Here is a 112516-nt window from a genome sequence, read left to right as displayed (position 1 = left end):
GTAATTGTTTGTTTCTGAGGTACATTTTGATCTTTATTACAAGTGAAATAAAGTATTTGAATATCATCTTTCATACTCATTAAATATTTAATCATAATTTCTTTACGATGTTTATCAAAATGCACAAATGCATCATCAACGATAATTGGGAATGGATAATATTTTTGTAATGATTTAATTAAACTAAATCTTAACGCGATATATAATAATTCTTTCGTTGATTGACTTAATTCAGTAGGATGGAATATTTGTCCATTTTCATGTCTAACTTGAACATTTTGTTCTTCATAAATAACTTGATTATATCTACCTTCTGTTAAAGCTTTTAAGATATCTGTAGCATCTTTCACAACATAAGGTAGTCGCTTATCTTTAATTTGTTTAATATGTGCTTCGACTAAGTTTTGTAAATAACTTAATGCAGCCCAATCATTTGCAGTTTCATTCACTTTATCTTTAAGTAAATGGTATTCATGTCTTAAAGCTGAAAGTGTTTCATCTGTTTCCATATGATTGATTTGAGCATTCAAATCACTTAATTCTGCTTGTACATTTAAATAACGATCATTATATTCATCAACTTGACCTTCTAACTGAGTACGTTCATTTTCTAGGTCTGTTTTTGTCATATAACTTAGTTGTGTATTTTTATCGTAATCGTAATTTTGATTGTTCAATAAATCTGTTAAATAATTAAATCGTTTTAAATCCTCATGATAAGACACATAGGCTTTATGATGACGATAATACGCTTCTTCATTATCTACACTAATAAAGTCAAATAATGATTGAATCACATTATTATTTTCTTCTAAACGTTCATTTAATGCATTTATTTCATTTGTTAATAATGCTTGTTGGTCGTTGTTGCGTGATTGAATATTAAATTCTTTTTGATGTTCGTCTAAAGCTTGTTTGACATCATGAAATAGTGAAATCTCTTGATAATGTAATCCAGCATGACTCACAATGCTATCCGCTTCTCTATAAAATGCTTCTAAAGCTGCTTGTTTCTCATCTCTTATTTTAGTAATGCGTGTAATTTCTAATCTATTTTGTTTAATTTTTCTAATTGTCGACAATGCATCATTTAATAATTGTGATGATATTTGATTAGATACATGTAAACTTACTTTAGTTTCTTTAAGTGCTCTTTCTTTAGTCTCAATAATTTCTTCTACTTGTTCAAGTTCTTTATTCAATTCACTTTGCTTAGTAGATAAAATCTCTTGAGACTGATAATAACTTTCTAATTCTTGTCTAATTTTCGTTTGTTCATCAAGATTAAAGTCTAAATCATAAAATTGCTTTAAGTGTTGAACTTTTTCTTCTAATTCATCTATTTCCTTAGAAAATGCTTGATCATGATTTAACTCTTTAGATTTAATCATAAAGGCTAATCCAACTAATACGACACCTACAACAGCAAATATAGCACTAAATACAATTTGTGATGCGATAAACGCATAAATGGCAATTGCGATTAATAATATGCCACCAATGCCAGAAGCAAGTCTATATTGCTTACTTCTCTTTTCGCTTTCTTCTTTTTGCTTATTAAAGCTTTCTTCCATTTTTTTGTATAGTGATTTCTTTTCGCCGAGCTCTAGCGCTTTTTGATTATATACTTTCTTTTGTTCATAGTTTTCATCAGATACGAGATCATTATGCAATTTATCCACATTGTTAGTATAACGCTCTTGTTCAATTGATAATTGGTTGAGCGAACGTTTTATTTGTTCGCGTTCTGCAACGTTTTCTTCTCTTATGCGATTGACTTCAGCTATATGTGTCTTCATCGCGTCTGACGTATCAACATCTAAAAATTCTTCATTCCAACCGATATCTTGTCTAAGTAATTCATTATCACGTTCAGCATTATCGATTTGCTGGTTTAATTGTTTTAATTCTTGATGTTTCTCTTTAATATCTGATTCTCTTTGTCTAATACTATTGAGCGCTTTTTCATCTCGTTCAGACATAACTTTAACATTTTCTAAAGTATGTACGACTTGTCCAAGCTTTTCATTTCTTAACGTTAAATCACGTTTAATACTTTCATTTGAACGTACAGCTGATTCGTAGCGCTCTATCCCTTGTTCAGGGAATTCATATGGTTCTATATTTAAATTGCTTTCTAACTTCTTCCATTCAACCACTTCGTTATGTAGTGAAATTTCTTTTTCTTTACTCGTTAACCTATCAGTTAGTTTGCCGAGATTTTCTTTTAATTGATTTAATCTTCGAGATGTTTTATCGCGTTCATCTTGAAGTCTTTCATATTCTGAAAGTTTCTTTTCTTCGTTTTTAATCTTAATTTCTAAATCATTCAACTGCTCTAATTGAACATTTAGCACTGGATTTTTACCATTCTTCTTATATAATGCATCTTTTTCAACTTGCATTAAATCGCTCATACCAGTGAACTCAGTTGAACCTAGTGCACCTGCTTGAAGTAAATACATTTGAAGTTGGTCTTCAGTTAAGTTCTTATGAATATCTTGTAATCCTAATACATTAAAAGAGAAAATACCTTGATAAGTTCGTTTATTAATGAAATTCAACTTTTGTTTCAGCCATTCTTCATCTTTAACTTTACCATTAGAAAGATATACTTTAACGTCACCTGTTACGCGACCTTTAACTCTTTCTACTTCAACAATTTGACCATCGAAGTCTAACACTAACTTACCGCCGTATTGGTTCCCAAGTCTTGGTTCTAATCTTGGTTCATTTTCTTTTTTAGTTGGAAAGCCAAATAATATAGAATGAATAAACGCTTGTATTGTTGATTTCCCTGCTTCATTCTCACCGTATATTTGCATAAAACTTTGATCAAATTTTAATTTTCTAGACATGAGTTGGCCATAGCCATAAATTTCTAAAGATTTAATTTTCATCGCTTTAACCTCTCATTCTTCTTTTTAAAATTGCTTCCCCACGTTCAATAAGTGCTTGTTTATCAACATCACTAAATGGTTCTAAAAATCGATTTGCTTTTGGATTCATGTACAAATCACTGAGTGCTTCTTCAAGAATGTTCTCATCTTGTAAAATATCATCATTGAACTCATTCGCTAATGCAACTTCAGAATCTTGATCAAAGAATACATTCAACTGTTCAACGAAGATAAAGTTCGTTTGATTCTCTTCATACTCTTGAATCAATTGTATAACTTGGTTAATTTCATCTTGTTTTAAAATTTCATCATGCTTAACATAAACATCTAATTGATAAAAAGCCTTACCTTCAGTTCTCACACTATCTTTGAATTTTTGTATCGCTTCGTATAATGCATGCTTACCTTTAGCTTGAGTTTCAATGACTGCTTTTTCAAACCTTATATATTGAGTTGGTTTGAATGATGCTTGTAATTTAGATTCATCACCTTCAACGAGTAAATAACCCTTTTCACCTTTTTCTTTAAAATGACGGGCTTGTATATTACCAGGATAATGGACTTGAGATAACTCACTAATCATTGCTCTTTCGTGAATATGCCCCAATGCCCAGTAATGATATAATTTGCTATTTAAATCTTCAATATTGAATTCAGTATATCTTTGCTTCACACCTGAAGCTTGTGAGTATGTACCATGTAACACACCAATATGTATCCCTTTGTTACCTGTAGATTCAGGATATTCATCAATTTTATTCTCATAACTTTGATCTTTTTGATAACTAAAACCATGTAAATAAACAACTTGTCCATTTTTCGTAATAAGTTGATAAGTAGAAACTTTATCAGAGAAGACTGTTACATTCTCTGGCCAAACTGTGTGGACACCGACTGATAAAGGATCGTGGTTACCATGTATTATATAAACAAAAATTTGTTCATCTTGTAATCTAAGAAATTGCTCTCTTAAAAACACTTCTGCACGCAAAGTTCTATTATTTTGATCAAATAAATCCCCTGCAATGACGATGAAGTCAACTTGCTCTTTAATTGCGTCATCAACAATTTTTCTAAAACTATTATATGCGCTTTGTTTTACATCGCTTAAAATAGAAGGGCTTAAATAATGTCTAGACTTAAATGGACTATCAAGGTGTAAATCCGCACAATGTATAAATTTAATCATATACCTAACCTCTTTCAATATTAGCTCATTTCTTAATTATTATATTCAAGCTCAACCAATAGAATAATCAGATTTATAAAGATTTTTAATGCTTTAATTTTACCATATTCCGCGCGTATACGATACATCGCACATATAAGATTAAACAACAAAAAAGCGACATATGAATTGTTAATTCGGGAGATTACAAAGGATGCGTTATGAACACTTCTGGCTAAACTTGTTTATAACGAGGGGCTTGTGAACACTTTCGGCTAAACTTGTTTATAACGGGGGCCTTGTGAACACTTTCGGCTAAACTTGTTTATAACGAGGCTCTTGTGAACACTTCTAGCTAAACTTGTTCATAACGGGGGCCTTATGAACACTTTCGTCCAAACTTGTTCATAACGGGTCTCTTAATTACAAAACTCTGCCGAAGTGTTGCTATGGACCTCCTTAATTACAAAACTCTACCGAAGTGTTACTATAGACCCCCTTAATTACAAAACTCGGACGAAATGTTACTATAGACCGCCATAATTACAAATCTCAGCTAAAGTGTTACTAACGCACTCTTTATTTGCACTTCTTACCAAAACTGCTAATAACGTACTCAGTATTTGCACCTCTCGCCAAAACTGCTAATAACGCCCCCACTATTTGCACTTCTCATCAAAACTGCTAATAACACCTCCACTATTTGCACTTCTCATCAAAACTGCTAATAACACCTCCACTTATAAACATTCCCCACTCTATATAATCCGTCATAAAAATTTCCACAAAAAAAGCCGACAAAATCGAATGACTTTGTCGACTCATAAAAGTTAATTAACCTTGGTTTTCTTCAAGGCTACCGTAGATATCTTCTAATGGTTTCATTATAACACGGTTTAAATCTTGAATTAATTGACTCATTGCTTGTTCAGCTTGCATTAATTCAGCGATTGTTTCGTTTTGTTCAATTTCTTGTGCAGATTTTTGAGCTCTAGCAATATCTACTTCTGAAATTTCTTCGCCTTGCATTTGTTTAGTTTGTAATTCTAATTGAATTTCACGGAATTCATCGAATAATTTTTTTGTTTCTGGGTTTGCATTAACTTTTTCATATTGTTCTTTAATTTTGTTATATTCTTCACTTGCACGTAAAGTTTGTTCTAGTTCATTCGCTTTGTCGTAAATGTTTACTTCTGCCATAATTAATTCGCTCCTATAATAAATAAATGTATTAGAAAATCAATTCCAATAATACTGTATCATAATTCTAAGTCTTATACAAAAATAGCGATTATTCCTTGTAATAATCCAATAATTCCACCTAATACAAAGCCTAATAATGTAATTAATTTTAATTCTTTATTAGAGATTTCTATGACTAATTTTTCTAAATAAGATAATTCAAATCGGTCAATTTGATCTTTAATCAATTCTGCTAATTTCATTCTTTCTAAAATTAAGCTAATATTATCGCCAACTTTACCAATCATATAGTCAATAAATCTTTCTGTTCCTCTTCCTTCCATATATACAAATAAGTTTGGAACGAGTTCATCTAAAGGTGTGTTTAAATATTTATTAACATTAATAGATTCTGTAATTTCTGTTGCGAATAATGTTTTGGCTTTTTCTTTTCTTTCATCTGTTAAAACTTCTTGTAAAGGTTTAGCCATCCATTTGTCGTATTGATTATGCACTTGTAGATCAATCATATTTTTGATTTTTTCTTGTTTAATGACATTTCTAAGTTCTTTTTTAACTCTATATACGATATCTTCCGTTGTCATAAACATTTGAATCATGCCGACCATTCTACCTTTTTGTTCAAAAAATTCTTCAACCATTGAATGAATATCTTGTTCACCTTTTTCAGATACTAAATATTCATCAATCTTTGCTAAAATTTCTGGTGTTACACGATTCAGTTGAATATTTAATTGTTCAAGTATTTCTTCTGGAATGAGTGATTTAATGTCGTCATTCTTATGAGAAGCATAATATTGATCAATCTTTTCTTTAATAGTAGATTTAATCGTTTCATTTAATTTCTCTTCTAGTGGATAATCAATTCGATCCACAAAGTTTTGAATCGTATATTTTTTCTCTTTCAAAGTATTAAATTGAACTTTAATCGTGTCTTCAAGTACTTTCTTCGTACTTGGATTCACAAGTTTTTCTTTAAATACTTCAGGCGTTAAGAGATGTTTAGTAACCATCTCACCTACTTTTTCTGATAATTCATTTCTTCTTTTTGGTATTAAGCCTGGCGTGAACGGTAATTTATATCCGAACCATCTAATTTCATGATATGGATGAAATAACATTTTAATTGCGATAAAGTTAGTAAATCCACCTATTAACGCACCAATTACCATCATACTAAATACGGTTATAATTGTTGTCATGGAAATTCTCCTTCTAAAAAAGCTACTTCTTTAGAATAATCTAAGAAGTAGCTTTTAACAAATATTATACAAATTTTAAACAAATAATGATTGCGTTTTACGTAAGAAATAAGTTTCTGCTTCACGTTTTTTCGCAGTACCGAAGATTGGTTGACGTTCTTCGTTTAATACTCTGTAAAGATCTGATTTTTTATTAGATTGTAAAATATAGCCAGATTTAGCATCAAGTGTTACCCAGTAAATATCGCTAGTATTGTCATGGTTTGGATATGCACAATGATGACGAGATATGATTTGAATAACTTCTAATGGGTCACAACCAAAAGTAGTATTTAAAACATCTGAATCTCTGAATAATGCACAAATTGATACACATGTCGTCCAGTTAGGTAATACTCTCTCTTTTTCAATTTGCACTAAAGTTTTCTTAGATAATCCAACTGTATTCGCCATAGTATCTTGAGTGTATCCAGCCTCAATACGAACCATTTTGAATTTTGTTTGGATTATTGTTGTAAATGTTTGTTTATCCATCTATATCTACCTTTCTTTTTAATATTTATATTAATTGATTTAATATGTTGCAAAAATACACGATTTTTTCAAGCACAAGTAACATCATAATACATTTTTAACCAAATTAAAAGAGGTAAATTGAATTTAATATCAATTTACCCCTTTAATACACTAAATTGTTTATTCTTTTACAAATTTTGACTTTTCTCTTTCAGATAAAATTAGTGCACATGCAGCATCTCCAGTAATATTTACAGAAGTTCTTGTCATATCTAACAATCTATCTATACCTAAAATAATACCTATTGCTGCGGGGTCTAATCCGACTGAAGTCAGTACCATTGCTAACATTACAAGGCCAACACCAGGAACACCTGCAGTACCGATTGAAGCAATAACAGCAACAACGACAACAGTTACCATTTGCATAATTGTTAAATCTACACCTGATACTTGAGCTATAAATATTGTTGCGACACCTTGCATAATAGCTGTTCCATCCATATTTATTGTAGCACCTAATGGTTGAACAAATGAACTAATTTCTTTTCTCACACCCATTTCTTTAGTACATTCCAAAGAGATAGGTAATGTTGCATTTGAACTTGATGAACTAAAGCCAACTGTCATAGCTGGGAAGAACTTTTTGAAGAACCAGAAAGGATTCTTACCTGCTAATAATTTAACAGCCCCACCATAGATCACAAAGAAGTGCACTGCTAAGGCTAATAATACAACAAAGAAGTACATACCAAGTTGTTTAATTGCGCCAAATCCTGCGTTTGTAAAAGCTGTTGCAACTAGTCCAAATGTACCAATTGGTGCGAAGTAATTCATAATCATCGTAACGATATACATGAGTATATCATTGGTCTGCTCGAAGACTTTTTTCACCGCTTCAACCTTACTACCAAGTGCAATCATTCCTACACCAATAAAGATTGCAAATGTAATAATTGGTAACATATCTTGTTCCACCATAGATTTCATTGGATTTTGTGGGAACAAATTAATCAATGTTTGATCAAATGTTTGATTTTCTGGTGCAGCTTGATCTGATGATTTAGCTTTTTGTTCAGCACCATATTTTTTAACATCATCACTATTTAATAAATCTGATTGACCAACACCTGGTTTAAATACTAAAGCTAATAACATTGCGATAGTAATCGCAATTGCCGTAGTACATAAGAAGAATGTAACGGTTTTTAATCCTATACCACCTAGTAATTTTGGATCACCTACGCCAATAACCCCTAATACAATTGAAACAAATACGACTGGTACTACAAGCATGAATATGAGGTTAAGGAATATTTGACCAATTACATTAAATACGTATTGATTTGTACCTTGAACGAAACCCGTTCCGGCAAACATATTAAAAATCGAACCAACTGTTATACCTAGTACTAAAGCGATAACAATTTTTAAAGTTAAGTTTTTCCTGACTTTCATATTAAACTACCCCCTATAAAGTAAGTAAAATCATTTCTCCCATGTAACATATTATACTTTAAGGGCTTTCATTTTGTAAATTTATTTTTGTAATTTTACATAAAAACGAGTAAGTATTGAATATGACAATACTTACTCGTAAAAATATTATATCTGTAATTAAATTAATAATTGGTGTTCCATTGCATAAACGGCAGCTTGTGTTCTGTCTGATACTTTTAATTTATTTAGTATATGACTGACATGTGTTTTGATCGTTTTTTCAGATACAAATAGTGTTTCTGCAATTTCTTTATTGGTTTTACCTTTCACCAATTCTGCTAATACTTCAAGTTCTCTTTTGGATAATTTATTTTCTCTATGTGGTTTCCGTTCACTTTCAGAAATAACAGACTGTACTTTTGGATGAATTTTCTTCTCACCATTTAATACAGATCTAATTGTTTGAATAAGCGAATCAGGTTCTACATCTTTAATTTCATAACCATCTGCGCCTTTATCAATCGCTGATATGACATGTTCTTCATCATAAAAGCTTGTTAAGACTAATATCTTAATGTTTGGGTATTTCTTCTTCATGATACTTGTGATTTCAATGCCATTCATATCAGGCATAACTAAATCTAAAAGAACGATATCTGGTGATTCATGTTGTTCTAAGTATTCTAGCAATAACACACCACTTGAGAAATCAGCTTGTATATTGAAATCTGGAACAGTATCTAGTAAGAAACTTAATCCTTGTCGCACAATATGATGGTCATCTACTAAGATTATATTATAACTCATGTGTGATACTCCTAACATTTAAAGTGGAATAGAAATCACAATTTCTGTTCCTTCATTCAATTTTGATTTGATATCTACATGTCCCTTCATACCTTGAACACGTTGTTTAATATTTCTCAAACCGTGAGATAGCTTGTTGTCTAAATCTTGGCTTTCAAATCCTTTACCGTTATCTACAATTTTAAATTTAAACGTCTTTTGATTTTGTTCTAGAAATATTTTCGCACTATTTACACCTGAGTGTTTATGGATATTATTTAATGATTCTTGAATAATGCGATAAACATTCTCTTCAATTGTATTTGGCAAATCAATAAGTCCTTCAACTTCGAATTCAGGTTCAATATGAATTAACTGGCTATATTGTTTAATAGCTGAAATTAAACCTTGTTCCAATCCTATCGGTTTCAGTTGCCATATTAGTGCTCTCATTTCATTGACAGCACTTTGACTCGTTTCTTCAATTGTTTGAAAAGCTTTTTTAGCCGCTTCTTGGTCATCAAGACTTTTCGCTGCGTGTGCAGTGATTTTTAAAGAAAATAACATTTGATTAACAGAATCATGTAAATCTCTCGCTAACCTATTTCTTTCATTTATACGAGCTGCCTCTTTTTCTTGATCCGTTAATAATATACGTTTAATCGCAGAGCCGATTTGAAATGCTACAGACTCTAGCAATTCTAAATCTTCTTCTGAATATCGCTTCGTATTTGGTGTCGCAATATTAAGCAATCCAAACTGTTCATTACCAGAACGAAGTGGCACAGTTGCATGATGTGTAATGCCATCCGTCTTGTCATGATGTTCTTTAGTTGCTTTTACAATTCTTGAACATGTAATAATATTTGAAGCTTTCGTCAGTTTTTTATTTTGATATGCTGTTACACACCAACACGTACCTTCTGTCATGTATTGGCAGCTATTATGTGTTAAAGCGGGCGGTAACGCTTCTTCAGCAACAAGCTCATGTTTACCTTCTTCATCAATAAAAAATATCCAACCTGTATGAAAGTTACTGCCGCTTACTAATTTTTTAAGTGCGCCATGCATCATACTATACATTTCAGTCTCTTCATTTAAAAATTCTGCAATTTCTTTTAAAAGGCTTGTACGCGTCGGTTTTTCCATATCAATCACCTTTATTATTATTGATTATACGTAATATTATATACGTCATGTCGTCTATCTCTAAGATGTCTAACAGTTCCGTTTTCTCTACCTCTTCTTAATACTTCTAAGTCAACTTCGCCGATAGCAACCATTTCTAAATTCTCACCTGTTTCACTCACGATACCATCACGAGCAAAACCATAGTCTGATGGAGAATATATTGCTGAAGCACTATATTGGATATCCATATTCTGTGTCGGAAGTGTGTTACGTAATTTTTGTACCATATGTGCAACAAAAGGGTTTATAGACCTATTTCATTAGAGAAAATTTACAATTGTCTCCACTCTATCATTTTTATCTCTGACGAGAGTTACGCTTGAAATTATATCTTTGTATATAGTATTTTTTTCTTCTTCTGAGTAATCATTTTTCTCTAATTGTTTGATTAAATTTTCTATCCTATCTATTCTTTCTAGATTGTCTGAGTTAGAAATACTGTCTAGTCTTTCTCTTAATTTTTCTATTTTGTCTTGATACTCAGCAATCTCAATTCCTTTTTTGTATTGAATAGTTTTCATTTCATCGGCTGAAAATATGTCTTCTAGGAAACCTTCTTTAGCTTTTTCAATTGCGTTTGAAGCTTTATTAATTTTAGTGTTCAACTCTTTTATTTCTTTTTCGTACATGTCAATTTCATCTTGAACATTTTTATCTTCCATATTAAGCGCTAATTTATTCTTCATTATTGTGAGAGAAGTTAGTATTGCATCTTCTACAATATAACATGGAGTTTCTCTGTATCGTTTATCCTCCACTACCAATGAGTTAAAGTTTTTATTTCTTCTTACTGAGTAAGTGTATCCATCTGGAGTCTTAACTAAACCAGATAAAGCGAATGTTTGCCTATAATCACTTCTACGTTTCTGTTGCCTACTTTCAATCTTGTTCACTATAACTTTATGCTCCTCTTCAGTAATCAAAGCTGGGTGAGTGTTGTATACATATTTCCATTCTGATTTAGGATTTGACTTGTATGGATTAGTAATTGAGAATCTATTTTTAGAACGACTTTCAGGTGTTCCTTGAGTCTTATTATAGATACTACAACCAGTATACACTTCATTTTTTAATAAAGCTCTTACAACCTGAGGATTCCATTTGCCACCAGATTTACTTGGAATATTATCCTTATTTAAATCCCATGTGATATCAGTGATTGATTTACCTTCCATAAATTCTGTCTTGATACGTTCTACTATTTTACTTTGCTCTTCATTTATCACTAATCTTTTTGTTTTTCTACTGTAATCATATCCATATGGGTGCTGACCAAATACCCAGTTCCCCATTTGAGCACCAATCTTTTTACCTGTAATAAAACGTTTCTTAGTCTGCTTTAATTCTAATTGAGCTGCAAATCCTCTGAATAACATTGTTTCTTCTGTAGCTTCATCATTAGGATTAAGTAATTGATATGGGTTAGCTAACACCATCATTGTATTAGTTTTCTTCAAGATGTACATTATCTGCTGTTGGTCTTGTGAAGCTCCACGAGATAACCTGTCTTGGTCAAAAGCTAACAGTGCATCAAACTTCTTCGTGTTCTCTATTAAATCCAAAACTTTTACCATTTCGGGTCTATCTACAATTGTGCTACCTGACTTAATTTCTGTGAATAGTTCATAAGTCCAGCCATAAGCTTCGCACAATGCTTTCATAGATGTAATGTGTTTTTCTAAATCTTCTACACCATCACCACGTGACTTACGAGCATACATTGCAACGTGTTTAATTTTCTTTTCTTCTATAAATAAATCTTCATTATTATTTCTCATTGCTTGCATTAGCATCGCCTCCGTATTCAACAGTCTTTTCATATATTATTCTTATAGAAAATGGTGAATCTTCAACTTCATTATCAATAGCTGTTTGTGTCCAATGATTAGATTTGCTAATACCTAACTCTTTTAATGCTCTAGTAATTACAGGAGGAGATACATCTAATTCTCTAGCTATTTCTTTTTGTGTTTTAGTTGAGATATTCTCTGCAATATAATCATAATTTTCTTGAGTTAATATTTGTTTATTTCTTTGATAACCTAATCGTGATATTTTGTGCATAATAGAAGACCTGCTTCTATCTGGAAGAAGTTCTAATAATACACTTGCACGCTCTTCCCAGTTCTTGTGTAAAATTTCTAATTCTTCATCTGTCCATGGTATTGGTATTGCTTTTTTAGCCATAACCATTTCCCCTTTCTTTTTTCTGTGTGTTCCACATTTAATTAGTTAATATCATTATATATCATTTGTAACTTTAGTTCCATAAATAAAAAACACCTATAATTATATAGGTGTTTAACAGTGTTTACTTAATTGTTTAGCTATATGTATTAATACTTCTTCAGGAATATTATCCTGTATGCGTTTAGTTGCTTCATCTATAAGTTTATCATTTCTCTTAATCATGATTTCTTCCCCTTATACTTTGTACAATAAGGTGATTTAGACTCATCATGCATAACTACTTCTTCAGTTATTTTATTCTCTAATGACTTCTTAAGAATAGAGCAAGAACCATTTCTATATCTTGAACATGATTTACAAACTGAATTGAAAGAGTTATATTCTTCCTCATTATCAAATATTCCTACCCAACCAGTTTGTGTAAATGTTAATAGTATTCTTGGGTTCTTACTATCTATGTATGTACGGTCAAATCTAGGTACAATCTTAGAATCGTTGTAATAAACTAAACCAGTTTCTTCTATTGAATCATTAAGAGTTTTTAAGAAGTTATCTACATCACTACCTGCTCTAGTTACATAAGCGATAATGTCCATATAAATATAACCTTCTTTAGTGTACTCTACATCCCAATCTAGGTTGTCACCTTTAGTCATTTGTCTTTCAACATTAAGCATTAGTTCTTCTCTATTTTGTTTACCTTTAGCTGATAATATCTTCTTACCAGTTGGTCTACCTCCAGACCACTGATTAATATACAGTGCATTTAAGGAAGTAGGTAATGGTAATGCTAATCTTGCTTGCTTAGTCATTGTTCAGCTCACGCTTAGTAGGAACTAATTCAACATTTAATGTGATATCTAACTCATTTTCTTCATCAACATAAGGTGTAACTTGGAATGTAATATCTTTAATATCATAATCATCTGATGAGAATACGATGTTTTCAATATTACCTAACGCTTTTAATAATTGTTCTTCTAATTCTGCTTGTATTTTGTTATTCATACTATTAACCTCTTCCATTAATATAGTTTTGTAATTGTTTCTCTGTGCTAGTTGCTTTTTCAATCTGACGTTCAATTTCTGCTTTAATTAAAGGCTCAGGTTGATACTTCTCTTCCCAACCTTCAGGCTTCATAATTTTATTTGTTTCTGGGTGTAAGATAGGTTTGCCATCTGCTCCTAATTTATTCATATTAGCGTTTTGAATGATATCGAAAATAGGTTTAGGGTTAACTCCAGTTTCTACAATAGAACCGTAGTTGATATAGCTAACATCATTTAAAGCATCAGTTTGATGTAATAAGATTTCTTCTTTAGGAAATGTACCTTTAGAGAAACATTTATTCATAGCTTTGTATGCATTACGAGTTAATTCATTTACTAATACTTCAGTTTCAATTTCATCTCCTGCTACAGAAGCCCACAAGAATTCAACTAACTCTTCTACTAAATAATCTGCTCGTTGTTGAGCTCTCTCAGATGTAATTGCTGTGGGTACTTCTGCTACTGGGTGATTAAACGCCTTATGAAATTCTTTAACATCTCGATATGGATTATACGATTTAAATTTCTCTTGTGGTTTGTTGTATGGTCGTAAATCTAAATTATTAAATCTTTCTAATTTAGTAGTACGTGTACCTTCTTCTTTGTTTTGAGAAATGATAACTTCTACTACTGTGATAGCTCCCTCGAAGCCAATTACCTTACCTGTTTGTTTTGTTTTTGTGTTGATTACTACTTGTCCTTTTTTTAATTTCTGAAACATATTATCTCTCCTATTTTTTATATTTTATTTTGTTTGAGTTTCATATAATTCAATTGCTAAGTTATTAAGTTTTCTTCTAGCTGACATACGTCTATACAAACGTTTAAACTTACTTTGTTCATTGAAATGCTTAACTAATGCGTAACATCTATCTAACAAAGCATCTGCTACAAATATAGTAAACTCATCATTATGTAGTGCTAATCTGAAATCTAAATTAATCATCTCAATTTCTTTTTCAATCTCTTCATATGTAAATACCTTCATGTTACTTATCCTCTTGTGCCATTGCGAAAGCTGCACCTTGACCACTTACACGTTTAATTGTTTCACCATTTTCATCTACTTTAATTAGTGTTGGTGTAGACATTACTCCATATTTTGCTGCCATTTCTGGTGTCTCAGCACAGTCTACATATTCAAACTCATATCCTAAGTTACCTAACATTCCTTTTAAAGCCTTACATGGTTGGCAAGTTGGTGAGCCGAATAATAAATTTTTAGTCATAATTAAATATCTCCTTTAGGGTGTATAAATTTTTCAATTGCTTTATCTTTGATTTCATCTGTATATGTAAATAATTCATTTTTAGATAATTCAGAAGTATCAATTGTAGTAGTTACATCAAAAGTATCTATATGTGTTTCTGTATCGTGATGTAAGTCTGTAGGAGTAAAGTTATCTCCTAAAGCATGCATTCGATTAATTCTAGTTACATCATCACATTCAACTTTAATAATAATGAAGTTATTATCTTTGCAGAATTGATATTCATTAGGTTGACGTAAATCAGTGATTATATATACTTGAGGATTATATCCGTATTGTTGTGTATCTTTATTCTTTTTGTTAATGAGTTGTGCTACTTGGTTAACCCAAACATCTTCATTACGCTCACGTAAAGTCTGACCAAACCATTGAAATAACTCTCTAGGTTTCTTACCTTCTGTGAATTCTTCTGGATATAACTCTTTAGATTTAACTTTTAGCGCATCACCAAAAGCTACTTTATTAACATCAAAACCTTCTTTTCTAAACTGTACAGCTAAGTGTCTAGCAACTGTATCTTTACCTGACCTCATCTTACCTGTTAATGCTATGTATATATGTGGTGTTGATTGTCGTTTGATTGTTTGTTGTGTCATATATGCTTTCCTTTCATATTTTTATGAAGAGGGAACAAAGCCCCTCTTATTATTGTTGAGATAAAATACTGATTTTATTATAAGAATTTGTTAGATAACTCATATGATTGAACGTTTTCAAATTCAAAGTCTTTATCTCTTAAGTCTTTGTTGTTAAGTGATAACACATAACCGTCACCTTTAACACTAAAGAAGTCATGGTTTTTAGTGTCTGTATTAAGTCCATTCTCTACTATTGGGTTAAAAGGTTCAGGGTTGAACACTTCATCGAAACCTAAGTTCATTAATGCTCTGTTACCATTGTATTGAATGTATCTAATAACATCGTCTGTTAAGCCAATCTTGTCATATAATGAAGCTGTATATTCGCATTCATTGAAGTATAGTTCATCAAATAACTGCATCATTTCTTTTTTAACATCTTCTTTTTCTTCATCATCAAACTTCTCAAAAATAGATTGAGCTGCATAACCTACTCCTGCACCATGAATACTTTCATCTAAAAGTATCTTACGGATAATTTCACCACTATGAATCATCTTACCTTGTCCAGAAAGTAATAATGGATAATAGAAGCCTGAATAGAATAAGAATGATTCTAAGAATACAGAAGCGACCATTGCCATAAATAATTCTCTATCTGTTGGGTTTTTCTTTAACAGTTTTCTATAATGAGTAGAGATTAAGGTTGTTTTTTTAGTTAAAAACTTATTTTTAGGAACCCACTCATCTAAGTAGTAGTTGGTATCCTTCTGATTTAATAAAGTTGTAAAGATATGGGAATATGATTTATGGTGGATATTCTCCATCATTCCCATGAAAGCAAACACTGATTGCCATACAGGCTGAGGATAATGATATTGAATTAATGGCATACCCTCAGTGCCTTGTGTAGTATCTAAACCTGTTAAACCAGATAACACTTTTACATATGTTTCTTGTTCATCTTGTGATAATGCCTTCCAAGCAGTAATATCTTTAGATGGTTTAAACTCATCTTCAGTCCACATCTGTGCAACGTTTTGTTTCCAGAACGTTAACGCTAATGAATTATCCTTATTCCAATTTGTTGCTCTTGCTTTAATTACTTTTGTCAATTAAACTTCCTCCAGTTGTTTATGTTGTATTTTATTGTTAATATGAATATCAAACTCTTCTTGAGATATCTTTTTAAATTTCCAACCCTTGTAACTTTCTTTTTTACCACTAAAGCATTTATCTATGTATTTTTGATAATGACCTGTTTTCTCACACCATTTCTTCACGTTGGTTGCATAGTGTTTAACTCCATCAGGGTCAATAGCAATAAAACAAGTTGTTGGTGTATTATATCTTTTATGTTTTTGATTACTCTTCATCTCAGTTAACATGCATGTTTCTAAACTATAAATTCTTTCATTTACAGGTATGTTTGATTGTTTAATATCTTTATCAAGCTGCCTGTTTCTACCTAGAAGCATTATATTCTCTGAATAACCATCTATACTCTTAAAGTCTTCTACAAAATTTTTAAATGAGTGCCATCTTTCACAAACCGTCACACCTGCACCACCATATAAATCATAGGCATGATATTTCTTGTTGTAACAACGATTTATCATCATTCTCCAATGAGTATATTCTTTTGGGTATTCATTAGTGTTAATATCATCTAGGTATCCAACTCCGCAATGAGAAGGAGCTCTTTTATCTCTTATATATCCAGATTTTATATAAGCTAAGTGGGTCTCTTTTCTATATCCAGTGTTAAGAAATTCAATAATTATCTCAGTATTAGTCATCTCGACCACTTTATACTCCCCGTAATTTTGAGAGGTAAAAACATCATTAATTTTTATATCACTGTATTTAAGTGTTTCGTAATTCAAACATTCATTCATATAGTTCACCTACACAGCACAGCTAGTACACTCGGCAATACTTAATAATTTGTTTCGTGTGTAATAAAGTGACTTCAAACCTCTGTCATGTGCATAAGCATATAATCTAGCAAGTTTATTAGTTTCAATCTCACTGTTTACAAACAAGATTGTTGATACACCTTGGTCTATCCATTTCTGTGCAACTGCTGCCACGTTAATGATATGTTCATTAGGAATATCGAAAGCAGTTGGTGAATAATACCACATTGTTTCTGCTGATAAATATGGCATTGGATAGAATGTTTCTGAGTTACCATATGTTCTACGCTCTACCGTATCTACTACAGGAGTTAGTGCTGAACTACAGTTAGTTATGTATGAGATACTTTGAGTTGGTGCTATACTTAATCTGTATCCGTTATAGATACCATATTTGTCTACATCTATTGCTAGACGTTGCCAATCTTCTTTAGTTGGGATATATGTATCTTTAAAGATTTCTTTTACTTTATCTGTTACAGGAACAATATCTTCTGTCACTCTACCGTTAACATAGAAGTAATCTCCGTACTCTTTGTCTTTAATTTTGTAATCAGATTTCTCAAAGCCATGGAAAATATCGTTGCGTTCTTTAGCAATTTTCATTGATTCATCTAATGAGTAGTAGTCCATTAACATACAGTAAATGTTGATTAAGTCTAATGATTCTTCTGAGCCATATCTAATCTTGTTCTTAGCACACATACTGTGGAATGACATTACTCCTAAACCTACTGCTCTAATATTCTTATTAGCTTTATGTACTGTAGGTAAGTGTTCAATACGTGAGTTGTTAGCTACGAAAGTCAATGCTCTCATTCCAGTTCTGATTGCTTCTTCTACTTCGTTTTCTTCAATTGATTTAACCATGTTTAGAGAAGCTAAATTACAAATAATATCTTGTCCTAACTTATCTTGCTCATAGTAATCTTTGATATCTGATACTTCCATGTATTGGAAGATTTCAGTACATAAGTTACTCATTTTTACTTCACCAAGCTCATTCAAAGCGTGATTTTTATTTGCATTGTCTTTGTACATAATATATGGATAGCCAGATTGCAATTGAATTTGAGCTATTAGATTTAGCATGTCACGAGCGTTCATTTTTGTCTTAACAATGTTTTCATTGTCTACAAGTTTGTCATACCACTCAGCAATATTAATATCATCTAAAATCACTTCTTTACCATATTCTGCTTGAATTGAGTATGGCTCAAACATATATAAATCTTTATTGTCTTTAGCTAAATCAAAGAATAAAGATGGCACAATTAACCCGATTGATAAAGAAGATAACCTTGCATCGTCATCTGCGTTAATCTTCTTACTGTTTAAGAACTCTACAGCATCATAATGGAAGATGTTTAAGTAAGCTGCCCCTGCTCCAGCCCTAGCTCCTTGTTGGTCTGCATAACCAACTTCACCTTGAATTAGGTTGGCAACTGGAAGAACTCCTTTGGCTGCTCCTTTATTTCCTTTAATTGGTGCACCTCTACCTCTTAATCGAGTTAAATTCACTGCAACTCCACCAGAGATTTTGCTTGCTTGTGATACTTGGTTTTTAATAAACTGAATTGAATTTAAAGTATCGTCCATTGTAAATAAATAGCATGAAGCTAACTCACCACGTCTAGCTCTACCAGCATTAAGATATGTGGGTGTTGCACTTTGCACAGTTTGTTTTGTGTGTGCTTTAACATATCTATAAGCTAAATTAATATCCCCACCTGCTAGGTATAGCGATACGATTACGTTATGTTGTTCAAAATCTTCTAACCATTCTTTTTTATCTCTAGTTTTTAATGCATATGTATCATAGAATTTACTTGCAGCCATAAAGCTTTGGAATTCAAAGCCAAATGAATATGCATACTCTGTTATTCCTAATACCTCTGCTTCTGAATACATATCAAATACATTAATGTAATAATCTTCTTCAATAAGATATCTTAATCTAGCTATTTCATTTGAGAATTTTTTAGTCTTACTATCTACATGTTCTAAGAACAATTTAATTGCTTCCTTATCCTTATGCAGACTTAATTGTCCCATTTTGTCTCTTCTCATTATTTCGTTGTTTTTTTCTATCCATTTACCCAAATTAAATACCTCTAATCTTTTATATTTTATTTTTCAAACGATTCAATATAATCATTTAACTCTTTATCACTCATGTTTCTGATTAAATGAACGTCTTTAATTAATTGTTCTCTTATTGCGTTTCTTGCGTGTTTATAATATTCAATTGATTTATCTGTAATATGTTCTGTATTAGCCTTTATGTTTAACAAATCATCAGCAGTAACAATTACTTCATCTAATTCCTCAGCTAATAACTCATCATCCATTTCTTTTAGCATTGATTCAATTTCTTCATCAGTCATTGCTACTGCTTGATATTGACTATCTTGTTTCTCTGCTAGAAGAGCTAAACTTATTAACTTAACATAAGTATCTACTGCTTTATTCAAACCTTTTTGCTTATCTGATTGTATAAGCTCACTTACTTTTAAAGCTTGTAGCTCACACATTTCAAATATATCTAACAATTCTTTTTTATCTTTCTTACCCAATTTACATCACTCCAATTGTTTGATGTAATTCACTAACTTTTCTACATCACTTTGAGTACCCATCATTTCAAATTTACCAATTAACTCAACATTATATTTCTTAGATATCGTCTCCCCAGACTTTGCAAAGTTTTGTCCCCAGTTTCTGTTTCCTGCACTCATTACTGCAATCATATCTTTATTATGCTTTTCTAAAAATGCATTCACTTCTTCTGGTACTTCACCAAAATTATATGTTGGTGTAATTAATATATATTTTCCTGATTGATACTCACTTAATGTTTTAGTTTGTATATCAATTACTTCTGTTACTTTTTCAACGAATCTTTCAGTCTTTCTAGTTTTCGAATAATAAACGAGCGAAAGATTATCTTTAACTTCAGTATTTGATGTTTTAATTTCTCCAATAACATCACCTTTTATGTATTATATTTTATCTTTTATAGTTCGTAAAAGTTAACTTCTAAATTTTCTAAGAAGTTTTCAGTAGTTTCAATTGATTCAATAAAATCTGTCGTATTGTCCATAGTGTCTTCAGTGTCTAAAAAGTCAAAATTCGTATTTTTATATTGTTCTTCTAATGTAGTCAAGTTCGTATCTCCCGTATATGTTATTTGTTGAACTTTGCTGACTGTTAATTATGACTGACTATTAAGTTTTTATCGTATTTTTTGTTGTTTTGTTTTATAGGACTTCGATTTTAATCTGTTTTTCATTTGTTTGTGCATATTTTAGTAAACCATCTATAAAGTGTTCTCCAGCTTTAAATGCTTGGCCATCAAATTTACCACTCATTTCTTTTAAGAAAAAGCTTTGAATAATTGTTGGAATACTATCAGAGTTTACTTTACCTTTAGCATCTAATTCAATTTGTTTACCTACTGTGTATCCACTAACCTTATCTGCTAACTGAATTGTAATTACTGCTGTATGAATGTCTACTTCTATTTGAATTGTTTTAACAATATTATCAAATTCAGTAAACACATCATTAATATATTTATTTTCATCTTGTTCTAGTTCTTTTTGAATATTACTTAGCTCATCTACTGTTAAATAAGATACAATTTCTAATGTTTTAACTAAAGACTGTAGCTCTCTAATAACTTCATCAGAACTAATGTCTTGTTCTAAACCATATGTATTGTAATTAACTCGTCTGTACAAGTTTGCATCAAAGTTAGGGTTGTCTAATCTAATATTGATATTTCTTTCATCAATACCAGTAGCTTCAATAGAATAATTTCCCCAGTCTTCACCATGTAATTCTTCGTACGTTTTACCTAGAGGTGATTTGTCTAGTAATGTAGTTTCAAACCAAGCAAATGCATCCTCTTTAGTTTCGAACTTTAAACCATTGTCTGTGTATAATGCCATATTCAATCTCCTTTTCTATTTAATACTTACCGATGTGTTTACGACTACTTCTGCATAATCAACTTTAGCTTTTTCTTCATCAGATAATGCTTCATAATATTTCTTGAAGTCTGCTTTCTTAGGTGAAGTTTTAACTTCAGTCTTAATGAATTCTTCTGGAAGTTTCCTCTCATCTAAAATATTTACTACTTTAGTATTTCTTGTGGCAACTTTAATAGTTGGAGTCTCAACTTTCTTTTTACCTAGAGCTTGCATATTGAATAGTAGATAAGATTTTAGATTTTCAATATCTTTCTTTTTCTTAGACTTTAGCTCTCTAATCTCTTTTTCTCTGTATTCAATAATCATTAATTCATCATTAAGTTTTCTTAAAACTTTACCAGTGTTAGCAATCTTATCCTCACCTAACTCACCTATAGAATCCAATGTATCTTTAAGGTCTTCATAAGAGTAACCTTCTTCATCATCTATTAAGCTAAGCACTTGTTGAAACTGCTCTGTAATTTCGTACAACTTCATATCCATATTATCATTCCTTATCATATTTTATCTTTTAATTGTTTGTAAAGAATGTAAAGGAATATCTAACACAAGTCTTAGTATACAGACATTCCCTTACATCGTCAATACTTTTTATATTTTATTTTTATTATTTTTTTCCTAAGATTTGTGACATAATACCACAAACCAGTAATAACGTGATATTAACTAATTCCGTTACTATTACATGCGTTGATACATTCGTCATAAACATAATAGATACCAATACCGATAGACCTAATGCAAAGTAATAATAAAGAAATGGATTAGTTCCTTCTGCTCTTTTAGTTCTAATAAAGTGAGCTATTTGGTCTACATACGCTAAAATAACTGCTATTGTTGCAACTGTTTGTGTGACAACTAATGGTAGTGACTGATAAACATACACATTCAAGAAAATGTATAGCAATGAGAAGAACAAAGTTAACTCCCAACGTACTCTTAATCCAGTTATCCATACAAATAGCAATAAAGCGACTCCAGCGTTAATAAACTGTGCTAAGTATGTATACCATTCAGCATTACCAGTAGCTAATAAGTTAAACAAACTATAAGATGTTGATAATGAAATTAGTAGCCAGAAGAAGATTGATACTCCTTCTGTGGCTCTAGTTTTAAATGTAGTCTTTAATTGTGGTACATAAGCATGAGTTAATATAACCAATGCTAATATATTTAATATAAGTAATATCATATTTTATTCTCCAATTTCTATTTTTTCTATGTAATAGTAAACATCATCTGGTGAAGTGTATTTGTAGATTTCATTCTTAACACCTTTTTGTAAATCTAATAACATAGCCCTAGTTTCATCAATACTATATGATTGAAATACAATTCTAGGTCTACTCATTTCTTCCACATGTTTATCCACTATGATTTTTTCTAGTCCTTCGTATACACTTGGGATATAACTTTCTATGTCTGCTTCGCTGTAATATAGTTCTTGTCTAATTATTGTATATAGCTTCATATGTATTAATTACCTTTCGTGTCCACAATTACTCCATTAGAACTACCAATTTCCAGTGGAACATCTCCTGACCATTTATCAATCTTTTCTTTCTCGATTAATTTATCAGTAAGTGAATCATTTAAAATTTTGTTAGCTTTAGCTTGCCCTTCAGCTTCAATTTTCTTTTTATCTGCATTAGCTTTAGCAATTTCTTTGTCTGTCTTAGCTCTTTCTAACTCTTGGTTAGCTTTAACACGCTCATTAATTGAATCTTGTGTAGATTGGTCTGCCTCTGGGCTAGAAATAGTGATATCTTCAACGATGAAACCTTGGTCAGTTAATTTATCTTGTAAGTTCTCAATAGTTTCTTTCTTAATGTGTCCTGTCTTGTCACCAAAAGTTTCAATTACAGAATACTTAGCTGTTGATTGACGTAATCCATCGTGTACTCGTGTTCTTAAATATCCATTCTCTAATGCCTCAATATCTGCATTTCCAAACTTATTAAAAATAGATACTACTTTAGCTGGGTCGACATGGTAACTAACACTAATATTAGTTGATAAGTTTTTACCGTCTGATGTACCAATTTGTAATTTCTTATATTCTTTAGTTTGCGTACGAATTGGGTAGTCAATAGCTTTATCGAATGGTGCTACAAAGTGCCAACCCGCTGGTAATGTTTTCTCTTTAACTCCTGACGTACTATATACTACTGCTTGATGACCTTGTGGTACTTTCTCAATCATCATGAACCCTAAAATAATTCCAATAAATGCTACAAAACCTATTACTCCTGCTATTAATCCTGATTTACTCATCTATTTCTCTCCTTCAATATCTTTTATTAATTTATTTAGCAACTTGATATCAACATTAAGTTGCTTTAACTCCGCTCTATTTCCTAGAGACTCTTCTAAATCTTTAATCATTTCTTTTTTTGCGTTAATGGTATGTTCGATACCTTTTATGTTTAATTTGTTTTCTCTTATATGTATCTTTGCTTGTTTCTTTAAGTTAGAGTACTCTTCTTTATACTTTAAATAGTCGTATAACTTACTTACTCCAAATGCTAAGAGTGTGCAAAGTATAACTAAAATAATTATTACTAGTAACATTAATTTCATATTTATTACCTCTTATATTTTATCTTTTAAAGGTTGATTATTTCACTATTTAAAAACTCAAGCTCATCTTCTTTTGAGAATATTATGCACTTATAACCTGCTTTCTCAACTGCTTCGTGCATAATATGTAACTCTTCACTTGTTTTATCATCACTATTGTGAATAATAATTGTGTTATTTTTACTATCTATGTATGCTTTAGTCATGATTACACTTCCTCTGCTACTTCAAACTCATTAGAGAAACCTGATACAGCTCTGTGACCAGTTGTAAATGTATCCACTACCCTACCTAATTTATACAATAAGTAGTGCTCAACGTTATCAATATGTAGCTTATTATGACGACTTCGACCATTATACCCATCTTCCCAATCTTCAAAAGTTACAACTCTATCAGAAAAGTCATTGAGTCTTGCATAGTCCCAATCAATGAAACCATCTTCAGATTTTTGTATTTTCTTATAGATATCTAAGAGGTTATTCTTTTGAAAATTATCTCTAACTAAAGAAATTACTGTAGGGTCATCCATCATATATAAAATTGTTTGATGACTTCTGCCTGTTCCTCGATTAGTAATTACAAGATTTTGGTTTTCTACTAGCTGGCTCTCAACCATATCTCTTTTATACCAATCTTCTTTTTCATTATTTAATCGCTCTTCTCGAAATTCTGATGCTTCATTCTTAAATTTTTTCTTGTGTTCTAACTCAACTTCTATTGGTTTAACATTAATCTCTAGCTCCGTGTCACCTGTTCTAATAAACATTCTTGCATTATTTTCTATATCTATTTGTGTTCTTTTATAACTTGGCATAATATATATTCTCCTATATTTTATTTTGATAAAGGCTGAGTAAAGTAATTGTTGTAAATGCTTCACCCAACTCTGTAAAATACAATTTATGTTTCAGACCCATTCTTTCAATTACCTCTTCAATTATATACAATTCTTTTGGCTCTACTTTATAATCTAACTTGATAACGTTGGTATCATTTTCTAATTCCTCATGTATCAACGAAGCTAATTTTTTAGATAAATTATTTATTCCTATATTTTTTCTTGCAGCATACTTAAGGTCTTTTACTAATATATTCATATATAATCTCCTTATAAAATTGTGATTTTATTTAAATGAATCTTGTACTTCCATTCTTATCAGTAACAGCTAATTTACCGTCTTTTTCTTCTAAAGTAAGGCTGCCTAGTAAAATCTTTTCAGAAGGAATAGGTTTAATAATGGGCTCTCCTAGTTTAAGTCCATCAGGTGTTTCCAATACTTCATGTTTGTATGGTGTATTCATAATTTTTGCACCTGAGCCAGTTACATATAAGTTTCCATCTTTAAAGCCAAACCCACCTTTAAATTTATTCTTACTATCAAAATAGTTTTGTACTTTTTCACTAACTTCTTTTGCATAATTATTTTGATAATCAAGTTGCTTAATTTGATATTTAATTTTATCTTCTAGTTTCTCTAAGTGTTCCTGAATAAGTATAGCTAACAACTCTTTTTCTTCTTCAGAGTCTTTTGAATGTTTTAAATCAGCTAAATCAATAGATAATTCAACTTCCATATTTCTGTATCCTTTTTCGTTTAAAGCGATTAAATACTTTAAATTATATATATAATTTGAGTAAGTAAGTCCATGTGCACCTTTGATTAACTTAGGATTTATTTCTAATTTTTCAACATACCTAACGATTTCAACATTCTCTCCTACCAACTCTTTAGTTAATACTTTTTCTAATTTTTCAATATTTTTCATATCTACCTCTCCTATAAATTATTTTGATAAAACACCGATTTTAAACTTTTATAATATATGCTCTAATACATCTTTCATATACTGACCTTGCTGTAATTCTACTTTTACTGGAAATCTTTCATTCTCAATATCTGTAATGAATTCATCCCAGTTATCATTTAAGAAATCAATGAAACTAACATTATTACCTCTAGTTATATATCTGTTTATGTATTCATCTTTTAGGTTTATGTTTGGATATACAATTGTGTAATCAATACTATTGCTCTCTAATGCTTCTCTGACTAATTTGTGAGAAGATACAAAGATTACATCAACTACTCCTATGTTACGTTTAATATGTTTAATGTAGTTGTTAGGGAAATCTGGATGTCTAACACCTTCTGATTCCCATGAAAACTTACTACTATCTGAATCTAATACTTTTAACTCTTTGTGATTATTGTATAAATAACTTTTCCCAACAGCAGGAAAACCTGAAATTACTTTAGTCATTATCTTCTTCCTCCATATCGGATATTAATAATATATTTCTCACTTTTGTTTTAGGGTCGAAATGTAATACTCCTTCTTCTTCAAGAATAATCATATTCATTTGTTCCCAATAACTTTTAGCAACTAAAAATTCTACAGGGTCGACAAAGACCCTACTTAATCTTTCTGATAGATGCATAACGATTTTTTCATTTATAACTTCTACTTTTACTGGAATCGAATTTTCCAACATATCACTCCTTATAAAATCTTCGTTTTATTTGTTCAGTGCTTTCTTAAATATCTCTTTATCTTTTTCTTGAATATCCTTGATTATCTCATTGCCGAATTGTTTTCTAATAAAATATCCTAAATGATAATCAAATTTATTATTTCCAGTAATTTCTTCATCAACTAAACAATCCCTATAAATATGTAAAATGTTGTTCATCATTTCTAATTTTCGTTCATCTGTCATATTATTTCCTCCATATATTTCTGATGCTGTTTGTTACCCCCAGTAGTACAGGAAACAACATTAATCCTATTGGAATAGTCCAAAAACCTATGTGTTTCGCAGAATACACTGTTATCATCGTAGTTACAACTAGTGGAACTACGATTACTAAAACTGCTATGAGAATTCTTATTCCGTCTTTAAATCCTGCTTTGAATGATTTCCACATCAATCTGTCTCCCCTAATTCTGTAGCCAACATTTCTAATAAATCTTCTGCTTTCCCTAACATAATTTGTTGTCTTGTTGTTAATTCGCTTGTATCAAGATAATTTAAATCTGACATTACATTTGCTAAAATATCTGTATTTTCCATTCTATACTCTCCTATTAAAATCGTTATTTTATTTCTTTATTTTTTGTTCTTTCTAACTTTCATTCTTTTTGGGTCGATTGACTTGTATTCATCAAATCGTTCTTTACCTTCATCATCTTCATACTCAACTAATTCATCTATAAATTTCTCTTGTAACCCTCTAATAATTCTTGGGTCTCTACTAAACGAACTATCAACTTTATACTGAATCTCCATTGTTATATCATCTAATTTATCCAACACATTAGAAATGAAATCTGTAGTTTTTTCTACTATATTTACAAATACAACTTGAACTAAGACTAATGGAACTGCGATTTTATATCTCCACATGTATGGTCTAACAATCTTCTTTTGTTCATCGTTTAATAAGTTTTTAGCTCCCTTTGCTACATAATAACCAAAAGAAAGTTCTATTTCTTGTTTAGTTCTTTTCATTTAAAAACTCCTTTAGTTTATACTCAATTACAACATAAGGGTTAGTATCATTTAGTCCTCTGTAGTTAATACCAAGAACATCATATATATGCTCATGTCTTTTTACCCAATTGGTTGTTGATTCTTCCCAACTTAAAATTTCATACTGTGATTTTGAAATGTCTTTATTGTTTTTCTTAAGCTCATTTTTTAGCTCTTTAATTATGTATTTATCAATTGTTCTATCTTTTAACTCTATCACTCTATTTAACTCTTCAACTTCAGCTTTATGATTATTATGTAAGATACTAATGTAACCTATTAAACTCAAAGCAATAACTGCAACAATAACAATGAATATTTCTAACATATTGACCTCCTATTTCTTTACACTTTCAACTTCTTGTAGCCCTAGTTTAAATACTTTGCCGCCAACTTCTTTTGCAAGTTTAAAAGCTTCTTCTTTATCCATAAAAAATTCATCAATCTCATACATAGTATTTCTGATATCTAATTCAAACGTATGTCCGATTCCAATAAAACCTTTACCTACTTTAACTAAATAATTATTTTCCATCATATTTTATTCCTCCTGAGATAAAATCAACCTTTTATTTCTCTGTAATACTTATTAAATATTCGTTAATTGGGTTTAAATAATAAGAATCTAGTATTCCATATTCAATGCCTCGTTTAATTTTGTTAAGAGCTGTCATAACTCCTTCAAATGAACTATGATAAACTCTTATTTCACCATGAGTATCAGGTTTATCTAGTATGCCTAAAACAATATCAAAAGAATATTGAATCACTTTTCCTCCTGTAGCATCCATTTTTAATTCAGTTTCATCACTCGGTAAATAGAAGAAAACTTTCTCATTATTAAACTCGCCATTTTTTCTATAAGTGTTTTTAGTAATTGAGTAATCACTAGTTCTTTGCTCTAATTCCTTCTTTGCTAACTTAGGGTTTTTAAACGTGCCCCATCCTCTTTCAGTCCTAACGTTTATTAATTTGTTTTTGTTCACTCGATTATATGCACGTTTTGATTGATACCATGTAAAATCTCGGCAGAGATTTAAAGACCATTCTTCAGTAGGTTTTTGAAAAATTTCATTTAACTCTTTATCTAAAATCTTTATAGTAGACATATCTAAATCTTCCATTACTGCTGTTTTGTTATATACACTTCTTTCATCAAGGTGTAATGTGATGTTATATAATTTTTTCATATTTTATTCCCCTTTACTTGCCTATAATATTTTTAAGCTCTAACATTGCATAATACTCAGGATTTAATAATTTCATTCCCCCTACTGTAAAACAACCAATACTTACAACTATAAACATTGCTGCTACAATAGCTGATACCGCTCTATCTCTACCCTCTTTCTTTTTATTAGTAGCTAATTTCCAAGTTATTATAGTGATAATTACTGAAACTACTCCTAATAACACTAAAAAAGCACCATAGATTAATTGCTGTTGAATTAATGTTTCCCATCCAACACCAGCAACATTTTGGATATTATCTCCTAAATCTCTTAATAAGTTTGTAACTTCTGTTTCTTTCATATTTTATTCTCCTTTATCTTCCCAAGATATTGTGTAAGGTGGATTGCCTGAATAAACCCCGCCCATCTGAGTAATCTTATGTTCTTGCTCAACTCTATACCCTTTACTTTCAAGTAAACTTACTACATCTTTTTCTATATACTCCTTGATTTTTACTGTCGTATCATACTCCCCGTTACGAGCAGAGGTAGCTATTTCTTTTTGGATATTATCCAAACATTTTCTATAATCATTCTTCTTTATTATTTCAAACGATTTTTTGGCAATAACCCTAGTTTCTTCAGCACTTTTAAATTCCAATTCCATAATTTATCCTCTCCTTTGAATAAAATCGACATTTAATCCCATGAAATCAAGTATGCATTAGACTGATTTGTGAGTTCATTTACTTCATAGCCTTTCTTTTCAAGCATGTATTTGATTTCATTCATATGTTTAGTTTTTAACGTAAATGAAAAGTCCCCACTTTTAGCTGTTAACAATGTTGCATCAGCTATTTCTTCAAGAAGATGTTTTACGTCTTCACTCATGCTTTTTTCTGTAATTTCTTTTAAATCCTTTGCGTAATATAATTTCGTCATTTCTTCTTTATCCTTTAATATTTTATAAATTATGTTGTAAGTGTTCCTTGATTCTTTTATTTGCTATTTCGCTATATGTATTATCTAACTCAAAACCTATATAGTTTCTATTAGTATTAATGCAAGCAATTGCTGTTGTTCCACTTCCCATACAATTGTCGAGTACCGTTTCACCCTCATTTGTGTATGTTTTGATTAAGTATTCGAATAATGCTACTGGCTTTTGAGTAGGGTGCAAACCTTTTTCGCTGTTGAATTTTTGAACTGTCAACGGGTATCTATATCCTTCGTTTACAGTAGTTACTCTTTCTTGATGATTATAATTACTACTTGCTCTCCCACTTTTTTGAGTATAAGGTTTCCCTTTCGTCATTTGAGGATTGTATGTTGGTAATTTTTTATAAAAAACTAAAATATTTTCGTGGTTTTTCATCGGCATCTTTTTAGCATTCAAATGTCCCGTACCACTATACTTAGTCCATATCCACTCATACCTCAAATTCTCAATGTTACTTGCGCCTAGCACTTTGTCGAATGGTGTTTGTGCTGTTAAGACTATTGCACCATTATCTTTGATTACACGCTTATACTGATTCCATAAAGGCTCTAATGGAATAACGCTATCCCACTTATTGCGTGTCATTCCATACGGTAAATCGCATAAAATCATATCTACTGATTTATCTGGTATCTTCTTCATGCCTTCCAAACAATCTTCGTTGTATATCTTGTTTAATTCCATAATTATCCCCATTTCTTAAATTTATAAATTATTTTGTTAAAACTAATCTTTTATCCGAACACACTGGTCGTGAAAATACGGGTGTTTCCAGTATTCTCACGTTTTGTGTTATTTCATCATTTCTTAAATTCAGCGTGTGAAGCTATATGAGAATACTTAACCTTAAATATATCCTCTTCCATTCCATACTCTTGAAACATTGTCTTAGCTTTATTAAATGCTTCTTCTGACGTTTCTGCATATACCTCAGTAGATAATCTTGTCTGTATGTTTAATTCAACTTGATATTTATTCTTCATCTTCATCAAACCACGCTTCCAGAATACTTAGTGTTTCCATGTCTATGTAAAAATTCAAATCATAATATGTATAATATCCAACTACACTCACATCTGGAAAACCAACTTCATCACCGTTCCAGTCTGAGCTCCATCGCAACTTTCTGAACAATGTTGGGTTAGCTTCAAAATCAAACATGATTTTTACCTCCTAGAACAGCTAATCGTTCTTTAACTTCTTCCCATGAGATAAAGCCTTCTCCATTTGTTAAAGCTATCACCATGCCGAACACGAACTGATTCGTAGAAAATTCACTTCTGTCTGGGTCTAAATAAGGTTTACCATGTCCTTGTCTAATATCTGAGCAGTAGCAGTAAACAGGTTTATTTACTATTTCAAAAGCTAATTCGTAAACCTTATCTAAGTTATCATCTGCAATGTAACCATATGTATCAATAGTTTTTTTAATCTCATTAATTGCTAATTGTGCTTGGTGTTTCATTCCTAACACAATACCCAGCTCTGCAATTGTCCCTAGCCCTTCATTTAATACATCAAACACAAACGCATCAGAAGCTTGCATTGCTTTAAAGTCATTGTTTAAAATACGCTCAGCTAACCCTTCTTGTACAGCTTTAGATTTATCATTGATTGATTTGTCTTTATGCGGGCTGTATGGAGTTACACCAATAATTCCTTCCACTTCATTGTGTTGCTTTTCCCTGTAGTCAACCATAGCCTCATTTAAAATGTGACCAGCCATATAAATAACTTTTTCTTTAATTTCATTAACCATATTTCATTCTCCTTTATATTTTATTGTCTTAAATCTAAATTTGAACCTAGTACCATTACTTTTGCATATTGCAAAACATACTCTAATAACTCATTTGTATTTGAAAAGTAATATCCATCAAAAACATAAGTTTTTTGCTTGTTATATAGTGGTGTTCCAAAGTAGCTAAAATCTATAATTTCATATGTTTCCATTAGAATTCCTCCTCTAATGTTTCAATCGTATCTTCTAATTCTTTTATGTATTCTTCTCTTCCAGCTGATTCACGCTCTAAATCTTCTAAATCTATTTCCAAATCAGCTATTCTATCAATATGTGAAACCTCTTCTTTACTTAACCATTCTATGTCTTCTATTAACTGACTTATGTTTTCAAAATCATTTGCTGATTGCATTGCTCTTAATTGCTTAGCTATTTCTTCAGTGTTTCTTGGTCTTGTATATGTAATTTTCATTTTCTCTTTCACCTGTATATTATATTTTATTTTTGTAATGCTTTATAAAATTTTTTATTACTCGACAAAACTTAGCTGTTGAACATCAATACTACCATTCTCTCTTTCAACAAATGCAAATCTGAAATAATTATGAATTGAAAACTCATAGATATTTACATTGTAATCTTCTCTGTAGTACGCATTTTCCATTTCAATATCATCTACTGTAATATTGCTCCACTTACTCATTAACTCTTTAGTTTCTTTTGAATTAAAATCAATTTCTTTTGGTAACTTAGCAAAGAATTTCTTGTTATCATTCTGCTCTACTACTAACTCTTTAATTTTTTGTTCGTTTATTTCAGGTAATGCCATAAACTACCCCTCCAACTTTTCTCTATTTTCTTCAATAAAGTTCTCTTGAGTATTATATTTAACAACCCAGTCTTCGATTTCTTGTTCTGCTGCTTTTAGTCCCTCAGCTAACTTTTTGTTATCTTCTTTCAACACTTTGTTTTCATCTTCCATTTTCATAACGACCGCTTCAGAAGATAATCTCGAAGAAATTAAATCAAATAATAACTCCCATGTTTCTTTTTTATCAAATTCCTGATTTGTAAATTTTTTATTAGTTTCGTTATGAATAATTTCTTGCAAATTATAATCTCTCAAGTCTATGTATATCTTAAACCTATCTAGTTCCAACTCATATGTATTTTTCAATTCCATCACAATTCCTCCTTATAGTTGCATTAATAACTCATCTGATTTCAAACCAATGAACTCTAATGCGTCTTCAATACCTTCTCCCTCAAGTAAAGCTTCTTCTGCTTTATCAACAAACGTTGTCAGTATTTCAATAATAGGAGCTCGCTTTTTATAAAACCTTTTTAATACAATTAATTCTTGTTCAGTCAAAATATCTCACCACCTTCAAAGTAGTCTAAAGGTGCGTCAACCTCATCTTGTATGCTCGCATACTTATATGTATTCCTAAGGAACATGTGTAAAGATAAACCTGTTATTAAGCCCGCTACCGATAATGTAATTAAATATTTCATTGTGTTTCCTCCCCATACTTTTCTTTGAGTTCTAAGTACCTCTTGTATTCTTGTTCTTTTTGGTATTTCTCTTCCTCTTTTTTACGTTGGTTGTACTTATAATGCTCATACTCTTTTAATGACTCTTGGTCAAAGAATGGTAGTTTTTCTTCAGTAAAATGACCGTTCAATTTAATTTTCTTATTTAGAATGCTTTCACGTAATTCATGTTGATTGATATGTGTTCTTCGTATAGCCTCTATAACTGGAATATCTTCATCTTCCATTAAATCTTTATCTATACCAAAGCAATCAATAAACACTTTTTTATTCTCTGTAACAAAGATAGTGATAGGTAGTAAAACATTAAACTCTACCTCCCAAATACCTGTAAATATATGAGTAATCGTTTCTCCTTCTAGCTTGTAAAAGTGTTCAAATGTATAATCCTGTTTTAGTATTTTCTTCTTTAGTTCTCGTTCTATTTGGTATGGTGATTTCATTGTGTGTCCTCCTTATTCTCTATAATCATCATAGATTTCAATTATTGGTGTATCGTAATCTCTTTTTTCAATAACGATTTTATTGCTTTCAACCAGCTCTACTAACTGCTCTATTTTATCAATATCTATACACCATCTTTGCTTTTGTTCCGTCCTTTGTATGAATCCTTCGTCATTTATTTTATGGTCAAAACCTTTTTCAAGAAATTTACCTTCTCTATGACTAAACCTTTCATCAAACGATTCAAATGATTGTAATGTTCTAACATGATAAAAATTAACAGTTGATAAATAGGTGTTGTGTAAAGGTTTAATATCGTCATCCCATATACTTGTTCTTTCGATTATAAATTTCATATCCTATTCCTCCTCTAGTAAGTGTGGGTGCTCATATTTGTTGCCTATTACTTCTGAATGCCTGATAACTTCTCTTGTTTTCCAGTTGCCTATGAAGTAAGCCATGTCTTCCGTACTATATTCAACAACATAATTTCCATTTATATTTAGACCTATTGAAAGACCAGAAAATGGTGCTTTGTGAACTTGTAATGGGTGATTATCTATCTTCACTACATCTCCCTCGTATATTTCCTTACCATTCCTATCGAATAGTCCAGTTGATTGAAGTAATATCTGCGATATAATCGCATCTCGGACAAACCCAGTTGGTTCAAAAACTGTAATAAAATCTTCGCCGTTGTCTTTTGAAAAGTCTAAATCTATCCATTCAATCATTCGCTCATTACGCTTGTCCCATACTTTGAATTTCATCTTACCAGCACTTCCTTTACTATCGAATTACTCATGTTATTTATCCCCCATATATCCATTTTTATTAATCAGATGACTTACTTCTTTTCCAAATGGTTTTGCATCTAATACAGTAATAGGCGTTCCACTATTTGTTTTTGAGTAAATATAATGGTTGTTTCTTAATTGCACTATCTCATCAAGCACTTTGGCTTTAGTGTATACTTCCTTAGTCTCGTTAAAAATTTCATCTGAGTAGCCATCAGCCAAATCTATAATAAAGCTTTCGTTTTTATATTCCATATTTTATTCTCCTTATAATTATTGCTTAATCTCCAACTCCACAGTTTTTTTATCAAAAGATATGTATAATATTGAGCTGCTTTTGATATGAGTTTCAACTCCATATTTACTAGTAAGGATATACATTGAGTAATTAATATCAGTCTCAATTTTTATTGTGTTTTCAAACGTTATTATGTCACCGTTATAAAGCTTTACTTTTACTTTGCTATACATTTAACATTCTCCTTTGCGATAAAAGATTTCTTTTATCCTAAATTACAAGTCTCGAAAACACGGTAAAGCCCCGTATTTTGAGAGCTCGCTTATTTTTGATTTTTTACACTTTCTTGCCATAATTCAAAATATTCATCAGCTTGTAATCTCAATGCTTTATTCTCACTTTTTAATGTATTATTTTCATGCTCTAAAGCTTTGTACTCTTGCCAATTTGCAACATACCATTCAGCAGTGTTTTTATAATCACTTACTGATTGTTTAAGATTATTGTTTTCACTTTTTAATTGCTCAATAACTTCTTCTCTAGTTTTTTGATTCTTTTTTAACAGTGATATATCTTCGCGTAGCAAGTCACGTTGTTTAATCGCATCATGCAATTGACCTTCAATATTTAATGACATATTACATTCTTTATCTAAATTATTGCTTAGTTCATCACACTTCTGTTTTAACTGGTCACGCTCATTTCTAATATCTATAGCTTCACTTTTTAATTCTCCTAGTTTCATAATATTCCCTCCTGATAATGTACAAATAGTGACATCAAAAACAATAATATTATTAATTCTGCACAAGAAATTTTCAAATGTTGCTTGAAATCTTCTTTGCTTTCTGCTTTTATCATTTGTGTAACATCTGATATAAAGTAGTAAAGAACAATTCCCATGAAAACTGGTATTATACTTGCCATCTACTTCACCAACTTTCCATTTTTCCAAATTAACACTAACTCTCCATTTAGGTCTACATAGATATGAGTTGTTTCCATATGTGCAGGGTTATCTTTTAAAACAGCTTTTATAGACTTTTTGAGATATGAAGTATATCTATGCTTATCTTCATATCTCGAAATGTAACGTTCTACAATGTGAAGCTCCATGTCCTCTGTGATTGGTTCTTCAATCTCAACTGTGTAAACATCTTCATCAGTTACAGAGCCATTTACATTAACAGCACAGCCATCATCTGAGAATCTTACATCTACTGGGTTCCAAAATGAATCAAATGATTGGGGCTTGAATATTTTACCTTTTATTTTTTTTGGATTTTTAAACCCATACTCAATTAGTTCTGATAATGTCATTTCTTTCTTTGTTTTAATTTTTACCATTTCAGTCATCCTTTATATTTTATATTTTATCTTCTATTCAATTTTAAAATCACTACTCACTATTAAGCAGAGATTTTAATTTGTGACATATAATTCTTTAGAGTTGGTATCAAATGACTTAGCTCTTTTGATTTATATGTTAAATCTTTTAATTCTATTTCATCTTGTTTACTATATGTATCTTCAATCTTTAATTCTAACAAGTTAATATTCATATCAACTGTGTTTAAGTATGGTTCTAAATTATCTACGAAATACTTAATAATTTCGTAATCTCCATTATCTAAATTGTTAACTCCAAAATGTTCAATCTCTTCAATAAGTCCTTTTGTGTTTTCAATCTCATCACCAAAATTCATTTGTCTCACCTCTAGTTGTTTTATTTATAACTCAATTATACCACAACTAAAGTTAAAGTAAAGTGTTATTGTATTTTATTTTTTATAATGTTTTAAATACTTACTCCGTTTAGTATATCTTTACCTTTTGGTGAAAACTTTTTACTCCAATCGTTCTTTTTAACAATTCGATTAATCTTTCTTTGTTTACGTTTAGCTAAGCTTTCTTGCTTCTTAATTCTTCTCTTTAGGTCAGTATGCTCTCTAACTAGTTTAGGCCGAGCATCTTTCCAATTTCTTCTTTCAATTAATACTACTCTTAGTTCATCATATTTCTTGTAGCCTTGACTAGCATTACATCTATTTCCAAATTCAATATCATGGTAGATTGTACTTACTTGTTTATCATACTTTGATATCATTTTACTGCAATGCTCTATTTGCTTTTCTTTCCTAGTTAACTCCTGTTGTAACTCTTCTTGACTTAGTAATTCCATATGTATAAAACCTCATTTCTTTTATATTATGTCTTGCTTATTAGTATTATATATCCCCTTAATATTAAAGTCAACTACTTTTATATTTTATTTTCTAAACAAAAAAGACACCACTAATGTGATGTCTATATGTATTCTCTTTCTATACTGTAGTATAATGCTCCATCTTTATCAATATCGTGAATAAGCTTAGTTGTAGTGGATGTTGGTGAATCAACATACTTCTTAGCGACAAACTGTCCACCACGTCTATAACCATGTATTAATAGTTTGTTTCCCTTGTCGAACCAGCTATTTTCTATTACTTTACTATCTTTCTTAACAGTTTTAGCATAGTGTGAGAAACTTCCAGAATGATACTTCACTGAAACAACAGAACCGTCAGTTGTGATTAGAGTAACCATATATTTAGTTGGGTTCTTAGCTATTACTGTTCCTGCTATGTTAGTAAGTCGGAATTTAGGTATCTCTCTACCTTTATATTTATTATACGATTCAACTTCTGCTGTCATAGGTAGCTCACTATAGTTTGAGATATTATAAGCATCAGTATCAACATGCGCTAACTCATGGTCATGATAATAGAATGATAAAGTTTCCATTTCCCATTTTGAGTATGTACCTAAAGCGTACTTTTTCCATTGTTGGTTTAATGTATAACGATTAGCTCTTTTAATTGGCTCTTCAGTTTTTAACCACTCTTTTAACCTACTAATCTTCTTATCAAATACCTTCTTAAATTCTTTCTCATCTACTTCATAATGGTCTCCCATTACGTTAACGATAGCTTCGTTACCTATTAACTTATCATATGTATCCATATCGGTTACTTTGAAAATCTTATGTTTAGTCTTACTGTTTCCTGTCGACACTTTTCTTAATATTTTATTCTTGAAAGATTCCCTAAATAGAATTAAATCTAATTCAGGTCTACCTTCTAATATGTTTGCTTCAAGTAACAGTTTAACATTTTGCATAGTTAAATTTGTTTTTAAATCGGTTATGTATTTAATAACTTCCATCATGATTTGTTTTCTTTCACCAAAACTATCAAGCATACCACTTTTAACCATAGCAATAATATGAGTGTTCTTGATTAGCTTGGTATCATATAATTTTGTGAAAACGTCTCCTAATGAGTTATAAGGTCTATTATCCATAATATTTCTAACTATCTCATCATTTAATGATTTAACAGGTTTCAAACCATAAATTATAGCATTATTCTCTACATCAGGAGTAAACTCTAAATCTGACTTATTAATATCTGGTAGCTTAACATGCACACCATTACTTCTCATTTTACCAATTCCACTAGCTATCTTTTCATAATCTATATCTTTACTATCTTTAGAGTTTGAATCACTATCCACGTTTAATGAAGCTGTTTGCCAATATATACGTGGAAATTTTCTATTTAACTCTAGATTTTGTATCCCAATAATTGAGTAAGCTGTAACGTGTAATTGACTGAAACTATAGCTAAACTGCATAGCAAACTGAACATTCCATACATAATCTAGTAGATTAATACTAGTGCCTTGCTCTTTACCTTTTCTATAAAATAATTCTTTAATTTCTCCAAGTGCAGCACCTTTAGGTTTAGCAATAGCTTTCCTTAATTTGTTCTGTTCAACAACATTAAAGTTTGATATACGAGGGTCTGCTGATAACTTCATCGAACTCTCTTGAGTAATATTTAATCCTTTATCATGCAATAAATGTTCTTCCATAATTGCTACTTCGTCTTTAGTAAGATTGGCTTCTTCCATTTCGCTATACCATTGACTAATGTCATTCTTATGTCTGATATATTTATCAATAGGTTGTTCCCCACCGTCTGATTGTAACCTCATAAGTGAGTTAGCAGCACAGAATTCTTCAAACGTTTCTGGTTTAATAAGTCTAAGCGTATTTTGACCAATCTCCGTCTGGAATTGAAATAAATCACCAATTTTTCCAGTTGAAGCCATTTTGAAGTATTCTTTATCTTCAAGATTTAAGTTTTTAGGATGCAATATATCTCTAAAGTTTTCTCTCAATGTTTTATATCTATCAATATATCCGTCTTTTTCTAGTAAATCTAGTGTAGACCTAATTCTATCAAGATTCTCAACACTTAATACATCAAACTTTACTCCACCAAGATATTCAGAATCAGCTAAATTATATTGAGTAACATGAACTTCTCCTCTGCTTGCAGTCATGATAGCATTAGTTTTGTAAGCATCTTCATTAAAGATAATAACTCCACCTGCATGTATACCTCTTCTAGTAACTAAACCTTCCAATCTTAAAGCTACTTGTTCTAACATTGGGTACTTATCAATCTCATTTTTAAATTGAGTGTTCGCTTCTCTCCCTTTACTTTCATTACCATATAAAGTATCAGTAATACTCCATTGGCTACCTCGCTCAGTTTTAATAAATGAGCCTAGATATTGAGCTTCAGTATCAGGAATACCCAAACCACGTGCAGCCATTTTTAATGCAGACTTTGCACCTTCTGTACCATATGTACAAACATTTAACACTCTATCTTCGCCATAGTGATGTTTTAAAGCACTTATTATTTGCTTACGTTTAGAGCCTTCGCAATCTACGTCTATATCAGGTAGACCATCAGCACGTTCTTTGGCTAAATGTCTTTTTGCTGGCATGTTGATATAATCTAGAGGGTTAATCTGTGTGATACCTAATAAATAGTTAATTAAGAAACCAGCACCAGAGCCCCTACCAGAACCTACTAAACTTTGTCCTCCACAATCTGAATCGTCCCACATAATATTAACTATCTCACGACAAGTTAAATAATATGAAGACATTGTTTGATTCAATGCTTCCCCCACACCTTTTATTTCAGATATCTCACTATCAATTCTATGTAGGATTTCATGGAACTTTTCGTGACTAATACCTTTATAGTGGAGTTCTTTAAAGTATCCTTCTTCAATTAAATATAATAAATACCTATTATCTTCATGTTCTGATTCTGCAAGATATTTAATGTTTTCATATTTATCATATACAGGTTTGAATACATGATTTAATTTAAATTTTGGAATAGTAGACTTAGGAATAATTGGCTTATGATACAAGTCATATTCTTCTACTTTGTCATAGATTAATTCAGTGTTATGTAAAGCTTTTTCAATAACTTCTTCTGGCAAATAACTCATTTGTTTTCTCATTTCATTAACACTATGCATATAACAGTAGTAATAGAACTCATCTATGTTTTCTCTATCTCCATCTTTAGATTGTAAAAATATTCTATGTATATCTCTATCTTCAGGTCTAGCATAGTGCACATCATTAGCAATGACACATTCTAGCCCTGTTTCTTCTGCTAATTTGACAAGTTGTTTATTACAGAAGATTTGTACGTCACTTTCAGCAGGTTGTAACTCTATATAAAAATTATCTTTACCAAATGCCTCAATACACCATTCGACTTCTTCTTTAGCTTTATTATAATGATGAGCTCTTTTTTCTTCGTTTTCTAACTGCATCATCTTCTGTAGTTTTATATTTATATTAGACCCAACACATGCAGAAGTTGCGATAATAGTGTCTTTATATTCATCGCTTTGAACTACACTTCTCAAATATTCTTTTTCAGTTGGTACACGTTCCATTAAACCTGTAAAGAATGAATTCTTCCATGCTTGTGATGATAATTTAGCCAATGCTTCAAAACCTTTTCTATTCTTAGCCATTAATATGAAGTGAGGGAATTTAGTTACCCCACCACTTTGGTAGTTATCCCTCACATCTTCTAAACTATCTACTAGATATATCTCATTACCTAAAATCAGCTTGAAATCTTCTCTAATTAAATTGTTACTTTTTAAATCTTTTAGCTCACTTATCATCTTAACAGCGCTTGATAAACTCTCATGCTCAGTTATAGCCAGACCTCTGTATCCAAGTTTGCCAGCAGTCTCTAATAACTCTCTAGGAGTCGTGATTGCATCTATAATTCTCAGATTTGAGAAAGTGCTGTGATTATGAAGGGCTACTCTATTATGTTTATTATACTCCATTTACTACTATCAACCTTTCATATTTTATCTTTTAAACCAATCTTTAATCATCGTTTTCACGTATGTATAACTTACTGCAAAACAAACTCCAAAACCTATTATCATCCAAAATATTACTTCTTCTATCATATACATCTACCATGGTTAACTTTTCTAGTTTTTCTTGCGTATAGTCTTTTTCTCTGCTGTACATTTTCTCTTTTTAATTTACTTTCTTTTTGCTTACCAGTATATATGAAATCTGCACAAGGACTAAAATATTCAATCATATTCTTTCCTTCTGCTTCCCTCCACATTGCTTCAGTCATCATTGACATCTTGTTTCTCCTTTCAAACAAATCCAGTTTTATTCTGTAAGTAACGCTATAATCTCTTTTTTGTCATATCTAATATCATACATATTTTCTTTAATTTCTTTTATTAATATCACCATCTTTTCGTTTAAATCTTTGATATTCGGAGGAACCTCACTCTTTTTCACCTCTTCGATTAAGTCTTCGTATGTAAAAGTCTCTTTCATATGCTGCTCCAATACCTCGAATACCTCTTTATTAATTGTTACAAAATCTTTAATTATAGATTTGTTTTCGTTGGTGAATACCTTGTCTATTAAACTAGTTTTGTTTTCATGTTTTTTCATTAAACTTAAATTATTTTTCATATCATATCTCCATTTACATATTTTATCTTTCAAATAAAAGTCCAGTTTTATATTAATCTCTTACAATACTATATTCAGTATAGTTTCTATCTTTTTTCTTAATGTCAATACCTCTATCCCATACTGGTGTTTTTGTATACTCATAAAATAATTCAAATATGTTGTCTTGCTGTTTCATACTTAATGCGTCAAACCCAGCCCATGCCGAATCGATATCGTATCTTGCATGATTGCTAGTACACAATACTGTCTGTCTTGCATCATCTCTAGCGTATTCAACTACTAACCCTTCATTTTCATCCTCTAACTGAATAACATAGTTAAATCCTAATTCCTTTATTTTCTTTTCGAATTCTTTGCTCTTCATAATTTATCTTCTCCTCTTATAATAAAATTTGTTTAATTTTAAATTTCATACATTTTATCTTCTTCCCAATATTCACCCATATTTAGAGTTGGAATTTCTTCGGTTAATTCTAATTCTTCTAGCATCAATTGTTGTGAATCAAAATGTCTTCTAGCTATTTCATACATTTTATCTTTAATTATTTCTTCGGTTTTATCTACTCGATACTCATTTATAAATTTCTTTGCTAATTCAATATCATTAAATAACCAAGTTTTTACTAACCAGCGCCCTTCATAGTCACATCCTTCATGCAATGTAACACTATAGATACTATAAACTTGAATATCCAGTTTATTTAAAATTTCTTCTCTATTCATTTCATGTGGCTTCATTTGCTTTTCTCCTTATAATAAAATTTTTCTTTTATCATATTTTATCTTTTATATATACTAGGAAAACCTAGCTTTATATTCCATCGTTATATTCAGTTTTGTTATTTTTCAAATATTCTTCAACAGATTGAGTTTCAATCTTCAATTCATTCTTAATGTACTCAATTTGACCTTTACTTAAATCAGCAACTTCTTCACTATTAGTTGAAGTAAAGACAATATTACCAACCATATTATGCTCAAATCTTCCGTCAATAATATTATGTACATGAGTGTAATTATGAGTTAACAATGCGTTCTCATCTACCCAAGCAGTAATCCCATTAGTCATCATAACAACTTGTACAGTGTTACAATCTAAATGCTTGTATAAGAATTTTAGTATTTCTTCTTCCCCTTGGTTAATCTCAGTTAACTCTTTTGTATCTTCATTGTAAAATAAATATGACATTTCCATCTCTCCTTAATATTTATATTTACATTATATTTTATCTTTTATTGATAGTCAAGTGAATTCTTTAAAATTTTATAGTCGGTAAAACATATCTTTTATTATACTGCATTTGATATAATAATATAAAATATAATAAACTACGAAAGGATAGAAAATGAACTATGAATTTAACATATGTCCTAGGAAACGGAATGGATTTGCAATTAGGTTTACCTACTAGGTTTTCAGACTTTTATGAATGGGCTCAAAAAAACGGGAAAGAAAATATGTTTTTACCACACACATACAATGAGAAGTGTATTGAGGATTGGGCTGACTACGAGTCTATACTAATAGATATATTTAATGATTACTTATTAGTTTTTAGTAATAGGTCAGATGAAATAAAAATTAATAAATATAAAAAATTTTATATTGAACAACTAAAAAACAATCAAGAACCGTTAAAAAAAGGCAAAGAAGAGTTCTTTAACTTTCTAATTGATGAGGTAGATAATGTCTCTAATATGCTACAAGAATATTTACAACTAATTGATAGCAGAATTAAAAATATTAAAGATGTTGAAGTAATATTCTATAAATTAAAAGAACAGTTTCTTTACATAGACAGATTATTTCAAAATGATACTAATTCAAGAGAAAAAATTAATAATTATGTAGGAAAAGTTGGAGCATCTAATAGACATATTAACATAATAACTCTTAACTATACGTGCACTTCTGAATTGTTATACAATACTTTCAAAAATCAAGAAAATGTTAAAATTAACAGAAAAAATAATATTTTCAATAATGGTAACTCACTAATATATTTACATGGGCGTTTACCCTCACTCCAGTGGAATGAAGGTATTACAATAGGTATACATTCTATAAAAGAAATAGATGAAAATTTTAGAGATTTAGAAGATGCTAAATATTTAGTGAAATCCGAAAAAATGGCAGAGATAATTGGCAGTAGAGTATATAGCAATGCTAAAAGAATTCTGAGTAATAATGCTAATATTATAATCTGTTATGGAATAAGCTTTGGGAATAGTGATAGAAGTTTGTTGGCAGCTGTAATTAACAAAGCTAGAAAAAATGGTGCAATAATAATATTTTATGAATATATAAATAGTGATAAAAGTTTAGCAAGAACAAGAATGCATTTAAAATCAAAAATTGTTAAGAGGATAACTAGTTCGTTTTCTGATTTAACCCAAGAAGATATGCAAAACATAAAAAATAATTTAATAGCTGTGCCTATAAACGATAACATAAATTTGATTCCTAAAGAACTTAGACTTTTTGACTATGCACCTGAAAATATCCAAAATAAAGAACCCATTATATAGGGTTCTTTTCTTATATACTAATCTTCTAAGCTATATTTCACATTTACAACATATTCTTCTGTGATAGTTTCAAGTGTATCTATTGCAACTTGCATACTAGCTTCATCATTTGCTTCTGCACTCTCGTTTAATAAATCAAATGCTTCCAAATACCTGTCGTCCATTGAAATTAATCTATCATTAAATTCTTTATATTTTTCTGGTGGTTCTTTATCTTCTAATGGCGTCTTTATTAGCCCACTTGCAGATTCATACATAGCTTTTGCATTATAAGCAGAGTCCTTCGTCTTACTAGTAATCATCCCTGATTCTAAAGACTCATTTAATGATGTTAGGTCTTCACCTACTATTTCCATTTGTGTTTTATAAGCCTTAAGATTCTTTTTGTATTCTGAAACACTCATTTCTTTGGAATCTGTTGTGTCCTCAGATTCTTCTACACTATTTTTTTCATCTTCTGGTTGAAGTTTATTAAGTCTCTCATAATAATAGTCTCGTATTCCATCAGACATGTTCATATATTCGTCAGTAGATATTCCGTCTAACTCTTCATAACTCATTGAATCTAATTCTTTTTTACTATATGTCTTTATATTGCTTTTTTTCTTTTCCCCTTTATTACTATTGTCACTGTTTTTATTACCAGATTTTTCTTCTGTTTTAACAGTTGAGCTATCGTTGCTACTTTTTTCCTTATTATCACTATCTGAGAATGAAACAACATACAATATTAAGAAAATAACTGTAAGACCAAGAAGAACTCTTGTTCTCTTAATATCTTTAGGTTTTTCTAAATTTTCCTTTTTCCGCTTTCTAACATTTAAAATTAAAAGTACTAAAAATAATAAAAATAAGATTAATAACAAAAACATAATTTATACCTCTTTTTTCCCTTTTTATTTTATTATACACAATTTTAAAAAGGTTTTGTATATCTATTATTTAACTTGCAAAATAGAACACTTGTTCGTATAATAGAAATACAAATTATACGAAAGGTGTTTTTATTATGAACAAATATATTAACTTAATGATTAATAAATTCGAATCTTATATTTATATGCTAGACTCTGTCGAACCTAATAATAAAGCTGCTGAATATTTAAATGAAAACATTATATTTAAAGAGATTGAGAAAGTAGCATATTACCTTAAATCAAATAAGATAGATTCACTAAAGATTAAGCTATATAATGATTATTTAGATATCCTTAATATTGTATATAAAGACGTAAATGCATCACTAAATAAAAGAAACACAATGATAAACTCACTCAATAATGCAATTCATTACTTAAATCAAATTAATAAGGAGATTGAATATGAAAATTGTTAATCCATCAATGCCAGAGCCATACAAATACGAAACGGATTATCGTAAGATACCTAAAGAATATCTCAATAAGAACATTCCTAAAGGTAGAGGCATGATTAAGTGGCAACCATTTGCAAGTGTACCTCAACAATATGAAATAATTAATCAACATATTAAAAATCAAGATAAAGTAGCTAAACCTATACTTGATGATATGGCACTAAGAGAATTAAATAATGTACTTGCAGAAAAACTATTCTATAACCCTAGCGCTACAATTAAGTATTGGGAGAATGGATATTATAAAAGGATTGAATGTGAGATTAATAAGTTTGATAGTGAACGTAATAAGTTAGAGGTATTAGAGAATGGCGAGAAAATGTTATTGAGCATGGACTGTATCGTAGAGATAGAGTAATATAAAATTATTATTCTACTAAGGAGGGTTATTTTTGAAAATAGAGCCAATAGATATTTTAGTTTTACATACAAACGCTAATAGATTACAAGACAAGGAAGATATATATGCTGCTCATTTTAAATTGAATAATCGTAATAGAATATTAAATTCAATAGATAAATTAGTACAGGCTAATTTATTAAAATTAGAAAACTCACTTGAGGTTAGTTTACCAAGGCTTACAAAACCAGATTTAAAATCTATTTTAACTAAGGCAAAAATTAAAAAAACGGGTAATAAACCTGTTCTTGTTGAAAGAATTATTGAAAACATAGATTATATTAATAGCCAAAATATTGAGATAGAATTGCCAACTGTTTATATGCCCACAACAGAAGGGTTAGAATTAATTAAAGAAACTAAATATATTGTCCATTTCTCTAGAGGAACATCAGTTTCATCTATAGAAAGAGCATACAATATCATAAAAGAATGCGAATCAAGAAATATAAAAGATAAAATAGAATATATCTACTTATATGAAATAGAAAGATTGCATAAATCTAAACCAATTCCTAAAGTCTATCATGATACATCTAACAATATTTATTTTTATTTTAGTGGTTTAGCAGATTATTATAAGGAAATTGAAGAATATGATAAATCAATAAAATACTATCATTTGGCTCAGTATCTATATATATATGATACGATAGAAGAATTAGAGAATAATCCTAACAGTTTTTATAATTATGAAGGCGAACTCGACTTACATTTCCTAGATGCCATGCCTTACGGAATGGATGAAGTTTATGAAAAACTTCTTTATGTAGACGAGCTTTCTAATGATGAATTATTTAACCTGTATATTGAAGATGTATCTGAATATTATACACCAAAAGAAGACTTTAGTAGAGTTTTTATAAATCATAATATTGCAAAAGCTAAAAAGAATGATATAGAAATTGATAAAATCGTCTCAGATTTCAAAAAATGGTTTGTCACTAATTATCCTTATAACGAACTAAAAGTTCAAAATTCATATGAACATAAGGAGACTGACACTGTTTTAACAACCAACCTTAAAACTCTATTAGAAAATGATGTAGATATAAAAGTTGAAATTGTAAAAGAAAGCGGGGAAGTTTATATATATATTGACCAAGATGAAAGAGAGAGAATATTTGAAAGTGAATTAGTAGATAAGCTAAATACTTTTAATTCTTAAGTTAATCGAACGAAAAAACCTCATCTAAATAGACGAGGTTTCTTTTATGCCACTTCTACATATTCCATAAATAATCTTAAAGCATCATCGTAACTAGCTTGTCCCCAGAGTCTTTCGGACAACTCCGTAGCATATTCTCTATATCCATTTTTCTTTAAAGCTTTAGTGACTATTCCGCAAAGATTAAATACATTACCGTCTTCGCCTGTTAATTGAACAACTAAGTCTGTTTTCGGTTTTATTGTTTCCATGGAAACATCTCCTTTAAAAGTGGCTCCACTTAGTTTCCGCTAAGCAGAGCTTTTGTAAAGTTTGTAACGAACTTCTGTTGAAAATCATCACATACATGAGCGATGTATGTATCTCAATTATAAATCAAAATAGCTTAAATTTCTACTGTATTTCCACTTGTCTAATTATACTACCCAATCCCTCCATTGGGTAACCCAATGCATTAGTGTAATGTTTAGTCCCTACTATTTCATACAACTGATTTTCTTCATGCACATGACCAAAGAAATTAATTGGTGCCACCATTTCATCCACTCTACACAAGTAACTTCCTAATGAACCATCGTTTAAATGTTTATTATGACTATATGTTCTCACCAATGGATAGTGACTAATGAATACATCTATGTTTAACTCCTTCAAATAATTGTAAACCGTTATATCAAATGAATTATATGACTCTGGAGAAGACGTTATATATTTACTATCATTCATTATGTTTTGGTAGAATGATTTTTCTTCATCTGTCTCAGGTAAACTTGTCATAGTTACACCAGCAAAAACCTTGTCTTTATAACTAAATGCACCTGTCCCGTACACACTATGAAAATAAACAACATTACTTAAGTTTTCAACTATTTCGGCCATCTCTATAGCCCTATACATGCTACTATTTTTATATTTTCGCTTTTGATTTTTGCTAATTAAATAGTAATCATGATTACCAGTCACTACTAAAGTCTTCTCAAACTGCTTATTAAACACTTCAAGTACCCATTTATTTATAAAGTTAAAATGTGAGATATCTCCAGCAATAATCATTACTTCTTTATTCTCAATATTACTTCTATCAATTAAATCTTGTATGAACTTCTGCACTCTAACTTTATACTTCTCTTGGCTGGGATTCCATTTAACCCAATGGTCTATATGTAAATCATTTATGTATGATATATTCAACATTTTCCACCTCTTGAGATTTGTCTTAATTCATCAACAAACTTAATCGGCATGTTGTGTATGTTTCCCATTCTTGTCACCATCCAATATTTTAGCAAACTCTTCAATCTCATCAAACGTAATTCCTAATCTACCTGCAAAATCGTAATCAACATTAATATGATATCCAGTATCCATAAAATCAGAATGAATATGACCATGTATATTAAACAGATTCTTACGTTTACCAGTTAAACAAGGATAATGACTTAAATAGTATCTATTGCCATTACGTTTAATCATGTCTGCATACTTAACTTCTATACCATGCTTCTTTAATCGTTTAATCTCTTTAGAGTGGTCATGATTTCCTGCTATCAATATCATTTTTTTAAAGTTCAATCTATCTAATATCGCATCTATCTTACTAGGTTTCATATTAAAGAAGAAATCACCTAGATTATATACAGTATCATCGTTACTAATATTTTCATTCCAGAGCCTAATCAAGCCTTCATTCATTTCATCTGTTGATTTCCAATGCCCTCTATATTCAGACTCAAAGTCTCTAATATTAGAATGACCAAAATGCAAATCTCCAACAAACTTAATCAATTCAACTCACCTACAGTTATTTCATTTAATAAGTTTCCTGCTTGTATTTCTAATTCAACCAAAGCACCAATTAAAGTATTTTGCTTTAATGAATACAAACTTTTCCATCGCTTATATGGACTTGATAACATTACATCATATGAATTAACATCATCGTTATTTAAGCTAAATGAATGTTGTACATCAATATCGTATCCATATTCTTCTACAAGTTCATTTAAGCAATTAAACTCTTTTAGCACACAGTTTTTCATATTTTATTCTCCTTTATTGTTTAAATGTCATTTAAACTATATCTACTACTTTCCCTTGACTGTCAATTTTTAGAGTATCATTATTCTTTACAGGGACATATACTCCTTTAACCTTTACTACAGGTTCATATCTAAAATACTTACCTAATGAGCTTTCACCTATTCCACATTCTATAGTTTTTATCATGGGATAAGCACTTTCTCTTTCATATATCCATCTTTCTACATCTACTGTAATACTTTTCTTTTCATAAATTATTCCTCCAATTTTATAAAATATTCCTTTTATCTTAATAACATTTTAAGTATATTTTAGCTAACTTTAGCAATTCATTACACTCAGCATTTATTGTTGCTTCCTCTATTTCATCGTAACCGCCTTCGTCTTCATAGTAGATAATATTTCTATAACGGTTTCTTTCTTCAATCAAATAATATACTAATTCGTTAAGGTTACTTATATCTTTAATATCTTCATCAATAGGAGGGTTATCCAACAATTCTTGTTTCTTTCTTTTAGCTTGTAACTCTGCTCTTAATGAAATTCCTTCCCATATTTTATAATAATCATCAAAATCGTTATAAAACACTTTACACTTAATATAAGGATTTTGTTCATCGTATAGAATATCCTTAGACCACTCAATCAAAGCATCGAATTTCTTTAAGTTTTCTTCGGTGTTTAGGACTATGATAAACCCTTTTTCAAAATTAATTATCATTTTAGGGTTTAGTTTTGCTTCAATTCTGTTGTCAGCCAAAAACGCAACTTCTCCATCTGCAAATCTCATAATGTCTACTTTTTCTTCAAACATCTTAATCACTCCTTCTATGTATTACATTCTATCTTTAGCGAATTTGCTATATGTACGTGTCTTATCTTTAGGGTGTTTAGTTTGGCAATAATATAGAATAGCCAATGCTACGAATGGTGTTGTGATTGCAAAGTATTCTAATTCAAATATGTATCTAATAACTGTTACTGCAAAATCAATTAAGATTACACTTGCTAATACTCCTAGCGAAGTAGCGATAATTGTTGATACCTTTTGTTTAATTGAACCATAGTTCATTGTGTCTGCTAATACCTTAATACCTTCATTAATTTTCTTATTCATTTTTATAACTCCTTTTTTATATTTTATTTTCTTTACACTTTAGAGTATACATAAGGATATATAATAAGTCAACAATATTTTATATTTTATTTTTAATAAGATGACATAAATAAAAGTAGCTTAGGATGTCCTGAGCTACTTTTGGTAAATATCATTTATCTATAAACTACTTTCAAGTAATTACTACATTTTATCCAACTTTCTTGCAATTGTTCCTAATGTTGCTAAAACTGTAAACATGATTACTAATGAAATTAAGTTTATCCATGGATTTTCAAGGTCTAATCTAGGTTGAATTGCTGTGCCATATATTATCAAAATTATTATAGCTATAGATAAACCAATGATTCTATATTTCATTTAAAAACTCCTTTACTTACTTATACTACTATTATCACTTATATTCAGTTTTTTTCAATAGTGTTCATCTATTTGTTTGCTAATAATTCTTCTAATGTTTCAATTTGTCTATCTTTACTTTCAATCTGTTGCTTTAATAGTTTATTAACCTTTCTCAACCCTATTAATTCTACAACTGTATTCCAAATTAATATTAATATTACAATTTGTGCTACTAATTTAATTAATGCAGTGACAAGTAAAATAAACAATACATTTTGAAATAACATTAAAAGTATCGCCAATACTACTGAGAATACAATAGCGACTACATCATGCCAAAATACATATGTTCTTTCACCTTTTACCTTTTTCTCTACCCATTGCCAACTCACTGTAATTAGCAAGTATATAATTACAGTTAATATAGTACCATCTAAAAAGTTCTCAAATAAATCCATCATATTTTATTCTCCTTTTAAAATTCACATTTTATCGTTTTATATTATATGTATCTTGTGACCAACAACCATGATAATCTAAAGAAATCGTATTATCTCTAAAGTCCCATAATATGTAACGTATATTCTCAATACCTAATAATTCATTAAGATACTCTGTTTTTTCATTATCTACTATTTTTTTGATACTCATATCTTCATCGCCATATATCGTAACTTTCAATTTCTTTCCATTATGCATTATATAACCGTATCCTTTAGAGTAATGGTATTCACTTTCTATTGCTTGTCTATGTATTCTATATGAACCATTTTTTAACGGGTCATTGATTGAGTTATACTCCTCCATATCTATTTCATCAAATTTATCTCCAGACATCATTTTTATGTTTACAAATCTTTCAAGTTTCTCAATTACCATATTATCTATATTTATTCCCATAATAATATCTCTTTTTATCTTATTAGTTTTTTCTTCGCTTTTAATTATTTGCCTCACTATTAAATATATTCCACCAAATAACACAGCAAAAATTCCAACAGTTATTAAAAACGTAGTTAATACTTCACTCATCAAATTCCTCCTATAAATTATCTTCTAATAGCCATATTATCTTTAACATTATACTCAACAGTCTCTAACAATGGTATTAACTTAGCGTTCCTATTAGCAAGGTAGAGGATATTTCCTTTTTCGTCTGTTTTAATATAATATGTATATTTATCTAAACTTGCTTTGCCATACCCGACTATTTCAACTGTTTCTATATTATATTTTGAATATGATACTTTATTATCTATTATGTAATCATTACCGTTCGTAGATTGATTTTTATAATTTTCATAATCGATGCTTTCATATTCACCTGAAATCATTCTAACTTTAGCAAAATATTTTATATATTTTATATCTAAATCACTTAATTTAAACTTCTTTGGGTAGAATATTTCTCCTGTCATTACTAAAAATATTGGTGCAAACATTGTTGTCAAAACTGAAACTGCAAGAACACTCATACCTATTACCTTTAAGATATCCATACTTTATCTTTCCCACCATTTCTTTTCTTCAATACCTTTAAAGTTATAGACAGGCTTAATAATATCTACAACATCTACAGTATCTTTAATATTATCTAAAATCTCTTGCATTGGTTTATATGCATCAGGAGATTCATCAAGAGTGTCTTCTACCACAGTCGAACTATAAACATCTTTCATTTGTTCTTTAAACGTATCTATATCTAACTGAGCTTTTGCTTTACGTCTTGATAATACTCTTCCTGCTCCATGTGGTGCAGAACAATTCCAATCTTTATTGCCTTTTCCTTTGCCATATATAATTCCATCTCTCATATTGATAGGAATTAATACGTCTTTACCTTTTTCTGCATTACACGAGCCTTTACGCACAATATTTTTATTAATGTAATTGTGTGGTGAATCTATGTGCTTCTTACTATCCCATTCAATGTTAAAGAAATCTAAAATCTTATTGATAATGAATAACCTATTAGTATAAGCGTAATCAACTGCTACGTTCTGGTCATAGATATAGTCTTCTAAATCTTTACCCCATAAGTAACAATCTTCATCTTTATAATTAGAAAGCTTATCAAACTCTTTAAGTAAGTTGACAGTTGGTTGTATAGCTTCATATTTTCTTTGTCGTTTTAGTTCGTTTACAATAGGTTTAGTATCAATCTTATTGTGTAATTTAATAGCTTTAGTTTGGTAGTGTTTCTCTATTGCTGCACCTAAAAACCTACTACCTGTATGCACAATTAAGAAATATTCATCTTCACTATTTTTACCTATTTCAATGAAGTGATTTCCTCCACCTAATGTACCAATTGAATTCAATCTTTTTTGAAACCCAACGTCTTGAAATCTTAATTTTTTTGTTGTAAGTTCGTTTAAAAAGACTTTCTGTATAACTTTTTCATTACTTTCGCTCTCAAACAATGATTCAAAAAATATTTCTGTATCTTCATTTGTTCTAGGATAAACTGAGATGTTTTTGTGTATAAAATTATCTAATTTCTCAAGTTCTATTTTATCTAACTTCCCTAACGGATACATAGACATACCACAGCCAATATCTACGCCAATGTAAGAAGGTGAAATCTTCATATCGTTCACATCATTAAACATAATCGTTGTACCAATAGCACAGCCTTTACCTTCGTGAACATCTGGCATCATAACTATATTGGTATCTTTTAAATAATCTAAATTAGTCATATTTCTAACTCTTTCTATTGCTGTCCACTCAATATTTGTAGTCATTATTTCTGCTTTATTATATTTGCCTTTAATAAACATTATTTTCCTCCTAATAAAATCTGAATTTTATTTTTCTAATTTCTCCATAACTTCTAAATACATGTTTGAATAATCATTAACAACACTACTTTTATAAACATAAATCATCTTTTCAAATCTCTTGCGTTTAACAATGAAACCTAATGCTTTCATTTTATCTATAAATAATTTCTGTTCAGGTTTAGATAAAGTAAATTCTTTAGTATCTGAATAATAATATTTATGACCAATAGATTGATATTTACCATGTTTATTATAAAGTTTTTCAACTTTCAGAACTAAGTTTTTAACAGTTTGTTCTCTAACTCTATTTTTGTATAAGTGTTTATCTTTAAATTTCTCCAAAAACTATCACTACCCCTAACTTCTTACAACGTCATAATACTCAACCGTCTTAGCTTTCTATACTGCCTTAATTTTTCTATCTTCTATAGGCGTTTTGATATATTCAAACATAAGCTTAATTAACTTTTCCTTCTCCTCATCTGGTAGCCATGTGAATTCTCTATAAGACGTACCTATTTCATATGTATATAATGTGTGCGTGCTAACAAGTTCTCATCTTGAATTACAGATATATTCGTATACTTCATCTGTATCAAAATCATCTACTTCGTATTTATACTTATATCCTAACTCTATAACCTTCTCTTCAAACTCTTTACTTGTCATAAATTATTTCCTCCTAATAAAACCATTATTTTATTTTTGAAATTTTAGTGTCTAACCAATCATTAAAAAGTAAGACTGAAAACATCCCAATAATCCCTGCAATAATAATCCCAAATAGTGCACCAGCAATTTTTAAATAAAGCATAATGTCAAAGTTGTTGATGAGTTCTTTATAAATATATACACACTGAAAAATCATTAATACAAGAAATCCTAATACGATAAATCCTCCTAGTACAATCAGGATTCTAAAAACTAGATTCAACAATATATCCTTCATTTACTCACTCTCTTTTCATATTTCTCTTTTAACTTCAAATAGTTTTCATATTCTCTTAACTCTTCTTCTTTTTTTCTTTTTAGTTTGCGAGCCTGAACTTCTTTATTTATCTGCTCTACTACTTCAAGGTTAACTAAGTCATTGTTGTCTAACATTTCTCTCATTACTCCATCAGAATCGTATTTGTATATATCAGCAATTTCATCCTCTGATATTCCTCCATAGCTAGTACACATATCTATGTCTTCATAGTATTCTCTATAAAATACTTTTTTGTCTGAAGTGATAACAATGAGCCTGAACCCGTTACCATACTCTTCTAATTTAATATTCTTTATTTCTTTATTAATTAACTCATCTTCCCAATAAAGTATTTCAACATCATTTTTTAAAATTTTCATATTTTATTCTCCTCTTAATTTAATTATCTGTGTAAAAAATAGTAAGTGCCATGTATTCTCCATCTTGTGATTGAGTTCCATTTATTATATTGATACCAGCGTTATCATCTAGCCACCTCTGAACTTTAAATTCCATTAACTCTTCTGGTACATTTGTAAAAACTTTTACAAATACTTTATTGTTTCCCATAGTTTATCCTCCTGATAAAATCATTGTTTTATTCCCAAAAGCCCCACTCATTACTTTCTTTTTCTTTCATGATATGGTCGTAACTAACCTCAAAATTCTCATTGTCAAGGAAGTCCTTTAACTTTTTCTTACGATTGATTAAAACATGTAGATTTCCATTCTTAGCAAGCTGTGTATCTTGATAACTATTTACATACTCATTATCCCAGTCCCAATCGACAAAGTATTCCTCTTTTGAATTATCATCATATGCAACTTCTACACTTGTTATATCCGCATGCTGAATTAGTCTCTTAGAACAACTAAGACTTTCTTCATCATCTTCATCAAATAGTCCTAAAGTTTTAATTGTTTCTGGTTTAATGATATCTAAATAGATACTATTAGCAGTTTGTAGCTTATCAATACTATTGATTGCATTTCGTCTTACACTTATATCTATGTCTTCAATAATTATATTTCCTAAATGCTTAGTTGGAATATTTATATATTCACAGTTTTCTAAAACTAATACTATTTCTTTTACTTTTGTCATATTTTATTCTCCTTTAATCACTCTCTATAAACAGAAACAAATAAGTATTTCTTTCATCGACATCACTAATTCTATTGCTATTCTTATTTCTTCTTAATTTATGTAATTCTAAGTACTTAAATGCTTCATCAACTTCACTTTCAAGATTCATTATATGTTCACAGTTTTCGCATAAAGCAGTTAGGGTTAACGAGTGTGATTTTTTTCCACATCTTTCACATAAGTTTCCATTAACTACTTCATTAATTTCTATACTTCTTATAATTTCTAATCGTGTCCCAGTGTATAAATTAAGCTCTGACTCTAAATAATAATCTTGATTATGTTTAAAACTTCGTTTAACTAAAGGTTGATATATATTATCCGATGCAACACCAGTAACTTTTTTTAAAATCGACCCTATATCCCCATTTTTTGTTGTGAACACATTATCAGTAGTTAAATCAATTCTATCCATTTTCTTTGCTCGCTATTTTATTTATAAGACCTTCTAAATCATCTGGAATTTTGATTTCATTCCCTATGTCTTTACCTTTACTATCCTTATATTCATTTACCATTTTCTCTAGTGTTAAATCGCAGTACTCATCTTCCCAATCACCAATAACATACATTCTATCGTTTAAGTAATTATTTCCATTAATTTTTTCAACAAAAACCCCAAACAAAATAGGGTCTTTTTCCCTTTTCTCCGCTTGAACTTTTCGTTCTGAATTACCAGTATAATCAGTAAAAAGAACATAAAATTTATCAAATAACCCTTTAGTTTGATTGTATTTCTCTATAACATCATCTGGAATATCCCTACTGTAATTCTCCATCTCGATAATTTTCACCACATCGTTAGCTACATCTTCAATGTATTCAAATACATCATCTCTATATACAAATGTATCTACACCAGATTTAATTACAATTCTTTCTTTTTCAACGCAAGAAGTTAAATGAATCAATTTCTCTAATGCTTTCTTTTGTCCAGTACTTTCATACTTAGTAATTAACCTTAAGCAGTTATTATAATATTCATCTAATGATGTATCCGTTACTACATTTTTCTTATTTTTTACTTCGTTGAAATAAGCACTTGGGCTCATTTCTTTATTATTTTTATTGAATAACTTTTTAACTTTTTCAATTAATTTCATATTTTATTCTCCTTATAAAATCTTCATTTTATACTACTTCATAACCCTTTAAATCTACACATTCTTCTGGAGCTTCTGTAGTGACAACAAAATTATCATATCCTTTTTCATACATATATACGATACCAGTTTTTCTTAACTTATATCCGTTTGTTCCAGAATAGTATCGCACAGCTTTCTTATATTTCTCATCAATCATATACAAAGTGTAAATTTCCCACATCTTTTATCTCTCCTTATTAATAAAATGTTTCTTTTATTTCCATCTCAACCTATGAAATGTTGGGTATGTATACCTTTCTAACTCATAAACGATTACTTCATTTTCTTCATCTGTAGGTAACTCATCTCTACTATATTCACTAACAACATTGTAAACCAACCCATTCAATTCAACGACCTCTTCATCCATTGGGAAATCTTTCAATTCACCAATAAGAATATATTTCCCAGTTTCTCTTATTAGTTTTTCTACTTCATACTTATATCCTTCTTTACCACCTGTGCCATGATATGATTGAATTACTTTTAAACTCATATTTAATTCTCCTCAAATTTCTCTTTTAATTTTATATATTTTTCGTAATCACGCTCTTTTTGTAATCGTTCCAATTCTTTTTCTCTGTTTTCTCGATACGCTTTATACTTCTCCTCATCAACTATTCCAAACTTAATGAGAAAATTTATTATATCCATATTAGGATAATCTTTTGTAACCATATTCAGTAACCTATCTTCTGTCATATGTGTTCGTCTAATTCCATCATAGTCATCTTCTAAAATGTTTATATACAAAAGCTTATCCTCTGTGACAATCATCGTAATAGTATTGCCGACATATCCATATGCTGCATAGTCATCGAAAACTCCTAAAATTTTCTTACCGATTAAATCATCTGTATCATAAACAACCTTCGCATCTTTATTTATTAGTTGATTTTTTAACTCACTCATTTTACTCTCTCCTTTTTTTATAAAACCTTGATTTTATATTTTTTCCATTTTACTTAGTCTAAACAACGTTTCCTTATTACAGTTACCATACATATCCCAATCATCATCTTCAAAGAATTCTAATACAACTTCATTATCTGTGCTTGTAAATCTTGTATCATATAAATCGTTATCCCATACATATTGTATTAACTGCGGCATGTTAAATTCTCTATCCATGCTAACCACTCCTTTTTGTTATCTTAAATATATTATATTTTATCTTTTAAAAGAAGTCAAGAATTATTTTTCACATTCTCGACTTATCTTTTTACTAAATCTTTCAATGTTTTATCATATTGCTTAAACACTTCTTCAGCTAACTTAATAATCTCTTGTTCTCTATTGTTTTCTTTAATATCTTTTGACTTACACATAACATATTCTCCTCTATATTGTTCAAATCAATTTTTATTCCCTCTTACTTTTTTCTTAACCTCATTCTCTTTTACTATTTCTTCTAAGTGTTTATATGTGTGTTTCAGCAAAGCTTGACCCTTACTCATTTTTAAAATTCTTGAAGCTTTTTTGATTGTTAAATATTCTTTATTATTCACTTCAATAACCAATGTCTCTGCATTCATTATAAGCACTCCTTTATTTATCTTTTAAACCTTCAATAATCTCTCCATGTCTCTCAAGCGTTCTATCTACAAGCTTAAGCACATCTCCATCTATATGCTGTTGCTCGCTTTTACTCATAGTTATTCACCTCTTTATTAATATACAACACATTATTGTATTTTGTAACTATTTATACCCAAAAATTCATGATAAAAACTCACTTTTATGACAAATAAAAAAGCACTCTATTACAGGGAAAGGTTGGTAGTAAACCCTGCTAGAGTGCTTTTCAAAAAAGGTTGGTAATTAAAAATGAAATTTAAAATGTGCTCTATCTTGGAGTTGCACCAAGAATACTCTGTTTAGTACGTCAACTAGACTTGAGCATAAGTAGTGAGGATGGATACGAAGCCACCCCACTTATGTAAGGGAGACGTTTGTTGATTAACAGCCACCTTACTAAACATATACAATCAAATATTTAAATTATCTTTTTAAATATTTTTTCGAGTGTAACACATAAGGAACGCTTTAGTCGGCTTCCACACCTTTTCAGATACCTTATATATTTATTATTAATCACTCGTTGAACACCTTAAACTTTATGAGATAAGGAATAAAGAAATTTATTTGTGTAATTAATTTTTTTAAATTAGGAAAACCCATAAAGTTTAAGAATGTTCAACCAATAATTAACTTGTATACTTATTATACTACGTTTAATCTTTGATGTCAATAGTTTTGTTATATTTTATTTTTGTATAAGTTATGTTGAGAAGCTAATCACTAACCTCTCAACTAACCTATATTCATAATATCATGTCTATATTTTAGTGTCAACAATTTTTTATATTTTATTTTTAAAAAGGTAAATCTGAGAAGTCCATATCATCTAAAGCTTGAGTGATTGTTTCTCCTACACCTATCTCAAAGTCTTCAATCAATAGTTGTGGTGTGTTCTTACCCATAAACGTATTTACTCCTGCTGTAGCTACCATATTCATTGTTATCGTACTAGGTGCTTCGATAATAGAATACTTTTCAGCTTCACTAATATTAAACTTCACACAGTCTACCCCTTGCACAGTAAACTTAATTGTTCTTTCAGTCTTACCAATGAATTTAATATCGTCTTTTTGCATTACATAATCTTTAACGTGAATTAATGGCTCATCTATACCATTACACCAAATATCACTATTGTCAGCTAACTCATATATTGTATCTGTATCAGCATAACCATTCCATTGGAAGTCCACTTCGTACTCAGCATCATTGAAATCTACATCAGATAGTAATTCATCTAGTTCATCTTGTACTGAGCCTGCAACGCTAATATCAAACTCAACTCCGAAAGCATTGGCATGTCCTTTACATACAAATTTACCTGTATCTGTTAGAAACTTATTTAAATCAGTGATAGGACTATTAGGAACATTCCTAGCTGAGCCTTTTAACTGATTACCAATTAACTTAACCATTAATACTGGTCGTTTATACTCACGTACTAACTTCATCGCTACTAAACCATTTAGCCCATTATCTTCAATAATACCAGTTGAATTAACAATTAGAATCTTATGTTGGTCAGAACCTTTTTCTTTAATTCTTTCGGTAATCTTCTCCATTACTTCATCTTCTTGTTTCTTTTGCCTACGTTTAACTGCACTTGCTCTTCTATAAGCTTCAGCTACAATATGCTCATCTTTCTTTAAACGTTTATTGAATATTGTATAGTCAAACTCACACATACCATGTATTACTTGTTCTAACTCATCTGGCTTACCCATTCTAAAGACTGAATTGAATAGTGGTGCTACATTGAAACCTATATCTTTAGCTGTCATATCTCTTGTATCTTCAAGATTACTATTGTGGTTAATTAAGTATTTAATTAGCTTGCTATGTATGTTTTCTTTCTTTAAGCCTGTTCTCATCATATAGTAAGCTCCGATATCTTTAGAGAAGTCTGCTCTATCAGCGACCATACCTGAAGCACTTAAATCTTGTAAATCTGTAGGCAATGGTAAATCATACAGTTCAGAATATCCTAAACAAAACAGATACGCCATAGCTGAGCCTGTTAAAGCTTTATTTATAAAATCTGGTGACAATTGATTATTAATAATTACAGCAGGTGTAGATGTTCTTTCTTCAGCTAAATGGTGGTCAATAACCAATACATTTATACCATGTTTATGTAATTCATCATGCTCTAGGAAGTCTGCACTGCCAGCATCGGGTGTTATTAATAAATCTCCCTTAGATAACGCCTCCAAAGTGCTATCAAGACGAATACCATGATATTTACCTTTAGGTGCAATTACGACTACATTATCATAATTCAAATGTTGTGATATATATTTATACATAATTGCAGAACTCGTCAAACCGTCCATATCTGGCTTTTATACCCTAGCTTTCGCTATATTTATTGTCGCATAATTTTTATATTTTATCTTTATTTAAAATTTTTAAATATTTTCTTTCCATTCTTGTTTCTGTTGTGCTATCTTTATACATTTTCTCAAATAAGTCTTCGCTTTCTTTTATAGTTAATTTTAAAGTACAAACTCTGTAATCACATCTTTTGTCTTCAATAATTGTTCCCCCAATTATATTTTGTAAATCTTTAGCGAAGCAAATGCATGTTGAAAAAGCAAAACTAAATGAGTTTTCTATTGTTTTTCTTTTATGGATATATACAGTACCATTCCCATCGTAATAACCTCTTAAATAACTGTAAAAATGTTCTCGTGGTAATTCCTCAGGGTTAGGCAGGTTTTTCTCCAATGACTTATTATATGTAACACCTTTTTTAATTAAGTCGTCACAAGTTTTTTGTGATTTCAATATAATTTTACAAATTTTACTTTCTGGGTTATATCCTTTTTTCACCCAACTGTTCTGAGTTTTTTCAGTATAGAACTTGACAGGGTTTGTTGCACTTATTGCATTTTTAAACTTATCAAGCATATCTGAATCATTTTCGTGTAGAGTGATTCCCAAACAGTCTTCTCCATAATATTTATTCTTATATTGCTGTATGTATCCATCAGCCATTATAAAGCCTAACCAGTATGCTTTTTCATGAGAGTCAATTTTTTCAAAATAATCAAAGTTATGAAAGTAAGTTCTATAATGATTACCTTTTGTTGTTTTTACTTTCATTTCTTCAAATATCTTAGCGAGTTTATGCCTATTTATATTATATTTCTCTTGAAGTTTTCTTAATGATACATTATTTTCTTTGTATTCTATTATTAAAGTATTTAAAAGTTGCTCATCAAACTCTGTGATTCTATACGCTCTCTTATTTCTCATCGTTTCCCCCTAAATTTATATATGCGACAAAAGGGAATAGACTATACCATAACTCTATGAGCCACCTATTATAGTCGTTGAACGTTCATCTGTTCCAGACGCTTCGATGCGTGGTTATCCAATCTTTTGTGATGTTACCATACCGAGTTTCATTACGCTCGCCACTTGTATATCCCTATACAAGCTTGGTTACAAAAGCTCTAAGGAACTTCCCGCAATTTAAGGTGTTTATAGTGGACTCAGACAACGTTAATCCACTTGTATAGCAATCTTGCTACCGTTCTCAATATGCTTATTCAATAAACTAATACCTTCTTCGATATTCTTTAACTTTCTCCAATTAGGCATTAAATCTTGTGTAGGTTTAACTATCTTTTGTATATCCTCTTCATTTATTCCTCGATTTCTTAATACAAAATGAAGAGGAGTAACAGAAGAAGTATATTCACTTTTTAATGTTACTTCCACTTTACTCCCTACTTTCCAATTCTTTTAATGTTAGAACATGCTTGTCGTGTTCCATAATATTTTCTAATGTTTCCTTACTGGCATCTAAAGGACTTTCTTTTAGCCCTAAATATCCTCTAGTATCAGTTAGATGATAAGTTCTCACATATGGAGCAAAGTGTTTACCAATCTTTTTTACTTTACTCATATATTCATCATACTCTGGTGAGTCAGTAATGAAATAATCTTTATCTAGTGCGATAATAACTTCATCAATATCTAAATTTAATAGTAAATCTGCTTGATATTTAGACATATTAGTACCACAAATGGCTACTACAAAGTTATCATCTCCATAGAACGTATCTGCAAATAAGCATGACTTCTCTCCCTCAACAATCATTGCTTTCTTTCTACGTCTAATCGTTTCTTTATTCTGATATAAACCATATAGTGCATACCCAAGTGGGTGGTTATATCCCACCTCACCTACATATGTTGGTATATATTTTGCATTGCTGACTAATTCTTTCTTCCAGTTCCTACTTCTTACTCCGATTATCTCTCCATTCTCATCGTAATGTGGGATAACTGTTTGAAACATTTCAGCATAAAACATAATATTATACTTTCTCATAGTTGGTACTGATATTCCTTCTTCATACCAAGTACTAGGGTATGCTGTAATAAATGGTGATAATATACTTTTCGGATATTTCTTAAGTTTTGGTTGTGGTTTCTCTTTCTTAACTACTTTGTCTAACCATTCCCAATCGCTTATAGTTTTAACTACTTTATTAAAGCCTACAGGGTTATTACTAAAGTTGATGTGTTTACCTAATATCTTACCTAATTCTTTAATTGATTCAGAAAAGTTAAGTTTTCTCCCTCTATTACCATTAACCTTCTCAATCAATTCATAAATATCAAATGTTCCACAACCTGTATAGCATTGAAATGAGTGAGTTTCTGGGTAGTAATAAAGCTTATGTGAGCCACCAGAGTGATTATGGCAGACCGTTTGCCCAATTACTTCCCCATTGTTCCCCTCATGATAATCACTATTGTAATAATCTAATACTTTTTTTATGTCGTTTTCTGTTAGCGAGGTCTTAAATTTATCTTTATCAAACAAATTTATTCCCTCCTAGAAATCGTATTCTTCCACTGCTTCAACTGATTCCAATACTCGCTCTGGAACATTAATTTGTTTACCATTATTATCAGTCATAAACAAATCTGTCATACGCATAGTATCAAAATCTATGTATAAATATAATCTACCTTTAAACTTTGATTCGCGGTTCTTATAAATATGCCAAACCATGTTAGGTAGTTTTCTGTAACCGTCTTTCGTAATATGTTCAATCTGTTTTAATTCTTTCTCAGTAGGTTGATTCATGATACAAGCCTTAGTGAATTTATCTGCCATAGACTTTGCACCACGTAACATACGACTATCAAATGAATCACTAGCTGGGTCAAAGTTACCATTTAACTGAGTAGATGTGGATAAATGGAAGTTATATTCTTTTGCTAGTTCCTCTAATCCTGCTGCAAAGATACTTAACATCATATCCTCACGAGTACTCATACCTTTAGTCTTGTTTGCAATCTCAATCATGATTTCAAAGTTTAAGTGGATATAGTCAAAGTAAACGTAATCTACCTCATGTTGAACTGCGTATTTTTTGATTACTGAGTTAATTGTTTGTGGGTCAAATTTAGGAATATATTCAATAAAGAAATTACTACATTCATTTAGGTGTTCAATAGACTCTTTAATCACTTCATATTCTTTATCATTCCATGCACCATCTCTTATATTTTCTTCTTTAACACCTGAAATATAAGCCCAGATAGTTGGCTCTAACTTTTCTTGTTCCATCTCAGTAGAGATAAACAATACTTTTTCAGAGTTGCCTTTTGATTCCCACTTATTGGTCTTCCAGTTATACCATTTGCTAATTGATAAATCTGTTGCTTCTGCCAATGCTGTACGAGATTTAAATGCATTTGTAGTAGCTGAACGTAACATTGATGAACCTTTTTGATGTCCTCTAAATATTGTATTTTGTAATTTGCCACATGTTGATACTCCATATTGAGGTTCTTCAAGAAAACTTTGAAGTAAGTCCATACCATTTTGCCCTGCTATACCACCTTCAGTATCATGTCCAATACCAAATTTGCTTGAAAAATCATTTACAATTCTTTCATAATGTTCTATGATTTCATCTATTGATAGTTGTTCAAATCTAGTCTGATAGTGGCTGTTTAATTCTGAGTCTTCAGATACCTCATAGATACCTTCAAGTGAGAATCCTTTCTCTTCTACATCACGTAGCAATGAAAACTTTCTGATTCTTGTAGCATATCTTAAGTATGAATCTGGATTAGCTATTTCTTCTACTTTGTAAAGGAACTCTACCCCACCATTTTGTTCAAATGTTTCATACATAGTTGGATAGTTGCTTAAATATTCATCAATATTTGCAGGCTCAATTCTTGTCATTCCATCTTTTAAATATAAATTGTTGATAGCTGCAAATATAATTTGATAGAACTTTGACTCCCCTTTAGTGTAAAAATCACTTCTATCTAGTCTAATTTTACTTTCTTCAAGAAGTGAAGGTTCTTTCATCAAAGTAGCCAATGCATAACATAAATCTTTTGTTGGAAATAATTCCATTTACTCCACCACTTCCCTATATATCTTCCATATCAATTAATTTCTTCTTACGATTATTGCTTCTATTTTTCTTAGTTTTAACTTTTACTGTTTTTGTTTCTGCTTCTATGTATTTTTCATTCTTTAATCTGGCTAAATTCATATAGAACTCTTTAGCATCCTCCATGATATATGGGACAATACCTATACCTTTAGACTTACCAGTATCGTTTTGTTTAACGACAAAGAAGTATTCTAATGCTAATTGAATTGCGTAATATCTATAGTTATATTCAGTGTGATACTCTTTGATTTGTTTTAATATAAAACCAGTAGGTGCTTGAATATCAAATAGCTTACAAATATACTCAATTAACTTTTTTCTTTCTTCTTTATCTCTTTCTTTAGCAATATCTTGTTCTGACATATTAGATAGACGTTCATTTTCTTTCTTCGTTAAACATTCTTTATGCCAATATCTTTTACTAGTGCTTTGATGAATCATATTTTCCTTTTCATCAGACTGATTGCAATATGGACATTTAACTTTTCGTGCCACATTACCACTTCTTTCATATTGATATTTATATGTAATTTCTATGTATATGTAATTTAAAAATGTGTTCAGTAGAGGGTTAATCTACTGAACTATTTATTATATTTTATTTTTGTTAACCTTCTAAATCATCTAAGAATATTGACATCGCTTCAACATGTTTCTCAGTTAAATCTGCAACTCTAACTGCTGCTGCCTTCTTATCATCAGTGAAACCAAAGTAATCAGACATTTTATCTGTGTAGATATCTTTTTTGCCTGCTTCAACATACTTCTTACCTAGTTCAACCATTCTTGCTTTTAACTCTTCAAAGTCTAATTCTTCTTGTGCGTATGAATTTTCACGTGTCTCAGTGGCTTGAACTCCATCTGCTTCTGCTTGTTTGTCTACTGCAATACTAATAGCATCAACAAGGTTATCGTAAGTAAATACAATTGACTCTGGAATGTATTTAAAACGTGAACCAGCTTGAACTAATGGAGTTTCTCTCATGTACAATCTTGTTTCTTGAGCGCCCTCTTCATTAACTACGGGTAGAATATGACCAGAAATATCAGCCATTCTGTTAACTAGTGTTTTAGCACGTTTAGATAGTGTAGATTGGAATTGGTCTGACTCTTCCCCAGTGATTGATGTAATAGTTACTTGTGTTGAGTGAGAAATTAATACTAAACCATATCCCATCATAGGAATCTCACGAACTTTTTTATCAAATTCTTTTGCAATCATTCCATAACCTGCACCAAATGGAATGTCTCCAACTTTAGTAACACCGTTTGAAGATAATACAAAATCTTCACATAAGTCCCAAAGAATATCTACTGTATCGATAACAATTGTTTCGAACATATCTTTTACTTCTGGTTTGCTTAACTCCTTAGTAAACTTACGGAAGTCAGCCCATTTTTTAATCGGTTGAACGTACACACCATTTAATGCGTTTGTCCCTGCTTCAGTTGCCGCAAATAAAGGCTTAGGAAATTTACTCGCTAGTGTAGTTTTACCCACTTTAGGCGCACCTGCTGTGAAAATGATTTTACTTCTTAAGTCTTTTGATACTACCGTTGGTTTAATTTCTGTTAAATTCATTAATAAATCTCTCCTATTTTCTCTTTTTTTATTTATGTAATACTCTGTTATCAAATTGTCTAATTCTATAGTTTTTTTATTTAATATTTTATCTTTTTCTAATTGCTTGAAATACTCATTCATTTCCCAAACTATATCTTGTTTTCTCCAAAGATAAGTATTCGCACCTTCATAATAAAGGTGGTTGATTATATCTCTTGCCAAATTATTGCCAGAATACCTTAATTTATAAAAGTTTGAACCATATTTGTTTTTCAATATGCTTGCTCTAACTTTTGCTTTAGAGTAAAAACCTTGCTCTTGAAAATATTTATGTAAGCCGTCCATCATAGGCTTAGAAACTCCGCTCCACTCAATAGTGTAATGTTTCATTTCAGAAGGAGTTGTATAACCAATTGAACCATCTCCGTCTGTGAACCCTCTAATAAAATCCCTCAAAAATTCTTTAGGTACTTGTTCTTCTGTAGGAAATTTTAAACTGTAACTTTTTCTAGGGGTGCAACCTAATCTGCATAAATCACCAAACATTTGTTTAGACCTCACTCTTAGCCCACACATATTTGTCTCATAAGTACCAAATGAACCTTTACGGTTATTCACATAATATTCAAATGGATAATCAGTATCCAAAGCAATCTGAAACTTATGAACGTGGGTAATATCTTCACCTTTAAGATATAGTTTTATTGTGTTTTGTCTTTCTATTATTGAGCCATCAGCATATAACATTCCTAACCAATATGCTTTATCTGGAGCATCAATTTTATTAAAGTATGTATGATTAATTTTATACACTTGTTTATATGTGGTGTGATTAACAAGTGTTTTACCTTCATCTTTCATCATATAACGTATTGTTTCGTGATTAACCTTAAACTTGTGTGAAATATATGCTATAGCAATTTTCTTACCAAAGTGTAAGTCAAAAATATGTTCTTTTTGTTCTTCCGACCAAATTATTTTTCCAAACTTACCACTTCTGTCTAGCACATAAAGTTCGTCTGGTTTGTTGAAATGATGAGATACTTGGTCATAAATATCTTGGTTAAATAATTTGGTTTTTTTAACCAATACCTACTCATCTCCTATTCAATTATGTGGGAGGTTTCACCCTCCCTTATGTATATTTTATCTTCTTTAATCACCTAATTTAGAACGGTAAATCATCATCAGAAATATCGCTTGCCATCGTACTAGCAACAGGTTTTTTAGCTGGTGCATTGAAACCATTGTTAGCTTTAACTTCTTTTTTCTTAGGCTCTGAAGACTTAACTTCTAATTTAGCTGCCTCATATTTCTTAACTGCTTCAGTCATATCTTCTCTTGAGATAGCTTTTGCATCATCTTCATCATATACATTAATACCAGTTGCAATATTCTTACGAATTGTTTCACGTTTAATATCTACAATTGTTTCACCAAATGACATTCCTGAAGCCTCTCGTGCAACCTCATATGTATGGAATTTATTTCTGATACTACCTGAGATTAAAACAGACATACCTTGCTCTAAACCGTCTTCAACTCCGTCAGCCATTTTACCTTGAACAGTAAATTCAAATGGTTGAGCAATACCTTTATAATCAATTGTTGCTGCTTTGAAAGTTACTTCTTCGGTTTCGTTCTCATCTTTATCTAATACACGTGTTGCACCAGTTAAAGTAAATGCTTCAATTGTATATGTAACACCAAACTTATCTTCTGTGTTATCTAAACGATTGAAGAAACGAGCACTAATTCTTAATCCCTCTACCACTTGTCCAGACTTAGCATTTTTGTACATGTTATGCTCAAGTGAGCCATTAACTCTAACGATAGTTGGTGAAACTTCTAAACCTTGCTCATCAATTTGCTCTTGTGAAACATACTCTTTTTCAACTGTTTCTAATGCTGTATATGATGGAGATACAACTTTGTTACCAGTGTTATCCACTGCTACTTTATCTGTTTCTTTGTCAATGTAATGCTTCATTGCAAATGCTTCTACTGTATGGTTTTCACCTTCGCCAGTTGTTACAACCATTCGTAATGATTTAGCTGGGAATTTATTCGGCCCCACTTCGTCTCTGTCAGTAATTTTAATGCTTTTTACCGTACCTAATACTGTTACTCTGTTTTCTAAAAATCTTTTTTCGTTTGCCATAATTTAATTTCTCCTCTTTATACGTATATTTATTTTATATTTTATCTTTTAATCTACTTCTTCAATTTCTGAATCTACTTCTTCTGGAACCTCAAGAACAGTTTCTCCAAACTCTAATTCATCAAAGTATTCAGGTTCAGTGTCTTCATAAGTTTCTTCAAAACTTTCATAATCAAACTCTTCCGTATCTGCTGGAATTTCCTCAATAATCGGGTCAGCTGGTGCTTCTGTTTCAATATTAGAATATGTAAGCAATGCATCAAATACTCTGTCTACCGCAATCAAATCTAATGTTTCATTATCCTCTACCAACACAGTGTCCGTATTCGTAAATAAATTCATAATATTTGCTACATCTTGGTCTGCTAGACCTGCAAGTAAATCATCAGATACTTTATGATTAGCTGTTACTACAACTCCACCAAATGCAAACTCTACCTCATTAATAAGCATATTACACATTAAATTAGGTGTTTCTGGTACAACAATATTCTCTTCATCTTCTGTTTCGACTACTGTATCTGGATTAGATATCCATAAAACATAATCTCCAACTTTACGTGGTACAGGTTCTTTCCCAACTTGTTGTTGTATAAATGACTCTACCCCAACAATTTTATCTGCATCAAATTCTAATATTTCCCTCATTGAATCATCGATTTTAGCATAACCTCTTGGCTCAATAACTATGTATTTCATTTATTTTCTCTCCTTATGTTGTTGTAAAACTTGTGGAATAAACAAACTCTCCATAAGAATTATATATACCATCTAACATTTTAAACTTATCAATCATTGTTATAATTGCATTGGTATCATCTACTACCCCATTAGTTGAAATAATGCTATCAAAGTATTTAATAACTGTAGAAAACTTCTCTATTTTAGTTCCGATAGTTGAATCTAACGTTATAGACACATCAACAGGTGCATCAATAACATCACTTGTTTCTGGCAATTCAGCAATTTCTTCTAAAGGTTCTCTTTCAAATGAATCTTCTTCATCTTCATTGCCAAATTCATCTCCAACTAATTCTTCACTATCTATGAATTCTCCACTTGCAATTCCGTTTTCTTGGTCAATGAGTCCACCTAAATCTGTAAGAGCAACTTCTCTTAAGTATGTAAGTAATTCTAGTCCTGTACCGTTTAGCTCCCCAATACTGCCAGAGAAACTAACTTCAACTGTTTTTAAATCCATTCGACAAATTCCTTTCTAAATGTGTTTGAATTCTAACGGTTGCAGATTCTCTTTGTGACGATATAGCTTTGGCGTTTCAACAATCACATCATATTCAATGACTGCATGTCTCGCACCTTCATCACTAACCTCATGTATATTCACATGTGTTTTAATTAACCGAAAGATTTCTTCAAGTGCTTCTTTCTCAATTTCTTTCCAATCCTTTTCCTTCAACTTACTGACAGGCTTATTACGTGTTATTCGTGCAGTGTAATGAGCCAAACAACCACTTCCTTTTCATATTTTATTTATGTTGCAATTTCTTGCAATTCCAACTCACAAAATTCATTATAAGCTCGAATTGAGAGAAAGTCAACAGTTTTATATTTTATTTTCTATGTATTCCCTAAAATTTCTTTTAGGGTACTTTATTATTCCTCGAATTTAACTCCGTATATGTTATATAGGGCATCTTCATGCTTTCTAACAAATGTTCTATAACTTGATTTCGGACTCACAGCATTTGGTGTAAAGTCATATCTCTCATGTACTTCTTTTGCTTGGTTTAAACCTATTACATTATTATCATCAGCTAACAAACTTAAATGATATATAATGCCAGAGTTAATTAGTGTTGTTACTGAACTTATTTTATCCTCAGTTATTGTTTTTAATAACCTTAACTTGCGATACACATACTGTTTGTTGACTTGCGGTTCATTATCTTCAGACCTTAATGTGTTTCTGAATACATAATCTCCTTGAGCAATTTCAATCTTAGTTGCTTTGGCTTTACTCTCTCCGTTGTTTTTATAGTACTCAACTGACTCGTAAGTTTTAAATAAGTCGTCTAATAATTGTTTACTAATTGCAATATCCCTCAATCTTAATTCCCCTGTGTTCTTACCTATCCCCTTAACACTAAGCACATGCTTACCGTCTTCATTGATATTGTTGCGAGCTTTTTTGATATCTTCTTCTTTGATATTACTAATTTCTGAATACATATACCCTGCTATACCTTCAAAAATAGCCATATACAATGCTTTATCCCCAATGTTATAAACATCTTTAAGCATTTCATTTATATCATCGATTGAATAGTATTTCTGCTTATATACATTTACATATCTTTTCAATGAATCATAAGTAAAAGATTTAAATAAATTAATATTACTTACTCTATGTCCATGTGAAATTGCATAGTCTGCATAGCGTTTGCACTGGTTTAAATAAGTGTTTAATGTGTTTTTACTTGGTGAGTTAAATGAGTACAATAGCAACTCTATTTCAGAAGTGTCAAAATTATATAAGTCTTTGTCAAATGTTTCTTCTAATATTTTAGATTTGTTAAATAATGAAACATAGTTTGCAATTGTTGATGTAGATTCTTGTTGTATAGATTGCATAAATTGCTCTTTGTAAAAATGATTAAAATACATAATTAATTCCTCCCGTTGCGAGCTTTCTTGATTAATTCCTTAACCTTCTCGTTGGCAATACTTTGTTGTTGATTCTTAGAAGAAGATTTTATAGAGAAATCAAATCCATTTTTGTTTATATATTCACTTATTTCTTTTATTAAATCACTGAATTCTTTTTCTTTGTTTTGATAGTTCTCAGCGTATTGTGTTATAAACGCTACTACTATTCCCTGTGAGAATCTTCCTTTTACTACTTGTTTTAAATCATTTATGTCAAGTATAACCCCAGAAAGTTTCTCTGCGACTTCTACTTCTTGATGTCTTGTTTTAATATCGAAGTTTTTGTCTACTGTGTCTTTTAACATATTAAAAGTGATTAAACTTTCATTAGTTTCGGTGATAGATTTACCTGTATAAATAATTTTACCGAACTCAAGGTCTTGGTCTTTAATTGTTTTAACGACTTTAGCTCCTCTTGATTCTTGTTGCATTTCAGTAATTCTATTCTGAGACCACGGTGTAGCTTTACTGTGTTGTCCTTGCCATCTAATAGCTTCAGAAGTTGAGAAATTAGAGAAGATAACATTGAATTCAAAATCTATGGAAGGGTTAAGTCTATATGCTTCTTGAGCAGCTAGAACCCTGTGAAAACCATCTAGGATATCTATTCTAGTACCTTTTGTTAGCATTATAGTACCTGTGTCACTGTTATAAATTATTTCGTCTCCCTCAGATGAAGTCATTGGAGCAGCATTAAAGTAAAGCGTACTTTCTTTTAAAGTGTCATTCAATAAATGTTGTTCAATTTCTTTGATGTTAATTTTATTAATAGTTGGCTTTTTAATTATTTCATCTGTTCTTGTTTCTAATTGTGCTTCTCTCTGTATTTCAAAATTATAATTAAGGATACCACTATTTAACAATTCTGCAATTTGTTTTACTGTTAATGCACAACTGTATAAATCATTAATCTTAACCACTGGGCTTATTTCATAAGGTAGTTTAATATTATCTCTTTCTTTATAAGCTACGAAATCATATTGTTTTGCCTCTTGTTGTTCTCCAATGGGAATGTATTTATTAACAAGCTCTCCTCTACCTAATACCTTAAATGCTTCCATAATAAACAAAGTAATTATTCTTATATCTGTATTCTGAAAGAAGTTTTTATCTAACTCTCTTATTACGAATGATTTTGTAACACCTTCAGGTATTTTGTACATTTCTTCCATATTACTTGAAATTTTATTAATCATATCGTCTGTATTCTGATTTCTTAATTCTTGCACTATGTTTTTTAGCATATCGTGTTTTTCCATTTTCGATTCCCCCGTTTTTACATTTTATCTAAGTTGTTTTTTGGTTTCTGTTATATTGTCTTTTTGGTTGTCTCAAATCTGCTTTTTTCATTTTTCATAATTTCGATTATGCATTTTCTATATATTACAGACTTTTAAATCAATTCAGTTACTCGTTGTATTATACACTTATAAAATTATATTTCATATTTTAGTTTTGAACCGATGTTTTTTGAAACTTTCTTACAAATCCATTGTAACATGAATTCTATTATTAGTAAAGCTATTATAATTTATTTTTTTAAATGTTCACCAATTCTTTTTTTATTAAGTAACTAACGTTTTCGTTAGAATTCAATATTGCTTTGATTATATCATCTTTAGAGTAGTTTTCTAGTTTTACGTCTTTGATGTTCATGCTAAATTCAGAAGATATCGCACCGATAAAGTCGTCTTCAGCACCTTTTAAGTATCTCTCAGTTGTTGTAATACTGCTGTGACTACCTACCTTCTGTGCTACCAGTATATCTTTTGTGGTATCAAAAGCAAAAGTAACTGCACACTTCTTGAAACTATGGAATGTTATATTTCTATTCTCCCATCCCAACGCTTTCTTTGCTCTAGTCATCATTGTGGAACGATTTTTAGAACTATAATTAAATATTTTATCCTCTTTAGATATACCCTCAAAGCCTAATTCTTCACTCATCTTGTCATAAAATCCTTTATTGATAGTCTTTGAGAATGTCTTTTTACCTTTATCAATACCTTTTAGTACTACCGTGTTTTCATCTTTTACTATGAATGAATTTCTAGTGATATTGTTTAATGCCTCTGCCCTTACTCCAGTATCAATGGCTAATAGACAGTAGTAGTATTTTCTCATTGCGTTTTGTCTTTCATTATCTCTAAGATACTCTGCAATCATTAAAGCTTCAGAAGGAAGTATAACTTCATATGAGTTATCTGAGCCTTTAATCTTCTTAAGCGATGCAAATACCTTCAGGTCAATTTCGAAGTTGCTGTTATATAGGAACTTACAGAACTCATTTAAAGCTGTAATCTTTCTATTAATTGATGAAGCACTCAAGTTCATATCATTTAATAGTGTGTTTCTATACTTCATTATATTACTTCTTGTTATAGAATCAATGAAAGATTGAGTAGTAACAAAAGTAGTGTTATCATCTATGCTAATTTTGATGAATTGCGTGATGTCTGACTTATAAGCGTTTTGTGTGTTCTTAGAGTTAATACCTGCTTCATTGATGAATTCTTCTAGTGATGTTGTTACAAACTCTTCTTTCATAATCTCTTTGATTTGTACTACATTTTTCATGCTCAACCTCTCCTTTTCTATATTCTTTAACCTTATATACATTATATTTTATCTTTATTAAAATTGCAAGCGAAATCTCTAACTTTTTTAAATTTCTTCCCGTAGATTTAAACTTTTTCTGTTATATAGGGATTTTCATGGTTCAAAAAAGTCGCCTGCAAATTTGATGTTTCGCTGTTATATAGGGATTTCCACCGTGCTATTTTAATCTTCTACTTTCTCATAGTAGTAGTCCGAATGTTTTTCCCACAAAGTTTTCTTATCTTTTGATAGCTTATATATATGTTTATTTATTAGTTTTTTTCCATTAGGATGTTTTGAATGTTCAATTACAGTAAATTCACCATTGTCTTTCTTATCTTTTATTTCATATTTCTTTTCTGTGCCACTACCGTCAACAAATTTTTCTTGTAAGGTTCCCCTATCAAACGTTAAAGATACTCCACCTTGACTAAATTCCCAAGTGCCTTGTAATGCTTTTTCTTCTTTTGATTGACAACCTGTAAGAATTGCTATTGTAAGTGTAGCTATTCCTATTAATTTAAATTGTTTTTTCATGATGTATCCCCTTTATCTATTTTATATAGTTTGACTTCTTATATTACATTAAACGCTTTTTAATTATACTCAATCTGTATTCCAAACTCAATAGTATATACAAAAGAGATAGCCACTTGAATAAATAGCTATCTGATACTTTAATACTTTATTTTTCTTTGTCGCCTTTAGCTTGTCCTAATGTGTATATAAAATACTCATGCTCAGTCATTTTGTTACCGTCTAATGATGAATATAAATGCTTTTCATTCTTATTAGCCCTATCAGTCCAATAATTCTCATACAGTCTTATACTTTCGTTTAGTGTGATTAGTCCTGTAGAAAACGACTTTCTAACATTAGACTTTTTCATTTTTCCGTTGTCATAATCTCTTTGACAAGTACCTTTAGGTAATTGATACACAACTTCACACTCTTTAAAAGTCATTACATTTAAAATCGGTTTAGTGTACTTATCAGAATACATTTCTTTGTTTTTCAGTCTATTCAACTTAAAAAATCTTTTACTTACCCACCATATCAAGCCTGTATGCCCACGTTTAGTATAATCTAACTCATGTTCAACATCTTTTTTCTTTCTAGCCATATTCATTTTTCCCTTTCTTATATTTTGTTTTTATATAACTAAAATCATGTAAGCCTATACGCTTACATGATTAGTTTTTTAGTTGCTTTTAACTCTATTTTAAAATCATCTATCTTACCTATTTCTAAGTTGGCATGTAACTCATTTTCAATCCTGTGTTTAATTTTAGAGATTAGATTGTGTTTATCCCTATCTATCAGAAAGTACACTTGTTGCAATTGAGTAAGTGAATATCTAACTTTATGAATGATTTCATTAATCACTATGTCATCGTTATGCAGGAATTCAATAGATTTATATACATCTTCGCTCAAATTGAAATATCGTGATTTAATATACTGTATACAACTTTCATAATCTATAAACTCTTTCATTTCAATTACACCTATATCATCACGTTGCTCAAAACTTTCTTTTGTCATTTCTATATCTTCACAATTTAACCCGTTAGCTTGTAACACTTCAATCTTGTAGAGCATCGTTTCTTTATCTCTATGAACATCTATATATACAATGTTATACAGATTGCCATTGAAAGTGTTACTATCTTCACAGTTCAAGTTTTTTGACAAGAAATAACGTTGTATTAAATCTTTATCATTTGGTTTATACATGCAATTTCAAACCCTCCTATTCAGTTGTATTGATATTTTAATCAATCAACAAACGGTACAAAACACATACATTGTACCGTCAATCATTAATTAAACAGTGAATCACATCTACTTAACTTTAGATATTATTAAATCAATAAAATCACTCTTTTATCACAATATTTTTGTTACTTATTACATAAATACAATAATTTTACTTTCGATTTTGCTTAAATTTTCAAGATTTTGATAGTCAGATAGGTAATATCTTTCAAAAAAGCCTAAATTTTCATCAACAAACATTTTATAGTTTTTATACATTTGTTTATATTCTTTGCCTAATTTTTTAGTTGCTAAATCTTGTGAAATCATATGAATTTCTTCAAACTGTTCTTCAGACAACTCACTTATTTCTTCACTTGTGAATTTAGAATTAAGTATTTTATGTGTTAGTTTTTCTAATTCACAATGCCAATCATCATTGCAAATATCATCATCTATTAATTCAAAGTAATGTGTTTTCTCTTTAAATGTTTCTAAGTCACAATTCATTATCTCTTTAACATACTTTCTTGCATGTATAATTGAATACAGTTGTTGTCCTTTTTCAGATAGTTCATTAAACATTTGTTCTTCTAAAGTTTCATTGTTAATAGCCCAATCTCCACTAATAGTATTATAGTATTCTTCTTCAAAAATTTCCTTTTTTAATTCATAATATAGTTTAGCATTTACTTCATTTTTTAATTTAGTCATTTTAATTCCACCTTTTTATTTTTAATATTTTGTTTTTCAAATTGTGAAATGATTTTCTTCTAGGTGTATTTTTAGTTTTCTGTTATATATCTATCATTTCACGCTTTCAAGAACAAAACTCATGCTATGTTATTCCAATCATCTTCATAATCAATGTAATATCCAATGCTTTCAAGTGCGTTGTCTAAAGTCATATATATTTCTGTTGTTAAATCATCAAAGTTATCCAATATTAAATGCTCACATGATTGAATATCATCAACATCGTTTTTAACAAAGTGATACTTGTTATCTTGTTTATACACTTTAAAATCTTGACCACATGAAAACTGTATTTCTTTTTCAGTCAACAAACCTTTTTCATAACATAATTTTTGTGATTTGTTTATAAATTCCGTCAATCGTTTATTATCTTGATTTGTTAAAAATTCAAAGTTTAAAATTTCATTCATTTTATAGCCCACCTTTTTATAATTTGTTTTATTTTGTTAAAATATCCATTTTATTTTAATTTTTCCAACACTATTTCATATTCAAACAATTGATAAGTTACTTTATTAATTAAGCAATTAAACATTTTTGTTTGTGTATCTTCATAATTAAATGTGTTTCTATCTATCCTTTTTTTATATTTAAGCCACAATATCTACTACATTAATATTTACACTTTCAATTTTATAAACGCCTATAACATAATCAACTAAGTAATGACCGTTATCATCTTGCATTGCGTTTCTATCTTCTACCACTGAAAATTGCAATGTTTGTTTATTATCTTCATCTATAAATAAATCACTTTTGTTTACTTCAAACGTTGTATTTATGACTTCTAAAATATCATCAATACTATTTGATTTTGCTACGCCTAAGTGAAAACCACCTTTTGAAAACTCATTACCCGACCAATCCTGACTTACTTCATTCCATTCTGTTACAAAAGTATCTAACACTTCAATATTGTATTTAATCATTTTAACTACCACCTTATTATTTTATATTTTATTCATTATCCAGTTTATCTAACATTGCATAGTAACGACTTACAATGTAATCTTTATCGTCATTCAATAACTTGTTGTAATCATATTCTGATAGGCTTATTAGTTGATTGTTAACATCAAACTTGTAGTAATCGTCTGTAATCTCAAAGCCTATTGTAATCATCTTGATTATTTCAGTTGGTGTATAATTCTTTAACCTTTCATCTAGCGTATTCATTTTACAAAATACATATTCCGTCATGCTTTCATCATATTTATTGAGTTTATCAATCATATAGATTAACTCATTTCTACCAAACATAAGCAATCCACCTTTTATATTTTATTTTCAATTGAATGTTTTAATGCTTGATTATTCAAGCATTAAAGTACCAAATGTGTAATTTTGAATATCTGTGTTGTAATACTTATAATCAACGTACATTTGACCGTAACGCATTACTCTTATTCGTTCTATCTCTACACTACTAACTTTAAAATATCTTGTGAGTTCTTCTTCTAATACGTCAGTCACAAAATCAGACTCTAAAAATGTAAACTTTTCATTGCTAGGTATTTCAGATTTATCAACTAATTTTATTAGACTATCAATTGGTTTACTATACATGCTTTATACCACCTTTTTGTAATGTGCCTGTAACTTATTTCCTTAATACAATTATAGCATGTTCTATTTAGTAAAACAACTATTATTTTATATTTTATTCTTTAAAATTTGTGATTTAAAATACTTATTTTATTCTCTTTCTTCAAAATACGTTCTAATATCTTTAATGATTTCATCTACAACTAAATCAGTATTTTCATAATCGATATGATTAAAATGTTCTATATCATCATTATGATATCTTGAACATGTTTCGAACGCCCAATCTTTCACTTTATAATTATTGTTAAAGTAGTTTTCGATATCTTCTACCGTCATAGTATCGTCATTTTCTTGTATGCGTTCTATAATATCATCGCTATCCATTCCCAATTCTTCTGATAAGTTTACATAAAAACTAGGTTTATAATACAAATCAAAAGTTGAAGTAATTGCTTCTGTTTCATCTTCTTTAATAATAAATAGTACATGGTTAAAGCTACCATTATCTTCATAAAAGATTGTGATGTTTTCATTTAACTCTTTGTTCAACTTTATTACTTCTTTACTCAACTTTTCTAATACTTCATTTACTTGTTTCATATTCATATTAATTACCACCTTTAAAGTTTTATTAATTTAATCAATAGAACAAAACTAGTCATGTTGTATGTTTTCTAGTTGGCGCTTTGTTCTATTTAGTTTAATTAATAATTTTTTTACAGTTAAATTTTAGCAACATGCTACATTATTAAACCTAGCAAAACTTTATCTTTAATTGCCTGTTGTAGCCAACCGACTGTATCATCGTAAGTATAACTATCTAAAAAATTATCTATATTATCCCAATCAGTAATCTTATTTTTTACCCACTCAATTGGCAAAGTCATTTCTAATGTGTCCACTTTATCATTGTCTACAAGTTCACTAGTATACGTGTTCACTGTGATTGTTTTATTTGTCATAATATCTACCAACTTTCTGATTTTATTTGTTTGTAATCTTTCTAACTTTCTTGATATTAGCGTTTAACTTGTCATTGTTTACAATATAGATTGTTTTCATCTAATAACCACCTTTATATTATAATTTATTTTTTATAAAATGTTGTTTTTATTCTTCTACTACTTTATAGCCTGTTGTTTCATTTATGATACTTTTAAAGTAATCAAACGCTTTTTTGCTTTCTGATAAGTTATTAATGTACTCATTCCATTGTTTTTCGTTCAAGCTACCATAAGCAACTGTTCCAAGTTTAAAGTCAATATACACTGTTTCCCTATCATTCTTGTTGTATTCTCTAGTTGCATGTATATCAGTTAGATAACGCTCATTGCCTGTCTTTCTTACTTCAACTGTTTTGAATATGCTATTGTTGTCTGTTTCATATTCAATGATTTTCATTTCATACAGATTTTTGTATTCGTATTTGTCTACTTTATTCATAAGATAACCACCTTTTATTAATAATTATTTTTTGTGCCTGTAATGTATAGTTAATATGTTTATAATCATAAAAAAGAATAAAGATATAATCGTTGTCATATTTTGTGTAGTCATTAAATTAATGATAATTAATAATAGGAACAAAATAATTAAACTATAATTAATCATATCCAGTGTTTTAGTTTTCATTCTTAAGGTCATATGATATACTAGATAGCAAAGGTTACATATTGTGAGTATGCAACCTTGCTATTAAGTTTAACGCTTATTTTTATATGTTGAGTAACTTATATATGTTGTTATTATTATGCCGATTATAGTTACTTGATTAACCATTATGTCAGAAATAGTTTTACATATATTTATTAAGCGTTCTATTAAATCTAATATATCAATGACTTACACCACCTTTTCTATAATGTTAAGGTGGTTATTTGTTTATGTACCTTATAAACTTAACTACCTTACATTTATAATTATAGCATTATTACCTTTACATTACAAGTACTTTTTATATTTTATCTTTTAAATTTGTGAGTTATTTTTTTGAAATTCTTGATAGTCTTGATAGTATCTTTCAAATCTTGATATTTGATTTTTTAACATATCATCAATCATTCTGTCCGCTTTCCTAACACTTCTTATATATCTATAATATTCAATCAAAGTGTTTTCCATATCTTCAATTTCGCATTCGATATCGTGTATTAAGTAATTTATTTCATCAGAAGTGAAATTAATATCTTTATCAAACAATTTATCCTGTAACTGTTTAAATGGAGTTTTATAGATTATTTCAATGTTACTGGGATTTCCGTTAAAACCGATTGTATCAAAGATGTTGGCATCATTTTTCATACTGTAGATGTTTAAATCATTGTATCTATATTCGTATTCAATTAAGCATATCTTCTGTGATAATACGTTAACTTTTAAATCTGTTATTTCATTTTCTAAAATTGATAGTTCGTAATTTAAAAAACTATATTTACGTCTGATATCAATATTGTTATTTTCGATATACTTTTCTAATTCACGATAATCTAGGTGTGTATAATATAATTCTTTCGTGTGTTTTGTATGTGATTGCAACTTTAAAAATTGATTATTCATTTTATCCACTTTGTTGTATACATCTTGATATAATTTTTCTAATCTATCCATGTTATTACACTTCTTTCTTTTATATATTTATATTTCGTAACCTGTCACACTGTAACCAATGTGCATATACTTGTTACCGTTCTTAACTAAAAATGCCTGTTTAACGTCATTGTTCTTATATTGTTCATCTAAAGGCTCATAGCTATCATACTGATTGAGATACTCTTTCAGTTTCTTTTGTATATCCTTTTCATCTTTAACTTGTGTACGTTTTAATAAATGTGTTTCTAGCATTTCAAATTCATTTAAATACAATTGTACAATTTCAATAGTTAGTATCATCATTTTAAATATCCACCCTTAACCAACTGTTTAATTATAATATTGAAATTATGAACAGTTTGATTTTTAAATTCTTGATTAGTCATATTTACCAATCGTTTAGACTGATAAGGTATTTTATCAATCAGTAAGTCGTTATAGTATACCTTAATAAAACTTGTACTGTTAAGTTGATTAGTGAACTGAATATCAAGTAATGGCAAGTGTGCCTGTTTAATCTCATGTTTCAATAATATTTCTACTAATTTTTTATTAGTGTTAAATGGTAAATATAGATAATTCTTTTCGGCGTTCGTTTTAAATAAATTAAATTCTGTTTTCATCATAGTATTATTCTACCTTTCATATTTTATCTTTGTTATATTTTAATAATAAATTGCCTGTTGTAATAACCAACATACGCCAATAAATATCCCTAAACCAAACATGCCACTTGTTAAAATTATATCGTCTTTCTTTTCATGAAATTTTGATTTTAAATTTTCCATTCAAGTACCCCCGTATAACTTTTAGTTGACTGTTACATATCAATTTTTTTATTTGATTGAGTATAATTGTTCGCCTTTGAAAGTGACTGTATATTCTTTGCCTATCTCAACATCTGTAGATACTTCTATAACGTCTGTTTCATCTTCTACATTAGTTATTTCATTTGTGTTTGTAGCTTTAAACTTGTATTTAGTCATAGGTGCATATGCTTTAGCGATTTCTAATTGCGTTTTATCACTATTCTTAAATGAAGTTGGTGCTAACATATCAAAAGTAGACAATTGTTCTGTGTTAGTGCTTAAAACGTCAAATTCCGATAAAGTGTTGTCTACATTGTTTGTAATTTGTCCTATTGGCGTTGCGTTAAGTCCTAATGATAAAGCTAATGCAATTACTGTTGATTTCATAATAAATTACCACCTTTATAATTTTTTATATTTTGTAAATCTAGTTGATTACTCAAAATTTGATTTTTGAGTAATCTCAAAACTTACAAATCATATTTTATTCTTTATTGTGCCACTTCAAGCCCTGTGCATTATATAACGGTATCCAATGCATTTCATAGAAGTCATATCCAGCACCGTCAATACCTAATATTAAACCGTCTAGGTCGTCACATTCGTATATCTGAAAGCCTAAACTTGCCACTAATTCCATGTTATTTTCTATCCAATAAGTTAGAAAACTTGTAGTTTGCCACATTGTTGACCACATTGGTAAAAATGGTCTGTTTTCTATTTCGTCAATTTCGAACGGATTAACTTCAATCATTTGCACACCGTCATGCGTTAAGATTGCATTACCTTCATAGTCTGAATTAAAAACAGTGTATTCTTCATTGTCATAAATTACTTGTTGCCCGTCATATAATGGTGTGATATTTCGAAAACTTTCAAAATTATCATTTTCAAAATATGCTTTTTCAATTAATACTTGAGGAATTGCGTTTATTTCAGTGTCGACCATTCTTTCAGTTGCTTGTTTGATTGTCATTTCTTTTGTCATTTTTAATTACCACCTTATTTTATATTTTATGTTTTATGCGTAAATCAGACGTTGTAATATAAAACTTGCAACAAGTCCGATTGTAAAAATGTAACGGTATGCTTTTGATAAAATTTCTGTTTTATTCATTTTTCATTATCCTTTCTGTTATGGTTTAGATTTCTTTCAACATGTTATAGCATTGTATTTCGTGCATAAGATTGTTTAAATACTTTCTATCAATCTTTAAACCGTTGATATAGTGATATAGATTTAATGGTGTAACATGTGTAAATTCTTTGTTGTAGTTATGCATTACGATAAATAATAAATCTTTCTGATTGTGTTTAAAGTTTAATTCTTTGAGTTTGTCGCTTAATTCATTTAAAGCTTTTTGTTGTAATCTTTCTAATGTTTTCATTTTAGTTACCACCTTTTTATAATTTATTTTTCAAATTGTAAAATGAAATTCACTAGGTGCATTTGTTAGTACCTGTTATAGTGAAATCATTTTACGCTTTCAGAAATAAATTAGATTTTAAGTTCAATCTATCTTAAAAACTGTAACCAAATGCCAATTCACTTGATAGTTTGCCGATATGTTTGTATTCTGTTAAATGTTTGTGTGAATACTTTCTATTTATACCCGTTGTAAGTTCTACAAATGTAATCATGCTACCACTATTTTTTTCTACTACATAAACACTATTGTTTTCATCTTGAATGATATCCCTATTTGTTAAGTTTTTTAATTGTTCGATTGTCATAATCAATTACCACCTTTTGATTTTTTGAATTGCTTAATAATCATTATACATTATTACAAATACATTTCAAGATAAAATTTATATTTTATCTTTTAAAAATTTCTAGGTGCATTTTTGAGTGCCTGTTATACAGTAATAACCAATCGTAAACAGATTATATATATCCACCGTTAAAAACAAGATAAGCATGATTTACAGTATCTTTATATGTTCTATGATTGGATATATCACAATTCGCTTATAAGCTTAAAATAGCCCTTTTAAAGCCCTGTAATGCGTTTAGGTATATAAACTACTATAAAGCCTATAAATGCCCTTAAAACGCCTGTAATTGTCTTATAATGAATATTAATATATTCAGTAGTAGCACTATATTGATAATGCCACTCTTTGAATGTATTAATTAGATTTTATAATTCAGATACAAACATTGTTACAATATCATCAAGTGTTTTAAAATCGGCGTATTCTTTAGTCTGTACGCCTTTGTTTGTCTGATATTGTACAATAGCTTGTCGATTGCTTGTTGTCCCGTCATAAGCGTATATAGTAGCAATTTTGCGTGTTATATCTTCTTTATCATTAAACATAACAAAAGTTTCATGTTTGCCACTTTCAATATTGTAAAATTCATAGTAAAGGTTTAAACCATTTACATTTTTTGGTAATTGTAAATCAGTGAGATTATGATATATCATATCTTGATTTTTGATATAAATTTCTTGAAAGTTTAATGATGAAATTAAACTATTGATAACTTCATCTGTTACAACTTCTTTATGTTCGCTTATTCCGTATTCGCTATAAATTTCATTATCAAAATTATCAAAATAGCTTACTGTCATAATATTGATTTCAATTTCAGATTGTCCAAATAACCAATAAAATTCAGTTGTTTGATAAATTTCTTTGTCACGATTGAAAGTTGTTACTTCTTTAATTTTGTTATCGTTTATTTTTCTAATTGTTGTATTCATTTATAAAACCACCTTTTGAATTTTTGATAAATCTACAAGCTACACTATTTCATTTCTGTTATAGTGTAGCCTAACAATTATCAAATTTTGTTATACTTCATAATTGAAAATGTGAGCGTCTATTTCGTCTAACCATTCCACCGTTAAAACTTTTTCATTATTCCAATTTTCAAATCTCAATTCTTCATAAGTCCCGTATGGCGTTTTCTCAATATGCCCTATTGTTTCACTGTCAATTCTGATTAAAAGATTGTCATTTTCTTTATAAAATTCATAATGATTATTTCTAAAAGTTTGGTCGATAGCGTACCCGTTTTCTAGTCCGTCTATTACTTCAATCATTCTTGTGTTATCTTCATTGTAAATTTTCATGATATTACCACCTTAATTTTAATTTTTAAAAATTCCATAAGTAGCATATAAACATTTCTGTTATATGCTACCTAGCAACTTTTAAATGACTGTGTGTAGCCTGTAATAACTACCTGTTATATCGTTATCATTTAATAACGCTTGTAACAGTCCTTTTTTAGTTTTGTAAGTTTTTATGACTGTTTCACGTTCGAAAACCTGTCTTTCTAATTCTTCCAACGTTGTATCACGTTCAATATTTACATATGAACGTAACACGTCAAAATATTTCACGTTTTCTTTTTCGTCATCTTCTTGTTCTTGATAATTTACAATCGTAACATTTGCCCACTCATCGCCTGTTACTTGTATATGTGCTTTAACTTGCGTTAAAACGTCTTGTAATTCTTTATGTGTGTAATTGCTTTTGTTTTTTAGTTTCATGATATGACCACCTTTTTATAATTTAAAAATTCCATAAGCTACACAAAAACAATTCTGTTATTATGTAGCCTAGCAACTTTTAAACTGTACCGATTAGTTCATAATGCCAGTTATCAGTCAAAGTTTCTAATGCACTTCTTAAATCTTTAATTTCGATATTTTCGCCCGTTTCTTCGTAAAGTTCTTCATAACTTTTTGCGAGTTCAATAACTTCATTTGGCGTTAAAATTATTTCTGTTCTACCGTTGAAAGAAGTATCAATTAATTTAATTTTTTTTGTCATTTTGTATTACCACCTTTTATATTTTTAAAAATTCCAGTAGTAGCATATAAATCAATCTGTTATATGCTACTCATTGCAATTTTTAAACGTTCATAAGCTCATCAATCAGATTGAATTGCTCATCAACTATTAAGTCCATTTTATCGCTTATTTGGTCAATTTCAAGCGTTGAAAGATTAGGGTTATCTAATTCATGAGTATATGCTTTTAATTGCATTTCAAGACGCTTATATATTGCGTGATGCCTTTCTAATGTGTTAGTTGCTAATTCATACTTCATTATATCATTTAGCACCATTTCATTGTTCAAGCGTTCTAACGCTTTGTTGTAGATTTCTTTTAATTCTTGCATTGTGAAAGTAATTTCTTTATTTGTCATTTTGTTTTACCACCTTTTATATTTTTAAAAATTCCATAATTGGCACATTTTGAAATATGCCAACTAGCAACTTTTAAATTTCAAATAATACGTTAAATCTATTACACTTTGAAAATTTAACTGTTCTTACGCCGTTTTCTACTTTTGATAACGTCATCAAGTCTAAAATATTTACATTCATAAAATACTCAAGCTCAAGTAATTCATTTTGTGTAATGTTATCAACTGAAAAACTGTTTTCTAATTGTTTAGCGTTCGCTAATTTCTCAATTAGAATTTTTCTTTCTTTTTCGTTTAAAATTGGTTGTTTGTTTGTCATTTTTGTTATCCACCTTTTTTTATATTTTATCTTTTTTAAGAATTTTAATAAATTCTATGAATTGCATAATAAACAAGCTACTTTTTTAGTTGCCTGTTATTATGCAATTTTACAATTTATTAAATTGTTTTTTTGTATTTGTCCCATGCGTGTTTTCTTGCCTGTTCGACTGTTTGCCCGATTGGTGCAAAGTAACTACCATTGAACATACTTACATAGTCATGACTTATTACAATATATTCAATGTAATTATTTTGAACATATTTAATTATTGCTTTATCGTCTGTACAATCAAGTAGAACACTTTCTTGTCCGTAAGCCTCTTTTATAGCCTGTTCTAATTTGTCAATTTTTGTCATTTTAAAATTCCACCTTTTTAATTTAATTTTTAAATTCCATTGAAAGCACGAAAGTTATTTCATGCTTTCTAGCAACTTAAAAACTACTTTTTGACTATATATTTAAATTCTTTTTTGATTTCATTCAGTGTTAAACCGTTCATATAATGCCCGTCTGTCGTACTGAAAATATAATCATCTGATAAGTAAATAAAATACCCGTCTAGCTTGTCATAATCAACTTGAATAATCGCTTGATGGTGCTTTTTTGGCACGTATTTATTTAAAAAATTTAAAGTATAATCATCTTTTTTAGGTTTGTTTAATCTTTCAGTTATTTTAGGAATTTCTTCCGTTATAACCATAATAGCCAATTTTAAAAATACATCTTCAGATTGTAAAGTTTTTACAGTCTGATTGTATTCACATAATTTATTATACATGTAAGAAACATTAATTTGTTGTTTAACTTCATCAGTTGTTATTTCGTTATTATCAATTTTCTTGTTGATGTTGTTAAAATAGTTTTTTACTGTTTTTTCAATGCTTTCAATTGTACTTGTCATAATTAAATTACCACCTTTATTTTTTTTAAATTCTATGAATGGCACAAAGCCCAGTGACTAAAAAAGCCGCCTGTTTTTATGCCATTTTAGAATTTAAAAAGGTAAAAAGACAATTTTCTTATTTTGCGTGTGTTCTAGCTTTCACACTATTTCAATGTTCAAACGGTCAATTTCGCATTTTACTAACTGACAACTTCACAGTTACACTTTTCAAATGGTACTTTATCGCTTTAGTATAACGATTGCTAATCGTTTCAAGCCCTAATATAGAACTTGTTAAATAATGCCCTACACAACATTATATTTTATCTTTATTGAGGGAATTTTGTTCCAAACGTTTGTTCGGTGTGTTTTTCGTTCCCTTAATTAAGCTATACCTTATTATAACATTCTGATAGTGTATTACAAGTAAAATCTATCAATTTAAATATTACAATTATGTTACAGTTGTAACATTCCTGTAACACTAATATATATGAAGAAACACGAAAAAAGCCGCCTAAAATCATTACAAAAATATTACAGTTGTAACATATGCCAGCACTGACAAAGCCAATTACACACCAGCACACACAAGCACATACAAGCACACACAAGCACATACAAGCACATACAAGCCAAATAAACGCCCTATCACGTCACATAGTAAATAATATTAAGTAAATTACTATATGCCCTGTATGACGTCTTAAAATGCCTATAAAGTATGCAAAATGTGAATATTGCCGTGATTGAACGATAAGAAGTATCCGAATAGTAATATACCTAGAATTAAAAGCGTGCCTGTATGACCCCTTAAAATGCCTGTATGAACGTGCTATTTTTATATTTTATCTTATTTGACAACATTAAAGGATAATATTACACTATTCTACTGGTAATATATGTATATGCAAAATCATGTATAAATCTTGTATATCCATTATTTACATATTATTGGTAATATATGGATATACAAAATAGTGTATATTTGATGTATAAGTATGCAACGCCGATACAAACAAAATTAAGTACAATGTAATACAAAATGAATGGAATATATTACCATATCGTAATACATGTATATAGTATGTATATGTATAGTATATATATACATATGATTGAACATAATCACATATAATAATTAATGAATGATACATGATTGTATAAAATTATTATGTAATATGGTAATGATTGGAATAAAACAATATAGATATAATGGTAATATATGTAAGTAAATATAATTGGTATATATTCCCTATTCATATAATTATTGAATGGTAGTATTTACCAGTTTAAATATTTGAGATTATTGTTTATTCCCTTTTATTGTTCTGTGGATAACATGTTAATAATTTTCAATATTAAATGGTAATGATTGGAATAATATCTATAATGTAATATGGTAATAGTTGGTATATTAGATAAAAATAATATGTAAATTGGGTAATGTTGGTAATTGGTTTATATTGGTAATGTGTGATGTGTACAATGTACATTGGTAATATGTGGATATTGGATAAAGTTGGCAAATGGTAGAATATGGATAAATTGAATGGTAATAAATGGGAATATGTGAAGTGTGTATATTGTGTATATACAATATGAACAGTTACGAAATTATCCCCTGTTATTGAAATTATACCGGTACAATTTTTTTGTACCCTATCAATTTAATCATATCTATATATTACATTATTCAATTTACCAGTAATTACCAATGTTCAGACCCAAAATAAAATACGAACATTTGCCCAATTATTACGCCTTATTATTCGGTTTTCAGTGTAAAGGTAGCATAACCGATATTATACGGCGTTTACCAGTTTTTGTAAGGGGGGATAGTTGCAGATTTTGATTGTCAATTTCTTCCAAAAATCGCCTATACTGTCACATCCTCACACACATTATTTTTTCCACCTATATATTTTCTCATCCTCACTCATCTATCTCACTAAATTTACATTTTTCACTTTTCCTCTTTTTCCACTCATCACATAACATAAATTTACTCTCTAACCACTATTCTATTTTTACCTTTCCAACCTACTCTAACCTTACTAATCTTACCGCTTCTCAAATCTCATTTTTTACACTTCCATTTTCACATACCTAAACTCACTCTATTCACCATTTTAAGTACGTTATTTCCCACTCTATATTATTCATAATACTAAATCAACCTTTACATCATTTTCCCTAGTATCACTCGTATATTTACCTCACAACTATCACTCTGTCCTCTCACTCACATTCTCCTATTCATATTTCTTAATCATGTCTGTTCAACTCTACTTACAGCATACTTTAACAATCACTCATAATATTTTTCTCCTAGTGTACTAATATCCTATTCAGCTACTAACATAAATTTACTCTCTGAGATACATTTTAATTTAATCGTTTTTTACGTTATTTACTCGTATTTAATCTTATTCGTTTTAATTTGCTTAATTTCACATCATAAAACTGTACGGAAATTTTCCCATGCTAAATTATGATGATATTCTCCTAGTATCTCTCGTGGGAAATACACACCTCTCCTTGCAGTATATTCTACTCATTTTACCCATATTTCATTCAACTTTTTTACAGGTAACACTTATGTTTGCTACACACGTATATAAAAAGACGTAAATTTACGCTTAATTATTTTTTCACACCATAATTTTTATTCTCAAAAAAAATTATCATTTTATGATGAGGGGGGTACTTTTATGATTGATAAAAAATTGCATACAAAAAAGTCATTATACCCTAGAGTATAACGACTTAATTCATAGTTCGTATTTTATTTTTATATATGTAATTTAAATCTTTCTTTTACTACTGTTGCTATGTATTCATATATATCTTCTTGCAATATCTCTATGTATCTTACATGGTTCAAATCATGTTTCTCAAGTATGTAATTCTTGAAGTGTGATAATGTGAATAATACTCTTTCTCCTGTTTTACATTTCCAATATAATCCGAAGTCCTCATCTTTTTTATACAAATCAAAAGTAAACACTAACTCTTCTTTGTTCCAGTCTATAAGCACGTCATCTAGCACATATAATAATGTTTGCTCTCCCACTTTCAATGAGAATGAGTTACCTATCAACCCCTCAAAGCACATTTGTATTGCTAAGTTGTAGTTCTTTAATTTCCATCCCATAAACTCTACACCTCATCATATTTTATTCTTTAACAATTTTATTTACAGTCTGCTCGATATCTCTCAGGAAACGTTTATAGTCCTGAATAGTCTTGTTACCCACCATACGTTTAGCTGGAGCAAATTTAATGTATCCTCTGATAGCTCCATCTACACTTGAGAAGTACCCTAAGAATTTCCATGATTTAGTTTTCAACTTCTGCCTAGTCTTCTTGTCATATAAAAATTCCTTACTTTCTAACTCAAGAGTATCCGAATCTCCATACCTCACAATTCTAAACTCATGCGGTAAATCTATATTTAGTGTTATTTCTTTTCTTTCTGATGCCATATGTATCAATCTCCTTTTATTTATATACTAATATTATTATATTTTATCTTTTATGTCAATTATTATATCAATTTTTTTATGTACAACTGAATAATTTATCTATCGCTTCAGATTAGCTCAATATAAGTCCGTAGAGAAGCGTTAATCATTTTCGATACCTATTTATCTTCCAAAGTAAACTTGAGCAAATAGGCTGTAAATTTGACTGATTTTGAAGTGGTGATATTTTTACCTATCCTTAGTATCCATTTCAACTCACATTTCATTCTCATCCACATTTAAACTCTATCGCTTCATTTGAACACTCTAATCACCCGCAGGAGCTCATTCAATATCTTCTTAGACCAATTTATCCTAAAATCATTACTTGCTCATATACGAGCTCTATTTACTGAATATGAACATGAGATAAATCTTACATAAAATTTCCACATGAGTTGCGTGTTGCTTTAGCACACGTGACGAATAGAAGTTGAGACGTGCACTTGATGCAGGTCGATACTTCCCATTGTTATTCCAAATAACTTTTAATCAATCACCCTGTACACTTACTCCCCCAACGAGTACAGCCGATTCTTATTTCGAAAATTTTAAAAAAACTTGTAGCGGATTAATACTCTCTCTTTGTATACTTATGCTGCCGCAGGCGATATGGGTGAAAGCATGTTGAACCTTTACATATAAAGCATCTTAATACGCTACTATTTTTTTATTTCATATTGCTGAAAAAGCTGATATAGCTTACTCCAGAGCATTTCATTTGGATGATTTTTATAAAATTATATGCAGTATTCTACGACCCTTAATTCACTTTTAGTTTTAAACTCACCTTTGATTAATTGAATATAACTATTATATTTAATTGCTGATGGATAAAGTTGAATTAACAATTGAAATGAAGTCATGACTGTATTAGTGCTTAACTTACTTAATGTACCAAGTCTTTTATAACTTGTTTGAAATGGTTTTAATCTTGTTAAGAAACCATCTTTTGTAATATATTTTAAGACACATAATAAATAAAAATCTGTTGCTGTTGTTTTACCATCTATAAAATCTAAAATTGTACTATACTTCAATGTAATGTAATTAGTTGCATCAGGATGTAATAATGGCACTTCTATTACTTGATATCCTCTTCCTCTTTTACGTTTTACCCCTTGTGTATGTCTTAAAGGCTCCATGCATCTTACTTGTCTATTATCCATATTAGCAAAATGCATATTAACTTCATCTTTTGTCATATCATTAGTTGTCTTAAATATAAATTCACTATTATCGTTCACTTCATAAGAATGTGGTAACATATTAACATTCTTTACATATTCATGTTGTGTTATCCATGAATTTTTAGAAAATGCTTTTCTTACTTTTTGATTATTAGCATTTACTCCCATAAAACTCATAATATCATCAACTGACATATGAAATTTTCTATATGTCTTAACAGCTTCAACATATGCAATAATACATCCTATATAAGTTAAAATAACTTGTCCTTTCCAATTAGAAGACATATCTTCATCTATAATTTTCTCCATAAATGAATTCGGAATTTTAATGTAAGGGTCATATTTTAGACCCTCACTATTTTTATTAAAGATTGAATTTCTCATAGTAATAATATCATTGTCTGTTAATATATTCTTTCTGTTGATTACCATTATATTTTATCTTCCTTTATTTTTTTAATAACTCCCCTAAGAAGCATTTTCTAGTTTTACCTTTATCTGTCTTAATTGCGTAATGTAATGCTTTATTCTCTGCAAACAATAAGCAGTTGTTTATTGTTCTTGTTAAGCCTGTGTATAAGAACTGTCTACTTAATAACATATACTCGTTGAATGATAATGCAAAGAACAATGTTTTAAATCCACTACCTTGCGAACGATGACAGCTGATTGCATAACCTAAATCTAATACACCAGTCTCATCTGCTTTACTTGTTTTCTCAAAGAATACTAATCCTTCAGTATCATCAAATTGAACTAACATCCCTAGATTTGGAGAGCAATCAACAATATAGCCAAATGTTCCATTAAACACTTGTGTTTCTTTAGGCTCAATGTCCTCTGTTTTAATTAATCCAATTGATAAGCTATTGAATGTTTCTTTATCAATAACTCTTGCTCTATAGTTGTTACCTTGTTGAATTACTCTGTCATTCTTTCTAAATGTATATTTCTTATTAGATAAGATGTCAGGACTATTCATATTGTCTTTATTAAATAATGGTTGTAGTAGCATATTTAAATTGTACACTGATAAATCTCCACGTTCTTTCATGCCAGTTATAACTTGTAAATCATTATTATCAACTTTAGGATTTTCTATAAATCTACTAGCCATAGCTAATAAATCTCCCAATATGTTTTCTTTGTCTTGATAACTAAAGTACATTAAATCTTTATTATTGCCATATGTATATCTTCCATAATCATTGTTAGCATTAAACTGTTTTCCATCTCTAATCTTATTAGCAATCTCTAAAGTACCTGAATCTAATGCTTGTCTATGTACTTCAGTAAGTGTAGTATGAGCAAACTCAGTTGAACCCAATAAGTAATCAAATGCTGCTCCACGTCCAATTGCTGGTAACTGACCACTATCACCTACGATAAATAATTGAGCTCCATCAGGTACAGCTGAAAGTAAATTAAGTAGTAAACCATTATCAACCATTGATGCTTCATCGAGAACAACAATATCTACTGGTAATGGATTAGTATAATCATGTTTAAAACCCCCATCAGATGGGTCAAACTTTAAAGTTCTATGTAGAGTTGCAGCGTTTAATCCATTTTGAGCTAGTACATTACTTGCTTTACCTGATAACGCACAGGCAACGTGAGATTTATCAATAACTTCAATAAGTGTTAATAGACTTGCAGACTTACCACTACCAGCTTTCCCATCCAATATAAATACACCATTCTTAGAACCTTTATCAATTGCTTCTAATTGTTTAACGTTGAACTTAAAGCCTAATTTAGACTCATTAATTTCTATAATCTCTTCTATATTTTGTTCTTGTAAATCATATTCAAAGTTATCTCTTATTCTTCTTAAGTGGAACAATATCTTTTCTTCTTCTTCATAGTATTTCTTCAAGCTTATATACCCTTCTTTATAGTAAATCTCTTTATCAGATAAGATTTGTGAGAATAATTCATCATCTACTTCTTCAATATCAAGTATCTTACACATTTCATCATCGAATCTATTGATATCAATTTTTGTATCTCCAAAACTAACTAATTGCTCAATAACATAATGTGCACCTGCTAGAATTCTTCTTCTGTCGTTCTTTTCCATACCTTCTTGTAATGCGTACACGTCTACTCTTTTAAAACCAAATCCGTGTACTTTAGTTAATGTATATATATTATCTTTTACTTCTTTTACCAATCTGGCAGCAGAACCAAAATGTTCAGTTAAGATTTTAATATTCTTAATCCCTACTCCAAGTGGAGATAGTTCACGAATTGCTTCTTCATATATTTCTAATTGATATAATTTCTCTTTGATATTAATAGAGGTTTTTTCAGCAATACCATTTACTTCAGTTAAATCAATCTCGTCTGCAAGTATCTTATCTACTATATTTTGTTCTCCATAGAACTTTGTTAAAATACTTTGTGCTTGTTTTTCTGGTAAAACTGCTCTAATGAAGTCTTCTTGTCCTTCCTTACCTTTAATACCATCTGTAACTACACTAACAAACTCATATCCGTCTCCACGTTGTTCTGAATAACTGTCTTTAAATTTAACTATGTACTTTCTTCCTTCTTCTAACGGAGGAGCGTTAGTTCCTGCAATAGTAAAACTTTGATATGTAGGATGTACTTTAATAATAGGATTTATTTCGTTAGCAAATTTAAACCCATATACCTTAAACATGTTTCCTTCCCTATAATACACTTCTTTAGTAACTACTAATTCCTCTTCATAAATTCTTTGTTCCATTACATAAATCATTCCTTTTCATTATTTAATCCCCTACTCACTGGGGTATATTAAACATTATAAAAGATAAAATATAATGTGTCAAGGTGTTGACAAACTATAAAAGATAAAATATAATGTAATTAGCGAGCAAGAGGCTTGCGCGAATACATATAAACAACTGAGAGGAAATGGAAATATGAATATTAGAAAAGAAGATTTACATAAGTATGATTTAGGGAAAGATTTAAATGATTTATTTGGAATGAGCATAGGAGAAGCAATTTATATTAAAGATACTATTAACAAATTAAAAAGAATTAATGAAGACGTATGGATGTTCCAACGTTTTGATGGTATAACTACTCATTTAGTAGAGTTAGAAAGTTCAAGTGATGATTCGATGAGTGTATGGAAAGCATTTACTTCCAATTGTGATTATTCAATGAAATACGCACAAGATAGATGTGATGCAATTAGTAAGGCATTTGACAATGATGCTGCCACTAATATTGTCAGTTCAAAGAAGTTTATTGTTGAGCAAAATAAAGCTACTACTAAACCATTATCTGGTGAAAGTGGATTCACTAAAACTTTAGATAAGATTGCTGACTTTATTGTTTACGCAAAATTTGATAATGAACAAGAAGATTTAAAACACGAGGAATTAAAGAAAGAAATGCAGCGTATAGAATTACTTAAGAAGAAAAAGCGTAAAGAAAAAGAAGAAATCAGATTAGCTAGACTTAAAGAAGAAGTTAAAGATACACCGTATAGTAAAACTAAAAAACCATTATCCCCACCAAAACATTTCAGAGCATTAAGTACTGAAGGAATGATGGAATCTGGAAATGGTATTCACGCAGTAGACAATAAAATTAACTACACAAGAGTTGATAGACAAATGCAACAAGGTGTATTTGATGAAAGTATGGAAGTATTCTGGGAAAGGTTCTCACCCTCTAAACCTAATGAAGTTCCACATTATCACCATGAACCTATTAACTATAAAGATATGGCTTACTCAACTATGAATCAATATTTGACAGAAATACAAAGTTTAGAATCTTTAACATTCACGCCAGATAGAGCTAAACAAATTAGTTATTTAAAATCAGAAATGAGAACTGCATTAGATATTCTTCGAAAAGTAATTACGGTACAACCATCTATAAACATTGATGAAACAATTCCACACGATTCTTGGGATAGATTGTCACTTAGAGATACTGAAACATATATAGCTTTATTGTTTGGTTATAACGAAGCGTGTAAGAAATATGATACTAAAGTAAGCACTACATATTGGGCATTACTTAGAGATTTTGAAGACCTGCTACAGAAAACTGAGTGGGCTAAAGAAGAAGCAGTAATTATTGAATACATATTAGAAACAGGTATTACAGAATTAAAAGATATCCAAGAAGAGTTAGAACTTATGCTTAATGTAAATGTTAGCCATCAAACCTTATCGAATTGGATAAATAAAAACATTCCTTCGAAACTACATAATACATATGAAAAGCAGCTTGAAGACTGGATATGGACATATAGACGAAAAGGTAAATATAAAGCATGTAAGAAATGTGGAAACATTAAATTAGCAGTAGATTCTCGATATTTCAGAGTTGATAAAACTGGCAAATTTGGACTTAGAAGCACATGCAAAGAATGTATGTCTTTATAATCCGTTGACTTGTTTGCAAAAAACGGGTTTCGTTCACAATGTATAGTGAAGGAAGGTTAACAATCGTTGAGATTCCCTGTTCTTTCCTTACAAGAATAAAATATAAAACTAAATAGTTTGTGGAGTTCACCCCTTGATTGGCTAGAGTGCTACTCCACGTCTCTTTTTTTAGAGACACTTTAATATATAGTCAATCAAATACAAAACGAGGAAGTCCTTTATAGGACGAAAAGGAGAAAATTTATTATGGCAAAATTAGCAAAAGCAGAAGTTATCAAGGAATTACGTGTACAATTAGAAGACCAAGGCGTTAAAGTTTCAAGCAATAAAGAAGCAGATGCAATCTTTAAAGCAGTAACAGCAACAGTTGAAGAATTAATCTTAGCTGGAAAAACAGATGGTTTTGATTCATTCCCAATTGGTTATGGCGTAGTTAAATTAGTTGATGTTCCAGAAAAATCTGGTGTATCTAAACTTGGTGGCGTGGAAAAAGAATGGACTTCACCTGCACATACACAGGTTAAAGTTGCAATTAATAAACCACTTAAAACTGCATTAAAAGAAAAAACTTCAAAATAATATTAAAAGATAAAATATGGTGTAATTAGGAGAATAAATTATGACAAAATTAGCAAAAACACTTAGCTTTAAAAATGCCCTAATTGATTTAAATGATGATAGTATCACTGAGTTTACTAAAGACTCAGAGATACGTCATTCTTTATCAGAATCTTTAGGTGTATTTGACGGAAAAATGGTAGCAATTACTATTAAAGAGGAATCAGAATTAGTGGAACAAGGTGAGCAATAATGAGCATCTCTATTACACGTAAAGCTGATGAAACTCTTGCAGAATACCAATATAGACTTTACGAAAATAGGGACGATTATGGGTTAACAAATCAACATATCGCTGATTTACTTAATGCTGAGAACAAAACTGATTATGACGAGTCAAAGTTTCGTAAAGAATATCAAGTTTTAAAAAACGTATGGGAACCTTTAATTAACTCTAAGAAACAAGCCACACTTCCAGAAGAGTTTGCTGAGGAATTCGCTAGAGAACAATTAAAGATGAATGAAAAAAATCGTGCAATTACCAAGATGCTTCAAGACCAAAGAAGAGAATATAGAAAGTTATTAGATTTCTCAGGTCGTTTCGAGCATATCAAAAACGAAATATTTGAAAATATTCAAGCATTACCATTCCACCCAACTTTTAATGAGCAGAACACCGAACTAACTCCACAAGACGATAAAGAATTAATCGTACTTATGTCAGATTGGCATTTAGGTACTGTTGTTAATTCTAGATTTAATGAATTCAATGTAGATATTTGTAAGCAACGTATTGATTATTATTTAAATAAGACTCTACGAGAAATTAAAAATAATAATCATCATACTGTTCACTTAGGTGCTCTTGGAGATTTCGTGGCTGGTATAATTCATATTTCAAGCAGGACTTCGGCTGAAGAAGATATAGTTAAACAACTCTTCATAGTTACTGAGAAGATAGCTGAATTCGTAATTAAAGTTGCTGAAATAACACCACATGTAAATTATTATAGTGTTATTGGTAACCATGGTCGCGTGATTCCAAACAAATCAGAGGTTACTTCACACGAAGAGAACTTTGAGAAAATGATACTTTGGCATTTACAAGCAAGACTACAAGGTGTGCCTAATATATCTTTCCATGAAGATAGAGATGGGATTGTTGAGGCTACTATCATGGGAGAACAAGTAATATTCGCCCATGGAGACGTAGACCGTCAAGTAAATGGAGCAGATAAACTTACTCAAATGCTTGGATATGTACCTAAATATATTTTTCTAGGTCATACTCACCATAACTTCGAAAAATCTTTCGGAATTACTACTGTTATAGTCAATCCAAGCCTTATTGGTGGGGATAACTATTCAATTAGCGGTCGATTTGGTGGTAGAGCTGGTCAAAAATTAATTACTTTTGAGTATTCACCTTATGGAGTTGACCATACAGTTAAGTTGGTAAACTTAAATTAACATATATATAAAATCCCACTTTTATCACATACATAATTAAGACCTGACGTACGAAAAACCCTCCCGTTTATGGAAACCTATTATTATGGAGAAGCTATCTGGTTACAGGTTTAGGATAGCATTTAGATTTTTACACATAGTGGCTAGTCCACATCAAACTTTTATACAAGGGATTTACTCCCAGTAAAAACCTACGACAACGCTTCTGTTCCTTTAAAGGCAGATATATTCTGATACAGAAGTATTTATTCTCGGTAACCATTCCGACTTCTAGACTTCGTGAGCTAGACTCATTTGTCCTCTACCTATGGTTTGGGATTCACAAAGGCTGTGTGCAATGAGCCAGATAATCAGTGCATAGCTTAACTGTGTGCTTAAACACAGTCTCTATAATCGTGAGGTTATAGCATTTGTCTTAAGCAAATGAAGGGAAAAGGTAGGATACCGTGCCAAATGCTGAAATGCATATAAACTAAACATTTGTAAATCTTAGGCTATCTTAAGTGTAAGCACTGAGTTGAGTGTAGGTATCATAACGGAGTGACGACCGTTTCAACACTCTGGCAACTCGATTAATTGTCTTTAACAAATCTAAGCGTAATTTTAAGTACGTGAATCAGAGTGGAAATAACTGATGTACCAAGTGTACAAACAGTATTAAGTAACGTAAGTACCGAGTTGCTTCGAGCTTGCGTTACTGGTATTTTTAAAGATTAGTTATCTACCCTATTAATAAATCAGTGTGACAAACTGAAAGGGGTTGATTATAAAGAAGGACTTGCATTAGGGTTTGTCACCCTTACTTAATTTATTTAAATTGAGGACGAGAAAACGACTAATCTTTATTCTTGAAATCAATATCCAAAAGTATTTGGGTGTTGATTTGAGGAAATGACGTGATTAAACAGATACTTAGCTAGTATCTAATGCTCATAGTGAGCGTTTAATTAATGTGAGAATACTCTTAGGAGGACTTCATAGCGAAGCAGCATGAAGTATCTGACCTAATCGAAATAAACTATATGTTTGTAGGCTGTTCATCGAAAGATGTAGAGCTGAGTTATTTGGGTTGCAGCTCCCATAATTGACTGTATGTTGGCATTCTCCTATAGATGTGACAGGGTGCTCTATAGAAAACTCATAGTCGGTTGCCATGAGAATAAGCATCAAGCAATAGCGCTATTACCTAGTCGATATGCCCTATTGGGTTACTACAGCAGATATGCTAAGGGTAATGAACCTTATCGGTAGACGTATTGATAAGCCAGTTGTAAGAAAACTTCCTTGTCATCTGAAGTTACTGGTTATAAGATGACATATTATTATTAATGAGATATAACTCAATGGTAGAGTGTCGCACTGTTAATGCGAAAGTTACAGGTTCGAGCCCTGTTATCTCAGCTTATTTATACAAGTTCCTAGAGTTCTTGTAAAATGTTGATGTTCTAGGCTGTGTCATTATGCAGTGTAGAAAGTAGTTTATGAAAGGGTTAAAACATTCTCCTCAAAATGACTAGAGTATTTATAATACTTGAACGAAAATGTTTATTATTAAGGCTTGTTAGTGAAGATAAGACAAACACGGCGGACTGTAAATCCGCTCCTTCGGGTTCGGTGGTGCAAATCCATCACAAGCCATTTTAACAGGGTGTAGCTCAGTTTGGTTAGAGTACTCGTCTTGGACACGAGAGGTCGCAGGTTCAAATCCTGCTGCCCTGACTTTTAAATTATAAAATTGCGGTACATATCTGCGGAGTGTACTTGAGGTTGACTGTTGCGACGGTCGACTCTTTACTTTACAAATTACAATCGTTTTGATATAGTTATAAATGAAAAGAGAGCAAGGTGCTCTAACACCCTACTCCCTTTATAGACCCGTTTCAAAGACGGCGACTATTAAGATGAAACATGTTATCATGCAATCATCTAACCTGTCAAAGTTAATAGATGATTATTTTCTTGAGTTGTTATTGCTAATCAAAGCAATTCCAACAATCATGAATACTAAGTTTAGTATTTCATAATCAGACATTTGCTACTCCTTTCTGGAGTGGCATTTTTTATTGTCTTCATAGGCATCACTCCTTCCTAAGAAGTTAGCCACCATCTATAAAACTTGTCTACTTCCCTACTATACATTACTTTATCAAAATAATCTATAGTTTTCAAGAATAAAATATAAAAAGTTATTTGAATACTGAAAACTGTGTTATAGTCATCATCCTACTGTAATGCAGTTTTGAGTGTTTAACACTCAGACTTTCTTTTCCTATTCCATGACAACTTCCCTTTCATATTTAACCGACTAATCAGAGTCGGTTTTTTTGTTGGTTAGACGAAGGTTTCCCTCACACCTCTCTCCTTCCTTCGTCTACCGAACAAAAATACAATACGAAAATGGTGATAAATTATTATGGCAACTCGCAGAGTTACACAAAAGAAAAATTGCATTTGCTGTAATAGAAACCTCCAACCAACAGGTAACTTTTACAATATTAATGCAAACGACCCAATGTATCCTGATGGATTCTACAGTATATGTAAAGATTGCTGTGAAAAGTTAGTTAAAGATGAAATATCAGGTTATAAAGCGTTTATTAGAATTTTAATGGCAATCAACAAACCATTTAAAGCTGAAGAATTTAAAGATTTGGATGGGGATTACATTAAATATTTAAATTTGGCTAATAGTAAAAGAATGAAAGGTGAGTTTATTGATTCAGAAACTTTCTTTAGTGCTTCTACTATTAGTTTAAACGAAGATACTATAAATCAACTTACACCAGAAGAACTAAGAGAATGTCAATTATTCTGGGGTCAAGGTGATTACAAAGAAGATGATTATATCTACCTTATGGCTAGATATGAAGAATACAATAACATGTACGATATTGATTCCCCTGCTTTCAAAGGATTAGTTGCTCAAATATGTCAACTTGAATTAGACATTCGTAAGAAAAGAATTCAAGGTGTAAATACTAAGGATGAAACTAAATTAGTACAAGACTTAATGAAAACTGCTGGTATAGCCCCTTCTCAAGAGAAAGCTGCACTAGATAATAGTAAAGAAACAATGGGAACATTAATTAAAAAGTTTGAAAACGAACACCCTATTCCAGAGCCACTACCTGAATTTAAAGATGTTGATGGAATAGCTAAACAGTTTAGAACATGGTTCTTCTCTCCTATGTTGAAGATATTTGGTAAAGAAAATCCTTATGCTGAAGAATACGAAGATACTAAGAGTGAATACAGTATTTCTCGTGAAGACTTGTTAGATGATGCTATGAGTAAATCAGAAGAAGACGAATTATAATGGCTATTTCTCAAGAGAATCATAAAAGTAATTATAATAACCAAATAAACTTATTCAAACTTAGACGTAATCATAGGAAAGAACAATCAAGAGATGAAGCATTTATGCAAGGTGTAGGTCTATGGACATCATTCTATAGAGCTAACCCACATAGATTCGTAGAAGATTTCTTTGGAGTTAAATTAAAACGATTCCAAGTTATTTTGCTATGGGCTATGATGAATAATCATTTCTTTATGTTCATTGCAAGTCGTGGCCTTGGTAAATCCTTCTTGTCAGCAATATATGTGTGTGTTCGATGTATATTGTATCCAGAAACAAAAATAATAGTAACCTCAAAGGTTATTTCACAAGGTATAAGTGTCCTCAGGAAAGTTAAAGAAGACTTAAGACCTTTATCCCCTTTCCTACAAAGAGAAATTGAATTTATTAATACTGGTGCTCAAGACCCAAGGATAGATTTTAGGAACGGAAGTTTTATACGTGTAATGGCAGCTAGTGATAGTGCTCGTGGTGCTCGTGGTAATTTACTATTGGTCGATGAGTTTATCTTAGTTGAGAAAGATATTATAGATACAGTATTCAAAAAAATGTTAACTTCCCCAAGACACCCAAAGTTCTTAGACAAACCAGAATACGCTAATAGAAAAGATTTAAAAGAACGTAACATGCAGATGTATTTATCTTCTGCTGGAATGAAAACACACTGGGCATATGACACTATGAGGTCATATACAGTACAAATGTTAAAAGGCGCTCACTATTTCGTATGTCACCTACCTTATCAACTTGGTGTACAAGAAGATATCTTTGATTACGAAGGTATGAAAGAAGAAGCTCAAGCCTCTGGTTTCAGTGAAATGAAATGGGCTATTGAGATGGAAGCTGAATGGTGGGGAGAAACTGAAGATGCCTTCTTCAAATTCTCAGATTTAGATATGAATAGGAAAATAAAACAAGCCTTTTATCCTAAAGACACAAACTTAGTTAATGCGCTTCAAAACAACTTAACAAACCCTATCAAAACTCCTAAAGAAAAAAGAATACTTTCAGTCGATGTTGCCCGTATGGCTGGTAACGCAAATGATGCTTCTGTATTCAGTCTTATATGTTTAAAACCGAAAGGTCTTAGATATGAACGACAATTAGGATACTTGGAGGATATGGAAGGTACAGATTATCAAACACAAGCTATAAGAATAAGACAGTTATTCAAAGACTTTCAATGCGATTATATTGTATTGGATACCAAGAATGTTGGTACTGGTGTCTTAGACAACCTAATGATGCCACTACATGATATGGCACGTGGAGATGAATACGACCCTTTAGGTGTAATGAATAGAGATGATATTGTAAGTAAATATCCCAACGCACCAAAAGTTATATATGCTATCAGTGCAACACAAGAATTAAACATGCAAATAGCAAATAGAATGGCGGATAGTTTAAAACTAGGAATGTTTAGATTATTAGTGCCTGAAATGATGGGTAAAGATTATTTACAATCAATTAAAAAATTAAAATATGATGAGCTTTCTGACTATGACAAAGTTAAATTAAATCATCCATACGTTCAAACTGAATTATTTATTAATGAAGTAATGAACCTCGAAACAGTTTTAATGGATACTGGAGCATTTAAATTAACTACCACAGGAACAGCACGTAAGGATAGGTATTCTTCTGTTTCATATGGTAATTACTTTGCTACTGAGTTAGAAAGAGATTTAGCAAACGCTAATAGAAACACAGATTTTACTAAATTCTTTGCAGTTAAAAAACCAAAATCAATCTTATAAAGGGGTGAAAATAAAACTTGGAAAATGATAAAACACTTGATAAAGGTGAGTTAAATACTCAGTTCTTTTCAGAATTTATTAAGCAACAATCAAGCAATCGTGTAATACCTATTAATTATAGAAATCTACAATCTTCTATATATAACACCTCTACTACAGCTTTAGATTCGATTGATTCTAGCAGAGTTGCTGGTTGGTTAGAGAACCCTAAGAATTCAGTTGTAAACTTAAGAAATTTATCTAGAGCTTTATATGAAAAATCTGGTGAATATAAGTCACTACTTAACTATTTTATAAATATGGCTAAGTTCAAATATGTTATTGAACCAAACTTCTCTACTTCTGAAAAGATGAATAAGTCAGCTGTAAAGAAAGACTTAAGCACAATATCACTACAGTTAAAGAAAATGAATTTAGCTCATGAGCTTAAAAAAGTCATTAAAACTTGCATAATCGAAGATGCTTTCTTTGGTTATGAAGTTGAAGATGCTAACAACTACTTCTTACTTAAGCTAGACCCAGACTATTGCAGAATAACTGGTATGTCAGATGGAATGTATATATTCCAATTCAACTTAGCATTCTTTGATGGTAAAGCTGGGTTAATTGATACTTATCCACAAGAATTTATTGAAGGTTATAAATTATATAAAAATAATAAAGTTGATGCTTGGTTTCAGCCGACATTTACTAAATCGGTTTGCTTTAAGTTTAATGAAGATAACTTAAACATTATACCTCCATTTGCAATAATGTTTGAAGGTTTAATGGAATTAAACGATTATAAGAAACTTAAAAAAGCTGGAGCTAAAATTAACAACTACATGCTTTTACATCAGAAAGTGCCTATGTTTGATAATGATAAGAGTGATTATCAACCAGACAACTTCTCTATTAAACCTGAAACAATGATGTACTTCCATGAAATGGTTGGAGATAGTTTACCAGATGAAATTGGTGCTATTGTATCTCCTATGGAAATTAACCCAATCAAATTAGAAAACAATGATAATAATGATAGAGTTTTAGAGGCTCTAAGAGATGTATATAACTCTTCTGGTGTATCATCATTCTTATTTAACAATGATAAGAACTCCACTGGTGGTTTAACTTATTCTACTAGAAAAGATGAATTATTAATCATTGATTTTTACAAACAAGTTGAGCGTTGGTTAAATCGTAAAATTAGATTCTCTAAAGATATTACTAAAAAGAATCAATGGAGTATTTCTTTACTTGAACTTACAGGTTTAAGCGAAGATAAATATCTGGAACAACTTACGAAATCTGGCTCCTTTGGCTTCCCTGTTCGTGGCAGAATAGCTGCTATACATGGGCTTGATTACCACACTTTAACTAAGACATTAGAATTAGAGAACTCAATATTAGACTTGGATATGGAAATGATTCCATTGGCTAGTTCACACACTGGCGGATTAAATAACGCTGAAGAAGCTAAAACTTCTAAAGATAATAAAACGAATGTAACATCTTCTACTACAGCTAAAGCTACTAGCGATAAAGGTGGTAGACCAACTAAATCTTCTGAAGAATTATCTGACAGCGGACAAAAGAATAGAGATTCTGATTCAAACGCTCTTAAAGGTGGTGAAAAATAAAAGTGATTAATTACGTTAATAATGTTGTACCTATGATGACACAACCATTAAAAGAATTTTCAGCTGATAAAGATGTCAGATTTACAAAAGTTAAAATATGGTTGATGCACATGGGTAAAAACTTAAACGGTTCCATATTCAATAAGTCTGTAGTTGAAAAAGCTATCCCCTCTCTAGCTAATACCCCAATTGTTGGTAGTACTTTATTTAAAGAGAATGGTGAAGAAGACTTTAGTGGACATGGAATTGATGTAAAAGTTTCTGAAGATGGAGAAGTGAAACTTGTTAACACTACTATTCCTTATGGTGTTATCCCTGCTGATAATAAGGCTCAGTTTGAAACTAGACTTTGTGATGATGGTATTGAACGTGAATTCTTAACTTGTGAAGGATTGCTTTGGAACAAGTGGGATGAAGCTGTAGATATTATTGTAAACAAAGCTGGTATAACTGGACAATCTATGGAGTTAGATAGAAATTACTCTGGCAACTTCTCTGATGGCAATTTTGAGTTCACAGACTTTAAATTTAATGGTGCTTGCTTATTAGGTAAAGATGAAACCCCTGCTATGGCAAACAGCACGGTTGAAATGATATTTAGCGCTGAAGCTCAAGAATATATTCAGAACAAATTAGATTTATATAATACATATTCATTTAACAATGAAGAAGGAGGAACACCCTTGGAAGATAATAAAGAAAAAGTAACGTTTGAAGGAGAAGAAAATATTGATACTCCTGAAACACCTGAAAAAGAGCCTGAAACTGGTGGAGAGCAAGAACCTGAAACTCCAGTAGATGAAGGTAATAAAGAAGAAGATAATGATTCTAAAGAAGAAGCACCTAAGGAAGAACAGCCACTTGTTTCTGCTGAAGAAAATGCTGGAACTGTAATTCGTGAAAGTGATGAAGACTTAGCTAAAGTACGTACTCAAGCTAGAGAAGAAGCTGCGACTGCTCCTAACCCTAAAGATGAAATTTTAGTATTGGACAAGTTGTTCACAGCTAAAGATATTGAAGAATTGTTAGCTGATAAAGCTAAAATTGAGCAAGAGTTATTCGCTTTAAAAGCAAGTAACCACAAAGAAAAAGCTGATGCTTTATTCACTCAATATGATGCTCATTTATCAGTTGAAGAAATTAATTCATTAAAAGAAAAGGTCGCTGATACTTCACTTGAAGATTTAAAAACTCAAATCTTCTCTATCATCGGTATGAAATCTTTAAATAATTACACTGCAACAAATCAAACTAAAAATGAAGATATTAAAGAAGAAGCTGCTCCTATATTTACTGCTGTTGATGTTGAAAAAACAGAAAAGCCTGTAAGTAAATATGGTGACTTATTCGACAGATATCTTGAAAAATAAAATATAAAATAGACGGAGGAAATATATAATGGCTAAACTTGAATTAACTGCTGTATTCAATGCTCGTGTTGAATCTATTAAAGCTGATAAAGAATACGAAAACGGTTCTTTAGTTGGCGCTGGAGACTTAGTGGAAGGTGAAGGTCGTTTACGTCAAGCAGCTCCTGCTACAGACGATAACCACTACTTAGTATCTACTGTTGAATTAAACTTTGGTGAAGACAAGAAATCATATGACTACACTAACAAAGCTGGTTCAAATATGCGTGCTCACCAATTAGAAAAAGGTGATACTGTAACTGTTGAACAAAAATTACATGAAGCTGGTTTAGTAGCTGGTGATATCGTAGGCGTAGCTGACGGTAAATTCGTTAAAAATGCAGACGGTGCTTACAAAGTTGACTTAGTACGTACTATCGGTATTAAGAGAGCTCCTGCTTACCAAATTATCAAAATTAAGTAATAAAGATAAAATATAAAACAACTGGAGGATTTTAAATAATGACTTTATTAAATAAAGAAATCCTTGCTCTTGCTGCTGATGTAGCTCAAGGTCAAGTTCAAAACTATTCTGCTAAAGACGGTTCTGAAGTAATTCGTCAAGCTATGAGAGAAAGATTCGGTGCTGATACGTTAACTCATCAAGCTTATCGTGAGCACAAAAATGAATTATTCGCATTCATTGAAGAAACTATTACACCTATCGTTAATGATAAAACTAAAGAAGTATTCGGTCAATTCGCTGAATTCAAAAACATCGCTTTAGGCGATAAACAAAAATTCCACGTATCTGATAGAGAGTTATTCCCTGTAAACACTATCTCATTAGGTAACGGAAACGTTACTCGTCATCGTTTAGATGCAGATGACTTCGAAATCGAAATGGGCGTTATCAGTGTTGGTACTTACGAAGAATTAATCTTATTCATGGCTGGGCGTACAGACTGGCCTACATTCATCCAACGTGCTGCTGATTCAATCGTTAATGACATCTACAAGCGTATCGCTGAAGCGTTCTCAGCTTCTATCAAAGGTTTAACTGGCGTATATAAAGCTGCTGTTGCTTCATCAAGTGGTTTAGATGTTGTTCGTGAAAAAGCTTTAGGCGTTGCTGACCATGTTGAAGCTGCAAACGGTGCTGCTATGTTAGTTGGTACAAAAGCTGCTCTTCGTAAATTAAAACCTGAATTCTATTCTGATGCTGAAGCTGGAACTCGTAACTCTCAAGGTTACTTCGGTATTGTTGATGGATACCAAGTATTCCAATTACCACAATTCCACAAAAACAATTCAGATGAGTTCGCTTTGTCTGACGACCAAATCTTAGTGTTACCTGCTTTCGAAAAATTAGTTAAAGTTGCACTTGGTGAAACTTTCGTACGTGAAGCAAACGGTTCTGAAGGCTACCGTCAAGACTTCCAAATGCAACACGATGTTATTACTCAAGTTGGGGTGTCTGTAATTACAGCATCTAAATTTGGAGTAGTTGAATTATCATAATTTATTTAGGTTAGGTCTCCCATGAGACTTAACCTTATTTATTTTTAGAGTAAAAGGAGAATATATAAATGGCTGTAACAAGAGGAACTAAAAAAAGTAATGAAGAAACAACTGAAAAGAAGGTAGCACCTAAAACTACTGCAAAAAAAGCACCTGCTAAAAAGGCTGCTCCAAAGAAACCAGTGGTTGATAAAGATACTGAGGTTTTAGTATATAATGCTACAACTGCTTCTGTAATGTATAGTGCACGTAAAGGTAACGGTTATATTGAATTAGATGCGTTTATGGATGCTGACTACATGACAGTTGAAGAATTAATGATATTGAAAAACACTGATAGAAATGTATTTAAAAAAGGATGGCTTTATATTGAAGATGAAGATGTAATTAAATATCTTGGTCTTGAAAAAGAAATGGCAAACATCTTATTAGAAGATAAAATTGACATTTTATTTGAATCACAACCACATGAAGTATTAGAAATTATTCCTAACTTAACTCAATCAACTAAAGATACTGTTCACTCAGTTTTAAGAGATAGATATGAAAATGGTTTAATTAATGATATTCATTTAATTAAAGCATTTGAAAAAGCTTTAAATGTAGATTCAGTTCATTCATTATTACATACAAACTAAAGTTAAGGGAGGCAAAATCTCTTGACAGATTTTACTTTAATTTATGACAAATTTTTATCTAAACTAACTGATTTCTCTTACCTTAAATTAGAAAAAGAAGTATTGGAATCAGATTTAAAAACTCGTTTAATAATTGCTTTATCTGACTTTACAACACTTGATGAAAGTAAAAAAGAATATGATGATTATTCAAATTGTTTCATAGAAGATTTAAATGTTGAAGAACAAGAAATTTTAGCAAGACTCATGGTGGTTAATTACCTAGATAAATTTATTTTCTCAGAGGATTTATTAAAATCTTCACTAAACTCTAAGGACTACAAACAGTACTCACCTACTAACCTTGTGAAAGAACTTCGACAACTTAAGTCACAGTTTCAATCAAGTGTAGATACAAAGATGAATGCTTATAGTCACTCAGAAGCTATTAAAAAAGCGAGACTAAAGTATGGGAAGTAAACAATTATACATCAATCATCTACAAGACATAAAGAGTAGCATATTTAAAATATTGCCTTTATGCGAAGAAAAGAATACACATATAGATAGTTATATTAGTGGAATTATTCATGAACTTAAGGGCTTCCCTAGAACTCATGAGGAGTTGTTTAACGAGGATTCTACTTCTTGGTATGTGAAGGTCATGAGTAACCTTTATGCCTTCCACGAGGACTACACAGTGTCAGAATTACATAGTAAAGATGGTATTGAAAGAGTTCGAACAATTGTATTCACTTTACTTTCATTAATAGACAAAGAAATAAGATGGTGTGAATAATGAATTATTTTGATAAATATAAAAAAATATTATCCTCACAAGGAAGTAATCTAGGAGAGTTCGTTATAAACAACTCTAAAGTTGGTGCTCACCAAAGTTTTATTAACTCACCTACAGTTAAAGATGTAATTGTTGATGATGCACAAGACAGAGCAATAGTAAGTATTTCTAGCAGAGACTTCTTTGATAGACAATTCCTATTCCCTCCTGATTATGACAAAGCTAAAGTTGGCTCCTACATACAATATAAAGATTATATCTATCTAATTATGAGACACAATGATGATGATGTTTACCCTAACTTCCATGGAAAGTTTTGCAACGAGGACTTCTTAGTACCAATTAAAACTGAGAGAGTTAAAGTTACAACTGCTAATGGTTACACATATAAGAATGTAGTTGAAACTGAGACAGTTCCTATTGTTGTAGATTCAAAAGGTTATTCTATTGCTGATAATGCTGTGCTACCTCTTCCTGAAGGACGTGTAGTTATGTATATGCAATATAAACCTATTTATTTAGAGAAAATAAAAATTAACTATGAGTTTGAATTATTTAAAACAAAATATAAAATTTCTGATATTCAATTAGATAACGTGTTTAAAGATTCAGGTTATCTAACATTATCTGCTCAAAGGGTGGTTGGAACTGATGAAGCTTAAATATAAAGTTTCTGGTCGTGCCAACATACTACAAAAATACATCAATGTTATTCGTAATGACGAGCATCTTATGAGATTACTTTATTATAATCCATTAGATAAAAATGGTGATACTGTAGATTCACTTTCAGATGAATTACCAAATATTACTGAGATGGACGAGGAAACTCAAGACTTAATTGTTGATAAACATATTAGGAAGTCTCAAAAATATGATGAAATTCAAGATGAAAAGATGTCAGTTATTTTTGTATATTATGGTAAAACCGCAAATGTATTTAATAATCATACACTTGTTAAACGAGAAATAATATTCCATATCCTATCACATAATGATTTTTCATTTGATGATAGAATTAGTGAAATTTGTGATAGATTAGACACTTTGTTCGTTGGACAGCGTATTGGAGGAATTGGTAAAACTGATTCTGCCCCTTCTTTCCCACGAGAAGCTCCTAAAGAATACCTATCCTTTGAACAAAAATATTCTATCACAGATAAGAAGAGGTGATTAAATGGAAAGGCATGAGATTGAAGATAGAGTCATACTTGACCTGCCCATTGTTACCGATTATGGAGAGTTTAAACCACTAACCATACTAGAGTATATGCAAAATGTTTCATCACTAGCTGCAATTTCTTACAGTAAGAAAAAATTACTAGCCTTACTTGGTCAGGCAGAGCAAGAGGCAAGTGAAAAGTCTGATAGTGAGACATTTGAAATGCTCAAAGAATTAAACAAAGTCCCGTTAAAAGAATTAATGATGGAATACTTTAATGAATTCTTAGTTCATTACGCAGTATTACTTAGAGAAACAAAATTCTTTTATATGAGATATGAGGAAGGCAATGAAGAGTTTAAAGATGAGCAAGATTATGAAAAACATGTAATCAGAGTAATTTTTGAATACATAAATAATTTAACTAATGAAGAGTTTGATGAAATAAGGGAGATTCTTTTAGCATTACATAATCAAACTGAAGTATCAGGTTTTCTTAACCCTCAGCTACAAAGAAGTCGAGATAAGAAAGATAAATTATTTACTGGGGATAGTAAATCTCCTAGTCTTGTAACAATGATTACATCATGTGTAGCTTACACAGGTATAGATTACAAAGAAATTTCTAATTGGAATGCTTTTCAACTTCAACATACTTTCCAAAGAATTGCTTACTTTATAAATCATAAGACTGCGACCCTATTTCAAACTGTTTCTGGTGATGTTGAACAAATTAACTGGGCAGAGAATATTGACTCTGAAAACGAAAAAGATGACCGCATGACATACAATCAGTTTGCTAAAAATACTGGTTTGCAACAAAAGTCTTAAAAAATAAAATATAAAAATTATAGGAGGAATTTAGTCTATGTACTATATCCAAGATACTGCTGACGTATTATTAACTCGTAAGAGTGACAGTTTTAAAATCGCTTCAGGTACTACTCAATCTACAAGTATTTCTCAATCTGTTGAGGAAGAAGTAATTAAGGGTGGTATTGGTAACCGTTCTTTATATACTATCAAATCTGATAAAGAAATCGAAATCCAAATCAAAGATGCTATCTTTAATCCACAATGGTTAGCTGCTTCTCAAGGTGTTAAAGTTGAGAATGGTAAAACTTTAGTTGTTGAAAACGTTGAAACGGTTGACATCGGTGAAGGCGGTAAAATTGAAGTTAAAGATTCAAGTTATGCTGGTGAAGGTGTATTAGTTGACTCTAAAGGTGAAAACCATAAAGTTACATTCACTGCTGGCTCTGCTACAGTTGAAGATATTACTGACCAAGTTGGTAAAGAAGGTATGGTTACTTATGAAGTAGAACGTACTGGTAAATCTATCGCTATCCGTGCTGACCGTTTCGCAGAGAAATACAAAGCACAATTAAGCACTGTAATCTACGAAGCTGAAACTGAGCAAATCGTTGAAGACTTGTTCGCAATCTTCCATAACGTAACTCCTTCTTCTGAATTCGAATTAGGTTTAGAAGCTGGTTCTGCATTAGCTCCAGAAATGACTTTACGTTGTACAGCAGATGCTAAAACTAAAGAAATTGGTAACTGGTTTACTTCTCCTCATGTTGAGGGAAAGTAGAACCGACTGTTCCAGAAGCTCCAGAGGAACCAGTCGATGAGGGAAACAGTGAAACACCTGTAGCTCCTGATGAAACTGGAGAATAAAGTTAACACTTTAACTGGATAAATTTTAGGGGGCTTAGGCTCCCTATTTTTTATTTGTATAAATTTAGAAGAATTTAAGAGTAAAAGGAGAATTTTATATTATGAGCAAAGAAGAAACTAAAAATTTATCACAACTAGATGGTATTTTAAAGCTCGCCGATAAGTATGAAGAAATTGAACAACATACATTAGCTAATGGAGAATTAATTGAGTATTACCCTTATTTCTCTGCTACAAAGATTAATGAAATCACTGAAGAATTTTATAACTACTCTAACTCTGAAGATAAAACAGATAAGAAGTTTATGGATACAGTTTTAGAAAATGATTTTAATTTAGTAATGTTTTACTATTTCTTAGCTGTTAAAAAGTTCACTCATTATGGTGAACAAATGAAGCGCATTAAGAAAGTTAAAAGTTTAGTACCTTACTACAACGCTTTACTTGAAACAGGTATCTTACAAGAAATCGTTGATGATGTATTCTTATTCGAAGAATTAATGAAGCTAAATGAAATGATTGGAAAGCATTTAGGTAGAACTAATGCTGCATTAGAAATAATGACTGCACAATCAGAAGAATTAGAAAAACGTAGACAAGATTTTCAAAAAACACTTAACTCAAAGAAGTGATAATAAATGACAACATTTAACTCCCCTGCTCAATTAGAAGTTTATCTAAGAGAAGCAGTTGATAGCGTTATTAAAAATGAAGTATTTAATGTTATTCGTAAAGAATGGCTAGAAACACAAAATGAACGTGTTTATAACGTATATGAGCCAAAAAAGTATAGAAGACGAGATACAGACGGTTTATCAGACCCTTCTAATATCATACTCCACCCACCTAACAATTCTGCTGGAATGGTTGAATATGTAATGGAAAACATTGCTAAAGGTAATGGATGGGATGAATGGAATGGAAAGCTTATAAACGACATGATTGAAGGTTCAACAGGTTTTGCTGGAGACCCTGCAAATGGAATGCCTGCCAGACCATATACAGAAGAAACTGTAGCAAATTTAACAAGTGGTATTGCTAGAGATACTATCAAACAAGCGTTCTTTGATGGAATGAAAAAACGTGGTATCTCTATTACTATAGATTAGAAATGAGGTTTGTAGCGTGACAATTGAAAAGAACCAGTTGCGTGAGCGAGCTAAGAAGCTTCCAGAAATAACACCTGAAATGTGGGAGCAAGTTCACCCACTGTATAAACGAGTAATGAGTGATTATTTAAGCTCTATTGAATTATCCAAGCAAACAAAGAAACAATAT

At 30.3% G+C, this 112516-nt stretch carries 160 protein-coding genes, 2 tRNA genes and 1 pseudogene (2 of these 163 only partly in view); 25 read left to right on the top strand and 138 right to left on the bottom strand.

Annotated features, from left to right (window positions below):
* From LQ617_RS10855 to LQ617_RS10520, 68 genes and pseudogenes are all read right to left on the bottom strand, one after another.
* Window positions 1–2900: the 5' portion of an ATP-binding protein gene (locus LQ617_RS10855; protein WP_239740407.1), read on the bottom strand. Its footprint begins 34 nt before the window's first position; 2900 of the gene's 2934 nt are visible here — the first part of the coding sequence; the start codon lies at window positions 2898–2900; the stop codon falls past the left edge of the window.
* A gap of 4 nt (window positions 2901–2904) precedes the next feature.
* On the bottom strand, window positions 2905–4089 hold the full coding sequence (locus tag LQ617_RS10850; RefSeq protein ID WP_025904812.1) for a metallophosphoesterase family protein: 1185 nt from the start codon (window positions 4087–4089) through the stop codon (window positions 2905–2907).
* Window positions 4090–4902: 813 nt separating this feature from the next.
* Entirely contained in the window at window positions 4903–5268 is a 366-nt protein-coding gene (locus LQ617_RS10845; RefSeq protein WP_025904811.1) for a YlbF/YmcA family competence regulator, read from the bottom strand.
* Between the two features lie 74 nt (window positions 5269–5342).
* The gene (locus LQ617_RS10840) at window positions 5343–6473 is read right to left on the bottom strand and encodes a DUF445 domain-containing protein (RefSeq protein ID WP_239740406.1); all 1131 of its coding nucleotides are present in this window, start codon (window positions 6471–6473) and stop codon (window positions 5343–5345) included.
* 75 nt (window positions 6474–6548) lie between these two features.
* The gene (gene xdrA / locus LQ617_RS10835) at window positions 6549–7007 is read right to left on the bottom strand and encodes an XRE family transcriptional regulator XdrA (RefSeq protein WP_025904809.1); all 459 of its coding nucleotides are present in this window, start codon (window positions 7005–7007) and stop codon (window positions 6549–6551) included.
* Between the two features lie 162 nt (window positions 7008–7169).
* Window positions 7170–8447: a dicarboxylate/amino acid:cation symporter gene (locus LQ617_RS10830; RefSeq protein ID WP_196307926.1), complete on the bottom strand. Its 1278-nt coding sequence runs from the start codon at window positions 8445–8447 to the stop codon at window positions 7170–7172.
* Between the two features lie 159 nt (window positions 8448–8606).
* Complete coding sequence (locus LQ617_RS10825; protein ID WP_037589723.1) at window positions 8607–9236, bottom strand: response regulator; 630 nt, start codon at window positions 9234–9236, stop codon at window positions 8607–8609.
* Between the two features lie 18 nt (window positions 9237–9254).
* Window positions 9255–10364, bottom strand: coding sequence for a GAF domain-containing sensor histidine kinase (locus tag LQ617_RS10820; protein WP_239740405.1), 1110 nt, complete (start codon window positions 10362–10364; stop codon window positions 9255–9257).
* A 17-nt stretch (window positions 10365–10381) separates the two neighbouring features.
* A pseudogene (locus LQ617_RS10815) lies at window positions 10382–10615 on the bottom strand (carbon-nitrogen hydrolase); the annotation flags it as partial.
* A 51-nt stretch (window positions 10616–10666) separates the two neighbouring features.
* Window positions 10667–12193 carry a recombinase family protein gene (locus tag LQ617_RS10810; protein WP_239740404.1) on the bottom strand — a complete coding sequence of 509 codons (1527 nt, stop codon included), beginning with the start codon at window positions 12191–12193 and terminating at the stop codon, window positions 10667–10669.
* Window positions 12174–12593, bottom strand: a complete 420-nt coding sequence (locus tag LQ617_RS10805; RefSeq protein ID WP_239740403.1) for a MarR family transcriptional regulator — start codon at window positions 12591–12593, stop codon at window positions 12174–12176. The genes LQ617_RS10810 and LQ617_RS10805 overlap by 20 nt, the downstream gene beginning before the upstream one ends.
* Window positions 12594–12814: 221 nt before the next feature.
* Complete coding sequence (locus tag LQ617_RS10800) at window positions 12815–13408, bottom strand: RusA family crossover junction endodeoxyribonuclease (RefSeq protein WP_239740402.1); 594 nt, start codon at window positions 13406–13408, stop codon at window positions 12815–12817.
* Window positions 13401–13604 (bottom strand): hypothetical protein, encoded by a 204-nt coding sequence (locus LQ617_RS10795; RefSeq protein ID WP_239740401.1) that lies wholly within the window; start codon window positions 13602–13604, stop codon window positions 13401–13403. Before LQ617_RS10795 ends, LQ617_RS10800 begins: the two co-directional genes overlap by 8 nt.
* 4 nt (window positions 13605–13608) lie before the next feature.
* Window positions 13609–14367, bottom strand: a complete 759-nt coding sequence (locus LQ617_RS10790) for a pyrophosphohydrolase domain-containing protein (RefSeq protein ID WP_239740400.1) — start codon at window positions 14365–14367, stop codon at window positions 13609–13611.
* A 24-nt stretch (window positions 14368–14391) separates the two neighbouring features.
* Window positions 14392–14634 carry a hypothetical protein gene (locus LQ617_RS10785; RefSeq protein ID WP_239705089.1) on the bottom strand — a complete coding sequence of 81 codons (243 nt, stop codon included), beginning with the start codon at window positions 14632–14634 and terminating at the stop codon, window positions 14392–14394.
* Window position 14635: 1 nt separating this feature from the next.
* Window positions 14636–14875, bottom strand: coding sequence for a thioredoxin family protein (locus LQ617_RS10780; RefSeq protein WP_239740399.1), 240 nt, complete (start codon window positions 14873–14875; stop codon window positions 14636–14638).
* A gap of 2 nt (window positions 14876–14877) precedes the next feature.
* Window positions 14878–15513 (bottom strand): AAA family ATPase, encoded by a 636-nt coding sequence (locus LQ617_RS10775; RefSeq protein WP_239740398.1) that lies wholly within the window; start codon window positions 15511–15513, stop codon window positions 14878–14880.
* A gap of 77 nt (window positions 15514–15590) precedes the next feature.
* Window positions 15591–16610, bottom strand: a complete 1020-nt coding sequence (gene nrdF, locus LQ617_RS10770; RefSeq protein WP_275584056.1) for a class 1b ribonucleoside-diphosphate reductase subunit beta — start codon at window positions 16608–16610, stop codon at window positions 15591–15593.
* Window positions 16611–17393, bottom strand: a complete 783-nt coding sequence (locus LQ617_RS10765) for a hypothetical protein (RefSeq protein ID WP_239740397.1) — start codon at window positions 17391–17393, stop codon at window positions 16611–16613. It abuts the gene before it with no gap.
* A 9-nt stretch (window positions 17394–17402) separates the two neighbouring features.
* A complete protein-coding gene (gene nrdE / locus LQ617_RS10760; protein ID WP_239740396.1) occupies window positions 17403–19517 on the bottom strand; it encodes a class 1b ribonucleoside-diphosphate reductase subunit alpha in 2115 nt (704 codons plus the stop codon).
* Between the two features lie 26 nt (window positions 19518–19543).
* Window positions 19544–19990, bottom strand: a complete 447-nt coding sequence (locus LQ617_RS10755; protein WP_239740395.1) for a hypothetical protein — start codon at window positions 19988–19990, stop codon at window positions 19544–19546.
* Between the two features lie 6 nt (window positions 19991–19996).
* Entirely contained in the window at window positions 19997–20389 is a 393-nt protein-coding gene (nrdI, locus tag LQ617_RS10750; RefSeq protein WP_345773052.1) for a class Ib ribonucleoside-diphosphate reductase assembly flavoprotein NrdI, read from the bottom strand.
* Window positions 20390–20430: 41 nt separating this feature from the next.
* Window positions 20431–20580: a hypothetical protein gene (locus LQ617_RS10745; RefSeq protein WP_239740394.1), complete on the bottom strand. Its 150-nt coding sequence runs from the start codon at window positions 20578–20580 to the stop codon at window positions 20431–20433.
* Window positions 20581–20674: 94 nt separating this feature from the next.
* Complete coding sequence (locus LQ617_RS10740; RefSeq protein ID WP_239740393.1) at window positions 20675–21367, bottom strand: hypothetical protein; 693 nt, start codon at window positions 21365–21367, stop codon at window positions 20675–20677.
* Window positions 21368–21382: 15 nt separating this feature from the next.
* Window positions 21383–21892, bottom strand: a complete 510-nt coding sequence (locus LQ617_RS10735; protein WP_239740392.1) for a siphovirus Gp157 family protein — start codon at window positions 21890–21892, stop codon at window positions 21383–21385.
* A 124-nt stretch (window positions 21893–22016) separates the two neighbouring features.
* Window positions 22017–22601: a PQ-loop domain-containing transporter gene (locus LQ617_RS10730; RefSeq protein WP_239740391.1), complete on the bottom strand. Its 585-nt coding sequence runs from the start codon at window positions 22599–22601 to the stop codon at window positions 22017–22019.
* A 3-nt stretch (window positions 22602–22604) separates the two neighbouring features.
* Window positions 22605–22880 (bottom strand): hypothetical protein, encoded by a 276-nt coding sequence (locus LQ617_RS10725; protein WP_239740390.1) that lies wholly within the window; start codon window positions 22878–22880, stop codon window positions 22605–22607.
* A 5-nt stretch (window positions 22881–22885) separates the two neighbouring features.
* Entirely contained in the window at window positions 22886–23683 is a 798-nt protein-coding gene (locus LQ617_RS10720; RefSeq protein WP_239740389.1) for a prohibitin family protein, read from the bottom strand.
* Complete coding sequence (locus LQ617_RS10715; protein WP_239740388.1) at window positions 23684–23989, bottom strand: hypothetical protein; 306 nt, start codon at window positions 23987–23989, stop codon at window positions 23684–23686.
* Between the two features lie 26 nt (window positions 23990–24015).
* Window positions 24016–24195 carry a hypothetical protein gene (locus LQ617_RS10710; protein WP_239740387.1) on the bottom strand — a complete coding sequence of 60 codons (180 nt, stop codon included), beginning with the start codon at window positions 24193–24195 and terminating at the stop codon, window positions 24016–24018.
* A gap of 2 nt (window positions 24196–24197) precedes the next feature.
* Window positions 24198–24806, bottom strand: coding sequence for a hypothetical protein (locus tag LQ617_RS10705; protein ID WP_239740386.1), 609 nt, complete (start codon window positions 24804–24806; stop codon window positions 24198–24200).
* A gap of 13 nt (window positions 24807–24819) precedes the next feature.
* The gene (locus LQ617_RS10700) at window positions 24820–25089 is read right to left on the bottom strand and encodes a hypothetical protein (RefSeq protein ID WP_239740385.1); all 270 of its coding nucleotides are present in this window, start codon (window positions 25087–25089) and stop codon (window positions 24820–24822) included.
* Between the two features lie 31 nt (window positions 25090–25120).
* Window positions 25121–25759, bottom strand: a complete 639-nt coding sequence (locus tag LQ617_RS10695; protein ID WP_239740384.1) for a hypothetical protein — start codon at window positions 25757–25759, stop codon at window positions 25121–25123.
* Window positions 25760–25807: 48 nt separating this feature from the next.
* Window positions 25808–26254, bottom strand: coding sequence for a hypothetical protein (locus LQ617_RS10690; protein ID WP_239740383.1), 447 nt, complete (start codon window positions 26252–26254; stop codon window positions 25808–25810).
* Window positions 26247–26483: a hypothetical protein gene (locus LQ617_RS10685; protein WP_239740382.1), complete on the bottom strand. Its 237-nt coding sequence runs from the start codon at window positions 26481–26483 to the stop codon at window positions 26247–26249. Before LQ617_RS10685 ends, LQ617_RS10690 begins: the two co-directional genes overlap by 8 nt.
* Before the next feature lie 27 nt (window positions 26484–26510).
* Window positions 26511–26711: a hypothetical protein gene (locus tag LQ617_RS10680; protein ID WP_239740381.1), complete on the bottom strand. Its 201-nt coding sequence runs from the start codon at window positions 26709–26711 to the stop codon at window positions 26511–26513.
* A gap of 207 nt (window positions 26712–26918) precedes the next feature.
* On the bottom strand, window positions 26919–27065 hold the full coding sequence (locus LQ617_RS10675; RefSeq protein WP_239740380.1) for a hypothetical protein: 147 nt from the start codon (window positions 27063–27065) through the stop codon (window positions 26919–26921).
* A 36-nt stretch (window positions 27066–27101) separates the two neighbouring features.
* Window positions 27102–27503, bottom strand: a complete 402-nt coding sequence (locus LQ617_RS10670) for a hypothetical protein (RefSeq protein WP_239740379.1) — start codon at window positions 27501–27503, stop codon at window positions 27102–27104.
* Window positions 27490–27852: a hypothetical protein gene (locus LQ617_RS10665; RefSeq protein ID WP_239740378.1), complete on the bottom strand. Its 363-nt coding sequence runs from the start codon at window positions 27850–27852 to the stop codon at window positions 27490–27492. The genes LQ617_RS10670 and LQ617_RS10665 overlap by 14 nt, the downstream gene beginning before the upstream one ends.
* Window positions 27853–27861: 9 nt before the next feature.
* Entirely contained in the window at window positions 27862–28062 is a 201-nt protein-coding gene (locus LQ617_RS10660; protein ID WP_239740377.1) for a hypothetical protein, read from the bottom strand.
* 31 nt (window positions 28063–28093) lie between these two features.
* Complete coding sequence (locus LQ617_RS10655; protein ID WP_239740376.1) at window positions 28094–28714, bottom strand: hypothetical protein; 621 nt, start codon at window positions 28712–28714, stop codon at window positions 28094–28096.
* Between the two features lie 13 nt (window positions 28715–28727).
* A complete protein-coding gene (locus LQ617_RS10650) occupies window positions 28728–29057 on the bottom strand; it encodes a hypothetical protein (RefSeq protein WP_239740375.1) in 330 nt (109 codons plus the stop codon).
* A 3-nt stretch (window positions 29058–29060) separates the two neighbouring features.
* The gene (locus LQ617_RS10645) at window positions 29061–29363 is read right to left on the bottom strand and encodes a hypothetical protein (protein WP_239740374.1); all 303 of its coding nucleotides are present in this window, start codon (window positions 29361–29363) and stop codon (window positions 29061–29063) included.
* Window positions 29364–29395: 32 nt separating this feature from the next.
* A complete protein-coding gene (locus LQ617_RS10640; protein WP_239740373.1) occupies window positions 29396–29638 on the bottom strand; it encodes a hypothetical protein in 243 nt (80 codons plus the stop codon).
* 22 nt (window positions 29639–29660) lie between these two features.
* Window positions 29661–30380 carry a DNA-methyltransferase gene (locus LQ617_RS10635; protein WP_239740372.1) on the bottom strand — a complete coding sequence of 240 codons (720 nt, stop codon included), beginning with the start codon at window positions 30378–30380 and terminating at the stop codon, window positions 29661–29663.
* A 116-nt stretch (window positions 30381–30496) separates the two neighbouring features.
* Window positions 30497–30679, bottom strand: a complete 183-nt coding sequence (locus LQ617_RS10630) for a hypothetical protein (RefSeq protein WP_239740371.1) — start codon at window positions 30677–30679, stop codon at window positions 30497–30499.
* Window positions 30669–30857 carry a hypothetical protein gene (locus tag LQ617_RS10625; protein WP_239740370.1) on the bottom strand — a complete coding sequence of 63 codons (189 nt, stop codon included), beginning with the start codon at window positions 30855–30857 and terminating at the stop codon, window positions 30669–30671. The genes LQ617_RS10630 and LQ617_RS10625 overlap by 11 nt, the downstream gene beginning before the upstream one ends.
* Complete coding sequence (locus LQ617_RS10620; protein WP_239740369.1) at window positions 30850–31455, bottom strand: nucleoside 2-deoxyribosyltransferase; 606 nt, start codon at window positions 31453–31455, stop codon at window positions 30850–30852. Before LQ617_RS10620 ends, LQ617_RS10625 begins: the two co-directional genes overlap by 8 nt.
* A 20-nt stretch (window positions 31456–31475) precedes the next feature.
* Window positions 31476–31649 (bottom strand): hypothetical protein, encoded by a 174-nt coding sequence (locus LQ617_RS10615; RefSeq protein WP_239740368.1) that lies wholly within the window; start codon window positions 31647–31649, stop codon window positions 31476–31478.
* The gene (locus LQ617_RS10610) at window positions 31649–31909 is read right to left on the bottom strand and encodes a hypothetical protein (protein ID WP_239740367.1); all 261 of its coding nucleotides are present in this window, start codon (window positions 31907–31909) and stop codon (window positions 31649–31651) included. The genes LQ617_RS10615 and LQ617_RS10610 overlap by 1 nt, the downstream gene beginning before the upstream one ends.
* 57 nt (window positions 31910–31966) lie before the next feature.
* Window positions 31967–32266 (bottom strand): hypothetical protein, encoded by a 300-nt coding sequence (locus tag LQ617_RS10605; RefSeq protein WP_239740366.1) that lies wholly within the window; start codon window positions 32264–32266, stop codon window positions 31967–31969.
* A 3-nt stretch (window positions 32267–32269) separates the two neighbouring features.
* Window positions 32270–32620 carry a hypothetical protein gene (locus LQ617_RS10600; RefSeq protein WP_239740365.1) on the bottom strand — a complete coding sequence of 117 codons (351 nt, stop codon included), beginning with the start codon at window positions 32618–32620 and terminating at the stop codon, window positions 32270–32272.
* 12 nt (window positions 32621–32632) lie between these two features.
* Complete coding sequence (locus tag LQ617_RS10595) at window positions 32633–32809, bottom strand: hypothetical protein (RefSeq protein ID WP_239740364.1); 177 nt, start codon at window positions 32807–32809, stop codon at window positions 32633–32635.
* Complete coding sequence (locus LQ617_RS10590) at window positions 32806–32952, bottom strand: hypothetical protein (RefSeq protein WP_239740363.1); 147 nt, start codon at window positions 32950–32952, stop codon at window positions 32806–32808. Before LQ617_RS10590 ends, LQ617_RS10595 begins: the two co-directional genes overlap by 4 nt.
* A complete protein-coding gene (locus LQ617_RS10585) occupies window positions 32949–33434 on the bottom strand; it encodes a hypothetical protein (RefSeq protein ID WP_239740362.1) in 486 nt (161 codons plus the stop codon). Before LQ617_RS10585 ends, LQ617_RS10590 begins: the two co-directional genes overlap by 4 nt.
* 12 nt (window positions 33435–33446) lie before the next feature.
* Window positions 33447–33791, bottom strand: coding sequence for a hypothetical protein (locus tag LQ617_RS10580; RefSeq protein ID WP_239740361.1), 345 nt, complete (start codon window positions 33789–33791; stop codon window positions 33447–33449).
* A gap of 3 nt (window positions 33792–33794) precedes the next feature.
* Entirely contained in the window at window positions 33795–34205 is a 411-nt protein-coding gene (locus LQ617_RS10575; protein ID WP_239740360.1) for a YopX family protein, read from the bottom strand.
* Between the two features lie 36 nt (window positions 34206–34241).
* Window positions 34242–34487, bottom strand: coding sequence for a hypothetical protein (locus LQ617_RS10570; RefSeq protein WP_239740359.1), 246 nt, complete (start codon window positions 34485–34487; stop codon window positions 34242–34244).
* A gap of 305 nt (window positions 34488–34792) precedes the next feature.
* Entirely contained in the window at window positions 34793–35215 is a 423-nt protein-coding gene (locus tag LQ617_RS10565) for a hypothetical protein (RefSeq protein WP_239740358.1), read from the bottom strand.
* A 182-nt stretch (window positions 35216–35397) separates the two neighbouring features.
* On the bottom strand, window positions 35398–35826 hold the full coding sequence (locus LQ617_RS10560; RefSeq protein WP_239740357.1) for a hypothetical protein: 429 nt from the start codon (window positions 35824–35826) through the stop codon (window positions 35398–35400).
* 53 nt (window positions 35827–35879) lie between these two features.
* Window positions 35880–36176 carry a hypothetical protein gene (locus LQ617_RS10555; RefSeq protein WP_239740356.1) on the bottom strand — a complete coding sequence of 99 codons (297 nt, stop codon included), beginning with the start codon at window positions 36174–36176 and terminating at the stop codon, window positions 35880–35882.
* Between the two features lie 92 nt (window positions 36177–36268).
* Window positions 36269–36577 carry a hypothetical protein gene (locus LQ617_RS10550; RefSeq protein WP_239740355.1) on the bottom strand — a complete coding sequence of 103 codons (309 nt, stop codon included), beginning with the start codon at window positions 36575–36577 and terminating at the stop codon, window positions 36269–36271.
* Window positions 36578–36777: 200 nt separating this feature from the next.
* Complete coding sequence (locus LQ617_RS10545) at window positions 36778–40698, bottom strand: PHP domain-containing protein (RefSeq protein ID WP_239740354.1); 3921 nt, start codon at window positions 40696–40698, stop codon at window positions 36778–36780.
* Between the two features lie 125 nt (window positions 40699–40823).
* Window positions 40824–41015: a hypothetical protein gene (locus LQ617_RS10540; protein WP_239740353.1), complete on the bottom strand. Its 192-nt coding sequence runs from the start codon at window positions 41013–41015 to the stop codon at window positions 40824–40826.
* 29 nt (window positions 41016–41044) lie between these two features.
* The gene (locus LQ617_RS10535) at window positions 41045–41359 is read right to left on the bottom strand and encodes a hypothetical protein (RefSeq protein ID WP_239740352.1); all 315 of its coding nucleotides are present in this window, start codon (window positions 41357–41359) and stop codon (window positions 41045–41047) included.
* A gap of 52 nt (window positions 41360–41411) precedes the next feature.
* On the bottom strand, window positions 41412–41726 hold the full coding sequence (locus LQ617_RS10530) for a hypothetical protein (protein ID WP_239740351.1): 315 nt from the start codon (window positions 41724–41726) through the stop codon (window positions 41412–41414).
* 38 nt (window positions 41727–41764) lie between these two features.
* Complete coding sequence (locus LQ617_RS10525; protein ID WP_239740350.1) at window positions 41765–42100, bottom strand: hypothetical protein; 336 nt, start codon at window positions 42098–42100, stop codon at window positions 41765–41767.
* Between the two features lie 73 nt (window positions 42101–42173).
* The gene (locus tag LQ617_RS10520) at window positions 42174–42551 is read right to left on the bottom strand and encodes a DUF3846 domain-containing protein (RefSeq protein ID WP_239740349.1); all 378 of its coding nucleotides are present in this window, start codon (window positions 42549–42551) and stop codon (window positions 42174–42176) included.
* A gap of 164 nt (window positions 42552–42715) precedes the next feature.
* On the opposite strand from LQ617_RS10520, the gene LQ617_RS10515 reads away from it, so the two are divergent.
* Window positions 42716–43891, top strand: a complete 1176-nt coding sequence (locus LQ617_RS10515) for an AbiH family protein (protein ID WP_239740348.1) — start codon at window positions 42716–42718, stop codon at window positions 43889–43891.
* Between the two features lie 17 nt (window positions 43892–43908).
* On the opposite strand, the gene LQ617_RS10510 is transcribed toward LQ617_RS10515, so the two are convergent.
* Complete coding sequence (locus LQ617_RS10510; protein ID WP_239740347.1) at window positions 43909–44763, bottom strand: hypothetical protein; 855 nt, start codon at window positions 44761–44763, stop codon at window positions 43909–43911.
* 137 nt (window positions 44764–44900) lie between these two features.
* Here LQ617_RS10510 and LQ617_RS10505 point away from each other — a divergent pair, with 137 nt between their 5' ends.
* Genes LQ617_RS10505 through LQ617_RS10495 form a run of 3 tightly spaced genes read left to right on the top strand, consistent with a single transcriptional unit; the run spans window position 44901 to window position 46834 of the window.
* Entirely contained in the window at window positions 44901–45227 is a 327-nt protein-coding gene (locus tag LQ617_RS10505) for a hypothetical protein (RefSeq protein ID WP_239740346.1), read from the top strand.
* On the top strand, window positions 45214–45624 hold the full coding sequence (locus LQ617_RS10500; RefSeq protein WP_239740345.1) for a YolD-like family protein: 411 nt from the start codon (window positions 45214–45216) through the stop codon (window positions 45622–45624). The genes LQ617_RS10505 and LQ617_RS10500 overlap by 14 nt, the downstream gene beginning before the upstream one ends.
* Before the next feature lie 34 nt (window positions 45625–45658).
* The gene (locus tag LQ617_RS10495) at window positions 45659–46834 is read left to right on the top strand and encodes an SAP domain-containing protein (protein ID WP_239740344.1); all 1176 of its coding nucleotides are present in this window, start codon (window positions 45659–45661) and stop codon (window positions 46832–46834) included.
* 44 nt (window positions 46835–46878) lie between these two features.
* Here the strand turns inward: LQ617_RS10495 and LQ617_RS10490 are convergent, their stop codons facing one another.
* From LQ617_RS10490 to LQ617_RS10155, 69 genes are all read right to left on the bottom strand, one after another.
* Window positions 46879–47085, bottom strand: coding sequence for a hypothetical protein (locus tag LQ617_RS10490; protein WP_239740343.1), 207 nt, complete (start codon window positions 47083–47085; stop codon window positions 46879–46881).
* Between the two features lie 142 nt (window positions 47086–47227).
* Window positions 47228–48028 carry a metallophosphoesterase gene (locus tag LQ617_RS10485; RefSeq protein ID WP_239740342.1) on the bottom strand — a complete coding sequence of 267 codons (801 nt, stop codon included), beginning with the start codon at window positions 48026–48028 and terminating at the stop codon, window positions 47228–47230.
* Window positions 48029–48067: 39 nt separating this feature from the next.
* Window positions 48068–48619 (bottom strand): metallophosphoesterase, encoded by a 552-nt coding sequence (locus LQ617_RS10480; RefSeq protein ID WP_239740341.1) that lies wholly within the window; start codon window positions 48617–48619, stop codon window positions 48068–48070.
* Window positions 48616–48873 carry a hypothetical protein gene (locus tag LQ617_RS10475; protein ID WP_239740340.1) on the bottom strand — a complete coding sequence of 86 codons (258 nt, stop codon included), beginning with the start codon at window positions 48871–48873 and terminating at the stop codon, window positions 48616–48618. Before LQ617_RS10475 ends, LQ617_RS10480 begins: the two co-directional genes overlap by 4 nt.
* Before the next feature lie 31 nt (window positions 48874–48904).
* Window positions 48905–49060, bottom strand: coding sequence for a hypothetical protein (locus LQ617_RS10470; protein WP_239740339.1), 156 nt, complete (start codon window positions 49058–49060; stop codon window positions 48905–48907).
* A 103-nt stretch (window positions 49061–49163) separates the two neighbouring features.
* A complete protein-coding gene (locus LQ617_RS10465; RefSeq protein WP_239740338.1) occupies window positions 49164–49688 on the bottom strand; it encodes a hypothetical protein in 525 nt (174 codons plus the stop codon).
* A gap of 21 nt (window positions 49689–49709) precedes the next feature.
* Window positions 49710–49991: a hypothetical protein gene (locus LQ617_RS10460; RefSeq protein ID WP_239740337.1), complete on the bottom strand. Its 282-nt coding sequence runs from the start codon at window positions 49989–49991 to the stop codon at window positions 49710–49712.
* 183 nt (window positions 49992–50174) lie between these two features.
* On the bottom strand, window positions 50175–50351 hold the full coding sequence (locus LQ617_RS10455; RefSeq protein ID WP_239740336.1) for a hypothetical protein: 177 nt from the start codon (window positions 50349–50351) through the stop codon (window positions 50175–50177).
* 68 nt (window positions 50352–50419) lie between these two features.
* On the bottom strand, window positions 50420–50794 hold the full coding sequence (locus LQ617_RS10450) for a hypothetical protein (RefSeq protein ID WP_239740335.1): 375 nt from the start codon (window positions 50792–50794) through the stop codon (window positions 50420–50422).
* Between the two features lie 28 nt (window positions 50795–50822).
* The gene (locus LQ617_RS10445) at window positions 50823–51365 is read right to left on the bottom strand and encodes a hypothetical protein (RefSeq protein WP_239740334.1); all 543 of its coding nucleotides are present in this window, start codon (window positions 51363–51365) and stop codon (window positions 50823–50825) included.
* 17 nt (window positions 51366–51382) lie between these two features.
* The gene (locus LQ617_RS10440) at window positions 51383–51832 is read right to left on the bottom strand and encodes a hypothetical protein (RefSeq protein WP_239740333.1); all 450 of its coding nucleotides are present in this window, start codon (window positions 51830–51832) and stop codon (window positions 51383–51385) included.
* 3 nt (window positions 51833–51835) lie between these two features.
* The gene (locus tag LQ617_RS10435) at window positions 51836–53116 is read right to left on the bottom strand and encodes an RtcB family protein (RefSeq protein ID WP_239740332.1); all 1281 of its coding nucleotides are present in this window, start codon (window positions 53114–53116) and stop codon (window positions 51836–51838) included.
* Between the two features lie 27 nt (window positions 53117–53143).
* Complete coding sequence (locus tag LQ617_RS10430; RefSeq protein WP_239740331.1) at window positions 53144–53461, bottom strand: hypothetical protein; 318 nt, start codon at window positions 53459–53461, stop codon at window positions 53144–53146.
* Between the two features lie 352 nt (window positions 53462–53813).
* A complete protein-coding gene (locus tag LQ617_RS10425) occupies window positions 53814–54068 on the bottom strand; it encodes a hypothetical protein (RefSeq protein ID WP_239740330.1) in 255 nt (84 codons plus the stop codon).
* Window positions 54065–54469, bottom strand: coding sequence for a hypothetical protein (locus LQ617_RS10420; protein WP_239740329.1), 405 nt, complete (start codon window positions 54467–54469; stop codon window positions 54065–54067). The genes LQ617_RS10425 and LQ617_RS10420 overlap by 4 nt, the downstream gene beginning before the upstream one ends.
* A 19-nt stretch (window positions 54470–54488) precedes the next feature.
* Entirely contained in the window at window positions 54489–54659 is a 171-nt protein-coding gene (locus LQ617_RS10415) for a hypothetical protein (protein ID WP_239740328.1), read from the bottom strand.
* 28 nt (window positions 54660–54687) lie between these two features.
* A complete protein-coding gene (locus LQ617_RS10410; RefSeq protein WP_239740327.1) occupies window positions 54688–55194 on the bottom strand; it encodes a hypothetical protein in 507 nt (168 codons plus the stop codon).
* Between the two features lie 13 nt (window positions 55195–55207).
* Window positions 55208–55651, bottom strand: a complete 444-nt coding sequence (locus tag LQ617_RS10405; RefSeq protein ID WP_239740326.1) for a hypothetical protein — start codon at window positions 55649–55651, stop codon at window positions 55208–55210.
* A complete protein-coding gene (locus tag LQ617_RS10400) occupies window positions 55644–56339 on the bottom strand; it encodes a hypothetical protein (RefSeq protein WP_239740325.1) in 696 nt (231 codons plus the stop codon). The genes LQ617_RS10405 and LQ617_RS10400 overlap by 8 nt, the downstream gene beginning before the upstream one ends.
* Before the next feature lie 28 nt (window positions 56340–56367).
* Complete coding sequence (locus LQ617_RS10395; RefSeq protein ID WP_239740324.1) at window positions 56368–56562, bottom strand: hypothetical protein; 195 nt, start codon at window positions 56560–56562, stop codon at window positions 56368–56370.
* A gap of 33 nt (window positions 56563–56595) precedes the next feature.
* Window positions 56596–56877 (bottom strand): hypothetical protein, encoded by a 282-nt coding sequence (locus LQ617_RS10390; RefSeq protein ID WP_239740323.1) that lies wholly within the window; start codon window positions 56875–56877, stop codon window positions 56596–56598.
* A gap of 2 nt (window positions 56878–56879) precedes the next feature.
* A complete protein-coding gene (locus LQ617_RS10385; protein WP_239740322.1) occupies window positions 56880–57293 on the bottom strand; it encodes a hypothetical protein in 414 nt (137 codons plus the stop codon).
* 33 nt (window positions 57294–57326) lie between these two features.
* Window positions 57327–57512: a hypothetical protein gene (locus LQ617_RS10380; protein ID WP_239740321.1), complete on the bottom strand. Its 186-nt coding sequence runs from the start codon at window positions 57510–57512 to the stop codon at window positions 57327–57329.
* Between the two features lie 224 nt (window positions 57513–57736).
* The gene (locus LQ617_RS10375) at window positions 57737–57916 is read right to left on the bottom strand and encodes a hypothetical protein (protein ID WP_239704958.1); all 180 of its coding nucleotides are present in this window, start codon (window positions 57914–57916) and stop codon (window positions 57737–57739) included.
* An 840-nt stretch (window positions 57917–58756) separates the two neighbouring features.
* Window positions 58757–60295 (bottom strand): DHH family phosphoesterase, encoded by a 1539-nt coding sequence (locus LQ617_RS10370; protein ID WP_239740320.1) that lies wholly within the window; start codon window positions 60293–60295, stop codon window positions 58757–58759.
* Window positions 60296–60344: 49 nt separating this feature from the next.
* Window positions 60345–61220, bottom strand: a complete 876-nt coding sequence (locus LQ617_RS10365) for a hypothetical protein (protein ID WP_239740319.1) — start codon at window positions 61218–61220, stop codon at window positions 60345–60347.
* A 249-nt stretch (window positions 61221–61469) separates the two neighbouring features.
* Window positions 61470–61688, bottom strand: a complete 219-nt coding sequence (locus LQ617_RS10360) for a hypothetical protein (protein ID WP_239740318.1) — start codon at window positions 61686–61688, stop codon at window positions 61470–61472.
* Between the two features lies 1 nt (window position 61689).
* Complete coding sequence (locus LQ617_RS10355; RefSeq protein WP_239704953.1) at window positions 61690–62802, bottom strand: hypothetical protein; 1113 nt, start codon at window positions 62800–62802, stop codon at window positions 61690–61692.
* 12 nt (window positions 62803–62814) lie between these two features.
* The gene (locus tag LQ617_RS10350; RefSeq protein ID WP_239740317.1) at window positions 62815–64359 is read right to left on the bottom strand and encodes a DnaB-like helicase C-terminal domain-containing protein; all 1545 of its coding nucleotides are present in this window, start codon (window positions 64357–64359) and stop codon (window positions 62815–62817) included.
* Window positions 64360–64375: 16 nt separating this feature from the next.
* Window positions 64376–64897 carry a hypothetical protein gene (locus tag LQ617_RS10345; protein ID WP_239740316.1) on the bottom strand — a complete coding sequence of 174 codons (522 nt, stop codon included), beginning with the start codon at window positions 64895–64897 and terminating at the stop codon, window positions 64376–64378.
* 112 nt (window positions 64898–65009) lie between these two features.
* Entirely contained in the window at window positions 65010–67055 is a 2046-nt protein-coding gene (locus LQ617_RS10340; RefSeq protein WP_239740315.1) for an ATP-binding protein, read from the bottom strand.
* A 79-nt stretch (window positions 67056–67134) separates the two neighbouring features.
* Complete coding sequence (locus tag LQ617_RS10335; protein ID WP_239740314.1) at window positions 67135–68127, bottom strand: hypothetical protein; 993 nt, start codon at window positions 68125–68127, stop codon at window positions 67135–67137.
* Between the two features lie 48 nt (window positions 68128–68175).
* A complete protein-coding gene (locus tag LQ617_RS10330; protein WP_239740313.1) occupies window positions 68176–68826 on the bottom strand; it encodes a hypothetical protein in 651 nt (216 codons plus the stop codon).
* A gap of 13 nt (window positions 68827–68839) precedes the next feature.
* On the bottom strand, window positions 68840–69328 hold the full coding sequence (locus tag LQ617_RS10325) for a hypothetical protein (RefSeq protein WP_239740312.1): 489 nt from the start codon (window positions 69326–69328) through the stop codon (window positions 68840–68842).
* 15 nt (window positions 69329–69343) lie between these two features.
* Complete coding sequence (locus LQ617_RS10320; protein ID WP_239740311.1) at window positions 69344–69592, bottom strand: hypothetical protein; 249 nt, start codon at window positions 69590–69592, stop codon at window positions 69344–69346.
* Between the two features lie 149 nt (window positions 69593–69741).
* Window positions 69742–70752, bottom strand: a complete 1011-nt coding sequence (locus LQ617_RS10315) for a phage lytic cycle repressor MrpR family protein (RefSeq protein WP_239740310.1) — start codon at window positions 70750–70752, stop codon at window positions 69742–69744.
* 2 nt (window positions 70753–70754) lie between these two features.
* Entirely contained in the window at window positions 70755–72053 is a 1299-nt protein-coding gene (locus tag LQ617_RS10310) for a DNA sulfur modification protein DndB (protein ID WP_239740309.1), read from the bottom strand.
* A gap of 280 nt (window positions 72054–72333) precedes the next feature.
* The gene (locus LQ617_RS10305) at window positions 72334–73371 is read right to left on the bottom strand and encodes a tyrosine-type recombinase/integrase (RefSeq protein WP_239740308.1); all 1038 of its coding nucleotides are present in this window, start codon (window positions 73369–73371) and stop codon (window positions 72334–72336) included.
* A gap of 204 nt (window positions 73372–73575) precedes the next feature.
* A complete protein-coding gene (locus tag LQ617_RS10300; RefSeq protein ID WP_239740307.1) occupies window positions 73576–73929 on the bottom strand; it encodes a hypothetical protein in 354 nt (117 codons plus the stop codon).
* 148 nt (window positions 73930–74077) lie between these two features.
* Window positions 74078–74515 carry a hypothetical protein gene (locus tag LQ617_RS10295; RefSeq protein WP_239740306.1) on the bottom strand — a complete coding sequence of 146 codons (438 nt, stop codon included), beginning with the start codon at window positions 74513–74515 and terminating at the stop codon, window positions 74078–74080.
* A gap of 62 nt (window positions 74516–74577) precedes the next feature.
* Window positions 74578–75129, bottom strand: a complete 552-nt coding sequence (locus LQ617_RS10290) for a hypothetical protein (RefSeq protein WP_239740305.1) — start codon at window positions 75127–75129, stop codon at window positions 74578–74580.
* Window positions 75130–75303: 174 nt separating this feature from the next.
* Window positions 75304–75864, bottom strand: a complete 561-nt coding sequence (locus LQ617_RS10285; RefSeq protein ID WP_239740304.1) for a hypothetical protein — start codon at window positions 75862–75864, stop codon at window positions 75304–75306.
* Window positions 75865–75983: 119 nt separating this feature from the next.
* Window positions 75984–76316, bottom strand: a complete 333-nt coding sequence (locus tag LQ617_RS10280; protein WP_239740303.1) for a hypothetical protein — start codon at window positions 76314–76316, stop codon at window positions 75984–75986.
* Window positions 76317–76496: 180 nt separating this feature from the next.
* A complete protein-coding gene (locus LQ617_RS10275) occupies window positions 76497–76835 on the bottom strand; it encodes a hypothetical protein (RefSeq protein WP_239740302.1) in 339 nt (112 codons plus the stop codon).
* Between the two features lie 28 nt (window positions 76836–76863).
* Window positions 76864–77166, bottom strand: coding sequence for a hypothetical protein (locus LQ617_RS10270; protein ID WP_239740301.1), 303 nt, complete (start codon window positions 77164–77166; stop codon window positions 76864–76866).
* 51 nt (window positions 77167–77217) lie between these two features.
* On the bottom strand, window positions 77218–77472 hold the full coding sequence (locus LQ617_RS10265) for a hypothetical protein (protein ID WP_239740300.1): 255 nt from the start codon (window positions 77470–77472) through the stop codon (window positions 77218–77220).
* A 129-nt stretch (window positions 77473–77601) separates the two neighbouring features.
* A complete protein-coding gene (locus LQ617_RS10260; protein WP_239740299.1) occupies window positions 77602–78060 on the bottom strand; it encodes a hypothetical protein in 459 nt (152 codons plus the stop codon).
* 134 nt (window positions 78061–78194) lie between these two features.
* A complete protein-coding gene (locus LQ617_RS10255; RefSeq protein ID WP_239740298.1) occupies window positions 78195–78395 on the bottom strand; it encodes a hypothetical protein in 201 nt (66 codons plus the stop codon).
* A 169-nt stretch (window positions 78396–78564) separates the two neighbouring features.
* Complete coding sequence (locus LQ617_RS10250; RefSeq protein ID WP_239740297.1) at window positions 78565–78897, bottom strand: hypothetical protein; 333 nt, start codon at window positions 78895–78897, stop codon at window positions 78565–78567.
* A 525-nt stretch (window positions 78898–79422) separates the two neighbouring features.
* The gene (locus LQ617_RS10245) at window positions 79423–80061 is read right to left on the bottom strand and encodes a hypothetical protein (RefSeq protein WP_239740296.1); all 639 of its coding nucleotides are present in this window, start codon (window positions 80059–80061) and stop codon (window positions 79423–79425) included.
* Window positions 80062–80088: 27 nt separating this feature from the next.
* Window positions 80089–80346 (bottom strand): hypothetical protein, encoded by a 258-nt coding sequence (locus tag LQ617_RS10240; protein ID WP_239740295.1) that lies wholly within the window; start codon window positions 80344–80346, stop codon window positions 80089–80091.
* Complete coding sequence (locus tag LQ617_RS10235) at window positions 80343–80669, bottom strand: hypothetical protein (protein ID WP_239740294.1); 327 nt, start codon at window positions 80667–80669, stop codon at window positions 80343–80345. Before LQ617_RS10235 ends, LQ617_RS10240 begins: the two co-directional genes overlap by 4 nt.
* A 39-nt stretch (window positions 80670–80708) precedes the next feature.
* Window positions 80709–80831, bottom strand: coding sequence for a hypothetical protein (locus LQ617_RS16010; protein ID WP_275590268.1), 123 nt, complete (start codon window positions 80829–80831; stop codon window positions 80709–80711).
* A gap of 48 nt (window positions 80832–80879) precedes the next feature.
* Window positions 80880–81239, bottom strand: a complete 360-nt coding sequence (locus LQ617_RS10230; protein ID WP_239740293.1) for a hypothetical protein — start codon at window positions 81237–81239, stop codon at window positions 80880–80882.
* A 97-nt stretch (window positions 81240–81336) separates the two neighbouring features.
* Entirely contained in the window at window positions 81337–81840 is a 504-nt protein-coding gene (locus LQ617_RS10225) for a hypothetical protein (RefSeq protein ID WP_239740292.1), read from the bottom strand.
* 154 nt (window positions 81841–81994) lie between these two features.
* The gene (locus tag LQ617_RS10220; RefSeq protein ID WP_239740291.1) at window positions 81995–82240 is read right to left on the bottom strand and encodes a hypothetical protein; all 246 of its coding nucleotides are present in this window, start codon (window positions 82238–82240) and stop codon (window positions 81995–81997) included.
* A gap of 133 nt (window positions 82241–82373) precedes the next feature.
* Window positions 82374–82586 (bottom strand): hypothetical protein, encoded by a 213-nt coding sequence (locus LQ617_RS10215; RefSeq protein ID WP_239740290.1) that lies wholly within the window; start codon window positions 82584–82586, stop codon window positions 82374–82376.
* 410 nt (window positions 82587–82996) lie between these two features.
* The gene (locus LQ617_RS10210) at window positions 82997–83563 is read right to left on the bottom strand and encodes a hypothetical protein (RefSeq protein ID WP_239740289.1); all 567 of its coding nucleotides are present in this window, start codon (window positions 83561–83563) and stop codon (window positions 82997–82999) included.
* A 90-nt stretch (window positions 83564–83653) separates the two neighbouring features.
* Window positions 83654–83935 carry a hypothetical protein gene (locus tag LQ617_RS10205; protein WP_239740288.1) on the bottom strand — a complete coding sequence of 94 codons (282 nt, stop codon included), beginning with the start codon at window positions 83933–83935 and terminating at the stop codon, window positions 83654–83656.
* 81 nt (window positions 83936–84016) lie between these two features.
* Complete coding sequence (locus LQ617_RS10200; protein WP_239740287.1) at window positions 84017–84358, bottom strand: hypothetical protein; 342 nt, start codon at window positions 84356–84358, stop codon at window positions 84017–84019.
* A gap of 79 nt (window positions 84359–84437) precedes the next feature.
* Entirely contained in the window at window positions 84438–84641 is a 204-nt protein-coding gene (locus LQ617_RS10195; RefSeq protein WP_239704887.1) for a hypothetical protein, read from the bottom strand.
* Window positions 84642–84723: 82 nt separating this feature from the next.
* Window positions 84724–85020, bottom strand: coding sequence for a hypothetical protein (locus LQ617_RS10190; protein ID WP_239704886.1), 297 nt, complete (start codon window positions 85018–85020; stop codon window positions 84724–84726).
* A gap of 73 nt (window positions 85021–85093) precedes the next feature.
* Window positions 85094–85339: a hypothetical protein gene (locus LQ617_RS10185; RefSeq protein WP_239740286.1), complete on the bottom strand. Its 246-nt coding sequence runs from the start codon at window positions 85337–85339 to the stop codon at window positions 85094–85096.
* A 119-nt stretch (window positions 85340–85458) separates the two neighbouring features.
* Window positions 85459–85698, bottom strand: coding sequence for a hypothetical protein (locus LQ617_RS10180; RefSeq protein ID WP_239740285.1), 240 nt, complete (start codon window positions 85696–85698; stop codon window positions 85459–85461).
* An 83-nt stretch (window positions 85699–85781) separates the two neighbouring features.
* On the bottom strand, window positions 85782–86243 hold the full coding sequence (locus LQ617_RS10175; protein ID WP_239740284.1) for a hypothetical protein: 462 nt from the start codon (window positions 86241–86243) through the stop codon (window positions 85782–85784).
* A 2776-nt stretch (window positions 86244–89019) separates the two neighbouring features.
* A complete protein-coding gene (locus tag LQ617_RS10170; protein ID WP_239740283.1) occupies window positions 89020–89382 on the bottom strand; it encodes a hypothetical protein in 363 nt (120 codons plus the stop codon).
* Window positions 89383–89404: 22 nt separating this feature from the next.
* Window positions 89405–89713 (bottom strand): hypothetical protein, encoded by a 309-nt coding sequence (locus tag LQ617_RS10165; protein ID WP_239740282.1) that lies wholly within the window; start codon window positions 89711–89713, stop codon window positions 89405–89407.
* Window positions 89714–90492: 779 nt separating this feature from the next.
* The gene (locus tag LQ617_RS10160; RefSeq protein WP_239740281.1) at window positions 90493–91377 is read right to left on the bottom strand and encodes a hypothetical protein; all 885 of its coding nucleotides are present in this window, start codon (window positions 91375–91377) and stop codon (window positions 90493–90495) included.
* Window positions 91378–91393: 16 nt separating this feature from the next.
* Window positions 91394–93679: an AAA family ATPase gene (locus LQ617_RS10155; protein ID WP_239740280.1), complete on the bottom strand. Its 2286-nt coding sequence runs from the start codon at window positions 93677–93679 to the stop codon at window positions 91394–91396.
* Between the two features lie 178 nt (window positions 93680–93857).
* On the opposite strand from LQ617_RS10155, the gene LQ617_RS10150 reads away from it, so the two are divergent.
* The 21 genes from LQ617_RS10150 to LQ617_RS10050 all read left to right on the top strand — a co-directional run.
* Entirely contained in the window at window positions 93858–95345 is a 1488-nt protein-coding gene (locus LQ617_RS10150; protein WP_239740279.1) for a hypothetical protein, read from the top strand.
* Between the two features lie 246 nt (window positions 95346–95591).
* Complete coding sequence (locus tag LQ617_RS10145) at window positions 95592–95924, top strand: HU family DNA-binding protein (protein ID WP_239740278.1); 333 nt, start codon at window positions 95592–95594, stop codon at window positions 95922–95924.
* A gap of 40 nt (window positions 95925–95964) precedes the next feature.
* Window positions 95965–96156 carry a YonK family protein gene (locus LQ617_RS10140; RefSeq protein ID WP_239740277.1) on the top strand — a complete coding sequence of 64 codons (192 nt, stop codon included), beginning with the start codon at window positions 95965–95967 and terminating at the stop codon, window positions 96154–96156.
* The gene (locus LQ617_RS10135) at window positions 96156–97373 is read left to right on the top strand and encodes a hypothetical protein (protein ID WP_239740276.1); all 1218 of its coding nucleotides are present in this window, start codon (window positions 96156–96158) and stop codon (window positions 97371–97373) included. The genes LQ617_RS10140 and LQ617_RS10135 overlap by 1 nt, the downstream gene beginning before the upstream one ends.
* 1329 nt (window positions 97374–98702) lie before the next feature.
* Window positions 98703–98774: transfer RNA gene (locus tag LQ617_RS10130), tRNA-Asn, on the top strand.
* Between the two features lie 243 nt (window positions 98775–99017).
* Window positions 99018–99092 (top strand) — tRNA-Pro (locus LQ617_RS10125).
* 694 nt (window positions 99093–99786) lie between these two features.
* A complete protein-coding gene (locus LQ617_RS10120) occupies window positions 99787–100689 on the top strand; it encodes a hypothetical protein (RefSeq protein WP_239740275.1) in 903 nt (300 codons plus the stop codon).
* Window positions 100689–102491, top strand: coding sequence for a terminase large subunit (locus LQ617_RS10115; RefSeq protein ID WP_239740274.1), 1803 nt, complete (start codon window positions 100689–100691; stop codon window positions 102489–102491). Before LQ617_RS10120 ends, LQ617_RS10115 begins: the two co-directional genes overlap by 1 nt.
* 17 nt (window positions 102492–102508) lie before the next feature.
* Complete coding sequence (locus LQ617_RS10110) at window positions 102509–104110, top strand: hypothetical protein (protein ID WP_239740273.1); 1602 nt, start codon at window positions 102509–102511, stop codon at window positions 104108–104110.
* 2 nt (window positions 104111–104112) lie between these two features.
* On the top strand, window positions 104113–105480 hold the full coding sequence (locus LQ617_RS10105) for a hypothetical protein (RefSeq protein WP_239740272.1): 1368 nt from the start codon (window positions 104113–104115) through the stop codon (window positions 105478–105480).
* Window positions 105481–105508: 28 nt separating this feature from the next.
* On the top strand, window positions 105509–105943 hold the full coding sequence (locus tag LQ617_RS10100) for a hypothetical protein (RefSeq protein WP_239740271.1): 435 nt from the start codon (window positions 105509–105511) through the stop codon (window positions 105941–105943).
* 38 nt (window positions 105944–105981) lie between these two features.
* On the top strand, window positions 105982–106980 hold the full coding sequence (locus LQ617_RS10095) for a hypothetical protein (protein ID WP_239740270.1): 999 nt from the start codon (window positions 105982–105984) through the stop codon (window positions 106978–106980).
* Window positions 106981–107048: 68 nt separating this feature from the next.
* Entirely contained in the window at window positions 107049–107618 is a 570-nt protein-coding gene (locus LQ617_RS10090) for a hypothetical protein (protein WP_239740269.1), read from the top strand.
* Between the two features lie 21 nt (window positions 107619–107639).
* Window positions 107640–108077 (top strand): hypothetical protein, encoded by a 438-nt coding sequence (locus tag LQ617_RS10085; protein ID WP_239740268.1) that lies wholly within the window; start codon window positions 107640–107642, stop codon window positions 108075–108077.
* Between the two features lie 318 nt (window positions 108078–108395).
* On the top strand, window positions 108396–109058 hold the full coding sequence (locus LQ617_RS10080; RefSeq protein ID WP_239740267.1) for a hypothetical protein: 663 nt from the start codon (window positions 108396–108398) through the stop codon (window positions 109056–109058).
* Complete coding sequence (locus LQ617_RS10075; protein WP_239740266.1) at window positions 109048–109569, top strand: hypothetical protein; 522 nt, start codon at window positions 109048–109050, stop codon at window positions 109567–109569. The genes LQ617_RS10080 and LQ617_RS10075 overlap by 11 nt, the downstream gene beginning before the upstream one ends.
* 4 nt (window positions 109570–109573) lie before the next feature.
* Entirely contained in the window at window positions 109574–110389 is an 816-nt protein-coding gene (locus tag LQ617_RS10070) for a hypothetical protein (RefSeq protein ID WP_239740265.1), read from the top strand.
* 37 nt (window positions 110390–110426) lie between these two features.
* Window positions 110427–111152, top strand: a complete 726-nt coding sequence (locus LQ617_RS10065) for a hypothetical protein (protein WP_239740264.1) — start codon at window positions 110427–110429, stop codon at window positions 111150–111152.
* A 187-nt stretch (window positions 111153–111339) separates the two neighbouring features.
* On the top strand, window positions 111340–111870 hold the full coding sequence (locus LQ617_RS10060; protein WP_239740263.1) for a hypothetical protein: 531 nt from the start codon (window positions 111340–111342) through the stop codon (window positions 111868–111870).
* Window positions 111871–111876: 6 nt separating this feature from the next.
* Window positions 111877–112347 (top strand): hypothetical protein, encoded by a 471-nt coding sequence (locus LQ617_RS10055; RefSeq protein ID WP_239740262.1) that lies wholly within the window; start codon window positions 111877–111879, stop codon window positions 112345–112347.
* A gap of 16 nt (window positions 112348–112363) precedes the next feature.
* On the top strand, window positions 112364–112516 hold the 5' end (the start) of the coding sequence (locus tag LQ617_RS10050) for a tyrosine-type recombinase/integrase (protein ID WP_239740261.1). The gene runs 873 nt beyond the window's last position; 153 of the gene's 1026 nt are visible here — the first part of the coding sequence; it begins with the start codon at window positions 112364–112366; the stop codon falls past the right edge of the window.

This window comes from Mammaliicoccus sp. P-M59 (genome assembly GCF_022386135.1).
In the GTDB taxonomy this organism is placed as follows: Bacteria; Bacillota; Bacilli; order Staphylococcales; family Staphylococcaceae; genus Mammaliicoccus; species Mammaliicoccus sciuri_A.
Note: the sequence above shows the minus strand (reverse complement) of the source record. Positions and strands in the feature narration are given on the sequence as shown.

Excerpts from the sequence above, each read along its gene's own strand:
- LQ617_RS10190 (WP_239704886.1), bottom strand. The coding sequence starts at position 85,020 with ATGACAAATAAAGAAATTACTTTCACAATGCAAGAATTAAAAGAAATC.
- LQ617_RS10080 (WP_239740267.1), top strand. The coding sequence starts at position 108,396 with ATGAATTATTTTGATAAATATAAAAAAATATTATCCTCACAAGGAAGT.
- LQ617_RS10690 (WP_239740383.1), bottom strand. The coding sequence starts at position 26,254 with ATGACTAAAGTAATTTCAGGTTTTCCTGCTGTTGGGAAAAGTTATTTA.
- LQ617_RS10370 (WP_239740320.1), bottom strand. The coding sequence starts at position 60,295 with ATGGACGGTTTGACGAGTTCTGCAATTATGTATAAATATATATCACAA.
- LQ617_RS10455 (WP_239740336.1), bottom strand. The coding sequence starts at position 50,351 with ATGAAATATAGAATCATTGGTTTATCTATAGCTATAATAATTTTGATA.
- LQ617_RS10445 (WP_239740334.1), bottom strand. The coding sequence starts at position 51,365 with ATGAGTGAAGTATTAACTACGTTTTTAATAACTGTTGGAATTTTTGCT.
- LQ617_RS10475 (WP_239740340.1), bottom strand. The coding sequence starts at position 48,873 with ATGAAAAACTGTGTGCTAAAAGAGTTTAATTGCTTAAATGAACTTGTA.
- LQ617_RS10790 (WP_239740400.1), bottom strand. The coding sequence starts at position 14,367 with ATGTTTCAGAAATTAAAAAAAGGACAAGTAGTAATCAACACAAAAACA.
- LQ617_RS10425 (WP_239740330.1), bottom strand. The coding sequence starts at position 54,068 with ATGAAGGATATATTGTTGAATCTAGTTTTTAGAATCCTGATTGTACTA.
- LQ617_RS10175 (WP_239740284.1), bottom strand. The coding sequence starts at position 86,243 with ATGACAAGTACAATTGAAAGCATTGAAAAAACAGTAAAAAACTATTTT.
- LQ617_RS10505 (WP_239740346.1), top strand. The coding sequence starts at position 44,901 with ATGAACAAATATATTAACTTAATGATTAATAAATTCGAATCTTATATT.
- LQ617_RS10160 (WP_239740281.1), bottom strand. The coding sequence starts at position 91,377 with ATGGTAATCAACAGAAAGAATATATTAACAGACAATGATATTATTACT.
- LQ617_RS10460 (WP_239740337.1), bottom strand. The coding sequence starts at position 49,991 with ATGAATAAGAAAATTAATGAAGGTATTAAGGTATTAGCAGACACAATG.
- LQ617_RS10805 (WP_239740403.1), bottom strand. The coding sequence starts at position 12,593 with ATGGCTAAAAAAGCAATACCAATACCATGGACAGATGAAGAATTAGAA.
- LQ617_RS10375 (WP_239704958.1), bottom strand. The coding sequence starts at position 57,916 with ATGAATGCAGAGACATTGGTTATTGAAGTGAATAATAAAGAATATTTA.
- LQ617_RS10490 (WP_239740343.1), bottom strand. The coding sequence starts at position 47,085 with ATGGAAACAATAAAACCGAAAACAGACTTAGTTGTTCAATTAACAGGC.
- LQ617_RS10220 (WP_239740291.1), bottom strand. The coding sequence starts at position 82,240 with ATGAAAACATTAGAAAGATTACAACAAAAAGCTTTAAATGAATTAAGC.
- LQ617_RS10350 (WP_239740317.1), bottom strand. The coding sequence starts at position 64,359 with ATGGAATTATTTCCAACAAAAGATTTATGTTATGCATTGGCTACTTTG.
- LQ617_RS10225 (WP_239740292.1), bottom strand. The coding sequence starts at position 81,840 with ATGACAAAAGAAATGACAATCAAACAAGCAACTGAAAGAATGGTCGAC.
- LQ617_RS10650 (WP_239740375.1), bottom strand. The coding sequence starts at position 29,057 with ATGAAAGAAACAGAAGTTACAAACTTATTAAGAGATTTAGGAGATAAT.
- LQ617_RS10800 (WP_239740402.1), bottom strand. The coding sequence starts at position 13,408 with ATGACTAAGCAAGCAAGATTAGCATTACCATTACCTACTTCCTTAAAT.
- LQ617_RS10100 (WP_239740271.1), top strand. The coding sequence starts at position 105,509 with ATGGCTAAACTTGAATTAACTGCTGTATTCAATGCTCGTGTTGAATCT.
- LQ617_RS10845 (WP_025904811.1), bottom strand. The coding sequence starts at position 5,268 with ATGGCAGAAGTAAACATTTACGACAAAGCGAATGAACTAGAACAAACT.
- LQ617_RS10120 (WP_239740275.1), top strand. The coding sequence starts at position 99,787 with ATGGCAACTCGCAGAGTTACACAAAAGAAAAATTGCATTTGCTGTAAT.
- LQ617_RS10205 (WP_239740288.1), bottom strand. The coding sequence starts at position 83,935 with ATGAAAATTTACAATGAAGATAACACAAGAATGATTGAAGTAATAGAC.
- LQ617_RS10325 (WP_239740312.1), bottom strand. The coding sequence starts at position 69,328 with ATGGATTTAAAAACAGTTGAAGTTAGTTTCTCTGGCAGTATTGGGGAG.
- LQ617_RS10270 (WP_239740301.1), bottom strand. The coding sequence starts at position 77,166 with ATGTTTGGTAGAAATGAGTTAATCTATATGATTGATAAACTCAATAAA.
- LQ617_RS10180 (WP_239740285.1), bottom strand. The coding sequence starts at position 85,698 with ATGACAAAAATTGACAAATTAGAACAGGCTATAAAAGAGGCTTACGGA.
- LQ617_RS10720 (WP_239740389.1), bottom strand. The coding sequence starts at position 23,683 with ATGAGTAAATCAGGATTAATAGCAGGAGTAATAGGTTTTGTAGCATTT.
- LQ617_RS10365 (WP_239740319.1), bottom strand. The coding sequence starts at position 61,220 with ATGAGAAATAAGAGAGCGTATAGAATCACAGAGTTTGATGAGCAACTT.
- LQ617_RS16010 (WP_275590268.1), bottom strand. The coding sequence starts at position 80,831 with ATGGAAAATTTAAAATCAAAATTTCATGAAAAGAAAGACGATATAATT.
- LQ617_RS10680 (WP_239740381.1), bottom strand. The coding sequence starts at position 26,711 with ATGACAGATGAACGAAAATTAGAAATGATGAACAACATTTTACATATT.
- LQ617_RS10155 (WP_239740280.1), bottom strand. The coding sequence starts at position 93,679 with ATGGAACAAAGAATTTATGAAGAGGAATTAGTAGTTACTAAAGAAGTG.
- LQ617_RS10215 (WP_239740290.1), bottom strand. The coding sequence starts at position 82,586 with ATGACAATCGAACAATTAAAAAACTTAACAAATAGGGATATCATTCAA.
- LQ617_RS10610 (WP_239740367.1), bottom strand. The coding sequence starts at position 31,909 with ATGAAAATTACATATACAAGACCAAGAAACACTGAAGAAATAGCTAAG.
- LQ617_RS10825 (WP_037589723.1), bottom strand. The coding sequence starts at position 9,236 with ATGAGTTATAATATAATCTTAGTAGATGACCATCATATTGTGCGACAA.
- LQ617_RS10300 (WP_239740307.1), bottom strand. The coding sequence starts at position 73,929 with ATGAAAAAACAATTTAAATTAATAGGAATAGCTACACTTACAATAGCA.
- LQ617_RS10655 (WP_239740376.1), bottom strand. The coding sequence starts at position 28,714 with ATGAAAAAATTATATAACATCACATTACACCTTGATGAAAGAAGTGTA.
- LQ617_RS10570 (WP_239740359.1), bottom strand. The coding sequence starts at position 34,487 with ATGGAATATAAAAACGAAAGCTTTATTATAGATTTGGCTGATGGCTAC.
- LQ617_RS10395 (WP_239740324.1), bottom strand. The coding sequence starts at position 56,562 with ATGTGGGAAATTTACACTTTGTATATGATTGATGAGAAATATAAGAAA.
- LQ617_RS10450 (WP_239740335.1), bottom strand. The coding sequence starts at position 50,794 with ATGATGGATTTATTTGAGAACTTTTTAGATGGTACTATATTAACTGTA.
- LQ617_RS10765 (WP_239740397.1), bottom strand. The coding sequence starts at position 17,393 with ATGAATGAATGTTTGAATTACGAAACACTTAAATACAGTGATATAAAA.
- LQ617_RS10555 (WP_239740356.1), bottom strand. The coding sequence starts at position 36,176 with ATGAATTTTGGTGATGAGATTGAAAACACAAAAGGACTTATTGAAGAG.
- LQ617_RS10510 (WP_239740347.1), bottom strand. The coding sequence starts at position 44,763 with ATGTTTTTGTTATTAATCTTATTTTTATTATTTTTAGTACTTTTAATT.
- LQ617_RS10545 (WP_239740354.1), bottom strand. The coding sequence starts at position 40,698 with ATGGAGTATAATAAACATAATAGAGTAGCCCTTCATAATCACAGCACT.
- LQ617_RS10695 (WP_239740384.1), bottom strand. The coding sequence starts at position 25,759 with ATGAAAAATATTGAAAAATTAGAAAAAGTATTAACTAAAGAGTTGGTA.
- LQ617_RS10740 (WP_239740393.1), bottom strand. The coding sequence starts at position 21,367 with ATGGCATTATACACAGACAATGGTTTAAAGTTCGAAACTAAAGAGGAT.
- LQ617_RS10405 (WP_239740326.1), bottom strand. The coding sequence starts at position 55,651 with ATGGATAGAATTGATTTAACTACTGATAATGTGTTCACAACAAAAAAT.
- LQ617_RS10170 (WP_239740283.1), bottom strand. The coding sequence starts at position 89,382 with ATGGGATGGAAATTAAAGAACTACAACTTAGCAATACAAATGTGCTTT.
- LQ617_RS10780 (WP_239740399.1), bottom strand. The coding sequence starts at position 14,875 with ATGACTAAAAATTTATTATTCGGCTCACCAACTTGCCAACCATGTAAG.
- LQ617_RS10625 (WP_239740370.1), bottom strand. The coding sequence starts at position 30,857 with ATGTTTGATTTTGAAGCTAACCCAACATTGTTCAGAAAGTTGCGATGG.
- LQ617_RS10415 (WP_239740328.1), bottom strand. The coding sequence starts at position 54,659 with ATGGGAAACAATAAAGTATTTGTAAAAGTTTTTACAAATGTACCAGAA.
- LQ617_RS10725 (WP_239740390.1), bottom strand. The coding sequence starts at position 22,880 with ATGAAGCTATATACAATAATTAGACAAGAACTATATTACAGCGAAGCA.
- LQ617_RS10540 (WP_239740353.1), bottom strand. The coding sequence starts at position 41,015 with ATGTCAATGATGACTGAAGCAATGTGGAGGGAAGCAGAAGGAAAGAAT.
- LQ617_RS10580 (WP_239740361.1), bottom strand. The coding sequence starts at position 33,791 with ATGAAATTTATAATCGAAAGAACAAGTATATGGGATGACGATATTAAA.
- LQ617_RS10640 (WP_239740373.1), bottom strand. The coding sequence starts at position 29,638 with ATGACGAAATTATATTACGCAAAGGATTTAAAAGAAATTACAGAAAAA.
- LQ617_RS10115 (WP_239740274.1), top strand. The coding sequence starts at position 100,689 with ATGGCTATTTCTCAAGAGAATCATAAAAGTAATTATAATAACCAAATA.
- LQ617_RS10230 (WP_239740293.1), bottom strand. The coding sequence starts at position 81,239 with ATGAAATCAACAGTAATTGCATTAGCTTTATCATTAGGACTTAACGCA.
- LQ617_RS10820 (WP_239740405.1), bottom strand. The coding sequence starts at position 10,364 with ATGGAAAAACCGACGCGTACAAGCCTTTTAAAAGAAATTGCAGAATTT.
- LQ617_RS10465 (WP_239740338.1), bottom strand. The coding sequence starts at position 49,688 with ATGTTTGAAGAAAAAGTAGACATTATGAGATTTGCAGATGGAGAAGTT.
- LQ617_RS10070 (WP_239740265.1), top strand. The coding sequence starts at position 109,574 with ATGGAAAGGCATGAGATTGAAGATAGAGTCATACTTGACCTGCCCATT.
- LQ617_RS10785 (WP_239705089.1), bottom strand. The coding sequence starts at position 14,634 with ATGAAGGTATTTACATATGAAGAGATTGAAAAAGAAATTGAGATGATT.
- LQ617_RS10485 (WP_239740342.1), bottom strand. The coding sequence starts at position 48,028 with ATGTTGAATATATCATACATAAATGATTTACATATAGACCATTGGGTT.
- LQ617_RS10605 (WP_239740366.1), bottom strand. The coding sequence starts at position 32,266 with ATGGCATTACCTGAAATAAACGAACAAAAAATTAAAGAGTTAGTAGTA.
- LQ617_RS10515 (WP_239740348.1), top strand. The coding sequence starts at position 42,716 with ATGAATTTAACATATGTCCTAGGAAACGGAATGGATTTGCAATTAGGT.
- LQ617_RS10400 (WP_239740325.1), bottom strand. The coding sequence starts at position 56,339 with ATGAAATTAATTGAAAAAGTTAAAAAGTTATTCAATAAAAATAATAAA.
- LQ617_RS10075 (WP_239740266.1), top strand. The coding sequence starts at position 109,048 with ATGAAGCTTAAATATAAAGTTTCTGGTCGTGCCAACATACTACAAAAA.
- LQ617_RS10705 (WP_239740386.1), bottom strand. The coding sequence starts at position 24,806 with ATGCCAAGTTATAAAAGAACACAAATAGATATAGAAAATAATGCAAGA.
- LQ617_RS10470 (WP_239740339.1), bottom strand. The coding sequence starts at position 49,060 with ATGATAAAAACTATAGAATGTGGAATAGGTGAAAGCTCATTAGGTAAG.
- LQ617_RS10600 (WP_239740365.1), bottom strand. The coding sequence starts at position 32,620 with ATGGAATTGAAAAATACATATGAGTTGGAACTAGATAGGTTTAAGATA.
- LQ617_RS10645 (WP_239740374.1), bottom strand. The coding sequence starts at position 29,363 with ATGGAATTGGAATTTAAAAGTGCTGAAGAAACTAGGGTTATTGCCAAA.
- LQ617_RS10675 (WP_239740380.1), bottom strand. The coding sequence starts at position 27,065 with ATGGAAAATACAGATATTTTAGCAAATGTAATGTCAGATTTAAATTAT.
- LQ617_RS10810 (WP_239740404.1), bottom strand. The coding sequence starts at position 12,193 with ATGCAAGCAATGAGAAATAATAATGAAGATTTATTTATAGAAGAAAAG.
- LQ617_RS10565 (WP_239740358.1), bottom strand. The coding sequence starts at position 35,215 with ATGAAACTAGGAGAATTAAAAAGTGAAGCTATAGATATTAGAAATGAG.
- LQ617_RS10210 (WP_239740289.1), bottom strand. The coding sequence starts at position 83,563 with ATGAATACAACAATTAGAAAAATAAACGATAACAAAATTAAAGAAGTA.
- LQ617_RS10775 (WP_239740398.1), bottom strand. The coding sequence starts at position 15,513 with ATGACACAACAAACAATCAAACGACAATCAACACCACATATATACATA.
- LQ617_RS10715 (WP_239740388.1), bottom strand. The coding sequence starts at position 23,989 with ATGAAATTAATGTTACTAGTAATAATTATTTTAGTTATACTTTGCACA.
- LQ617_RS10060 (WP_239740263.1), top strand. The coding sequence starts at position 111,340 with ATGAGCAAAGAAGAAACTAAAAATTTATCACAACTAGATGGTATTTTA.
- LQ617_RS10385 (WP_239740322.1), bottom strand. The coding sequence starts at position 57,293 with ATGAGTGAGTTAAAAAATCAACTAATAAATAAAGATGCGAAGGTTGTT.
- LQ617_RS10090 (WP_239740269.1), top strand. The coding sequence starts at position 107,049 with ATGGCTGTAACAAGAGGAACTAAAAAAAGTAATGAAGAAACAACTGAA.
- LQ617_RS10830 (WP_196307926.1), bottom strand. The coding sequence starts at position 8,447 with ATGAAAGTCAGGAAAAACTTAACTTTAAAAATTGTTATCGCTTTAGTA.
- LQ617_RS10620 (WP_239740369.1), bottom strand. The coding sequence starts at position 31,455 with ATGGTTAATGAAATTAAAGAAAAAGTTATTTATATGGCTGGTCACATT.
- LQ617_RS10590 (WP_239740363.1), bottom strand. The coding sequence starts at position 32,952 with ATGAAATATTTAATTACATTATCGGTAGCGGGCTTAATAACAGGTTTA.
- LQ617_RS10185 (WP_239740286.1), bottom strand. The coding sequence starts at position 85,339 with ATGACAAACAAACAACCAATTTTAAACGAAAAAGAAAGAAAAATTCTA.
- xdrA (WP_025904809.1), bottom strand. The coding sequence starts at position 7,007 with ATGGATAAACAAACATTTACAACAATAATCCAAACAAAATTCAAAATG.
- LQ617_RS10140 (WP_239740277.1), top strand. The coding sequence starts at position 95,965 with ATGACAAAATTAGCAAAAACACTTAGCTTTAAAAATGCCCTAATTGAT.
- LQ617_RS10630 (WP_239740371.1), bottom strand. The coding sequence starts at position 30,679 with ATGAAGAATAAATATCAAGTTGAATTAAACATACAGACAAGATTATCT.
- LQ617_RS10500 (WP_239740345.1), top strand. The coding sequence starts at position 45,214 with ATGAAAATTGTTAATCCATCAATGCCAGAGCCATACAAATACGAAACG.
- LQ617_RS10135 (WP_239740276.1), top strand. The coding sequence starts at position 96,156 with ATGAGCATCTCTATTACACGTAAAGCTGATGAAACTCTTGCAGAATAC.
- LQ617_RS10260 (WP_239740299.1), bottom strand. The coding sequence starts at position 78,060 with ATGAATATGAAACAAGTAAATGAAGTATTAGAAAAGTTGAGTAAAGAA.
- LQ617_RS10065 (WP_239740264.1), top strand. The coding sequence starts at position 110,427 with ATGTACTATATCCAAGATACTGCTGACGTATTATTAACTCGTAAGAGT.
- LQ617_RS10440 (WP_239740333.1), bottom strand. The coding sequence starts at position 51,832 with ATGGATATCTTAAAGGTAATAGGTATGAGTGTTCTTGCAGTTTCAGTT.
- LQ617_RS10305 (WP_239740308.1), bottom strand. The coding sequence starts at position 73,371 with ATGAAAAATGTAGTACAAATCAAAGAGATTATGAAAGAAGAGTTTGTA.
- LQ617_RS10575 (WP_239740360.1), bottom strand. The coding sequence starts at position 34,205 with ATGAAATTCAAAGTATGGGACAAGCGTAATGAGCGAATGATTGAATGG.
- LQ617_RS10410 (WP_239740327.1), bottom strand. The coding sequence starts at position 55,194 with ATGACAAAAGTAAAAGAAATAGTATTAGTTTTAGAAAACTGTGAATAT.
- LQ617_RS10380 (WP_239740321.1), bottom strand. The coding sequence starts at position 57,512 with ATGGATAGAGAATTTAACATGCCGCAGTTAATACAATATGTATGGGAT.
- LQ617_RS10700 (WP_239740385.1), bottom strand. The coding sequence starts at position 25,089 with ATGAATATATTAGTAAAAGACCTTAAGTATGCTGCAAGAAAAAATATA.
- LQ617_RS10150 (WP_239740279.1), top strand. The coding sequence starts at position 93,858 with ATGAATATTAGAAAAGAAGATTTACATAAGTATGATTTAGGGAAAGAT.
- LQ617_RS10245 (WP_239740296.1), bottom strand. The coding sequence starts at position 80,061 with ATGGATAGATTAGAAAAATTATATCAAGATGTATACAACAAAGTGGAT.
- LQ617_RS10055 (WP_239740262.1), top strand. The coding sequence starts at position 111,877 with ATGACAACATTTAACTCCCCTGCTCAATTAGAAGTTTATCTAAGAGAA.
- LQ617_RS10560 (WP_239740357.1), bottom strand. The coding sequence starts at position 35,826 with ATGACTGAAATGGTAAAAATTAAAACAAAGAAAGAAATGACATTATCA.
- LQ617_RS10335 (WP_239740314.1), bottom strand. The coding sequence starts at position 68,127 with ATGGCAAACGAAAAAAGATTTTTAGAAAACAGAGTAACAGTATTAGGT.
- LQ617_RS10850 (WP_025904812.1), bottom strand. The coding sequence starts at position 4,089 with ATGATTAAATTTATACATTGTGCGGATTTACACCTTGATAGTCCATTT.
- LQ617_RS10550 (WP_239740355.1), bottom strand. The coding sequence starts at position 36,577 with ATGATATCAAAGTATGATAAACAAGTAAGTACAATCTACCATGATATT.
- LQ617_RS10165 (WP_239740282.1), bottom strand. The coding sequence starts at position 89,713 with ATGGCATCAGAAAGAAAAGAAATAACACTAAATATAGATTTACCGCAT.
- LQ617_RS10530 (WP_239740351.1), bottom strand. The coding sequence starts at position 41,726 with ATGAAGAGCAAAGAATTCGAAAAGAAAATAAAGGAATTAGGATTTAAC.
- LQ617_RS10290 (WP_239740305.1), bottom strand. The coding sequence starts at position 75,129 with ATGTATAAACCAAATGATAAAGATTTAATACAACGTTATTTCTTGTCA.
- LQ617_RS10265 (WP_239740300.1), bottom strand. The coding sequence starts at position 77,472 with ATGTATAGTAAACCAATTGATAGTCTAATAAAATTAGTTGATAAATCT.
- LQ617_RS10665 (WP_239740378.1), bottom strand. The coding sequence starts at position 27,852 with ATGTTAGAAATATTCATTGTTATTGTTGCAGTTATTGCTTTGAGTTTA.
- LQ617_RS10275 (WP_239740302.1), bottom strand. The coding sequence starts at position 76,835 with ATGATTAAATACAATATTGAAGTGTTAGATACTTTTGTAACAGAATGG.
- LQ617_RS10315 (WP_239740310.1), bottom strand. The coding sequence starts at position 70,752 with ATGTATTTTAATCATTTTTACAAAGAGCAATTTATGCAATCTATACAA.
- LQ617_RS10660 (WP_239740377.1), bottom strand. The coding sequence starts at position 28,062 with ATGATGGAAAATAATTATTTAGTTAAAGTAGGTAAAGGTTTTATTGGA.
- LQ617_RS10795 (WP_239740401.1), bottom strand. The coding sequence starts at position 13,604 with ATGAATAACAAAATACAAGCAGAATTAGAAGAACAATTATTAAAAGCG.
- LQ617_RS10280 (WP_239740303.1), bottom strand. The coding sequence starts at position 76,316 with ATGAATGAAATTTTAAACTTTGAATTTTTAACAAATCAAGATAATAAA.
- LQ617_RS10420 (WP_239740329.1), bottom strand. The coding sequence starts at position 54,469 with ATGAAAATTTTAAAAAATGATGTTGAAATACTTTATTGGGAAGATGAG.
- LQ617_RS10200 (WP_239740287.1), bottom strand. The coding sequence starts at position 84,358 with ATGAAACTAAAAAACAAAAGCAATTACACACATAAAGAATTACAAGAC.
- LQ617_RS10615 (WP_239740368.1), bottom strand. The coding sequence starts at position 31,649 with ATGGAAACATATGAAATTATAGATTTTAGCTACTTTGGAACACCACTA.
- LQ617_RS10730 (WP_239740391.1), bottom strand. The coding sequence starts at position 22,601 with ATGATATTACTTATATTAAATATATTAGCATTGGTTATATTAACTCAT.
- LQ617_RS10310 (WP_239740309.1), bottom strand. The coding sequence starts at position 72,053 with ATGGAAAAACACGATATGCTAAAAAACATAGTGCAAGAATTAAGAAAT.
- LQ617_RS10670 (WP_239740379.1), bottom strand. The coding sequence starts at position 27,503 with ATGAAAAGAACTAAACAAGAAATAGAACTTTCTTTTGGTTATTATGTA.
- LQ617_RS10330 (WP_239740313.1), bottom strand. The coding sequence starts at position 68,826 with ATGAAATACATAGTTATTGAGCCAAGAGGTTATGCTAAAATCGATGAT.
- LQ617_RS10145 (WP_239740278.1), top strand. The coding sequence starts at position 95,592 with ATGGCAAAATTAGCAAAAGCAGAAGTTATCAAGGAATTACGTGTACAA.
- LQ617_RS10435 (WP_239740332.1), bottom strand. The coding sequence starts at position 53,116 with ATGTTTATTAAAGGCAAATATAATAAAGCAGAAATAATGACTACAAAT.
- LQ617_RS10195 (WP_239704887.1), bottom strand. The coding sequence starts at position 84,641 with ATGACAAAAAAAATTAAATTAATTGATACTTCTTTCAACGGTAGAACA.
- LQ617_RS10840 (WP_239740406.1), bottom strand. The coding sequence starts at position 6,473 with ATGACAACAATTATAACCGTATTTAGTATGATGGTAATTGGTGCGTTA.
- LQ617_RS10525 (WP_239740350.1), bottom strand. The coding sequence starts at position 42,100 with ATGAAGCCACATGAAATGAATAGAGAAGAAATTTTAAATAAACTGGAT.
- LQ617_RS10240 (WP_239740295.1), bottom strand. The coding sequence starts at position 80,346 with ATGATGATACTAACTATTGAAATTGTACAATTGTATTTAAATGAATTT.
- LQ617_RS10535 (WP_239740352.1), bottom strand. The coding sequence starts at position 41,359 with ATGAAAAATAATTTAAGTTTAATGAAAAAACATGAAAACAAAACTAGT.
- LQ617_RS10710 (WP_239740387.1), bottom strand. The coding sequence starts at position 24,195 with ATGACTAAAGCATACATAGATAGTAAAAATAACACAATTATTATTCAC.
- LQ617_RS10250 (WP_239740297.1), bottom strand. The coding sequence starts at position 78,897 with ATGAATAAAGTAGACAAATACGAATACAAAAATCTGTATGAAATGAAA.
- LQ617_RS10235 (WP_239740294.1), bottom strand. The coding sequence starts at position 80,669 with ATGATGAAAACAGAATTTAATTTATTTAAAACGAACGCCGAAAAGAAT.
- LQ617_RS10585 (WP_239740362.1), bottom strand. The coding sequence starts at position 33,434 with ATGAAATCACCATACCAAATAGAACGAGAACTAAAGAAGAAAATACTA.
- LQ617_RS10285 (WP_239740304.1), bottom strand. The coding sequence starts at position 75,864 with ATGACTAAATTAAAAAATGAAGTAAATGCTAAACTATATTATGAATTA.
- LQ617_RS10295 (WP_239740306.1), bottom strand. The coding sequence starts at position 74,515 with ATGGCTAGAAAGAAAAAAGATGTTGAACATGAGTTAGATTATACTAAA.
- LQ617_RS10390 (WP_239740323.1), bottom strand. The coding sequence starts at position 56,877 with ATGAGTTTAAAAGTAATTCAATCATATCATGGCACAGGTGGTAAAGAA.
- LQ617_RS10635 (WP_239740372.1), bottom strand. The coding sequence starts at position 30,380 with ATGGAATTAAACAAGATATACAACGAAGATTGTTTGGAAGGCATGAAG.
- LQ617_RS10520 (WP_239740349.1), bottom strand. The coding sequence starts at position 42,551 with ATGTCATATTTATTTTACAATGAAGATACAAAAGAGTTAACTGAGATT.
- LQ617_RS10095 (WP_239740270.1), top strand. The coding sequence starts at position 105,982 with ATGACTTTATTAAATAAAGAAATCCTTGCTCTTGCTGCTGATGTAGCT.
- LQ617_RS10735 (WP_239740392.1), bottom strand. The coding sequence starts at position 21,892 with ATGGATATGAAGTTGTACGAAATTACAGAGCAGTTTCAACAAGTGCTT.